This is a genomic window from Massilia luteola (genome assembly GCF_034420155.1).
Taxonomy (GTDB): domain Bacteria; phylum Pseudomonadota; class Gammaproteobacteria; order Burkholderiales; family Burkholderiaceae_D; genus Telluria; species Telluria luteola.
Window position 1 is genome coordinate 1 of sequence record NZ_JAXOFN010000018.1, and the last position, 115343, is coordinate 115343.

93 protein-coding genes (1 of these 93 running past the window's edge) are annotated in these 115343 nt (G+C 67.0%); 44 read left to right on the forward strand and 49 right to left on the reverse strand.

What is annotated here, in order from left to right:
* The 4 genes from U9J41_RS18085 to U9J41_RS18100 form a co-directional block, all read left to right on the forward strand.
* Positions 1 to 255, forward strand: a 255-nt coding sequence (locus U9J41_RS18085; RefSeq protein WP_341850618.1) for a sensor histidine kinase, incomplete at its 5' end; no start/stop codon positions are given.
* 294 nt (positions 256 to 549) lie between these two features.
* The gene (locus U9J41_RS18090) at positions 550 to 1704 is read left to right on the forward strand and encodes a hypothetical protein (RefSeq protein WP_322403558.1); all 1155 of its coding nucleotides are present in this window, start codon (positions 550 to 552) and stop codon (positions 1702 to 1704) included.
* Between the two features lie 203 nt (positions 1705 to 1907).
* Positions 1908 to 3761, forward strand: coding sequence for a sensor histidine kinase (locus U9J41_RS18095; protein WP_322403559.1), 1854 nt, complete (start codon positions 1908 to 1910; stop codon positions 3759 to 3761).
* A 298-nt stretch (positions 3762 to 4059) separates the two neighbouring features.
* On the forward strand, positions 4060 to 5094 hold the full coding sequence (locus U9J41_RS18100; RefSeq protein ID WP_322403560.1) for a hypothetical protein: 1035 nt from the start codon (positions 4060 to 4062) through the stop codon (positions 5092 to 5094).
* Between the two features lie 147 nt (positions 5095 to 5241).
* On the opposite strand, the gene U9J41_RS18105 is transcribed toward U9J41_RS18100, so the two are convergent.
* On the reverse strand, positions 5242 to 5505 hold the full coding sequence (locus tag U9J41_RS18105; protein ID WP_322403561.1) for a hypothetical protein: 264 nt from the start codon (positions 5503 to 5505) through the stop codon (positions 5242 to 5244).
* Positions 5506 to 5662: 157 nt separating this feature from the next.
* Complete coding sequence (locus tag U9J41_RS18110; RefSeq protein ID WP_322403562.1) at positions 5663 to 6559, reverse strand: NAD-dependent epimerase/dehydratase family protein; 897 nt, start codon at positions 6557 to 6559, stop codon at positions 5663 to 5665.
* Between the two features lie 12 nt (positions 6560 to 6571).
* On the opposite strand from U9J41_RS18110, the gene U9J41_RS18115 reads away from it, so the two are divergent.
* The 11 genes from U9J41_RS18115 to U9J41_RS18165 all read left to right on the forward strand — a co-directional run bounded on the left by U9J41_RS18115 (position 6572) and on the right by U9J41_RS18165 (position 21033).
* Positions 6572 to 7600, forward strand: a complete 1029-nt coding sequence (locus U9J41_RS18115; RefSeq protein ID WP_322403563.1) for a CDP-6-deoxy-delta-3,4-glucoseen reductase — start codon at positions 6572 to 6574, stop codon at positions 7598 to 7600.
* 120 nt (positions 7601 to 7720) lie between these two features.
* On the forward strand, positions 7721 to 8464 hold the full coding sequence (locus U9J41_RS18120) for a class I SAM-dependent methyltransferase (protein ID WP_322403564.1): 744 nt from the start codon (positions 7721 to 7723) through the stop codon (positions 8462 to 8464).
* Positions 8465 to 8662: 198 nt separating this feature from the next.
* Entirely contained in the window at positions 8663 to 9925 is a 1263-nt protein-coding gene (locus U9J41_RS18125) for an MFS transporter (protein ID WP_322403565.1), read from the forward strand.
* Positions 9922 to 10623 carry a DUF1345 domain-containing protein gene (locus U9J41_RS18130; RefSeq protein ID WP_322403566.1) on the forward strand — a complete coding sequence of 234 codons (702 nt, stop codon included), beginning with the start codon at positions 9922 to 9924 and terminating at the stop codon, positions 10621 to 10623. Before U9J41_RS18125 ends, U9J41_RS18130 begins: the two co-directional genes overlap by 4 nt.
* A gap of 76 nt (positions 10624 to 10699) precedes the next feature.
* The gene (locus U9J41_RS18135; protein ID WP_322403567.1) at positions 10700 to 11074 is read left to right on the forward strand and encodes an HPF/RaiA family ribosome-associated protein; all 375 of its coding nucleotides are present in this window, start codon (positions 10700 to 10702) and stop codon (positions 11072 to 11074) included.
* A 114-nt stretch (positions 11075 to 11188) separates the two neighbouring features.
* Positions 11189 to 13804, forward strand: coding sequence for a TonB-dependent receptor (locus U9J41_RS18140; protein ID WP_322403568.1), 2616 nt, complete (start codon positions 11189 to 11191; stop codon positions 13802 to 13804).
* Between the two features lie 154 nt (positions 13805 to 13958).
* Positions 13959 to 15644 carry a putative bifunctional diguanylate cyclase/phosphodiesterase gene (locus tag U9J41_RS18145; RefSeq protein ID WP_322403569.1) on the forward strand — a complete coding sequence of 562 codons (1686 nt, stop codon included), beginning with the start codon at positions 13959 to 13961 and terminating at the stop codon, positions 15642 to 15644.
* Positions 15641 to 18073 carry an ATP-binding protein gene (locus tag U9J41_RS18150; RefSeq protein WP_322403570.1) on the forward strand — a complete coding sequence of 811 codons (2433 nt, stop codon included), beginning with the start codon at positions 15641 to 15643 and terminating at the stop codon, positions 18071 to 18073. Before U9J41_RS18145 ends, U9J41_RS18150 begins: the two co-directional genes overlap by 4 nt.
* The gene (locus tag U9J41_RS18155; RefSeq protein ID WP_322403571.1) at positions 18063 to 19283 is read left to right on the forward strand and encodes a response regulator; all 1221 of its coding nucleotides are present in this window, start codon (positions 18063 to 18065) and stop codon (positions 19281 to 19283) included. Before U9J41_RS18150 ends, U9J41_RS18155 begins: the two co-directional genes overlap by 11 nt.
* The gene (locus U9J41_RS18160; RefSeq protein WP_322403572.1) at positions 19280 to 19912 is read left to right on the forward strand and encodes a response regulator transcription factor; all 633 of its coding nucleotides are present in this window, start codon (positions 19280 to 19282) and stop codon (positions 19910 to 19912) included. Before U9J41_RS18155 ends, U9J41_RS18160 begins: the two co-directional genes overlap by 4 nt.
* Positions 19909 to 21033, forward strand: coding sequence for an acyltransferase family protein (locus tag U9J41_RS18165; protein ID WP_322403573.1), 1125 nt, complete (start codon positions 19909 to 19911; stop codon positions 21031 to 21033). The genes U9J41_RS18160 and U9J41_RS18165 overlap by 4 nt, the downstream gene beginning before the upstream one ends.
* Positions 21034 to 21042: 9 nt before the next feature.
* Here U9J41_RS18165 and U9J41_RS18170 read toward each other — a convergent pair whose 3' ends face one another.
* Positions 21043 to 21852 carry a helical backbone metal receptor gene (locus tag U9J41_RS18170; protein WP_322403574.1) on the reverse strand — a complete coding sequence of 270 codons (810 nt, stop codon included), beginning with the start codon at positions 21850 to 21852 and terminating at the stop codon, positions 21043 to 21045.
* Positions 21853 to 21960: 108 nt separating this feature from the next.
* On the opposite strand from U9J41_RS18170, the gene U9J41_RS18175 reads away from it, so the two are divergent.
* The 3 genes from U9J41_RS18175 (at position 21961) to U9J41_RS18185 (ending at position 26033) form a co-directional block, all read left to right on the forward strand.
* Positions 21961 to 22914, forward strand: coding sequence for a GGDEF domain-containing protein (locus tag U9J41_RS18175; protein WP_322403575.1), 954 nt, complete (start codon positions 21961 to 21963; stop codon positions 22912 to 22914).
* A 101-nt stretch (positions 22915 to 23015) separates the two neighbouring features.
* Positions 23016 to 24464, forward strand: coding sequence for an exodeoxyribonuclease I (gene sbcB / locus U9J41_RS18180; protein WP_322403576.1), 1449 nt, complete (start codon positions 23016 to 23018; stop codon positions 24462 to 24464).
* A 345-nt stretch (positions 24465 to 24809) separates the two neighbouring features.
* Positions 24810 to 26033, forward strand: coding sequence for an MFS transporter (locus U9J41_RS18185; RefSeq protein ID WP_322403577.1), 1224 nt, complete (start codon positions 24810 to 24812; stop codon positions 26031 to 26033).
* A gap of 6 nt (positions 26034 to 26039) precedes the next feature.
* On the opposite strand, the gene pyrF is transcribed toward U9J41_RS18185, so the two are convergent.
* Positions 26040 to 26861, reverse strand: a complete 822-nt coding sequence (gene pyrF, locus U9J41_RS18190) for an orotidine-5'-phosphate decarboxylase (protein WP_322403578.1) — start codon at positions 26859 to 26861, stop codon at positions 26040 to 26042.
* Between the two features lie 120 nt (positions 26862 to 26981).
* On the opposite strand from pyrF, the gene U9J41_RS18195 reads away from it, so the two are divergent.
* The 7 genes from U9J41_RS18195 (at position 26982) to U9J41_RS18225 (ending at position 31846) form a co-directional block, all read left to right on the forward strand.
* Positions 26982 to 27593 (forward strand): LemA family protein, encoded by a 612-nt coding sequence (locus U9J41_RS18195; protein ID WP_322403579.1) that lies wholly within the window; start codon positions 26982 to 26984, stop codon positions 27591 to 27593.
* 9 nt (positions 27594 to 27602) lie between these two features.
* Positions 27603 to 28466 carry a TPM domain-containing protein gene (locus tag U9J41_RS18200; protein WP_322403580.1) on the forward strand — a complete coding sequence of 288 codons (864 nt, stop codon included), beginning with the start codon at positions 27603 to 27605 and terminating at the stop codon, positions 28464 to 28466.
* On the forward strand, positions 28466 to 28975 hold the full coding sequence (locus U9J41_RS18205; protein WP_322403581.1) for a TPM domain-containing protein: 510 nt from the start codon (positions 28466 to 28468) through the stop codon (positions 28973 to 28975). Before U9J41_RS18200 ends, U9J41_RS18205 begins: the two co-directional genes overlap by 1 nt.
* A 61-nt stretch (positions 28976 to 29036) precedes the next feature.
* Entirely contained in the window at positions 29037 to 29801 is a 765-nt protein-coding gene (locus U9J41_RS18210; RefSeq protein ID WP_322403582.1) for an SDR family NAD(P)-dependent oxidoreductase, read from the forward strand.
* Between the two features lie 567 nt (positions 29802 to 30368).
* Positions 30369 to 30668, forward strand: coding sequence for a hypothetical protein (locus tag U9J41_RS18215; protein ID WP_322403583.1), 300 nt, complete (start codon positions 30369 to 30371; stop codon positions 30666 to 30668).
* A 70-nt stretch (positions 30669 to 30738) separates the two neighbouring features.
* Positions 30739 to 31140, forward strand: coding sequence for a VanZ family protein (locus tag U9J41_RS18220; protein WP_322403584.1), 402 nt, complete (start codon positions 30739 to 30741; stop codon positions 31138 to 31140).
* Between the two features lie 157 nt (positions 31141 to 31297).
* Positions 31298 to 31846: a hypothetical protein gene (locus U9J41_RS18225; RefSeq protein WP_322403585.1), complete on the forward strand. Its 549-nt coding sequence runs from the start codon at positions 31298 to 31300 to the stop codon at positions 31844 to 31846.
* A 61-nt stretch (positions 31847 to 31907) separates the two neighbouring features.
* Here the strand turns inward: U9J41_RS18225 and U9J41_RS18230 are convergent, their stop codons facing one another.
* The 6 genes from U9J41_RS18230 to U9J41_RS18255 form a co-directional block, all read right to left on the reverse strand.
* On the reverse strand, positions 31908 to 34526 hold the full coding sequence (locus U9J41_RS18230) for an NAD(P)-binding protein (RefSeq protein WP_322403586.1): 2619 nt from the start codon (positions 34524 to 34526) through the stop codon (positions 31908 to 31910).
* Between the two features lie 217 nt (positions 34527 to 34743).
* On the reverse strand, positions 34744 to 36552 hold the full coding sequence (locus U9J41_RS18235) for a glycoside hydrolase family 2 protein (RefSeq protein WP_322403587.1): 1809 nt from the start codon (positions 36550 to 36552) through the stop codon (positions 34744 to 34746).
* The gene (gene galK, locus U9J41_RS18240; protein ID WP_322403588.1) at positions 36539 to 37639 is read right to left on the reverse strand and encodes a galactokinase; all 1101 of its coding nucleotides are present in this window, start codon (positions 37637 to 37639) and stop codon (positions 36539 to 36541) included. Before galK ends, U9J41_RS18235 begins: the two co-directional genes overlap by 14 nt.
* Positions 37632 to 38771, reverse strand: a complete 1140-nt coding sequence (locus U9J41_RS18245) for a M24 family metallopeptidase (RefSeq protein WP_322403589.1) — start codon at positions 38769 to 38771, stop codon at positions 37632 to 37634. Before U9J41_RS18245 ends, galK begins: the two co-directional genes overlap by 8 nt.
* A complete protein-coding gene (galT, locus tag U9J41_RS18250; RefSeq protein ID WP_322403590.1) occupies positions 38768 to 39817 on the reverse strand; it encodes a galactose-1-phosphate uridylyltransferase in 1050 nt (349 codons plus the stop codon). The genes U9J41_RS18245 and galT overlap by 4 nt, the downstream gene beginning before the upstream one ends.
* Before the next feature lie 451 nt (positions 39818 to 40268).
* Positions 40269 to 41804 (reverse strand): dipeptidase, encoded by a 1536-nt coding sequence (locus tag U9J41_RS18255; protein ID WP_322403591.1) that lies wholly within the window; start codon positions 41802 to 41804, stop codon positions 40269 to 40271.
* Between the two features lie 111 nt (positions 41805 to 41915).
* On the opposite strand from U9J41_RS18255, the gene U9J41_RS18260 reads away from it, so the two are divergent.
* On the forward strand, positions 41916 to 42770 hold the full coding sequence (locus tag U9J41_RS18260) for a pirin family protein (protein WP_322403592.1): 855 nt from the start codon (positions 41916 to 41918) through the stop codon (positions 42768 to 42770).
* A 123-nt stretch (positions 42771 to 42893) separates the two neighbouring features.
* On the opposite strand, the gene U9J41_RS18265 is transcribed toward U9J41_RS18260, so the two are convergent.
* The gene (locus U9J41_RS18265; protein WP_322403593.1) at positions 42894 to 43259 is read right to left on the reverse strand and encodes a hypothetical protein; all 366 of its coding nucleotides are present in this window, start codon (positions 43257 to 43259) and stop codon (positions 42894 to 42896) included.
* A 331-nt stretch (positions 43260 to 43590) separates the two neighbouring features.
* Here U9J41_RS18265 and U9J41_RS18270 point away from each other — a divergent pair, with 331 nt between their 5' ends.
* From U9J41_RS18270 to U9J41_RS18290, 5 genes are all read left to right on the forward strand, one after another.
* Positions 43591 to 44640: an asparaginase gene (locus tag U9J41_RS18270; RefSeq protein WP_322403594.1), complete on the forward strand. Its 1050-nt coding sequence runs from the start codon at positions 43591 to 43593 to the stop codon at positions 44638 to 44640.
* A gap of 119 nt (positions 44641 to 44759) precedes the next feature.
* Complete coding sequence (locus U9J41_RS18275; protein ID WP_322403595.1) at positions 44760 to 45206, forward strand: MarR family winged helix-turn-helix transcriptional regulator; 447 nt, start codon at positions 44760 to 44762, stop codon at positions 45204 to 45206.
* Between the two features lie 26 nt (positions 45207 to 45232).
* The gene (locus tag U9J41_RS18280) at positions 45233 to 46735 is read left to right on the forward strand and encodes an MDR family MFS transporter (protein ID WP_322403669.1); all 1503 of its coding nucleotides are present in this window, start codon (positions 45233 to 45235) and stop codon (positions 46733 to 46735) included.
* Positions 46736 to 46753: 18 nt separating this feature from the next.
* Positions 46754 to 48199, forward strand: coding sequence for an efflux transporter outer membrane subunit (locus U9J41_RS18285; protein ID WP_322403596.1), 1446 nt, complete (start codon positions 46754 to 46756; stop codon positions 48197 to 48199).
* Between the two features lie 4 nt (positions 48200 to 48203).
* The gene (locus U9J41_RS18290; protein WP_322403597.1) at positions 48204 to 49358 is read left to right on the forward strand and encodes an HlyD family secretion protein; all 1155 of its coding nucleotides are present in this window, start codon (positions 48204 to 48206) and stop codon (positions 49356 to 49358) included.
* 14 nt (positions 49359 to 49372) lie between these two features.
* Here the strand turns inward: U9J41_RS18290 and U9J41_RS18295 are convergent, their stop codons facing one another.
* The 10 genes from U9J41_RS18295 to U9J41_RS18340 all read right to left on the reverse strand — a co-directional run bounded on the left by U9J41_RS18295 (position 49373) and on the right by U9J41_RS18340 (position 59166).
* Complete coding sequence (locus tag U9J41_RS18295) at positions 49373 to 49663, reverse strand: protealysin inhibitor emfourin (protein WP_322403598.1); 291 nt, start codon at positions 49661 to 49663, stop codon at positions 49373 to 49375.
* Positions 49663 to 50691 carry a M4 family metallopeptidase gene (locus U9J41_RS18300; protein WP_322403599.1) on the reverse strand — a complete coding sequence of 343 codons (1029 nt, stop codon included), beginning with the start codon at positions 50689 to 50691 and terminating at the stop codon, positions 49663 to 49665. Before U9J41_RS18300 ends, U9J41_RS18295 begins: the two co-directional genes overlap by 1 nt.
* Positions 50692 to 50786: 95 nt before the next feature.
* A complete protein-coding gene (locus tag U9J41_RS18305) occupies positions 50787 to 51713 on the reverse strand; it encodes a 2-hydroxyacid dehydrogenase (protein ID WP_322403600.1) in 927 nt (308 codons plus the stop codon).
* Complete coding sequence (locus U9J41_RS18310; protein ID WP_322403601.1) at positions 51710 to 52408, reverse strand: fumarylacetoacetate hydrolase family protein; 699 nt, start codon at positions 52406 to 52408, stop codon at positions 51710 to 51712. The genes U9J41_RS18305 and U9J41_RS18310 overlap by 4 nt, the downstream gene beginning before the upstream one ends.
* Positions 52409 to 52608: 200 nt before the next feature.
* Entirely contained in the window at positions 52609 to 53550 is a 942-nt protein-coding gene (locus U9J41_RS18315) for a LysR family transcriptional regulator (protein WP_322403602.1), read from the reverse strand.
* Positions 53551 to 53606: 56 nt separating this feature from the next.
* Positions 53607 to 54557: a glycoside hydrolase family 43 protein gene (locus U9J41_RS18320; RefSeq protein WP_322403603.1), complete on the reverse strand. Its 951-nt coding sequence runs from the start codon at positions 54555 to 54557 to the stop codon at positions 53607 to 53609.
* A 101-nt stretch (positions 54558 to 54658) separates the two neighbouring features.
* Complete coding sequence (gene yjfF / locus U9J41_RS18325) at positions 54659 to 55651, reverse strand: galactofuranose ABC transporter, permease protein YjfF (protein WP_322403604.1); 993 nt, start codon at positions 55649 to 55651, stop codon at positions 54659 to 54661.
* Complete coding sequence (locus U9J41_RS18330; RefSeq protein ID WP_056439537.1) at positions 55648 to 56682, reverse strand: ABC transporter permease; 1035 nt, start codon at positions 56680 to 56682, stop codon at positions 55648 to 55650. Before U9J41_RS18330 ends, yjfF begins: the two co-directional genes overlap by 4 nt.
* Complete coding sequence (locus tag U9J41_RS18335; protein ID WP_322403605.1) at positions 56679 to 58199, reverse strand: sugar ABC transporter ATP-binding protein; 1521 nt, start codon at positions 58197 to 58199, stop codon at positions 56679 to 56681. Before U9J41_RS18335 ends, U9J41_RS18330 begins: the two co-directional genes overlap by 4 nt.
* A 4-nt stretch (positions 58200 to 58203) precedes the next feature.
* Positions 58204 to 59166 carry an ABC transporter substrate-binding protein gene (locus tag U9J41_RS18340; protein ID WP_322403606.1) on the reverse strand — a complete coding sequence of 321 codons (963 nt, stop codon included), beginning with the start codon at positions 59164 to 59166 and terminating at the stop codon, positions 58204 to 58206.
* Positions 59167 to 59440: 274 nt separating this feature from the next.
* Here U9J41_RS18340 and U9J41_RS18345 point away from each other — a divergent pair, with 274 nt between their 5' ends.
* The 7 genes from U9J41_RS18345 (at position 59441) to rsgA (ending at position 66684) form a co-directional block, all read left to right on the forward strand.
* Complete coding sequence (locus U9J41_RS18345) at positions 59441 to 61573, forward strand: type VI secretion system Vgr family protein (RefSeq protein ID WP_322403607.1); 2133 nt, start codon at positions 59441 to 59443, stop codon at positions 61571 to 61573.
* 12 nt (positions 61574 to 61585) lie between these two features.
* Positions 61586 to 63001 carry a DUF2169 family type VI secretion system accessory protein gene (locus U9J41_RS18350; protein ID WP_322403608.1) on the forward strand — a complete coding sequence of 472 codons (1416 nt, stop codon included), beginning with the start codon at positions 61586 to 61588 and terminating at the stop codon, positions 62999 to 63001.
* Between the two features lie 9 nt (positions 63002 to 63010).
* On the forward strand, positions 63011 to 63364 hold the full coding sequence (locus tag U9J41_RS18355) for a DUF4150 domain-containing protein (protein WP_322403609.1): 354 nt from the start codon (positions 63011 to 63013) through the stop codon (positions 63362 to 63364).
* 3 nt (positions 63365 to 63367) lie between these two features.
* The gene (locus U9J41_RS18360; RefSeq protein ID WP_322403610.1) at positions 63368 to 64447 is read left to right on the forward strand and encodes a polymorphic toxin type 15 domain-containing protein; all 1080 of its coding nucleotides are present in this window, start codon (positions 63368 to 63370) and stop codon (positions 64445 to 64447) included.
* Entirely contained in the window at positions 64444 to 65109 is a 666-nt protein-coding gene (locus U9J41_RS18365) for a GAD-like domain-containing protein (protein ID WP_322403611.1), read from the forward strand. Before U9J41_RS18360 ends, U9J41_RS18365 begins: the two co-directional genes overlap by 4 nt.
* 553 nt (positions 65110 to 65662) lie before the next feature.
* Positions 65663 to 65992: a ribosome small subunit-dependent GTPase A gene (locus U9J41_RS18370; RefSeq protein WP_322403612.1), complete on the forward strand. Its 330-nt coding sequence runs from the start codon at positions 65663 to 65665 to the stop codon at positions 65990 to 65992.
* The gene (gene rsgA / locus U9J41_RS18375) at positions 65992 to 66684 is read left to right on the forward strand and encodes a ribosome small subunit-dependent GTPase A (RefSeq protein WP_322403670.1); all 693 of its coding nucleotides are present in this window, start codon (positions 65992 to 65994) and stop codon (positions 66682 to 66684) included. Before U9J41_RS18370 ends, rsgA begins: the two co-directional genes overlap by 1 nt.
* A gap of 135 nt (positions 66685 to 66819) precedes the next feature.
* On the opposite strand, the gene U9J41_RS18380 is transcribed toward rsgA, so the two are convergent.
* From U9J41_RS18380 to U9J41_RS18440, 13 genes are all read right to left on the reverse strand, one after another.
* Positions 66820 to 69183 carry a glycoside hydrolase family 127 protein gene (locus U9J41_RS18380; protein ID WP_322403613.1) on the reverse strand — a complete coding sequence of 788 codons (2364 nt, stop codon included), beginning with the start codon at positions 69181 to 69183 and terminating at the stop codon, positions 66820 to 66822.
* Complete coding sequence (locus U9J41_RS18385; protein WP_322403614.1) at positions 69180 to 70208, reverse strand: arabinan endo-1,5-alpha-L-arabinosidase; 1029 nt, start codon at positions 70206 to 70208, stop codon at positions 69180 to 69182. The genes U9J41_RS18380 and U9J41_RS18385 overlap by 4 nt, the downstream gene beginning before the upstream one ends.
* A gap of 15 nt (positions 70209 to 70223) precedes the next feature.
* Complete coding sequence (locus tag U9J41_RS18390) at positions 70224 to 71783, reverse strand: glycoside hydrolase family 43 protein (protein WP_322403615.1); 1560 nt, start codon at positions 71781 to 71783, stop codon at positions 70224 to 70226.
* 3 nt (positions 71784 to 71786) lie between these two features.
* Complete coding sequence (locus U9J41_RS18395) at positions 71787 to 73340, reverse strand: alpha-N-arabinofuranosidase (RefSeq protein ID WP_322403616.1); 1554 nt, start codon at positions 73338 to 73340, stop codon at positions 71787 to 71789.
* Between the two features lie 202 nt (positions 73341 to 73542).
* On the reverse strand, positions 73543 to 74310 hold the full coding sequence (locus U9J41_RS18400) for an SDR family NAD(P)-dependent oxidoreductase (protein ID WP_322403617.1): 768 nt from the start codon (positions 74308 to 74310) through the stop codon (positions 73543 to 73545).
* A 136-nt stretch (positions 74311 to 74446) separates the two neighbouring features.
* Complete coding sequence (locus tag U9J41_RS18405) at positions 74447 to 76036, reverse strand: aldehyde dehydrogenase (NADP(+)) (protein WP_322403618.1); 1590 nt, start codon at positions 76034 to 76036, stop codon at positions 74447 to 74449.
* A complete protein-coding gene (araD1, locus tag U9J41_RS18410; protein ID WP_322403619.1) occupies positions 76033 to 77025 on the reverse strand; it encodes an AraD1 family protein in 993 nt (330 codons plus the stop codon). The genes U9J41_RS18405 and araD1 overlap by 4 nt, the downstream gene beginning before the upstream one ends.
* Before the next feature lie 111 nt (positions 77026 to 77136).
* Complete coding sequence (locus U9J41_RS18415; protein WP_322403620.1) at positions 77137 to 78879, reverse strand: IlvD/Edd family dehydratase; 1743 nt, start codon at positions 78877 to 78879, stop codon at positions 77137 to 77139.
* 147 nt (positions 78880 to 79026) lie between these two features.
* Positions 79027 to 79911: an SMP-30/gluconolactonase/LRE family protein gene (locus U9J41_RS18420; RefSeq protein WP_322403621.1), complete on the reverse strand. Its 885-nt coding sequence runs from the start codon at positions 79909 to 79911 to the stop codon at positions 79027 to 79029.
* A gap of 16 nt (positions 79912 to 79927) precedes the next feature.
* Positions 79928 to 80986, reverse strand: a complete 1059-nt coding sequence (locus U9J41_RS18425) for an aldose epimerase family protein (RefSeq protein ID WP_322403622.1) — start codon at positions 80984 to 80986, stop codon at positions 79928 to 79930.
* Between the two features lie 12 nt (positions 80987 to 80998).
* Positions 80999 to 81946 (reverse strand): glycoside hydrolase family 43 protein, encoded by a 948-nt coding sequence (locus U9J41_RS18430; RefSeq protein ID WP_322403623.1) that lies wholly within the window; start codon positions 81944 to 81946, stop codon positions 80999 to 81001.
* A gap of 149 nt (positions 81947 to 82095) precedes the next feature.
* On the reverse strand, positions 82096 to 83445 hold the full coding sequence (locus tag U9J41_RS18435) for an MFS transporter (protein WP_322403624.1): 1350 nt from the start codon (positions 83443 to 83445) through the stop codon (positions 82096 to 82098).
* A gap of 86 nt (positions 83446 to 83531) precedes the next feature.
* Positions 83532 to 86177, reverse strand: coding sequence for a TonB-dependent receptor (locus tag U9J41_RS18440; RefSeq protein WP_322403625.1), 2646 nt, complete (start codon positions 86175 to 86177; stop codon positions 83532 to 83534).
* A gap of 197 nt (positions 86178 to 86374) precedes the next feature.
* Here U9J41_RS18440 and U9J41_RS18445 point away from each other — a divergent pair, with 197 nt between their 5' ends.
* Together U9J41_RS18445 and U9J41_RS18450 are read left to right on the forward strand one after the other, a co-directional pair.
* Complete coding sequence (locus U9J41_RS18445) at positions 86375 to 87172, forward strand: hypothetical protein (protein ID WP_322403626.1); 798 nt, start codon at positions 86375 to 86377, stop codon at positions 87170 to 87172.
* A gap of 109 nt (positions 87173 to 87281) precedes the next feature.
* Positions 87282 to 89390 carry a putative bifunctional diguanylate cyclase/phosphodiesterase gene (locus U9J41_RS18450; RefSeq protein WP_322403627.1) on the forward strand — a complete coding sequence of 703 codons (2109 nt, stop codon included), beginning with the start codon at positions 87282 to 87284 and terminating at the stop codon, positions 89388 to 89390.
* Between the two features lie 67 nt (positions 89391 to 89457).
* Here U9J41_RS18450 and U9J41_RS18455 read toward each other — a convergent pair whose 3' ends face one another.
* The 4 genes from U9J41_RS18455 to U9J41_RS18470 all read right to left on the reverse strand — a co-directional run bounded on the left by U9J41_RS18455 (position 89458) and on the right by U9J41_RS18470 (position 94807).
* The gene (locus U9J41_RS18455) at positions 89458 to 90708 is read right to left on the reverse strand and encodes an MFS transporter (RefSeq protein ID WP_322403628.1); all 1251 of its coding nucleotides are present in this window, start codon (positions 90706 to 90708) and stop codon (positions 89458 to 89460) included.
* Positions 90709 to 90754: 46 nt separating this feature from the next.
* Positions 90755 to 91411, reverse strand: a complete 657-nt coding sequence (pgmB, locus tag U9J41_RS18460; RefSeq protein WP_322403629.1) for a beta-phosphoglucomutase — start codon at positions 91409 to 91411, stop codon at positions 90755 to 90757.
* Positions 91408 to 93738: a glycoside hydrolase family 65 protein gene (locus tag U9J41_RS18465; RefSeq protein WP_322403630.1), complete on the reverse strand. Its 2331-nt coding sequence runs from the start codon at positions 93736 to 93738 to the stop codon at positions 91408 to 91410. The genes pgmB and U9J41_RS18465 overlap by 4 nt, the downstream gene beginning before the upstream one ends.
* A gap of 61 nt (positions 93739 to 93799) precedes the next feature.
* Positions 93800 to 94807: a LacI family DNA-binding transcriptional regulator gene (locus U9J41_RS18470; RefSeq protein WP_322403631.1), complete on the reverse strand. Its 1008-nt coding sequence runs from the start codon at positions 94805 to 94807 to the stop codon at positions 93800 to 93802.
* Positions 94808 to 95036: 229 nt separating this feature from the next.
* Here U9J41_RS18470 and U9J41_RS18475 point away from each other — a divergent pair, with 229 nt between their 5' ends.
* The gene (locus U9J41_RS18475) at positions 95037 to 97517 is read left to right on the forward strand and encodes a TonB-dependent receptor (RefSeq protein WP_322403632.1); all 2481 of its coding nucleotides are present in this window, start codon (positions 95037 to 95039) and stop codon (positions 97515 to 97517) included.
* A 62-nt stretch (positions 97518 to 97579) separates the two neighbouring features.
* Here the strand turns inward: U9J41_RS18475 and U9J41_RS18480 are convergent, their stop codons facing one another.
* The 3 genes from U9J41_RS18480 to U9J41_RS18490 all read right to left on the reverse strand — a co-directional run bounded on the left by U9J41_RS18480 (position 97580) and on the right by U9J41_RS18490 (position 100364).
* Positions 97580 to 98155, reverse strand: coding sequence for a porin family protein (locus tag U9J41_RS18480; protein ID WP_322403633.1), 576 nt, complete (start codon positions 98153 to 98155; stop codon positions 97580 to 97582).
* 251 nt (positions 98156 to 98406) lie between these two features.
* Positions 98407 to 99219 (reverse strand): prohibitin family protein, encoded by an 813-nt coding sequence (locus U9J41_RS18485; protein ID WP_322403634.1) that lies wholly within the window; start codon positions 99217 to 99219, stop codon positions 98407 to 98409.
* A gap of 275 nt (positions 99220 to 99494) precedes the next feature.
* Positions 99495 to 100364, reverse strand: a complete 870-nt coding sequence (locus U9J41_RS18490; protein ID WP_322403635.1) for an SDR family oxidoreductase — start codon at positions 100362 to 100364, stop codon at positions 99495 to 99497.
* 115 nt (positions 100365 to 100479) lie between these two features.
* Between U9J41_RS18490 and U9J41_RS18495 the strand changes: the two genes are divergently transcribed.
* Entirely contained in the window at positions 100480 to 101361 is an 882-nt protein-coding gene (locus U9J41_RS18495) for a LysR family transcriptional regulator (protein ID WP_322403636.1), read from the forward strand.
* Between the two features lie 27 nt (positions 101362 to 101388).
* On the opposite strand, the gene U9J41_RS18500 is transcribed toward U9J41_RS18495, so the two are convergent.
* The 5 genes from U9J41_RS18500 to U9J41_RS18520 form a co-directional block, all read right to left on the reverse strand.
* Positions 101389 to 102138, reverse strand: a complete 750-nt coding sequence (locus U9J41_RS18500) for a hypothetical protein (RefSeq protein ID WP_322403637.1) — start codon at positions 102136 to 102138, stop codon at positions 101389 to 101391.
* 63 nt (positions 102139 to 102201) lie between these two features.
* A complete protein-coding gene (locus tag U9J41_RS18505) occupies positions 102202 to 102855 on the reverse strand; it encodes an outer membrane beta-barrel protein (protein ID WP_322403638.1) in 654 nt (217 codons plus the stop codon).
* Between the two features lie 162 nt (positions 102856 to 103017).
* Entirely contained in the window at positions 103018 to 103491 is a 474-nt protein-coding gene (locus U9J41_RS18510; protein ID WP_322403639.1) for a MarR family winged helix-turn-helix transcriptional regulator, read from the reverse strand.
* An 85-nt stretch (positions 103492 to 103576) separates the two neighbouring features.
* Positions 103577 to 105175 carry a sensor domain-containing diguanylate cyclase gene (locus tag U9J41_RS18515; RefSeq protein ID WP_322403640.1) on the reverse strand — a complete coding sequence of 533 codons (1599 nt, stop codon included), beginning with the start codon at positions 105173 to 105175 and terminating at the stop codon, positions 103577 to 103579.
* Between the two features lie 99 nt (positions 105176 to 105274).
* A complete protein-coding gene (locus U9J41_RS18520; protein WP_322403641.1) occupies positions 105275 to 107143 on the reverse strand; it encodes a sensor domain-containing diguanylate cyclase in 1869 nt (622 codons plus the stop codon).
* A 516-nt stretch (positions 107144 to 107659) separates the two neighbouring features.
* On the opposite strand from U9J41_RS18520, the gene U9J41_RS18525 reads away from it, so the two are divergent.
* Positions 107660 to 110788, forward strand: coding sequence for a hybrid sensor histidine kinase/response regulator (locus U9J41_RS18525; protein WP_322403642.1), 3129 nt, complete (start codon positions 107660 to 107662; stop codon positions 110786 to 110788).
* Here U9J41_RS18525 and U9J41_RS18530 read toward each other — a convergent pair.
* Positions 110774 to 111577 carry an MBL fold metallo-hydrolase gene (locus U9J41_RS18530; RefSeq protein WP_322403643.1) on the reverse strand — a complete coding sequence of 268 codons (804 nt, stop codon included), beginning with the start codon at positions 111575 to 111577 and terminating at the stop codon, positions 110774 to 110776. The two genes, U9J41_RS18525 and U9J41_RS18530, sit on opposite strands and share 15 nt — an antisense overlap.
* A gap of 92 nt (positions 111578 to 111669) precedes the next feature.
* Between U9J41_RS18530 and U9J41_RS18535 the strand changes: the two genes are divergently transcribed.
* Entirely contained in the window at positions 111670 to 112650 is a 981-nt protein-coding gene (locus tag U9J41_RS18535) for a GlxA family transcriptional regulator (protein ID WP_322403644.1), read from the forward strand.
* Here the strand turns inward: U9J41_RS18535 and U9J41_RS18540 are convergent.
* Positions 112636 to 115224, reverse strand: a complete 2589-nt coding sequence (locus tag U9J41_RS18540; RefSeq protein ID WP_322403645.1) for a hybrid sensor histidine kinase/response regulator — start codon at positions 115222 to 115224, stop codon at positions 112636 to 112638. The two genes, U9J41_RS18535 and U9J41_RS18540, sit on opposite strands and share 15 nt — an antisense overlap.
* Before the next feature lie 81 nt (positions 115225 to 115305).
* On the reverse strand, positions 115306 to 115343 hold the end of the coding sequence (locus tag U9J41_RS18545; RefSeq protein WP_322403646.1) for a tautomerase family protein. 181 nt of this gene lie beyond the right edge of the window; 38 of the gene's 219 nt are visible here — the last part of the coding sequence; its start codon lies beyond the right edge, outside the window — the gene reads right to left on this strand; it ends in the stop codon at positions 115306 to 115308.

Below are 115343 nucleotides of genomic sequence, written 5' to 3' on the forward strand. Positions count from 1 at the left end.
CGCCTGAACGGCGGCTGGCTGTCGCTGACGGTGCGCGACAACGGATGCGGCCTGCCGCCGGGCGGGCGCAACAAATACGGTTCGTTCGGCCTGGTCGGCATCGAGGAGCGCATCGTGATCCTCGGCGGCACCTGCGCCGTCTTCAGCGAACCGGACGGCGGCACGACCGTGACCGTCTCGGCGCCCGTCGCCGGGCAACTGGAACACCCGGTTCGCGAGCTGCTCGAGCACGACGCCGGCTCCTCCCTCATTTAACATTTTTCCCTCGGCATTCATTCCCATCGGCTATCCTTTCCGGATACGCCTACCCTATCCTTTAGCGTCTGCGCATCCAATTAAGCAATAAATGTTGCTTCTTTGACAAATATCAATAACTAGGCGAGTTGCCTCAACTACATTGAGCACGTGTAAGACACGTCCGTAAATTCGACAGTGTGTTGCCCGATGTCATCACATGCTTCGTGGAAATATTGTTCGTAGGCAGTCGATTCACCGCTTAACACCATAACTAGGGATAGTAGTACTCAACAATTACTCATAAGGATGACCATGAACACCAATGACCTGATCAACGCCGTGATGCAACTCGACCTGGAACCGATCAAGATGAAACTGATGCACGTCGCATCGGGCGAAGGCTGGAGCCTGGAAAAGGCCAATGCCGTGGAAAAGGAATATCGCCGTTTCCTGTGCCTGATGAAGATGTATCCGGAAGAAGACACCGCGCCGCTGGTCGACGTCGACACGTTCTGGCACTACCACATCCTCGACACGATGAAATACGCCGCTGACTGCGAACAGGCCTTCGGCTACTTCCTCCACCACTATCCGTACGTCGGCATGCGCGGCGAGGACGACGAGCAGTTCCGTCTCGACAGCGGCGACCGCATGCGTGAACTGTATGAAGCCACCTTCGGCGAAGCCTATCCGGGCGCGCTGGCCGCACCGGCGACGAATGACATGCCGCTCGACAGCAAAGCCGGTGCTGTCACCGCCTACTGCGCCAGCCCGCGCATCGAAGCAGCCTACTGCGCCAGCCCGCGTGCCGAAACGGCCTACTGCGCCAGCCCGCGCATCGAAATGGCTTATTGCGCCAGCCCGCGCGTCAAGGCGCAGGCCGGCCGTGGCGACGGTGCGGTGGCCGCTACCGCCTATTGCGCCAGCCCGCGTGCCGAAACGGCCTACTGCGCCAGCCCGCGCATCGACATGGCTTATTGCGCAAGTCCCCGCGTCAAGGCGCAGGCCGGCCGTGGCGACGGTGCGGTGGCCGCTACCGCCTATTGCGCCAGCCCGCGTACCGAAACGGCTTATTGCGCCAGCCCGCGCGTCAAGGCGCAGGCCGGCCGTGGCGACGGTGCGGTGGCCGCTACCGCCTATTGCGCCAGCCCGCGTACCGAAACGGCCTACTGCGCCAGCCCCCGCGTCAAGGCGCAGGCCGGCCGTGGCGACGGTGCGGTGGCCGCTACCGCCTACTGCGCCAGCCCGCGTGCCGAAACGGCTTATTGCGCCAGCCCGCGCATCGAAGTGGCTTATTGCGCCAGCCCCCGCGTCAAGGCGCAGGCCGGCCGTGGTGACGGCGCGGTGACCGCTACCGCCTATTGCGCCAGCCCGCGTGCCGAAACGGCTTACTGCGCCAGCCCGCGCATCGAAGCGGCCTATTGCGCCAGCCCCCGCATCAAGGAGGATGCACACTTGACGGCCTGACGCCCGACACGGGGTGCCACATGCGGCACCCCGCGCTCGCCAGCCGACCCGTCCCCTGCCACCGGACGGGTCATTTCATTTGTTCAGCGGTAACGACAACTCTTTGAACTGCTAGGTTCGCAAAATATCTAACGCGCGTAAGTTGCAAATAATTAACATTGCACGACCGGCGCGCGCCGGAAAGGTCTGGAAATGGGATTTTCATGGCAACGACACTGAGAGACGCATTTTCGGTCACCCGGTTATCGTTCTGGGCCGGCACCTTGCTGTCCTCGCTGGTCGGCGGCCTGCTGTACATGGTCACTGCACGTTCGATCGAGAGCGATGCCGAGGCCCGCTTCGTCAGCCATGCGAAACACGCGCAAAGCGTGATCAATGTTCGGGTGAAATCGTACACAGACCTGCTGCGCTCCACGGGCAGCATGATCCAGAGCACCAACGTCCTGACGCACCAGAACTTCAACGAATTCGTACACGGGCTCGATTTATCCCGTAATTTCCCCGCTGTCGACTACATCAATTTTGCAGTTTACGTGCCCCAGGGCGGGCGCGACGCTTTCGTCAACGACCTGCGCACGAACGTATCGCGCATTTTCGGCAAGCCCGTCGAGCTGGACATCACGCCGCCGGGCATCCGGTCGTCCTACCTCGTCGTGGCCTTCATCGAACCGGCTCCGCCGGGCAGCCGATACTATGGCGTCGACCTGATGGCCAACCGCTATTTCGGAACGCAACTGATCGAAGAGCGCGACCGCGGCAAGATTTTTTCGGCGGGCACGCCGATCCAGGTGCTCTCCCGTCCGAACAATATCTATCTGGGCATGCGCATGCCCATCTATCGTTTCGGCGCCGGACTCGATACCGTGGAACAACGCCGCGCCGCCTATACCGGCTCCCTCGGCATCGCATTCAGCGTCCGCAAACTATTGCACGGTGTGATGGACGAAGTCCCGATTTCCGGCCTGCGCATGACCCTGTTTGACGTGGGACCAGGTTTGGACGCCCAGGGCCGGGACGCCTCCAACAAACTGCTCACCCTGTTCGACAGCCGCGGCACCCCGGACAATCCCACGCCGCCGCTCGACGAAGACGACACCGTGTTCAGGACGACCCTGCCGCTCGAATTCAATGGCCGTCTGTGGAAGACGACCTACAGCGTCCCGAAGTCCTCGCTCTACACGGAATTCGACGGCTATTACCCGAAGCTGATGATGGCGTTCGGCTTCCTCGGCTCGGTCATGCTGTACGCCCTGCTGCACATCCTGACGTCGTCGCGCCGTGCCGCCCTCGCGCTCGCCCAGGAAATGACGAGCGAACTGCGCGAGAGCCAGGGCAAGCTGCAGTTGTCGCACCAGAAGCTCAGGCGCCTGGCCGACCACGCCTACCAGATCAAGGAAATGGAACGCAAGCGCATCGCGCGCGAGATCCACGACGACCTCGGCCAGAGCCTGCTCGCCCTGCGCATCGAGGCCGAGCTGCTGGCCGGACGCACCAAAGGCACGCACAGCCACCTGCACAAGCGCGCCCGCGCGACCCTGGGGCAGATCGACACGACGATCAAGAGCGTGCGCCAGATCATCAATGACTTGCGCCCGACCGTGCTCGACCTGGGCCTGTCGGCGGCCGTCGAGTGGCAGGTCAACCAGTTCCAGCGCCGCACGGGCATCCAGTGCGACATCCACGACGAGCACGGCGAGATCGCCCTGCCCGACCACTGCGCGACGGCCTTCTTCCGCATCCTGCAGGAATCGCTCACGAACATCGTCCGCCACGCCAACGCGACGCGCGTAAAGGTGGAGCTACGCCTGAACGGCGGCTGGCTGTCGCTGACGGTGCGCGACAACGGATGCGGCCTGCCGCCGGGCGGGCGCAACAAATACGGTTCGTTCGGCCTGGTCGGCATCGAGGAGCGCATCGTGATCCTCGGCGGCACCTGCGCCGTCTTCAGCGAACCGGACGGCGGCACGACCGTGACCGTCTCGGCGCCCGTCATCGGCGGCCCCGAAATTGCCATGCGCGATCCGCTCGCGCATGGATCGGGCTCGGCTGTCATCTAGCGCCACCCTCCTCATTTTTCTGTCATGCTCGCAGGATATTCGTCCTGATGTGCCTACTTTGCTCGATCAACTTTGCATAGCCGACTCATCAATAAATGTTGTTTCTTTGACAAATATCAATAACTAGGTGAATTGCCTCAACTACATTGAGCACGTGTAAGACACGTCCGTAAATTCGATAGCGTGTTGCCCGATGTCATCACATGCTTCGTGAAAATATTGTTCGTAGGCAGTCGATTCACCGCTTAACACCATAACTAGGGATAGTAGTACTCAACAATTACTAATGAGGATGACCATGAATACCAATGACCTGATCAACGCCGTGATGCAACTCGACCTGGAACCGATCAAGATGAAACTGATGCACGTCGCATCGGGCGAAGGCTGGAGCCTGGAGAAGGCCAATGCCGTGGAAAAGGAATATCGCCGTTTCCTGTGCCTGATGAAGATGTATCCGGAAGAAGACACCGCGCCGCTGGTCGACGTCGACACGTTCTGGCACTACCACATCCTCGACACGATGAAATACGCCGCCGACTGCGAACAGGCCTTCGGCTACTTCCTCCACCACTATCCGTACGTCGGCATGCGCGGCGAGGACGACGAACAGTTCCGTCTCGACAGCGGCGACCGCATGCGCGAACTGTATGAAGCCACCTTCGGCGAAGCCTATCCGGGCGCCGCAGCCGCAGCAGCGTCGGTATCCCAGGACGGCGCCGGCAACGGGACCGCGTGGTGTGCCGGACCGCGTGCCGACAGCGCCGGCACCGCTTGGTGTGCCGGACCGCGTGCCGAAGGGGCCGTCAACGCTGGCACCGCATGGTGTGCAGGCCCACGTGCCGAACGCGCCGTCAGCGCCGCCACCGCTTGGTGCGCCGGACCGCGTGCCGAAGGGGCCGTCAACGCCGCCACCGCATGGTGTGCCGGACCGCGTGCCGAAGGCGCCGTCAGCGCTGGCACCGCATGGTGTGCAGGCCCACGTGCCGAACGCGCCGTCAACGCCGCCACCGCATGGTGCGCCGGCCCGCGCATCGACGCACAGGCCAAGCGTGCCGAAGGCGCCATCAACGCCGGCACAGCATGGTGCGCCGGCCCGCGTATCGACGCGCAGGCCAAGCGTGCCGAAGGCGCCGTCAACGCCGGCACAGCATGGTGCGCCGGCCCGCGTATCGACGCGCAGGCCAAGCGTGCCGAAGGCGCCGTCAACGCCGGCACGGCATGGTGCGCCGGTCCGCGTATCGACGTGCAGGCGAAACGTACCGGCAACGTCATCAGCGCCGCCACCGCATGGTGCGCCGGTCCGCGTACCGCGATCGCGGCTGCCGCCTGAGGTCCGGGGACGCCACCGCGTCCCGCAGTCCTCCTGGCGCGGCCGCTCCCCCGCAGGCGGCGCCAGCCTGATCCGCCCCGTACCCCGGGGCGGATCTTTTTTGTTTGCCGCTCAGGCCGCTAAGGCCGCTCAGGCCGCTAAGGCCGCTCAGGCCGCGCCGGTCGCGCCGTCCATCCGCACCATCAGCGCGCGCAGCTCGCGGATGCTGTAGTCGGACACCTCGTGCATGCGCAGCAGGATGGTGGCGCCGATCGGCAGGGTGTTGTGGCGGATCTTGCTGATCACGGGCGGCGCCACTTCCAGCGCGCGCGACAGCGCGGCGTCGTTCTTGAGCTTGAGTTTGTTGATGATGGCGTCGAGCACCTGGTTCGGGTCGTACTCGGCGCCCTCCGGTATCCGTCTGATGGGCATTGATGGTCCTTCGCAGTGACATCCATGGGAAATTCTCCATGACCCGAGAGGGATAATGGAAAATCAGCCAGTTTTGGGAAATATAGATTATTTATATGGTCGCTCTACGGCGAACCCAAATGATACATGGATCAGTTGCGAAATGCTTAAGCCGCCCTTATTTCGACGCCCGGGCCAGCGCGGCGACGGCCGCTTCGACATGCGGATGCAGCAGGCGGGCGCGCAGCTCCGTCCCGATGCGGCGATTGTCCAGCCGGCGCGATTCCGACATAAACGACAGCAGCATCGGCGACACGGCCTTCTCCAGCTCGGCCCGCGCCAGCCGCGGCGGCCGCGCGAGGCCGAAGGCGTCGGCCACGAGGTCGAAATAGTCGCCCATCTTCAGGCGCGAATCGTCGGACGCGTTGTACACCCGCCCCGGCCGCGCACGGAACAGCGCCAGCGCGCACAGGCGGGCCAGGTCGTCGGCGTGGATGTGGTTCGTGTACACGTCGTCGATCGGCGCCAGCGCCGGCGTGCCGCGCTGCAGCCGTTCGATGGGCAGGCGGTCGGCCGCGTAAATGCCGGGCGCGCGCAGGATCGCCACCTTGCCCCCGCTGGCCACGGCCCAGGCACGCAGGACGCGCTCGGCGTCCACGCGGCGGCGGGCCCGGGCGTTGCGCGGCGCCACCGGCGTCGTCTCGGGCGTCGCCGCGCCGCCGCGGTCGCCGTAGACGCCCGTGGTACTGACATAAACCAGCCGCGCGCCCTCGGGTAAAATGGCGGTCAAATTGCGCGTGCGCAAATCGAGCGCACCGTCCTGCTGAGGCGGCGCAAGATGCACGATCCACTGCGCCAATCCGACCAATCGTTTCATCGTCTCGGGCCGGTCGAGGTCGGCCACGACCGGGACCGCGCCCGCCGCGCGCAACGCGCTAGCACGGGCCGGCTGGCTCGTCACGGCGAACACGCGAAAGCGCTCGCGCACCAGCGGCACCAGACGCATGCCGACATCGCCGCAGCCCACGATCAGGAGGCGCGGTTTGTTGAACCTGACATTGTTTTTTGTATTCATTCCGAGGATTGTATGACGTTTCAGATCACTGTCCAGCCCAGCGGCCATCACTACGACTGCGCGGGGGACGAAACCGTGCTCGCGGCCGCGATCCGTTCCGGCATCGGCCTGCCGTACGGCTGCAAGAACGGCGCCTGCGGTTCGTGCAAGGGCAAGGTCGTCGAAGGGACGATCCAGCACAAGCCGCACCAGGCGCGCGCCCTCTCCGACCAGGAAAAATTGCAGGGCTATGCGCTGATGTGCTGCGCCGTCCCCGAGGGCGACCTGGTGATCGAAGCGCGCGAAGTGAGCGGCAGCAGCGAGTACCCGGTGCGCAAGATGCCGACCCGCGTCACGAGCATCCGCCGCGCCGCGCCGGACGTGGTCGTCCTCACGCTGCAGTTGCCGGCCAACGAAGCCCTCGCCTACCGCGCCGGCCAGTACGTCGAATTCATGCTCAAGGACGGCAAGCGCCGCGCCTACAGCATCGCCAGCGCGCCGTCGCTGGGCGGCCCCATCGAACTGCACATCCGGCACCTGCCGGGCGGGCTGTTCACGGACCACGTGTTCGGGGCGATGAAGGAACGCGACATCCTGCGCTTCGAAGGCCCGCTGGGCACCTTCTTCCTGCGCGAAGACTCCGCCAAGCCGGTCGTGCTGCTGGCGTCCGGCACCGGCTTCGCGCCCGTCAAGGCGCTCGTCGAGCATATGGTCCACCTGAAGTCGGAACGTCCGGTCGCGCTGTACTGGGGCGGCCGCCGGCCGCAGGACCTGTACATGCACGAGTTGTGCGAACAATGGGCGCGCGAGCTGCCGCATTTCACGTACGTGCCGGTCATCTCGGACGCCCTGCCGGAAGACGGCTGGACGGGCCGCACCGGCTTCGTCCACGCGGCCGTGATGCAGGACATTCCCGACCTGTCCAACCACCAGGTGTACGCGTGCGGCGCGCCCATCATGGTCGATTCGGCGCGGCGCGACTACGTCGCCCGGTGCGGCCTGCCGGACGACGAGTTCTACGCCGACGCCTTCACGACGGAGGCCGACCTGGCCCAGCCGTGATGCGCGGACAGGGGCATCCATGCAGATGCGATTCTTGTATATCTCGACAAGAATTTGGAGTATGGTCGCGATTGCCCCGGCCACGCCCGGCCGGCTCCCCAACAAGAAAGGGTCAAACAAATGCATAAGACGCTCCGCCGTGCCCCTGTCCTGCTTGCCCTGTCGGCCGCCCTGCTGACGGGCGCCCTCCCCGCCCACGCCGCCGACCAGGCGGGCAGCAACTGGCAATCCGTCCTCGCCAGCCCGATCCGCAGCGACGACGACCGCAAGGCCGACGCGCACCGCAAATCGGGCGAGTTCCTGACGTTCGCCGAAGTGAAGCCGGGCATGAAGGTGCTCGACGTCGCGTCCGGCGGCGGCGCCACCGCGGCGCTGCTGACGGCGGCCGTGGGCAGCAAGGGCGCCGTCTGGGCCCAGAATGCGAAGCCGAATCCGAAGCTGGAACAGCGCGTGGGCCAGGCCACGCTGCCGAACCTGCATGCGGTCGTGGCGGACTACAACGATCCGGTCCCGAAAGGCACGCCGCCGCTGGACCTCGTCACGATCAATATGTCCTACCACGACATCGCGAACACCCCGACCGACCGCGCCGCGATGAACAAGCACCTGTACGACGCGCTCAAGCCGGGCGGCCATCTCGTCATCGTCGACAACTCGGCCAAGAAGGGCAGCGGCCTGACGGCCACGAAGACGCTGCACCGCATCGACGAGGACACGCTGGTCGACGAGGTGACGAAAGCCGGCTTCAAGGTCGACGCCCGCAGCGATTACCTGCGCGCACCGTCCGATCCGCGCGAGCAGCCGTTCTTCGAGATGAAGGGTGCGCCGGACGACAAGTTCGCGGTCAGGTTCGTCAAGAAATAGGCACGCAGCGGCGAGCCGTGGGCACGGGGTGCCCACCCTACGGCCATTCCGTGACCGTACGGTGGGCGGCCCCCGCGCACGTTCGCGGTTCGCCGGCGTCCGCGTGGGCACGGTGTGCCCACCCAACGCATTGACAGCGCGGTTCGCCGACATCAGGCACAATGAGGGTTGCATTCCTGCCAGTCCATTTCCCCAATTATGTCCGTGCTTTCTCCGACAGGCCGTCTTGCCGTCCTGCGCAACCCGAACGTTTCGTTCTACCTGTCCTCGCGCTTCCTCGGCACGCTCGCCATCCAGATGCAAAGCGTGGCCGTCGGCTGGCAGGTCTACCAGATCACCCACAGCCTGTTCGCCCTCGGCCTCATCGGCCTGGCCCAGTTCGCGCCCTTCCTGGTGCTCATCCTGTGGGCCGGCCATGTGGCCGATACCCACAACCGCCGCAACATCGTCCTGCTGTGCATGTGCACCCAGCTGCTGTGCAGCCTGCTGCTCGTCGCGTTCACGCTGTCCGGCAGCACGACCGTCTGGCCCGTGTACGCCGTGCTCGTGCTGTACGGCAGCGCGCGCGCCTTCATGATGCCGGCCTCGCAGGCCGTGCTGCGCAACCTCGTCTCCACGCAGGATTTCTCGCAGGCCGTGGCATTGAGCTCGTCCACGTTCCAGGTTTCCGTGATCGTCGGTCCGGTGCTGGGCGGCCTGTTGTACGTGTTCGGGCCGAACGTCGTCTACGCCGTGTCGAGCACCCTGCTGGCCGTGGCCGTGCTGCTGATGGCCCGCACCAGGAGCGCGCCGCAGGCCCGGAACAAGGCGCCCGTCAGCTGGCACACGCTGCTGGAGGGATTGCGCTTCGTGTGGTCGCGTCCGATCGTGCTGGGCGCCATCTCGCTCGACCTGTTCGCGGTGCTGTTCGGCGGCGCCACCGCCCTGCTTCCGGCCTACGCCCACGACGTGCTGCATGCCGGCCCGACGAGCCTCGGCCTGCTGCGCACGGCGCCGGGCGCGGGGGCCACGCTGTGCTCGATCGCGCTGGCGTTCCGGCCCATCACGCGCAAGGTCGGCGCCTGGATGTTCGGCGGCGTCGCCCTGTTCGGCGCGGCCACCGTGACGATGGGCGTCACGAACGGCTTCTACGTCGCCCTCGGCGCCCTGTTCCTGCTGGGCGCCGGCGACATGGTGAGCGTCTACATCCGCCACCTGCTCGTCCAGTACGAAACGCCGGACGAGATCCGCGGCCGCGTCAGCGCCGTGAATGCCGTGTTCATCGGCGCCTCCAACGAACTGGGCGAATTCGAATCCGGCCTCACGGCCAGCTGGTTCGGCCTCGTGCGCGCGATCGTGTTCGGCGGCGTCGCCACCCTGGTCGTCACGGGCACGTGGATGAAGCTGTTCCCCGTACTGTCGCGCATGGACCGCTTCCCGCACCACGACGCGGAACGCGCGGCGCAGGCCAAGGCCGGATGATGGACAAGCGCTTCCCCCACGACGCCCGCCCGCCGGAGCAACCCGGCTTCCTGACGCGCTTCATCCGCAGCCGTCCCTACCTGATCGGCGCGCTCCTGCTCGGCGTGGCGGTCGGGGTCCTCGCGCCAAACCACTACACCGGCCTGCGGCGCGCCCTGATCGGCTGGAACAGCGGGGTGTGGTCGTACCTGCTGACGATGACGTGGACGATGTTCCGCGCCGACCACAGCCGGGTGCGCGCCATCGCCGAACGGCAGGACGAAAGCGGCGGCGCGGTGCTGGGCGCCGTGATCGTCGGCGCGATCCTGAGCGTCTACGCCATCGTGACCGAACTGGCGAACATGAAGCAGGCATCCGAGCACGTGGCGGCCCTGCACTACGCGTTCACGGCGCTGACCGTGATCGGCTCCTGGCTGCTGGTCGGCGTCATGTACTGTTTCCATTACGCGCACCTGTACTACACGGCCAGCAAGCACACGCTGCCGCTGGAATTCCCGGACCAGCACACGCAGCCGAACTACTGGGATTTCCTGTACTTCTCGTTCACGCTCTCGGTCGCCGTCCAGACGTCGGACGTGACGGTCAAGACGCGCGCCATGCGCAAGCTGGTGCTGGGCCATTGCGTGCTGGCGTTCTTCTTCAACCTCGTGATCCTCGGCCTCTCGGTCAACATCGCGGCCAGTCTCGTGAATTCCTGAGCCGCGCGTGCGGCGCGCTGGGTTTTCGCCGGAGTGTGTAACATCGATGCAAATATGACCACTTTTGGAGGAGTTTATGGAAGTTAATGTCAACACCGACAACACGATCCAGCGTCACCAGGGCCTCGACGAACGCGTCCGGACCCAGGTCGACGAGGCGATCGGCCGTTTCGGCGACCACGTGCGCCGCGTCGACGTCCACCTGAGCAACGAAAACCGCGAAAAACACGAGGACGGCAGCAACTACTGCATGATGGAAGCGCTCGTGTCCGGCTATGCGCCGGTCGTCGTGCATGCGCATGCGGAAAACCTGCAGCTGTCGATCTCGGGCGCCATCACCAAGCTCAAGCGTGCACTGGACAGCGCCATCGGCCGCCTGAACGACAAGAACAAGCGCGAACCGCTGCCCGTCGACGCCGGGTCCGACAAAGACCTGACCAGCGATTCCTGAGGGCCGCCGGGCCGGCGCGGCCCGGGAAACGTCCAAATATTTCTTTTTTGTAAGGTAGAATTCTCCCCATCATATTACGGCGACTCTGGAACGGCGCGCCGCCTGGGAGAACACTTGCAAGACGACACCTCATTCAAGAAACGCCTGATGGCCGCGATGGCGGCATTGACCACGCTCCAGGCCGGCGGTGCCCATGCGCAGGGCCCCATGCCGGCGGAGGGCGATGCCGCCTCGGGCCCGCCGCCTGCGGTACTCGTCAGCGGCAAGCGCGCGAGCCTGGTATCGGCCCAGCAGATCAAGCGCGACAGCATCGGGATCGTCGATGCCGTCGTCGCCGAAGACATCACCCGGCTGCCCGACATTAACGTCACGGACGCGCTGCAACGCATCACCGGCGTGCAGATCCTGCGCGATCGCGGCGAGGGCGCGGGTGTGGCGATCCGTGGCCTCACGCAAATGGAAACCACGCTCAACGGCCGCGAAGTCTTCACGGCCGGCGCGGGCCGCAACCTGGATTTTGCCGACATACCTGCCGAGCTCCTGGCCGGCATCGACGTCTACAAAACGTCGTCCGCGAACCTGCTCGACGGCGGCGTCGGCGGTACGATCGACCTGCGTACCCGGCGCCCGTTCGACTTCAGCGGGCGGCAAATCGCCGGTTCGGTGCGCGCGATCCACGGCGATCTCGTCAAGCATACGCAGCCACAGCTGTCCTTCCTGGCGAGCGACCGCTGGAACACGGCAGATCATGGCGAATTCGGCGTGCTCGTGAACGTGGCGCATCAAAAGCGCGCCTGGCGCGAAGACCAGAAGTCGGCCGGCAATCCGCTGACGCGCAACGATATCGTTCCCGGGCAGGCCGTGATCGTACCAAATGGCACTTCGGAAACCACCAGCATCGGCGACCGCGAGCGCAACGCCGGCGCCTTCGCCCTGCAATGGCGTCCGAACCAGGCACTCGAACTGTATGCCGAAGGGAATTACGCGGAATTCAAGACGCTGCAGGATTCGCACCAGATCAACGTCCCGGCGGCGCCCACGTTCGTCGCGGGAAGCCCGGTCCTGTTTCCGGGAACGAACGACCTGAAAAGCATCACCTGGACCAATGCGCCGTTTTCCGTGCTGAGCTTCGCACGCGACACATCGGACCGCACGCGGCAGGTCGCGGCCGGCGGGCGCTGGACCGGCACCGCGCTGACGCTCACGGCCGACGTCAGCCACACGTCGAGCCATGACCAGCTGTTTTATTCCGGCCCCTATCTCGGCGGTAACGTCGCCAGCTTCACCCAGGATTTATCGACGCACATCCCCGGCACCGCCGTCGCCGGCACGAATCTGCTCGACCCGGCGAATTACCGCTACGCGGGCGTCGCATACCGTACGCGTCCGTTCGACGGCAGCCTGACCGCCGCGCGGCTCGACGGCGACTATCGCCTGGCGCATGCCGTCTTCGACGCCGTGTCCGCCGGCGTGCGCCTGGCCCGGCGCAGTGCCGGCAACACGCCGGGTCTCGTCTTCGCGGATGCGGACGTCACCGGACTCAAGGGAACCGACAAGCCGGGCTACCTGATGCCGAACCCGTACAGCGATTTCTTCCCGGGCCAGGGCGTGCCCGGCATCGGCACGTTCCTGGTGGGCGATCTCGCCACGGCCCGCGATGCCGCCGGATTGCGCGGCGCCTTCGGCATCACCGCGCCGATACCGGCGTCGGCCAGTCCCGACACCCTCTGGGCGATCCGCGAAGACACGCAGAGCGCGTACGTGATGGCGACGTTCAAGGGCGCGGACACGCCGGTCGACGGCAATGCCGGGCTGCGGGTCGTCCATACCCGCGAACGAGTGTCGGGGGCGCAAACGGTGCCCACGAGCCACGCGGTCGCGCCCGTCGACGTCGACGACAGCCATACCGATGTCCTGCCGAGCATGAACCTGCGCTATCGCCTGGGCGACGGCATGTACCTGCGCGGCGCGGCATCGAAGACGATCACGCGGCCGGATTTCAACCAGCTGTCGCCCTCGTTGACGCTGATCTCGAACGCCATCGACCCGTCGCTGAACAAGGGAAGCGCCGGCAATCCGGACCTGAAAGCCGTCCGGTCCACGAACTGGGACCTGGCGGCCGAACGCTATTTCAGTCCGGCGACCTCGGTGTATGCGACGGTCTTCCTGAAGCATGTCGACGGCTTCGTCACCAACGTCAGCGCGCCGGAAACGCATGACGGCGCCGTGTACCAGATCAGCCGGCCGCACAACGCCAACGCGGCGCGCATCGCGGGGGCCGAGGCCGGCTACCAGCAATTCTTCGACGCCCTGCCGGGATGGATGCGCGGACTCGGCGTGCAAGCCAACATCACGTATGTGCACAGCGCGATGTCGGACGGCGCCGCCGGCGACCAGCCCCTGCCGAACCTCTCCAGGCGCAGCGCCAATCTGGTCGGCATGTACGAACAAGGCGCGATATCGGCCCGGATCGCCTACAACTGGCGCGATAAATTCCTGAGCGGATACACCAGCGTCGTCGGCGGCGCCACGTTGCCGACTTATATGCGCGGTTACGGCTGGCTCGACGCATCGCTCGCGTATCGGTTCAACGACCGCATCAGCCTGGCGCTGGAAGGCACGAACCTGCTGCGCACCGTCCGCACGGCCTACTATGGCGTGACGACACAGCCGCAAAGCGCCTGGATCAACGACCGCCAGATCGGCATCGTTGCCGTCATGCGCCTGTAGCGGCGGGCGGCCGGCGCATCAGGATTTCCTGATGGCGCCTTCATGCAGGACTACCGCAAAATCAAGACCGCCTGATTTTCAAGCGGCAGGTTCTCCGGCAGACTCATTCATTATCGGTAGCAGTACACGAGACACTGACGGGGACGAGGGAAAGATGGCGGTACGACAAGCCGACGGCGGGACATACGCGATCCCGGCCTCGTGGCCACGAGACGCGCCGGACGTGCGCAGGTTGCGGCTGCTGGCCCTGGCCGGCGGCAGCGCGCTGGTCATCCTCTGCGCGCTCGTCCTATGCCTGTTGCACGCCGGGCACCGCGGCAACCTGGACTGGAATGCGGCGCTGGCGATGTCGTTGCTGTCGGCCGGACTGACGGGAACGCTGGCCATGGGCGCCTACGCGTTCGGCCTGCGCACCCTGTTCATCCGGCAAAAAAGCCTGGAAGACGACCTGCGCCGCCGCGACGCGGCATATCGCGAGCAGGCCTCGTACGACGAATTGACCGGGCTGCCGGCCCGTACGCTGCTGACCGATCGCGTGCGCCTGGCCATTGCCGAAGGCGCCCGCACCGACAACCAGTTCGCGTTCATGATCGTCGGCATGGACCACCTCAAGGAAGTCAACGATTCGCTCGGCCACGGCGCCGGCGATGCGCTGCTGTGCGAGGCGGCCGTACGCCTGCAGTTGCAGATGCGCCCGTTCGACACGGTCGCCAGGCTGGGCGGCGACGAATTCGCCGTGCTGCTGCCCGGCGCGCGCGGGCTGGACAATGCCGGCCTCGTCGCCCACAAACTCATCGATGCGCTGACCGCGCCCTACCTGCTGGACGGCCATGAAGTCATCGTTTCGGCCTGCATCGGCGTCGCGCTGTATCCGGACGATGCCGTCGCCATCGACGAACTGTTCCGCTTCGCCGGTTCCGCGCTGTATCACGCCAAGCGCGAGGGGCGGAACAATGTCCGGTTCTACGTGACCGAACTGACGGCGCGCTCGTCGGAACGCCTCGAAATGGCGGCCGCGCTGCACAAGGCCGTGCGCTGCGGCGAACTCGAGGTGTACTACCAGCCGCAGATCGACTTGCGCGACGGCACGATCGCCGGCGTCGAAGCGCTGCTGCGCTGGCATCGGCCGGGCCATGGCATGGTCGCACCGGACAAATTCATTCCCGTCGCCGAAGAATCCGGCCAGATCGTCGAGATCGGCGAATGGGTACTCGACGCCGCCTGCCGCACCGCCGCCGCCTGGAACCGCACGTTGGAACGGCCGGTCGCCGTCTCGGTCAACGTCTCCACGCGCCAGTTCATGCGCCACGATTTCGTGGCCACCGTCGAGCGCGTGCTGGCCGGCAGCGGTTGCCGGCCCGCCTGGCTCAAGCTGGAAATCACCGAAAGCCTGCTGCTGGAGGACAACGAGGAAGTCGCGCGCATGCTCGGCCGCCTGCACGCGCTGGGCCTCGTGATTTCGATCGACGACTTCGGCACCGGTTATTCGGCGCTCGGTTACCTCTACCGCTTTCCGGTCAGCCAGATCAAGATCGACCGTTCATTTGTCAGCGATATTCCGCAGGACGTCAACAAGAGCGAACTCGTCAAGGCAATACTGTCGATCGCCGCGGCGCTGCGGCTGCAGGTGATCGCCGAAGGCGTGGAAACGCAGGACCAGGTCGACTACCTGCTGGCGCACGGCTGCTGGTGCGTGCAAGGCTATCTGTTCGGCGCGCCCATGCCCGCCGCGGCGCTCGCCCCCATCCTGCATGCGGGATGCCGCATGACTGCAGGCTCGTCCGCGCCTGCTATCATGGAATTCCGGCACTCCGAAACGACAATGGTGATCAAAGCATGACGCCCCGTCTGTCATGGGCGCCGTTCCTGTTTCTCGCCGGCCTTGCGCTGAGCGGCGCGGCCCACGCGCTGACCCTGGACGAATGGCGCAGCCAGGTCGAAACCATGCGCCTGCTCGCCGAGCGCGACGTAGCGGAGGCCTACCAGCGCGCCACCCAGCTGGCCGAGGACGTGCCGCTCGGCGCCACGCCGAGCGACCGCGCGCGCGCGCTCAACGCGCTGGCGCGCGCCGAGGTCTACCAGGCGCACACGGAAGACGCCCAGGTGCATGCCGAGCAGGCCCTGCAACTGGCGCTGCAGGTCCAGGACCGGCCCGGCCAGGCCGAGGCCTACCTCAACCTGTCGGTGAATGCGATCTTCCGCGGGCGCGTCGACGACATCGTCAACTACTCGCTGCGCAGCATGACCGTGCTGGAAGGCGTGCACCGCCGCGACCTGCAGGGCGAAGCGATGCTGCGCACGGCCATGATGTACCGCCGTATCGGCCAGTTCGACGAATCGGTGACGCTGTGCATGCGCGAGATGGAAGTCGCGCGGCGCTTCGCCGACCCGCTCGAGCTGGCCTACGCGCGCCAGTGCATGGCCATTTCCTACGACCTGAGCGGACGCCGCAAGGAGGCGCTCGAACACTACACGAAGATGTACGAGGTGGCGCATGGCGCCGGGTTGCGGCTGCTCGAAGGCTATGCGCTGGTCGGCCTGGGCAACGTCAAAAGCGATCTCGGCGACGCGCGCGAAGGCGAATCGGAGATCCGCAGGGGCATCGATCTATTCCGCGCCGTGCACACGTCGACGGGCCTCGGTTTCGGCATGCTGAATCTCGCCGAGCGGCTGCGCAACCGCAAGCAGATGGCCGCGGCCATGCCCCTGTACGCCGAGGTCGAGGCGATCTACGTGGGGCAGCAGAACCGCATCGGCCTGTGGTTCACGTATAACGCGCGCAGCAAGGCGTACGAACAGACCGGCCAGCTGGCGGCGGCGTGGGCCGACGCCGAAAGCGCTTACCGGATCGCCCAGGAAATCAACTTCCCGCTCTACCAAAGCGAGAGCGCGCGCCGCCTCGCCGGCGTCTATTCGGCGCGCGGCGACTATCGGCGCGCCTACCAGATGTCGATCGAGGCGAGCGACATGGGCGCCAAGGGTGCGATCGAGAAGTCGGGTGCGCGCATGCTCGAACTGGCGCAGCGCTACGAGACCGAAACCAAGCAGCACGCCATCGAAGACCTGGCGCGCCGCAACGAGCAGCAGGCGTTCGAGTTGAACCAGCGCGAACTGAAACAGCGCTGGACGTGGACCGTGCTCGGCGCATGCGTCGCCTTCCTGCTGGGCACCAGCTATTTCCTGATACGCCTGCGCAAGTCGCACGGCATGCTGTCGGCCACGAACCGGAAGCTGCGCCAGTCGCAGGCCGAACTGCAGGAACTGAACGGCAGCCTCGAGCAGCGCGTACAGGCGCGCACCGGGGAATTGCAGCGCCTGGCGCGGCAGCGCAGCGAATTCCTGACGCAGATGAGCCACGAATTGCGCACGCCGCTCAACGCCATCCTCGGCTATGCGCAGTTGCTGCAACGCGACGCCGCGTTGCCGGCCGAGCAGGCGCCCAGCCTGATGGTCATCCAGAAGAGCGGCGAACAATTGATGACGCTGATCGACGATTTCCTCGATTCCGCCAAGATCGAGGCCGGCAAGCTCGCGCTGGCGCCCTCCAACGTGCCGCTGGCGGAATTCCTGCATACCATCGCCGAAATGATCCGCGTGCGTGCCGAGCGCAAGCAGGTTGCGTTCCTCCACACGCTGCCGCCGAACCTGCCGGCCGTCGTCCGCGCCGACGAGCAGCGCCTGCGCCAGGCCCTGCTCAACCTGCTGTCGAACGCCGTCAAGTTCACCGACCACGGCAGCGTCGTGCTGCGCGTGCGCTTCACGCCGCCGGGCCGGCTGCTGTTCGAGGTCGAGGATACCGGCATCGGCATCGAGCGCGGCCAGCTCGACACGATCTTCGAGCCGTTCGAGCAGGCGGGCGATCACCAGCGCAAGCTCGGCGGCACCGGCCTGGGCCTGTTCATCAGCAGCCAATTCGTGCGCCTCATGGGCGGCGAGATCCGGGTCGAGAGCCGCGTGGACCATGGCAGCCGGTTCTGGTTCGAGCTCGACCTGCCGGTGATCGACGGCGCGCCGGTCGGCCTGGCGCCCGCCCGCGGCCCGTCGGCCGAGGACCTGGTCGCGCCGCCGCCGGAAGAAATGGACTTGCTGTACCGGCTGGCGATGATCGGGAACATGGCCGATATCGTCGACCACGCGCGGCACCTGGCCAGCCTGGACGACCGTTACCGCCCGTTCGCGGAACGGCTCGTCGAGCTCGCCGCGAGCTATCAATCCAAGGCGATCCTGGCCCTGGTCGAACGATTTCATGAGGTAGCAGATGCAAACTGACACGCCGTACCCGCGGCGGCCGACGATCCTGATCGTCGACGACACACCCGCCAACCTCGACGTGATCGCCAAGGGCTTCGAGCGCGACGGCGTGCGCGTCGTCGTGGCGCAGGACGGCGAGGAAGGATTGCGCCGCGCGACGTTCGTGCACCCGGACCTGATCCTGCTCGACATCATGCTTCCCGGCATCGACGGCTTCGAAGTGTGCCGGCGCCTGCAGCAGGACGAGTGCACGCGTGCCATTCCCGTGATCTTCATGACGGCCCTGCTCGACATCGAGAGCAAGGTCACCGCCTTCAAGGCCGGCGCGGTCGATTACGTGACCAAGCCGTTCCAGATCGACGAGGTCACGGCGCGCGTCTGGACCCACCTGAACCTGCGCGAGATGCAGACCCTGCTGGCCGAGCGCAACGACCGCCTGCAGCGCGAAATCGAGGAACGCAAGGTCGCCGAGCGCCAGTTGCAGGCCTACCGCGAAGGACTCGAACTCCAGGTCGCCGAGCGCACCGCCGCGCTGCGCGAGAGCGAGCAGCGCCTGGAGGAATCCTATGTGCGCCTGCGCGACCTGGCCGCGTACCGCGAGCGCGCACGCGAGGAGGAGCGCATGCGCATCGCGCGCGAACTGCACGACGAACTGGGACAGGCGCTCACGGCACTGCGCATGAAGATCGCGCTGTTGCGCGTCGAATTCGGGCAGGACAATCCGGGCCTGACCCACCACGTCGGCAAGATGAACGAACTGGTCGACCGCACGATCGGCGTGGTGCGCGGCGTCTCCACGGCCTTGCGGCCGGCCGTGCTCGACATGGGCGTCGTCCCGGCGCTCGAGTGGCTGGTCAAGGAATTCCGGGCGCACTCGGACATCGACTGCGAACTGGTCGCGCCCGAACGGACGCTCGGGTTGGGCGACGGCGTCGAGCTGGCGATATTCCGCGTCGCGCAGGAGTCGCTGACGAACGTCACGCGCCATGCGCGGGCCAGTTCGGTCCGCATGACCCTGCAGGCCCGCGACGACCGCTGCGTGCTCGAGGTCTGCGACGACGGCTGCGGCTTCGCGCCGGACGACGTCGAGCGGAACAAATTCGGGCTGGTGGGCATGCGCGAGCGCGTCGAAATGCTGGGCGGCGAATTTTCCATCGCCAGCGTGCCGGGCGAAGGCACGGCGCTGCGCGTCCGCCTGCCGGCCGCCAGACCGGAGGAGGTACGATGATCCGCATCCTGATTGCCGACGATCACGCCATCGTGCGCGGTGGTCTCAAACAATTGTTCACGATGGTGAAGGATATCGACGTGGTCGGCGAGGCGGTCAACGGCATGCAGGCCATCGATTTCCTGCGCCGCACGCCGGTCGACCTGGCGCTGCTGGACCTGACCATGCCGGGCATGAGCGGCATCGACGTCATCACCCGCCTGCGCGCGCTGTTTCCGGAGTTGCCGATCCTCGTGCTGAGCATGCGCAACGAGCCGCAGGTGGTGCGCCAGGTGCTCAAGGCCGGCGCCTCGGGCTACCTGACCAAGGACAGCGAACCGGAGATGCTGGTCGTCGCCATCCGCAAGGCGGCCGCGGGCGGCCGCTTCATCGACCCGACCCTGGCCGAGCAGCTGGTCTTCGATATCGATCAGCCCGGTATCGCGCCCCTGCACGAGCAATTGTCCGGCCGCGAGACCCAGATCCTCGCGCTGCTGGCGCGCGGGCGCAGCGTGAACGACATCGCGGCGGACCTCATGATCAGCAACAAGACGGTCAGCAGCCACAAGGCGCACCTGATGCAGAAGATGAACTTCATGAACAACGCGGATCTGGTCCGATACGCCATCCTGCACGGATTGGTCGAGTGACGCACGGCATCGCGAAATACGACGCCGTCGACGCCCTGCGCGGCATCGCGGTCGCCGGCGTCGTCCTCGTCCATACGGGCCGCCAGGCCATGCCGCCGAGCGACGCGCTGCGCGCGGCGATGAACCTGGGCGCGTGCGGCGTCCAGCTGTTCTTCGTCGTCAGCGCGCTGACGCTGTGCCTGTCGCGGGCGAGCCGGAGCCGGCATGAATCCCGCCCGCTGCGCAATTTCCTGATCCGGCGCGTGGCCCGGGTCGCGCCGATGTTCTGGATCGCGATCGCGCTGTATCTCGCGCTCCACGGCCTGGCGCCCGGATACTGGGCGCCCAACGGCATCCACGCGCCGGCCATTGCCGCGACGGCGCTGTTCGTGCACGGGCTCCATCCGGAAACGATCAATGCCGTCGTACCCGGCGGGTGGTCGGTCGCCGACGAGATGGGGTTCTATGCCATCCTGGCGCTGTGCCTGCCGAATCTCGTCACGCGCCGGCCGGCCCTGCTGTTCCTCGCCGCCAGCCTGGTGCTGTTCGCGCTCGATGGCGCCGTCGTGCCGCACCTGTTCTCCTACCCGGATCAGCAGCACTACCTCGTGCGAAATTTCGTCCGCTTCAACGTGTTCGGGCAATTGCCGGTTTTTGCAGCCGGCGTCGTCGCCTGCGTGGCGTTCAGGGCGGGCGTGGCCGACCGGCCGCTCGCCGCCGGCGCCACGCTGTGCATGCTCGGAGCCGCCTTCTGCTGGTGGCGCTTGCCGCAACCGCTGTGCACGCCGGCCATCGGCGTGTTCTTTGCCGCCGCCACGCTGCTGCTGGCGCGCTGGCCCGCGCGGCTGTTCGTGAACCGCGCGACGATCGCACTGGGCAGGCGCAGCTTCAGCGTGTTCCTCCTGCATTTCGCGGTGCTCGACGCGTTTTCCGGCTCCGGCGCCAGCGCCTGGTTCGCCGGATCGGATGCGGGCAGCGTCCTCCAGTTCCTGTGCGTCCTGGGCGTCGCCGCGGCGCTGGCGTGGGTCGCGTGGCGCTATGTCGAACAGCCGGGTATCGCCTGCGGGCGGCGCCTGATCGACGCGCTGGAACAGGCGCCGGCGCCGCGCGCGGCCGTGCCGCATGGCTCGCCGGCCGATTGAACCGTGGCCCTAGACGCCGTCCAGCAGCGCCGGCAAGGCGCGCAGATACCGCAATCCGGCCAGTGCCCGGCTGCCGTACCACGACATCATCTCGCCGTCGACCAGCAGCACGGGAATCCCCAGCTGCTTTTCGAGCGCGTCCGCGTGTGCTTCCGTGAAGCGGTAGGGCTCGGTCGACAACAGCACCGCGTCGAGTCCGTCGACGAGGTCCTGCGACCACGCGAAGCGCGGATACCGGTCGGCGCCCAGGTCCGGTACGCGCCAGCCCAGTTCGGCCAGCATCGCGGCGATATACGTCCCGTCCGACACCGTCATCCACGGGTCTTGCCAGATGCAGTACAACACGGTGCGTGGGGGAGTTTTCGGCAACGCGCGCAGCGCCGCGTACTCGGCCTCGAACGCGGCGCACCAGCGCGCGGCGGCGTCTTCGGCACCGAAGATCCCGCCCATCAACCGTGCCAGGTGCAGGTTGTCGCGCGGCGCGTCCGGATGCGTGACGACGATGTGCGGCACGAACCCGGCCAGTTCGTCGACGGTCGGCTTTTCGTTCTCGTCGATGTTGACGACGACGTGCGTGGGCGCCAGCTTGCGGATCTTTTCGATATTGACGGCCTTCGTGCCGCCCACTTTCGGAATGTCCGCGACGACGGCGCGCGGATGGATGCAAAAGCCGGTGCGGCCGACCAGCTTGCCGGCCAGGCCCAGGTCGCACAGCAGTTCGGTAATCGAGGGCACGAGGCAGACGATGCGCGCCTCCGGCGCGGGCGCGTGCACGTTGCCGAGCGCGTCGGCCAGAATGGAATCGGTAGCGGTATTCATGCCGCCATTGAAACACTGTTGTTTATCGGCGCCAAGCAGCGCGTTGGTGTTTTGTTCAGGTATCATGCGAGGTTGTCAATATAAGTTGTCGCTCAGAAGTTTAAATCCATGATCGTGACCGGCACCTTCGGTGCATCCTCCTACAGCATCCGCGACCTGCAGCTCTTTCGCGACGCCGACGACACCGCCGTCGCGCAGGCGCTCGCGGATTGCAAGCTGGTGCGCCTGCCGCGCGGCGAGGCGCTCGAGGACGGCCTGCGGGCCCGCCTGTACATCCTGCTGGCGGGCAGTCTCGCGGTGGAGGCGGCGCTGGGCGAAGGCAACATCGACCGCATCCTGCCCGGCGAGAGCGTGGGCGAGCAGTCCGTGCTGGACGATGCCGCCAACCTCGACGCCATCGTCGCGCTCGAAGACAGCGAGCTGCTGGTGATCGAACCCGAACGCGTGTGGCAATTGATTGACGGCCACAACGGCGTGGCGCGCAACCTGCTGCGGCTGCTGTCGTTCCGCATCCGCGCGACCAACGCGCGCCTGCGCCGGCGCCAGAAGCTGGGCGAGTTCTACCGCCAGCTGTCGTTCAACGACGGCCTCACGGGCCTGTACAACCGCGCCTGGCTGAACGACGCGCTGCCCAAGCTCGTCACCCGCGCGCGCCAGGACGGCGGCCCGCTGTCGCTGGTGATGATCGATCTCGACCACTTCAAGCGGTTCAACGACACCCACGGCCACATCGCCGGCGACAGCGCCCTGTGCGCGGCGGCCGGCGTGATCCGCGCCGGCCTGCGTCCGACCGATTTCGCCGTGCGCTACGGCGGCGAGGAGATGATGGCGATCCTGCCCGCCACCCCGCAGCAGCAGGCCGTGATGGTGGCCGAGCGCCTGTGCGCGCGCATGCGCGAGGCCGTCGTGTTCGACGACATGCGCCTGCCCCTGCCCCACGTCACGGGCTCGTTCGGCGTCGCCACCCTGCTGCCCGGCCAGGACGAACGTGGCCTGATCGAAGCCGCCGACGCCGCCTTGTACCGCGCCAAGGAAGCCGGACGGGACCGCATCGGCACCTGAACGTCGATTTGGTTCCCGAGGCCCGATTGCGCCGACGCTAGGCCGCGCGATTCATGCACGTTAGAATGGCGCGTCGCAACTGAGCCGCGCACGGCACCCCAATGAGCACCCATACGTTCCTCTGGCATGACTACGAGACCTTCGGCGTCGAACCGCGGCGCGATCGTCCCGCGCAGTTCGCGGCGATCCGCACCGACGCCGACCTCAACGAAATCGGCGAGCCGATCATGCTGTACTGCCAGCCCGCGCCGGACTACCTGCCCGATCCGCAAGCCTGCCTCATCACCGGCATCACGCCGCAGCACTGCCTGGAACACGGCGTGCCCGAGCACGAATTCGCGGCCCGCATCGGCGCGGCGTTCTCCGAGCCGGGGACGATCGGCGTCGGCTACAACACGATCCGCTTCGACGACGAAGTCACGCGCTTCCTGCTGTGGCGTAACCTGATGGACCCGTATGCGCGCGAATGGCAGAACGGTTGCGGCCGCTGGGACATGCTCGACGTCGTGCGCATGGCCTATGCGCTCCGTCCGGACGGCATCACGTGGCCGCGCCACGACGACGGCCGCCCCAGCTTCAAGCTCGAACACCTCACGCGCGACAACGGCCTCGTGCACGACGCCGCGCACGACGCCCTGTCCGACGTGCGCGCCACCATCGCGCTCGCGCGCCTGCTGCGCAGCAAGCAGCCGAAGCTGTTCGACTTCTGCCTCGAACTGCGCCGCAAGGACAAGGTCGCGGAGCAGATGGGCCTGCACCTCGACCGCGCGCTGCGCCAGCCTTTCCTGCACGTCTCCGGCATGTTCCCGGCCGAGCGCGGCTGCCTCGCGATGGTCTGGCCGCTGGCCACGCACCCGACCAACAAGAACGAAGTCCTCGTGTGGGACTGCCGCCACGACCCGTCCGAACTGTTCGGCCTCGACGTCGACACGATCCGCCAGCGCCTGTTCACCCGTGCCGCCGAGATGCCCGAGGGGATGACCCGGCTGCCCATCAAGAGCGTGCACCTGAACAAGTCGCCGATGCTGGTCAGCAATCTGAAGACGCTGAGCACGCAGTTGGCGGCGCGCTGGGAACTGGACGTCGAACAATGTCTGACGCACGCGCGCAGCGCGGCGGCGGGGCCGGACATGACGGCGGTCTGGCAGAAGGTGTACCAGCGCGAGACCGATGCGACCGCCGTCGACGTCGACGAAGACCTGTACGGCGGCTTCGTCTCGAACGGCGACCGGCGCCGGCTGGAATCGCTGCGGACCGAGGCCGCGCCCAAGCTGGCGACCCTGCGCCCGTCGTTCGAGGACGAGCGCCTGGCGCACCTGCTGTTCCGCTACCGCGCGCGCAACTTCCCGCACACCCTGAACGACGAGGAACAGCAGACGTGGGAAGAACACCGCGCCGCGCGCCTGTTCGACGGCGCCGGCGGCGCGCGCACGATCGAGCAGTTGTTCGCCGAGATCGACACGTTGTCCGAGACGGCGGACGAGCGGGCGGAGGAGATTCTCGGGGCGTTGTATGATTACGCGGAGATGATCGCCCCGAGCCGGTATTGATCGACGCCCGCGCCGCGTTACGGTGGGCACCGGTGGCCACGCGTTCAACCGGCGTTCGCACGGACGAAACGCGTTTTCGACGGAGCGACGGTCGCGTATCACCGCGTGGGCGGAGGGCCGCCCACCCTACGACAATCCCGATGGCCCGCGCATTCCGTTCGTTATCGATTGACGCCCGCGCCGCATTACGTAGGGTGGGCACCACGTGCCCACGCGTTCAACCGGCATGCGCACGGACAAGACGCGCTTTTGCCCGGCGTTCGCACGGACGAAACGCGTCTTCGACGGAGCGGCCGTCACGTATCACCACGTGGGCGGAGGCCCGCCCACCCCACGACAATCCCGATGGCCCGCGCATTCCGTTCGTTAAATAACTTCAATTACCGCCTCTGGGCCGCCGGCTGCCTGGTCTCCAACGTCGGCACCTGGATGCAGCGCACCGCCCAGGACTGGCTCGTGCTCACCCAGCTGACGCACCACAATGCCTCGGCCGTGGGCACGGTCATGGCGCTGCAGTTCGGCCCGCAATTGCTGCTGCTGCCCTGGACCGGCTGGGTCGCCGACCACGTCGACCAGCGCAAGTTGATGATGGTCACGCAGGCGGCGATGGGCGTGCTCGCGCTGGCGCTGGGCCTGTTGACGATCGCCGGCGTCGTCCAGTTGTGGCAGGTGTACGTGTTCGCCTTCCTGTTCGGCTGCGCATCGGCCTTCGACGCGCCGGTGCGCCAGACCTTCGTCGCGCAGCTCGTCGGCGACGCCGACCTGCCGAACGCGGTCGCATTGAATTCGACGTCGTTCAACGCCGCCCGGATGATCGGCCCCGCGGCCGCCGGCCTGTTGATCGCCGGCGTCGGCACCGGATGGGCGTTCCTGATCAACGGCCTGTCGTACGTGGCAGTGCTGGCTTCGCTGGCGTGGCTGCGCAAGGGCGAGCTGCACGCGCACCCGCGCACGCACGGGAGCGCGGGCGGACGCGGGATGCTCGACGGCCTGCGTTACGTGTGGAAGCGCCCGGACCTGATGGCGATCCTCGCCATGCTGTTCCTGATCGCCACGTTCGGCCTGAATTTCCCGATCTTCATCGGCACCATGGCCGTCTCCGTGTTCCATACGGATGCGCGCGGCTACAGCCTGCTGTCGTCGACGATGGCCGTCGGCAGCGTCATCGGCGCGCTGCTCGCCGCCGGCCGCGAGCGCACGCACTTCGGCGCGCTGCTGATCGGGGCCGGGGTGTTCGGCGCCGGCTGCCTGCTCGCGGCCGTCGCGCCGGGCTATCCGTGGTTCGCCGCCGCGCTGGCGCTGACGGGCGTGGCCGCCCTCACCTTCACCAACACGTCGAACAGCCTGATCCAGCTGTCCACCGAACCCGCGATGCGCGGCCGCGTGATGGCCGTGCGGCTCGGCATCGCCCTGGGCACGACGCCGGTCGGCGCGCCGATCGTCGGGTGGGTGGCCGACCACGCGGGGCCGCGCTGGGCGCTGGGCGTCGCCGCCGCGTCCGGCTTCGCGGCGCTGGCGGTCGGGATGCGCTACCTCGGCATCGCCCGGCAGCGCGATGGGCGGACGTAAGGCGGCTCAGCCGCGGTAGCGGTTGATGGCGTCGCGCGTCTCCAGCGCCACCCGGCGCGCGGCGGCGGCGAAATCTTCGCCGCCCTGCGGCTGCGCGTAGATAATGGCGCGCGAGGAATTGATCATCATGCCTGCGCCGGCGGCCGTGCGGCCCGACCTGACGGTCGCCTCGACGTCGCCGCCCTGGGCGCCGACGCCCGGCACGAGCAGCGGCATGTCGCCGACGATGGCGCGGACCTGCGCCAGTTCTTCCGGGAACGTGGCGCCGACGACGAGGGCGCATTGGCCGTTCTTGTTCCACTTGTCCGCGACGAGGCGCGCCACGTGCTGGTACAGCGGCTGGCCGCCCACGTCCAGGAACTGCAGGTCGGACCCGCCCGCGTTCGACGTGCGGCACAGGACGATCACGCCGCGGTCCGGCCACGCCATGTACGGCTCGACGGAATCGAACCCCATGTATGGATTGACGGTGACGGCGTCGGCGCCGTAACGGTCGAACGCTTCGCGCGCATACTGGTGCGCGGTGGCGCCGATGTCCCCGCGCTTGGCGTCGAGGATCAGCGGGATGTGCGGGTAGCGCTCGCGCAGGTAGCGGCAGATGGCTTCCAGCTGGTCTTCCGCGCCGAGGGCGGCGAAGTAGGCGATCTGCGGCTTGAACGCGCAGGCGAGGTCGGCGGTGGCGTCGATGATGGCCTTGCAGAACTCAACGATACCGTCGGCACGGTCGCGCAGGTGCGCGGGGAAGCGGGCCGTGTCCGGGTCGAGTCCCACGCACAGCAGGGAATCGTTGCGGCGCCAGGCGGCGTCCAGTTTGTCGATGAAGTTCATGACGGCCTCTCTGATCTGATTGCAAACCCGCTATTGTAGCGCTCCGCCCGGCTCGTCTCGCCAATACAATGTCATTTCAGGTATATTTTGGTCATTCGACAACTTGTTACGGATCGCCAGATGAAACCTTCCTTGTTCACGCGCTGGGCCGGCCTGTTGCTGGCCGCCGTCCTGGCCGCCACCCTGCTGTCGGGCTGCGGCTACAACCAGTTCCAGGCCAAGGACGAGGCCACCAAGGCCGCCTGGTCCGAGGTCGTCAACCAGTACCAGCGCCGCGCCGACCTGATTCCCAACCTGGTGAACACGGTCAAGGGCTATGCGACGCACGAAAAGGATACGCTGGAAGCCGTCACGCGCGCGCGCGCGGCCGCGACCAGCTTCCAGATCACGCCGGAAGTCCTGAATAATCCGGAAGCCTTCCAGAAATTCCAGCAGGTGCAGGGCGAGCTGTCGAACGCGCTGTCGCGCCTGATGGCCGTGTCGGAAAACTATCCGCAACTGAAGGCCGACGCCAGCTTCCGCGACCTGCAGTCGCAGCTGGAAGGCACGGAAAACCGCATCACGGTGGCGCGCCAGCGCTATATCGCAGCGGTGCAGGACTACAATGTGACGGTCCGCAGTTTCCCGACCAACCTGACCGCGATGATGTTCGGCTACCAGGCCAAGCCCTCGTTCACGGTCGAGAACGAGAAATCCATTTCGACGGCGCCGACCGTCAACTTCGGCAAATAAGGCCATCCCATGAACGCCCTGCCGCGCTTGCTCTGGGCCTGGATGCTGACCCTGCTGCTGGCTTGTAACGCCTGCGCGCAAGGCCAGTTCAAACCGGTGCCGCCGCTGCGTGCGCGCGTCACCGACGAGATCGGCATGCTGACGCCGGACCAGCGCCAGAAGCTGGAAAGCGTGCTGGCCGACTACGAGACGAAGACGGGTAGCCAGATCGCCGTGCTGCTCGTGGCGTCGACCGAACCGGAAGCCATCGAGCAGTACGGCATCCGCGTGGCGGACGCCTGGAAGCTCGGGCGCAAGGGCGTCGACGACGGCGTGCTGCTGCTGGTCGCGAAGGACAATCCCAAGGCGCTGCGCCGCCTGCGCATCGAGGCGGGGCGCGGCGTGCAGGGCGTCCTCACGGACGCGCAATCGAAACGCATCCTGGAAGACACGATCGCGCCGCACTTCCGCCAGCAGGACTGGTACGGCGGCCTCGTCGCCGGCGTGGGCGCCATCGCGACCCTGCTCAACCAGGAAAAATTCCCGGCGCCGCAGGCGCAAACGCAGGCGCAGGCACAACAGCAGGAGGACGACGGCCCCAACGTCGTCGTCAGCCTGTTCCTGATCCTCGTCGGCGGCGTCGTCCTGCGCGCGGTGTTCCGTCCGCGCCGCACGCGGCTGGCGCAGCCGGGCCGCTACGGCGCCGGCTGGGGCAGCGGCACGACCGGCTTCATTCTCGGCAACATACTGGCGAATGCCGCCCACCAGCACGACGACGACCGCTGGCGCGGCGGCGGGGGCTTTTCCGGCGGCTTTTCGGATGGCGGCGGCGGCGGGTTCTCCGGCGGCGGGGGCGGCAGCTTCGACGGCGGCGGCGCCTCGGGAGACTGGTGATGGACGAACCGAGCCGCCCTCGGCGCGCCCTGCGCCACCTGTTCAGCACCCGCAACGAAGCGGAGCGCGCGTTTCCGCCCGACGCCCTCGACGCGATCACGGAGGCCATCACGGCCGGCGAGCAGACGCACCGGGGCGAAGTCCGCCTGATCGTCGAAAAGGGCATGCCCCTGTCGCTGGCCTGGGCCGGCGTGACGAACCGCCAGCGCGCCATCGCCCTGTTCGCCGACTACGGCATCTGGGACACCGAGGACAATTGCGGCGTGTTGATCTACGTGAACCTGGCCGACCGCAAGGTCGATATCATTGCCGACCGGGGCATCGACCGCAGGATACCGGCTGCCACCTGGCAGGGCGTGTGCGACACGATGACGCGCGGCTTCGGCCGCGGGGAATTCCGCGCCGCGACCCTGGCCGCGATCGCCCAGGTGAACCAGCTGCTGCGCAGCCATTTCCCGTCCGGCGGCGCACGGCCGAACGAATTGCCCGACCGGCCCGTGATGCTCTGACGCCCGACGCAGCGGGCCGCTACAATGGCGGCCTTTTCATTTTGCAGCAGCGAGGACAGTCATGAAACTCAGCCAGAAGGTCGCCATCGTCACCGGCGCCAGCCAGGGCATCGGCCATGCGTGCGCCGAACGCCTCGTGCGCGAGGGCGCGCGCGTGATGCTCGTCGACGTCCGTCCCGAAGGCGCGTCCGCCGCCGCGGCGCTGGGCGACGCCGCCCGCTTCTTCCGGGCGGACGTGAGCGTGAAGGCCGACGTCGATGCGATGGTGGCCGCCACGCTGGCCGTCTTCGGCCGCATCGACATCCTCGTCAACAATGCCGGCGTGACCCATGCCGCCGATTTCCTCGACCTGGTCGAGGAGGATTTCGACCGCGTGCTGCGCATCAACCTGAAATCGATGTTCCTGTGCAGCCAGGCCGTGGCCCGCGAGATGGTCAAGCGCCAGAGCGGCTGCATCATCAATATGTCGAGCGTCAATGCGGAGCTGGCGATTCCGAACCAGATTCCGTACGTCGTGTCGAAGGGCGGCGTCAACCAGCTCACGCGCGTGGCGTCGATCGGCCTGGCCCAGCATGGCATCCGCGTCAACGGTATCGGCCCCGGCACGATCCTGACGGAACTGGCGAAGCAGGCCGTTCTGGGAAGCCCGGAAGCGCGCCACACGATCCTGTCGCGCACGCCGCTGGGCCGTTGCGGCGAACCGGAAGAGATCGCCGGCATCGCCGCCTTCCTCGCCAGCGACGACGCCTCGTACATCACGGGCCAGACGCTGTATGCGGACGGCGGCCGCATGGCGCTGAATTACACGGTGCCGGTCAAGGACTGACGCCAAGCGAGCCCAGCCATTATTACGCCAGGTAATAACCGGTATCCGAATTCATCATTGGACGCACATATCGCAGTGCAGCATAATTGCACCTGTCTCCACTATTCTCCTCCAAGAAAATAGTTTGAAGCCCGCTCAATCAGCGGGCTTTTTTTTTATCGTTCTCATGCGGACCGATCCCATCCGCAAACGTTCGCGACCAAAGACGCGCTACTTTGATGGGCGTCATGGTCAAGTCACATTTTCTTCCTATACTGGGTTCATCTGCATACACGCAACCGATATGCGTGATCGCAGAAGGTGTGCTGCGAGCGGCACACCGCACCGAATTCTGCGTCTCTTGGCCCGATCTTGGGTTGTGCCCGTCATCCCTTGGCGGGCATTTTTTTTGTTCCGTATTCTTATTGTTGCGTCTGCCACGCACCGCACAATTGCATGCTGTTGTGCTTGAACCATCTTCAGATTCCGCTATGATGAATTTCACGCCTCGCGATGTTTCACATGTCGCGTGGGGACAAGACAATCCAACATGGAGCCGGTCCAATGACTTTACCTGTACCTGAGACGATGTCGCCACCCCAAGAGCAACCCCATCCATCGCGTCGCCAGCACGCGGAACCGGAAGACTGTCTGGTTCTCAGCGAGCTGAACCCGCGCATGGTGATCGACCATATCGACGATGAAGGGCAACCTCTTCACGTACTGACTTTCGGCACCGTCCGAGAGATCTGTCCCAAATGCCAGAGCGGCCACCTGAAGCTGGTCCTGCGCCAGTCGGCGGTACGCGTGGCCCATTTATTCTGCGCCGACTGCGCCAGCTGCTTCGACGCCCACTACCCGAACGGCGCGCCGGCCCTCACGATCTGAGGGCGCGCGCGCGTTTGTGCAAGCGCACAACGAGCATGGTAAGGTGAGCGTTTTTCGGCCTCACCTTGCCATGACATTGTATCTATCCACGTTCCTGCAACATCCGCGCCGGCACCTGCTGTGCCTTGCGGGCGCGGTCTTGATGTACCTGACGATCATCACGACAGGCAACATCCCCGGTGCCCGGGCCGACATCGGTGCCTACGCGCCGGGGCCGGTCCTGCACTCGATCGCCTATGCCGTGCTGGCCGCGCTGTGGTTCATCGGAAGCCGCGGCGGCGCGCTCGCCCGCGCCTGCAAGGCCGTGCTGGCGGTCGCCGTGATGGGTGCCGGCGACGAGTTCGTGCAAAGCTTCTTCCCCTATCGCGGCGCCGACGTCCGCGACTGGGCCGTCGACGTCGGCGCCGCCATCCTCGTCGGCAGCGTGCTGGCCCTGCTGGCGTCGCGCACGCCCGTCGACGCCCAACGCTGAGGCCGCGGCACGCTGCCGCTATCTGCCACGGCTTTGACGTGGCTCATGCTCAACTGGAGGCAGCTTGAACGCCGATACCGAACAGGCCTCTTACCAAAGTGGCACGCGGCATCGTCACTCATCTAACCTGACACTATCCCATCAGAAGGAGTTGATCATGAAGCAAAAACACCAGAGCGTCTTCCTGGCGGGCTTGCTGGCGCTCGCAGTCGGGCTCTCCGCGTGCAGTTCCTGGCGCGGCGGTGGCATGGGCAGCAGCGGCACGAGCGGCACCAGCGGCGAGACCGGCAGCAGCGGCACGGCCACCGGCACCTCCAGCAGCGGCATGTCGGGCACCGGCGGCGACACCGGCAGCTCGGGCACGTCCGGCAGTTCCGGCACGGCGGGCAGCACGACCGGTTATGACAGCGCCGGCACCATGACGCAGGGCCAGGGCGCCACCGCGGCGCCGATGAGTCCGAACGCCACCGTCGCCGCCATCGAAGTCGCCCCGCGTTCGAGCGGTGCCGCCACCGAAGGCGAGAACAGCGCCAGCGCGGCGATGGGCAGCAGCGCCGGTGGCGCCACCGGCAGCTCGGCCGACCGCGTCTATCGCATCACCTTGCGCATGGACGACGGCAGCACCCAGGTCGTGACGCAGCAGACGACGCCGGACTTCCGCACCGGCGACCGCGTGAGCCTGGCAGGCGGCATGATTCAACACTGAGCCGAACAGCGGCCCGGTCCGGCGCGCCAGCGGCATCCCGCGGCGCGCCCGGGCGCCTTACCTATTCCGCCCCGACCTGCTGCGCCTGCGTACGCTTGGCACGCACGATGTCCGCGCCGCGCTTGCCGGCCAGCAGGGCGTGGTCGGAGTTGTAGTATTCCCACTCGCTGTAGCGGCCGACGAGGGTGATGTCGAACTGCTTCAGCCACGCCTTGCACGTCTCCACGTTGCGGGCGCGCGCGTGGTCGTACAACACGTAGGCGTACGGCATGTCGACCTGGTTCGCGGCGAGGATCGTGTCGCCATCCCGGATCATGCCGACCTTGCGGCAATCCGCGATGGCGCGTTCGATCAGCGCGGCGCCATCGACGGGCAGCGGTTTATACGGCGAATACGAGATCTCGCACGTGAAGCCGAAGCCGCCCGGCGCATTGCATCCCGGGCTCGCATTGCCCTGCACGAAGATGCGGTGGAAGATCGTGTCTTCCGGGTAGTAGATCCAGTGCTTGTCCGTGGCGACGCGGTCGATGCCGATGTTCACGCAGCGGATCGATACGTGGCGGAGGCCTTTTGCCGCCGCCCTCACCTCTTCCGGCGCCTCGTCGCCGATCGCCTTGACCAGCTCCGGCAGCGGCATCGTGGAAATCAGGTCGTCGTAGCGGAAGCGGCGGCCGTCGCGCAGGGCGACGATGTGTTCGCGCGGCAGCACTTTCACGACGTCGGCATTCAGTTCGATCTTGCCCTTGATGTGAGGCAGGAAGCCATTCATCAGCGCCTGGAACCCGCCCTTCAACGGATAACCGAAGCGCGCGTTCGGCCCCAGCGGCGCGGGCGACGGCTCCAGCGCGCCCTGGATGATGTCTTCCAGGTTCGGCAGCGGCACCCTGCCGCCGAGCCACGACGTTTCCATCTCGGACAGCGGCACGGTCCAGATCTTGCGGTTGTACGGTATCGCGAAGTGTTTCGCGATGCCCTTGCCCCACACCTTGTAGATGAATTGCTCGAAGTTCCGCACTTCGCCTTTCACGGCGCGGTCGGTGTTGCATACGTCCGTCGTGCCGTCGGCGCAACAGTCGTCGACGGCTTGCGCGGCCGTCGTCCTGCCTTCCGCACTTTCGTAACGGGCTTCGATGGCGCCCATCACGCATTCCGTGATCACCTTCGGCGGCAGGCCGTACAACGCGCCCTGGAACGGATAGCGGGTGTAGACGCCCTTGCTGTAGATCCACGCTTCGCGATTCTGCCAGTGCACGTTATCGCCCAGCAGCACCTCGTACATCTTGAGGACGTACGGATCGTTCGAGAACATGATGTGGCCGGCGTGATCGAAGGTGAAGCCGTTGTCCTCGATCGAGCGGCACCAGCCGCCGACGGTCTCGTTGCGGTCGAGCAGCAGCGTATCCGCGCCCAGGTGGTAAGCGGCCGACAGGCCCGTCGGACCGGCGCCGATGACGATCGTCCCCACATGCGGCTCGTGCGCGCGCAGCGGGTTGACCTTCGAGCCGCGCCGGGCATCGCCACGCAGCGAGACCGCGGCCGCATCGTCCGCCGCATCGAGGCTGCGCGGGGTGGCGCGCCGGTCCGTGTGCGGCGGCGCCGTGTCGATCAGCTCGCGCATGCGCGCGGCCGTGCTGGTCCACGACGTGGCGGCGACGACGGCCTGCATCGCATCGATCATGTGGCGGCGCTGTTCCGGCGTCTGCGCCAGCGCCGCCTCGCACGCGGCGATGAATTCGTCCGCGGTCGCCGCGATGGCGACGACGTGGCCGTACGGATTGGCGACGTCTGCGATCGGCGTGCTGACGATCGGCAGCTGGGCCGCCATGTATTCGAGCACCTTGGTCGGGCTGATGTATTTCGTCGCCTCGTTGATGGCGAACGGCATCAGGCAGACGTCCCAGCCGGCGAGCAGGTCGGGCAGCGCCGCGTACGGCTGCTGGCCCAGGTAATGGATGTTGGGCCGGCGTGGCAGACGCTCCGGGTCGATCTTGACGATCGGTCCGGCCAGCACGATCTGCCACTCCGGATGGCTTTCCGCCACGGTGCCGACGAGGTCGGGATCGAAGCGCTCGTCCAGCACGCCGTAGAAGCCCAGGCGCGGATGCGGGATGTCATCCTGCTGCGGATGCGCGCGGTCGCGGTCCAGCGCCTGCTGGAAATGCACGACGTCGACGCTGCTGGAAAAGCAGTGGACGTTCGGGTGACGGTGGCGCTTCGCCTCGTACAGGCTGGGGCCGCCGGCGAACACGAGGTCGGCGATGGAGAGCAGCGCGCTTTCACGCTGCAGCAATTGCTTGGGCGGATTCTTGAACGACGCCAGTTCATCCATGCAGTCATACACGACGAGCGCGGGCCGCAGCAATTGCAGCAGCGGCAGCGCCATCGGTGTATAGAACCAGGCGATGACGTCCTCGCCCGGTGGTGCCAGCTGCGCGACCATGGGCTGGAGCAGCCGCAGCTGTTCGTCGTGGAAGCCGTTGGCGTGGATCGGGGTGTGCGCGCGGCACACGGTCACGTTCGGCGCGGGGCTGGAGCGTTCCATGAACGGGGCGCCATCGTCGTACACCGGCTCCTCGACGAACAGGACGGGAAAATGCTGGGCCAGGCGCGACAGCAGGTGCTGCGGCCGCTGGAACACGAAATCCCAGCGCAGGTGGCTGAAAACGACGATCGTGGACATGATGGGCTCCTTGTCGCCCGAGGGCGGTCGGTTGATCGAAATGCGTCGTGGACCGGACCGCCCGCACCGCGGCGCGACGGCAAACGCCGGTCGCGCGGCACGGACGGGCGTGTCCGTCCATCAGCGCGGCCATGCGCGGCCGCGCAGCGATGGGGCAGGCGCCCTGCGGGTGCCGTGCTCGCGACAGGGTTCGGAGCGCGCCGGGCGGCGCAAGACATCAGGCCGCGCCCGGCGCGTCTCCCTCCTCTTCCACGTCCTTGGGTTCGAGGGTGACGTTGCGCGTCGCCGCGCTGATCACCTCGAACGGCAGCTTGGGCGTACGGTCCGCGTTGAGCAGGCCGTTCGCTTCCTGGAACGTGTCGGCGAACTGGGTATAGCAGAAGCCGCTGAACATGAAGGTCTCGTTGACCACCTTCAGCAGGCGTTGGTACAGCGCGTGATAACTCTCGGCCGTATGGGCACGGGTATAGCCCCACGTGCCGTCCTCCGGCGTCGCGTTCGGGTCGTACGCGATGCCGCCGAATTCGGTGAGCACGATGGGCTGGCCGCGGTGTGGGAAGCCGTCCAGCGTGAGGATGCGTCCGCCGGGACGGCGTTGATCGAACAGCGTGCGCACCGGGTCGCTGACCTCGTAGCGCGCCTTCAGCTTGTCCGGGCTGCAGTCGTAGTCGTGGATGCCCAGGATGTCGGTGGCCGACGCTTCCCAGCCGTCGTTGCCGATCACCGGGCGGGTCGAATCGAGGGTGCGCGTGAGGTGGTACAGCGCCTCGACCGCGTTGCGGTGCGCCTGGGTCAGCGTCAGGTTCGGCACGCCCCAGGATTCGTTGAACGGCACCCACACGATGATGCACGGGTGGCTGTAGTCGCGCTCGATGGCCTCGGTCCATTCCTTGACCATGCGCGTGATCGCGCGCGGCGCGAAGCGGTAGGCCGAGGGCATCTCTTCCCACACGAGCAGGCCCAGCCTGTCGGCCCAGTACAGGTAGCGCGGGTCTTCGATCTTCTGGTGCTTGCGCACGCCGTTGAAGCCCATCAGCTTGGCCAGCTCGACGTCGCGCTTGAGGTGCGCGTCCGACGGCGCCGTCAGGAACGACTCGGTCCAGTAGCCCTGGTCCAGCACGAGGCGCAGCGGATACGGGCGGCCGTTCAGCAGCAGGCGGTCGCGGTTGATGTGGAACGAGCGCAGCGCCGTGTACGACTTCACGTGGTCGACGATCCGGTCGCCGCAGCGCAGGATCACCTCGGCGTCGAGCAGGGTCGGGCGTTCCGGGCTCCACAGCAACTCGTTACGCGAATCGTCGATGCCGGGGTCGGACAGCGCGATCTTGCGGTTCGCCTCGCCGGCCAGCAGCTTGTAGTTGTCGTCCGCCAGCAATTGCTTGCCGTGCCAGATCTTGACCTCGACGAACATGTCTTCCTGGATGTCGCCGCCGGCAATGACTTCGCAACCGATCTCGAAGGTTTCGAACAGCGGCGTCCAGCGCAGGTTCTGGATGAAGGTGCGCGACACCTGCTCGACCCACACGGTCTGCCAGATGCCGGTCGTGCGCGGATACCAGATCGAGTGCGGTTCCAGCAGCCAGTCCTGCTTGCCGCGGGGCTTGGCCAGGTCGGCCGGATCGTCTTCGACGAACACGGTCACGGTCTGCCTGCCGTCCGATCGCAATGCGGGGGTGATGTCGGCACGGAACGGCGTGTGGCCGCCCTCGTGCTCGGCCACGAGCTGGCCGTTGACCCACACGCGGGCGAAATAATCGATGGCGCCGAAGTGTAGGATCACACGGTTCTCGGACGGCATCACCTCGAAGTCGCGTTCGTACCAGCAGAAGCGGTGAAAGCCGGTGTCCTGGATGCCGGACATCTCGGTCTCGGGCGCGAACGGGACATTGATCTCGTGGGTCCAGCCTTTCACGCCTTCCGGCATCTTGTTGACCAGCTCATCGTCGAAACGAAAGCGCCATTTACCGTTCAGGTTGATCCAATTGTCGCGGACCAGCTGCGGGCGGGGATACTCAAACTGGCTCATTGTTTTCCTTTCCTTGGGTCGGGACCGGGATCAGGATGCGTCCCTGGCGTCCAGCTTTGTTGTAGGTGGAGAGTGCAGTTTCCGCTGCTTGTTTCGCCTGGCCGGCACGGCATAACGCGACGGTCGCGCCGCCGAATCCGGCCCCGGTCAGGCGCGCACCGAGCACGCCGGGCGCGGCGCGCAGCGCGGCGACCAGCTGGTCGAGCTCGGGAATCGACACCTCGTAGTCGACGCGCAGGCTGTCGTGCGACGCGTTCATCAGTTCGCCGAAACGTTCGGCCGACGCGCCCTGCGCCGCTTCCAGCACGCGCAGGTCTTCCAGCACGACGTGGCGGGCGCGCCGGCGCAGCGGCTCGGGCAGCGCCTCGACCGCCGCGGGGTCGGTCACGTCGCGCAGCGCGCGCACGCCCAGCTTGCGCGACGCCTCCTCGCATTCGGCGCGGCGCTCGTTGTACTTGCTGGCGGCAAGCGTGCGCGGCACGCCGGAGTCGATGACGATCAGCTCGGTACCGGCGGGCAGCGGCACCAGCCGGTGCTCCAGGGTGCGCGCGTCGATGAACAGCATGTTGCGCTCGTCGCACAGGCTGGACGCCATCTGGTCCATGATGCCGCAGTTGACGCGGGCGTATTCGATCTCGGCGCGCTGGGCTATTCGAGCCAGCTGCACGTTGTCGAGCGTGAAGCCGAGCAGGTTGCGCAGCGCGCGCAGCATCGCCACTTCGAGCGCCGCCGACGACGACAGGCCGGACCCCACGGGCAGGGTCGTCGTCACGAACACGCGCAGCGGGGGCACCGTGACGCCGGTCGCTTCCACGAGGCGGATGCAGCCTTCGATATAGCTGCCGAAGCCCTGCGGCGCGCTGCCGCCCTTCGCCGCGAACGTGACGTTGCCGTCGAGCGTGCCGGAATACAGGTGGTGCTGGTCGTCGTGGCTGTGCGCGAGCGCGACCTCGGTCCGCTGCGGCGTCGCCACGGGCAGCATGTAGCCGTCGTTGTAGTCCGTGTGCTCGCCCAGCAGGTTGACGCGGCCGGGTGCCGACGCGTGCGCCTCGGGCGCGCCGCCGAAGAAGGTCTCGGGATCATTCATGCTCTGGCACCTCCAGCCATGCGGGCCGCGCGCGGCCCTGGATTGTCGTCGCCGGCCAGGCCGGGTCCAGCGTCAGGTTTTCCAGCCCGTTCGCGCCGAGCAGGAACGTGTCTTCCACTTTCATCCCGGCGAAGCTCGGGTTGAACGCGAACGCCATGCCCGTCTCGATCCCCGTCGCGGTGCTGGGGCTGGCGACGATCTCGCGCGCCTGGTAGCCCGCGATACCGCCCTGGTGGTGCTCGCGGATCGCCTCCGGCCGGTTGGCGTGGCGATACGCGGCCTCGAACGCGTGATAGACGGCCGCCAGCGACTGGCCCGGACGCACGGCATCCAGGCCCGTCGCCTCGACCTGCAGCAGGTCGGCTTCCGCATTGCGCTCGTCGTCGGTCAACGCGCCGAAAGCAACGGCGCGCGACAGGCTCGCGACGAGGCCGTGGCGGCGCGCGCAGAACACGAGCATCGCGCGGGCGCCGAGCGTTTCGTGCGTGGGCACCGGATGGCGGAACGCCTGCAGGCGCCTGCCGCCCGCGGCCAGCACGAGCGCGGTCTGGATGCCGCGCCGCCACAACGCCTGCGCGCCCGCGGCCGCGAGGTCGAGCTCCGTCCAGTGCGGACGCGCAGCCCGCAGCGTCGCCGTCATCGCGGCGGAAGCCTCCGCACCCAGCGCGCGGTAGCGGTCGTGCTCGGACGGCTGCAGCACCATGCGGCGCAGGCGCAGGCTCGCGGGCAGCGGCTGCTCGTCGTTGCCGTTGCCGTTGCGCGGGCGGTCGGACAGCACGGCGCCGCCGCGGGCCGCGCCCAGCACGTATGTTTCGCGCAGCTCCGTCTCGGCCCACGGCGCGATGTGGAAGGTGAAGCCGGGCGGCACCTGTTCCTGGCGCAGGCGCTCGGCCTCGATGGCGTCGGTCAGGACGACGGCGTCGTCGCGCGTGACGAGCACCTCGGCCACGCCGCAGTCGGCCCCTTGCAGCACGGCGGCGTCGCCGCCGGCCGTCGCCCACGCGAACCAGTCGGCGCCGCGCAGGCGCACCGCCCCGGCCCCCGTTTCCGCCAGCGCCGCGCGCAGCAGCGCGAGCTTGTCCGCGACCTCGGTGGCCGATTGCCCCGCGCCGCTGTCCGGCAGCGCGCTCATGCCGCGACCTCCAGCCGCACGTCGACCTGCTGCAATTCGTACGCGGTCGTCTCGGGCAGCACGTCCATCGCGAACATGCCGGCGCCGATCTCCGTGCCGGCCAGGTATTTCAGGCGGTCGCGCGTGCGGTACGGCGGATAGAACTGGCAGTGCAGCTGCGTCTCGGGATGGTCCGCGCCGTCGGTCGGCGCCTGGTACCACACCATCAGGTACGGGAACGGGCGCTCCCACAGGCAGTCGAACTTGAGCAGCACCGTCTTCAGCGCGCGCGCCAGGCTTGCGCGCTGCACCGGCGTGAGCGCCGCGAAGTCGCTGCAAGGACCGGTCGGCATCGTCCACACCTCGTACGGGTAGCGCGCGCAGGCCGGCACGAACGCGATCGCGTGCTCGTCCTGGTAGAGCACGCGCTTGCCGTCCTCCGCCTCGTCGCGCACCATGTCGCCGAGCAGGCTCGTGGCGTGCTGCAGGTAGTACTCGCGCTCCTGCGCCAGCTGGCGCGCGGGCACGGGCGGCACGAACGGGTAGGCGTAGATCTGGCCGTGCGGATGGTGCAGGGTGACGCCCACTTCGGCGCCGCGGTTCTCGAACGGCAGCACGTACTGGATGTGGTTGCGGCCTGTCAGGCGCCGGGTACGGTCGGCCCACACTTCCAGCAGCAGTTCGATGCGCGCCAGCGGCAGGCGGCCCAGCGCCGCCTGCGGATCCTGCGTGAACACGACGACCTCGCACTGCCCGTTGGCGGGCGCGCTCGGCACCGTCAACGCGGGCGGGTCGTGCGCATCGGGCGCCAGCGACGGGAAGCGGTTGTCGAACACGGCGATCTCGTAGTCGCCGGCCGGCATCTCGGTCGGGTGTGCCGGGTCGCGCGTGGGCGCCAGCGGGTTGTACTGCGGCGGCGGCTGATACGTGCGGTTCTGGCGGAACGCGGCATACGCGACCCACTCGCCGCGCAGCGCATGCCAGCGCAGGTGCGGGTTGGCGTGCTGCGGCTCGGCGAAGGGACTGATCGCGACGATGCCGTCCGGGATAGGCCGGTTGCTGTACAACGTCAGATGTCTTCCGTCAGGTTTTATCAGGTCTTGGCTGTGCATGGCATCGGCAGGTCGGGCATTGCTCCTTGCGCGACTCTGGGCATCGGGTCGCGGTCAGGTTTGATCCTATCATGGCGTTTTCGCCACATTTTCCCGGAGCCAGCAATTGATTTTCCGACAATCAACGGGCCGCGCGGAGGCTTGTCCGGGGGCCGTGGCGCGGTCTGCTGTCTCTCCTAGGGAAAAGCCGCCGGACAGGCGTTTTTTCCCTATGAAGAAGGACGTCGTGTAGGTGCAAACCTACAAAATTTTTGGAAGGATTTACACATTTTGGCGAGACCAGGACCTACACGACGGTCGAGCGACCAAAATCGTGAAGCGCCTCGACAAGCGGGCGCGGCCGGCGGGCAAATGTGTCGTGGGAAGGAAGAACGCGGGCATGGCACGACCATGCCCGCGGGAGGCGTTACTTGGCCAGCTCGGCCATGACGGCCGTGTACATCTCGAGGTTCAGCAGCAACTGCTTGGTGGTGATGAACTCGTGTTCCGAATGGCCCGTGTAGACCGTGTGCGGCATGGCCGGGCCGAAGCTGACGGCGTGCGGGAACAGGCGCGAATTGGTGCCGCCGCCGATGGCGACCGGCTTCGGGTCCTTGATGCCCGTGAAGTACGCGAACGTCTTCATCAGCACCGGCAGCTGGGGCGCATCCTTCTGCACCCACGGGTCGCCGATCTGCGCCGAGATGTTCGCCAGCTGCACGTGCGCACCCTGCCACTGCGCCAGCGCGGCATTGATCTCGTTGGTCAACTGCTCCTTGGTCTTGCCCTGCGGGCGGCGGATGTTGATCGACAGTTCGATGGCGCCGTCGTCGTGCTGGCGGATCACCGTCGGCGCGAACGTCATCGGGCCCATGAAGGCGTCGCGGTACGCGATGCTGCCGAATTTTTCGCCGAAGTAGCCGGTGCCCACCATCTCGTTGAGGAAGTTCACCAGGGCGCCCGCCGTCGTGTCCGGCCACGGTTGCACGGCCAGCGCGTCGGCCAGCATGCTGATGGCGTTGACGCCGTCTTCCGGCTTGGACGAGTGCGCCGACAGGCCCTTGGCCGTGACGAGCAGGTCCTTGCCCTTCCATTCGAACTGGTAGTGCATGCCGACCTGCTTGCCGGCGCGCGCGCGGACCTGCGCCTCCAGTGCCGGCGTCGCGTCGGCGACGAGGGCCTGCGCGTCCTCGGGGATCTGGCTGCCGAAGAACCCGCCGCGGAATTCCTTCACGAAAGGCGCGCCCGCGGGCGGCGCGGCGGCCGTTTTCGGCATCGTGACGGCCAGCGTGCCATAGCCCTTCTCCGCCGTGACGGCCGGGTATTCGGCGTCGAGCGTGATGTTCATCTGCGGCAGCGTGTGCCCCTTGATGAAGGCTTCCAGCGGGCCCCAGTCCGATTCCTCGGCCATGTAGACGTACAGCTCGATGCGCTTGGACAGCGGCACCTGCAGGTCCTTCAGCGACTTCATCGCGTACAGCGCGGTGGCGATGGGGCCTTTATCGTCCTCGGCGCCGCGCGCCAGCAGGCGGCCCGGTTCGCTCGTGCCGTCCAGTTCGAACGGCGACTTCTTCCACTTGCTCGCATCGACGGGCTGCACGTCGCCATGCGCGACCAGGCCCACGCGCTCCGTCCCCTTGCCCAGCCCGACGACGGCCACGCAGCCGTAATCGGTAAAGTCCAGCCCCAGCCGCTCCGCTTCCTGCTTCAGGTAGGCCTTGAACGCGATGTGGCGCGGATTGCGTTCGCACGGGATGGCCTTGTCGGCCACCGTGTTGTAGCTGACGAGCCTGGACAGCGTGTCGACCACGTCGTCGCGGTACGCCGTGACGGCATGTTTGGCGGCCTTGATCGCGGCGTCGCCGGGCACGGCCGGGGTCGCGGTCGGCGCCCCCATCGCGCTTGCCGCCCAGGCCAGGCTGATGGCCGCGGCCAGGTTGCGTGCGCATGTTTTCGTTTTCATCGTTATCGTCTCCATGATTGCAAAAGCGCAACGAGTCTAGCAGGGATGCGGGAAGTGCGTGCGATGGGGTATCGTATTGGTTCGAACCATCGGAGAAGCGGAGAAACGAGCATGGCCCACAAGATCATCCGGCGCGTGCATGCCGCGCTGCGCGACGATATCGGCGACCTGATCACCCGGCGTCCCGTGCCGGGTCCGCACCTCGACCAGATCGATCCCTTCCTGTTCCTCAACCACCACGGACCGCAGGTCTACCCGCCGCACAACCGCGGCCTGCCGTTCGGGCCGCATCCGCACCGCGGCTTCGAGACCGTCACCTTCATCCTCGACGGCCTGCTGGCCCACCGCGACAGCGCCGGCCACGAAAGCGTGATCGGCCCCGGCGGCGTGCAATGGATGACGGCCGGCCGCGGCATCGTGCACGCGGAAGTGTCGCCGCGCGAATTCATGGAGCGTGGCGGTCCGCTGGAGATCCTGCAACTGTGGGTCAACCTGCCGCCCGCGCTCAAGATGACGGCGCCGCGCTACGTCGGATTGCAGGCGGACGGGATTCCGGTCGTGGACAAGGGCGACGGCGTGCGCGTGCACCTCGTGTCGGGAACGGTCGGCGGCGTGACGGGTCCGGTCGCATCGCTGACGGGCGTCGCGCTGTGCACGGTGGAGATGAAGGCGGGCGCGCGCCTGCACCTGGACGGCCTGCTCGACCGCAATGTATTCCTGTACGTCGTGCGCGGCGTGATCCAGTGCATGCCGGAGACGGTCGGCGCCTGCCACCTGGCCGAGTTCGAACCGCAGGGCGACGAGATCGAGATCCTGGCCGACCACGACAGCCTGCTGCTGCTGGGCCATGCCGAGCCGATCCGCGAACCGGTCGTGGCGCACGGGCCGTTCGTGATGAATACGCGCGCGGAAATCCAGCAGGCGATCGCCGATTACCAGGCCGGGCGCTTCGGCGCGCCGATCTGAGCGGTCAATCGCGCACCTGGCGGGCGGGGTGCGGCGCCGGGGCGTGGCCGCCCCGTGCGCGCCGCAGTGAAAGGCGCCGGCCCGGGCCATATCGGCCAGGCCGGCCGTGTTCGGCGCCGCGCATCAGCGCGCGGCCTGGTTGACGACGACCTCGTCGGGGTACGGCACCTGGTTGAACGCGACGATGGTGCCCGTCTCGCGCGTGACGAATTTCTTCGGACCGACCGGCACCAGTTCTTCGTGCTTGCCGTCGATGTCGATGTACAGCCGGTTCATCCGGTTCGTCACTTTCATCGTGCGGCCGTCGGTGAGGAGGAACGCACCGCGCATGTGCCGGGCTTCGTCCTCGTCCAGGCGGTACGAGTGCGATGTGCCCGGCAGCTGCACGGCGCTGGCGCTGGCCGACGAGGGCGCGATGGACGGGTCGGCGAACGCCGACAGCGACAGGGTGGCGGCGCCGATGAAGGCCAGGGCTTGTTGAATACGCATGATTGCTCCGAAGTCAAGATACGAAATATAGAACGGACCACGAGCGCGATTTCAAAATGATCGCCGGATGCTCAATGGGTCCACCGTTTTTCATATCGCCGCATCGATAATGTGCGGCGAGTGATGACAGTGTAGGAAGCGCTTGCGCCGGCGTCATCGGCGAACGGCCGAAGTGTCGAAAACAGGGGTTGAACCGTCGAAAAGCCGGGCCGGAATGCTGAGGATGCATATAGTTTTTGACATCGTCCGCGCCGGCTCGGGGGCGCGCCGCGCGGCCGATATCCGTTACAGTGTCGGCGTCGAGAAGCCCATCCGGACGAAGGAGAGACCGATGCACCCAGCGCCCCTGGTGGCCACGACGCGTGGCTATCCGCAAGACCGTGACCTGGCCGGCGGCTATGCGGTCGAGAACATCCACCATGGTTCGATCGCCGTCGTCGACGTGGCCGGCCACCTGCTGTGGTCGGCAGGCGATCCCGACGTCATGACGTTCACCCGTTCGGCCCTGAAGCCGTTCCAGGCCCTGCCCTTCGTGCTGGACGACGGCCCCGCCCGCTTCGGCTTCACCCGCGCCGAACTGGCCCTGCTGTGCGCCAGCCACTCGGGCGAGGAAAAGCACCTGGTGGGCGTGACAGCTATCCTCGACAAGATCGGCGTGGACGAAAGCCAGCTCGCCTGCGGCTGCGCGGCGCCGCTGTACTACGACGCCGTCGGCCTGCCCGTGCCGGCCGGGCGGCGCTGGCGCACGGTCCACCACAATTGCTCGGGCAAGCACAGCGGCTTCCTCGCCTGGTGCCGCCTGCACGGCGCGCCGACGGCGGACTACGTCGATCCCGCGCACCCGCTGCAGCGCGCGATCCGCGCCACCCTGGCCGATTGCGTGCGGATGACGGAGGACACGCTGCCGATGGGCATCGACGGCTGCTCGGCGCCGAACTACGCGATGCCGCTGGCGCGCCTCGCGCACCTGTACGCGCGCCTGGCGCAACCGGGCCCGGACCCCCGCCTCGGCGGCGCGCTGGGCGAGCTGTTCGACGCGATGACGGCGCACCCGGACATGGTGTCGGGCGATTCGCGTACCGACCTCGCGTGGATGCAGGCCGGCGGCGGCGACTGGGTCGCCAAGATCGGCGCGGACGCCGTGCAGGCGATCGGCATCCGTTCGGCCGGCATCGGCATCGCGATCAAGGTAGCGGACGGCGCCCCGCGCGCCCTGCACCCGGCCACGTTCTCCGTGCTCGATCAACTGGGCCTGCTGGACGCCACGCGCCGCGCCCACCTCGACCCGTACCGCGCACCGCCGCTCAAGAACGCGCGCGGCATCGTCGCCGGCGACGTCCACGCCGTGTTCACGCTCGACAAGGCCGAGCCGCCCGCCTGAATCGACAATTCGGGGTCAGAGCCCGGTTTTAGGAAATTGATCTCGATTTCATTGCCAGCTTGCACAGTTCGCCGGCGTCGCATAAAATCGATAGGTTCCTATCTATTTTATGACTAATGATGAGTAGCCTACCCGAACCGTTCGAAGAACGCTTCTCGGCAGCCCTGCACACGAGCGCGCGGCTGTGGCGGCTCGCGCTGGACAAGCGCCTCAAGCACCTGGGCATCGGCCAGTCCGGCTGGATGACGATCGCGATGATCGCCAAGTCGGGCGAACCGATGTCGCAGCGGGCGCTGGCCGACCTGGTCGGCGTCGAGGGGCCGTCGATGGTGTCGATGCTGGACCGCCTGGAGCGCGACGGCTTCGTCGCGCGCGCGCCCTCGCCGCTCGACCGCCGCGTCAAGCTCGTGCACCTGACCGACACCGGCAAGACCGTCTACGCCGAAGTCGTCGGGGAAGCGGCGCCGTTCCGCGCCGACCTGCTGGCCGGCCTCGACCCGCAGGCGCTGGCTACCGCGACCGTCCTGCTGGAGACCTTGAAGAAGCGCCTCGAGGACACCCTGTGACGACGGCCGCGCCCATCAACCGCACCATGATCACGATCTCGATCATGCTGGCGACGATCATCCAGGCGCTGGACGGCACCATCGCCAACGTCGCCCTGCCGCACATGCAGGGGTCGCTGTCGGCGTCGCAGGACCAGATCACGTGGGTGCTGACGTCGTTCATCGTGGCGGCCGCCATCGCGACGCCGCTCAACGGCTGGCTCGTCGACCGCTTCGGCTTGAAAAAGGTATTCCTCGTGTCCGTCGCGGGGTTCACGCTCGCCTCGGTGCTGTGCGGGATTTCGGCCACGCTGACGGAAATCGTCGTCGCGCGCATGCTGCAGGGCGTGTTCGGCGCGGCGCTCGTGCCGCTGTCGCAGTCGGTCCTCCTCGACATCAACCCGCGCGAAAAGCACGGGTCCGCGATGGCCGTGTGGGGCATGGGCGTGATGATCGGCCCGATCCTGGGCCCGACGCTGGGAGGCTGGCTGACCGACAGCTACAGCTGGCGCTGGGTCTTCTTCATCAACGTGCCGATCGGCGCGCTGGCGTTCTGGGGCATCTGGCGCTACATCCACCATACCGACGCGGCGCGGCGCGTCCGCTTCGACACGTTCGGCTTCGTCACACTGTCGGTCGCCATCGGCGCGCTGCAGATGCTGCTCGACCGCGGCGAGCAGAACGACTGGTTCGCCTCGACCGAGACGTGGGTCGAACTGATCCTGACGACGCTCGCCTTCGCGTACTTCATCGGCCACACGCTGACGCGCCCGGCCGGCCAGTCGTTCGTCGACTTCCGCCTGCTGAAGAACGCCAACTACGTCACGGGCCTGCTCCTGATCTTCATCGTCGGCATGGTGCTGTTCGCGACGCGCGCGCTGATGCCGACGATGCTGCAGGGCCTCATGGGTTATCCGGCCAAGCTGGCGGGCCTCGTCACGGCGCCGTCGGGCCTCGGGACGATGGCCGCGATGATGATCGTCGGGCGCCTCACGGGCAAGGTCGATTTCCGCCTGCTGCTGGGCGTCGGCTTCGCCATCACCGCGTTCTCGCTGTGGCAGATGACGCACTACACGCTCGTGCTGTCGCAGTCCGACATCGTGTGGCCGGGCGTGATCCAGGGCGTGGGCCTGGGCCTCGTGTTCGTGCCGCTGTCGGCCGCCACGTTCGCGACCCTGTCGCCGCAGATGCGCGCGGAAGGCACGGCGCTGTACAGCCTCGTACGCAATATCGGCTCGTCGATCGGCATCGCGCTCGTGCAGGCCCTCCTCGTGCGCAACACGCAGATCGCGCACGCGTCCTTGGCCACGCAGGTGAACGCCGCGAATCCGGCCGTGCACGATCCGATGAGCCTCTACGACATGGCGACGCAGGCCGGCCCCGCCCTCATCAACAACGAAATCACGCGCCAGGCGTCGATGATCGCCTACGTCGACGACTACTGGCTGATGATGCTCCTGACCCTGGCCGTGATCCCGACGCTGCTGCTGATCCGCCCGCCCAAGGCAGCCGCCGCGCCGGCGCAGATCGACCACGCCGCCCTCGAATAAGCGAAAGACCCGAACAACGTGCGACACTTCAAACTCATCCCCATCGCGGCCGCCGCGCTGGCCCTGCTGTCAGGCTGTATCAGCGTCCCGCCCGACACGAACAAGGCGCCGGGCCCCGACTTCGCCAAGGCGCAGCATGCGTCGGCCATTCAGCTGCCGGCCGACGCCTGGCCCGCCGAGCAGTGGTGGCTCGACTACCACGACCCGCAGCTGAACGGCCTCGTGGCGCGCGCCCTGCGCGACAATCCGTCGCTGGCGGTGGCCGCCGCGCGCGTCGCCAGCGCGCGCGCGGCGTTCGGCGTGGAAGTCGCCAACGAAGGCGGCAAGGTCGATCTCGCATCGGGCCTGAACCGCCAGCGCTATTCGTCGAACGGCTTCTTCCCGCCGCCGATCGGCGGGGCGTGGTTCAACGACGCGTCCGTGTCGCTGCGCGCATCGTACGACTTCGACTGGTGGGGCAAGCACCGCGCCCTGATCGCCGCCGCGCTGGGCGAGACCAATGCGGCCGCCGCCGAAGCCGCGCAGGTGCGCCAGACCCTCGCCGCATCCGTCGTGCAAAGCTATCTGCGCCTGCAGATGCTGTGGGCGCGCCAGGACAACACGAACGCCCTGATCGCCGTGCAGCGCGACGTCATCGCCGGCCGCAAGACGCGCATGGCGCATGGCCTGATCAGCGCCGACGGCTTGCTAAGCGCGGAGCAGGACCTCGCGAGCCTGCAGGAACAGGCGGCCCATTACGACACGGACGCCGCGCGCGAACGCGAAGGCCTGCGCGCCCTGGTCAACGGCGACGCCACCGCGCTGAACGATCTCGCGCGCTTCCAGAGCGCACCTGCGATCGATGCCGTGCCGCGCGAGCTGGGCATGGAACTGCTCGCGCGCCGCCCCGACCTGCAGGCCGCGCGCTGGCGCGTCGAGGCGCAGCTGGGGCGCGTGGCCGCCAGCGAAGCCGCGTTCCGGCCCGACATCAACCTCGCGGCCGCCATCGGCCTCGATGCGACGTCGCTGGGCAAGCTGCTGCGCTATCCGAGCCGCACGCCGCTGCTCGGCGCCACGCTGGACCTGCCCCTGTTCGATAGCGGCCGCCTGCATGCCCAACTGGGCAGCGCGAGAACGAGCCGCGACGAACTGCTGGCCGAGTACAACGAGGCCGTCCTGACCGCCGTGCACGACGTCGCGCGCGAAGCGGCCACCCTGCAAGGCATCGAGAAAGAGACACGGGCGCACGCCGTCACGCTTGACGCGAGCCGCAAGCTGGCCGCGAACGCCGAGGCCCGCATGCAGCGCGGCCTCGCCGACCGCAGCGCCGTGCAGCAGGCACGCATGGCCGTGCTGCGCCAGCGCGACGTCGGCCTGCAATTGACGGACGCACGCCTGCAGACGCAGGTCGCCCTCGCGCGCGCGCTCGGCGGCGGCTACCACGCGACGCCGCCCGCCGCCCTCACCCAATCGAACACCAGGTAAAGCCATGAGCACCGAGACCCAAGCCACCTCCAATAAAAAACGCCGCGTCGTCCTGGCCGGCATCACCGTCGCCTTCCTCGCCGCCGGCGCGGCCTACGCCGCCTGGTATGCGCTGGTCGCATCGAAACGCGTCGAGACGGACAACGCCTACGTGGGCGGCAACCTCGTGAACGTGTCGTCGCAGGTGACGGGCAGCGTCATCGAGATCCGCGCCGACGAGACCCAGCTGGTGCAGGCCGGCACCGAGATCGTCCGCCTCGATCCGTCCGACGCGGAAGTCGCGCTGGCCCAGGCCGAGGCGCGCCTCGGCACGGCCGTGCGCCAGCAGCGCGAGCGCTACACGAGCGTGGCGCAATACGAGGCCGTCGTCGACCAGCGCCGCGTGGAACTCAAGGCCAAGCAGGAAGACCTGGCGCGGCGCGCGCCGCTGGCGGCCGACAACCTCGTCTCCGGCGAAGACGTGGCGCACGCCCGCCGCGCCGTCGACGACGCCCGGGCGCTACTTACAGTCGCGCAGAAGCAGCTGGCGGCCGCGCGCGTGACGGTGGCGGGCGTGTCGCCCGCCGAACACCCGAACGTGCTGGCCGCGAAGGCCGACTACCTGTCCGCGTGGCTGGCCGCGCGCCGCAACGCGATCGTCGCGCCGGTGTCGGGCTATGTGGCCAAGCGCAGCGTGCAGGTGGGCAGCCGCATCGCGCCGGGCGCGCCGTTGCTGTCGATCGTGCCGCTGGACCAGCTATGGGTTGAGGCCAACTTCAAGGAATCGGAACTGCGCGACATCCGCGTGGGCCAGGCGGCCACCGTCGAAGCCGACATCTACGGCAGCAAGGTGGTCTACCACGGCAAGGTCGTGGGCCTCGGCGCGGGCACGGGCAGCGCGTTCTCGCTGCTGCCGGCGCAGAACGCCACGGGCAACTGGATCAAGGTCGTGCAGCGCGTGCCGGTGCGCATCTCGCTCGACCCGAAGGAACTGGCGGCGCATCCGCTGCGCGTGGGCCTGTCGGCCACGGTCGACGTGGACATCAGCCACAAGGGCGGCAGCGCGCTCGGCACGGTCGCCGCACCGGCGCCGGCGTACGCGACCACCGTGTTGAACCAGCCGTTGCAGCAGGCGAAGGCGGCGACGGATGCCATCGTTGCCAGGAACATGGCCAACTGAGAGGCCGTGCCGCGTTACGTTCGTTCGATGAATTCGACCAGTTCCCGCAACGCCGGCGGCGCCGCGTCGAGGTGAAAGCGCACCTGGCGCGGCGTACCGTCGTCGATCGTCAGCGTGTACGTGAAATCCCACGACTGCGGCCGCGCCTTCAGCAAGGTCGGCGGCAGTTGCGCCAGGTCGAGCGCCCGCACGAGCCTGCGCGCGCGCGCGGCGTCGCTGGCCGTCAGGCTGTCGACGTCCACGTCGCGCGTCTGCGCGCCCGCCGGCCCCGTGAAGCCACCCACGCAATGCAGCGACAGGCGCATCACACGACGCCCACCTCATGCCACGCGCCCCGCACGGCCGCGGCCTCGGCGGAGCCCACGCCGTGGCGCAGCTCGGCCGCCTTGGCGGTGGCCTGGGCGGCGTCCGCGAACGTCGCGTCCGGATGCAGCAGCGGCAGCGCCTGGTACCAGATCGGCCCCGCCTTGTCCCAGCTGTGCCCGCCCAGCTTCATCGCGGCGAGATAGAACGCGTGGTTGGAGATGCCGGAATTCGTGTGCACGTCCCCGCCGTCCACATACCCCGCCATCGTGCCCGGCTGGTCGTCGCCCGACCACGTGAGGGCCGTGTTGCCCGGATCGGCCATCGAACGCAGCGCCTTGCCGACGGCGGGCGTCATGATGCCCGCACCGATCAGCCAGTCGGCCTTCCTGACCGTCTGCTTGAGGTGCCATTGCTTGACGATAGAGCCGAACACGTCGGACACGGATTCGTTCAGCGCCCCGCTCTGGCCATCGTAGACGAGGCCCCCGCCCGGCACCGTGTACTGCGTGACGCCGTGGGTCAGCTCGTGCGCGATCACGTCGAGCGCGTGCGTGAAGCCGGTGAACAGCTTGCCGTCGCCGTCGCCGTAGACCATCTGGCGGCCGTTCCAGAACGCGTTGTTGAAGCTCTTGCTGTAATGGACGCTCGAATCGATGCCCAGGCCGCGGCCGTCGATGGAATTACGGTGCAGGATCTGCAGGTAGAAGTCGTAGGTGGCGCCGGCGCCGTCGAATGCCTCGTTGACGGCCGTGTCGGCCACGGGCGCCGCCGTCTCGGTGCGGACCAGCTTGCCGGGCAGGCGCGTCTTGTGGTGCGCGTCGTACACGGTGCGGTGCTTGACGCCGGGCGCCACCTGCAGGCCCGGCGCGGCGAGGCCGCTGGCCGCGCGCTGGCCGCGCAGGAAGGCCGAGCGTTCCATCTGCTCGAGCAGGTGCTGGCGCTCCGCCTCGTCGGCCTGGACGGCCAGCTTGCGCAGCATCGAAGACGGGATGATGAAACAGGTGCACGCGGGCGTGTGGATGTGCATAGGACCTCCATGGCGGTTTGCGCTGGTCTTGATGAGCGTAATCCACACGGCCGCGCTGCGGCGCACAATAGCCGCCCTGCGGCGCGGCCCTTGCCTCAGTCCGGCTCGACCGGCGTCAGCGCCCTGCCGCTGCGGAACCAGGTGCGCACATTGTCCAGCATGAGCTGCGCCATCGCGGCGCGCGTCTCGTGCGTGGCGCTGCCCACGTGCGGCGTGAGCATCACGTTGTCCAGCGCGAAGAAACGCGGGTCGATGTCCGGCTCGTTGTCGAACACGTCCAGCGCCGCGCCGGCGATGTCGCCCCGCTCCAGCGCCGCGAGCAGCGCCTGCTCGTCGACGAGCGAGCCGCGCGCCACGTTCACGAAGTAGCCGGCGGGGCCCAGCGCGTCCAGCACGCGCCCGTCGATCAGGTGCTTCGTCTCCGCGCCGCCGGGCGCGACGGCGATGAGGATGTCGCTGTCGCGCGCGAGCGTGGCCAGGTCGGCCTCGTAGCGCCATGCCAGGTTCTGGTCCGTCCGGCCGTGGTAGGCGAGCGCGACGCCGAACATCTCCAGCCGGCGCGCGATCTCCTTGCCGATGCGGCCCATGCCGGCGATGCCCACGTGCTTGCCCGCCAGGCTCGTCGCCAGCGGGAAACCGGCCGCCGTCCAGCGGCCCATGCGCACGTAGCGGTCGGCCTGCGGCAGGCGGCGCAGCAGCGCCAGCAGGGAGCCGATGCACAACTCGGCCACGGCGGCGTTCAGCACGTCCGGCGTGTTGGCCACGACGATGCCGCGGCTGGCCGCCAGAGCGCGCGGGATCAGGTCGTAGCCGACGCCGCAGGTGGCGATGATCTCGAGCGCCGGCAGGCGCCGCACGACGTCTTCCGGCACCTCCTGGTTGCTGCGCGTGACGATGGCGCCGACGTCGTTCGCCAGGTGCGGCTCGCGTTCGAGGTCGGCGAGGCCCAGGCAGCGGAATTCGGCGTCGAGCTGGGCCTGGATCTCGGGTGCGAAGCCCCCGATCTGCAGGACCGTCTTCATGCCCCCGCGCCGATCCGGAGTTCGAACGTGGTCACGCCGTCCACGCCGCCGCGCACGTGGTCGCCCGGGTTCAGCGCCGCGACGCCGGCCGGCGTGCCCGTGTAGATCAGGTCACCCGGCGCCAGCGCGACGAGGCGCGACAGCGCGGCGATCACGTCCGCCACGGGCCAGATCATCTCGTTCAGGTTGCCTTCCTGTTTCACCTGCCCGTTCACCTCGAGCCAGATGCGCGCATCCTGCGGGTGGCCGGTGCGCACGACCGGCACGAGCGGGCTGCACGGCGCGGAGGCGTCGAAGCCCTTCGCCATGTCCCACGGGCGGCCATCCTTCTTGGCGACGGCCTGCAGGTCGCGCCGTGTCAGGTCCAGGCCCACGCCGTAACCCCACACGAGGTCCAGCGCGCGCTCGGGCGCGATGTCGGTACCGCCGCCCTGCAATGCGACGACGAGTTCGACTTCATGGTGCAGATCGCGCGTGGCCGACGGATACGGCACGGTGCCGCCGGCCGGCACGACGGCGTCGGCGGGCTTGGTGAAGAAGAACGGCGGTTCGCGGTTCGGATCGGCGCCCATCTCGCGCGCGTGGGCGGCGTAGTTGCGGCCGACGCAGAACACGCGGCGCAGCGGGAATACCTGGTCGGAACCGGCCACGGCGAGGGCCGGGACGGCGGGAGGCGGGATGACGAAGCCAGTCATGCGGATCCTTGTAAAGTCTTTACGGTAGCACCGGGCCAGCCGGATGCGCCGGACAGCCTAACACAATCGCGCTGTGGACGAAGGAGCAACGGCGGCAGGGTGGGCACCACGTGCCCGCGCGCGACGCATGCGGTGTGTCGACGATGGTCCCGATGCCGCCATCGACGTATGCGCGATGCCGGCGTCCGGCAGGCACGCGCCTAGTAGATCTCCTTGGCCGCTGCCCGCACCGCGCGCAGCAGCAGGTCGGCACCCGGCGACAGCAGGTGGTCCTGGTGGCGGATGATGCCGAACGCGTCCATCTTGCACGGCAGTTCGATCGGCAGGATGCGCATCACGTTCAGCGATGCGTAATACTGCGCGACCTCGATCGGCATCACGTGCAGCGAATCGGTCTGCTGCAGCAGCGCCGTGATCATCAGCATGGCGGTCGTGTCGACGTTGTTGGACGGCGGCTCCAGGCCGGCGCGGCGGAACATCATGTCGAAGCGGTAGCGCAGGATGCTGCCGTGCGGCGGCACGATCCACGGCAGCGGCGCGATGTCCTGCAAGGCCAGGTCCTTGCGCTCCAGCAGCGGATGGCCGGGACGGACGACGGCGCAGGCCGGCTCCTCGGTCAGCTCTTCGTAGATCAGGCCGGACGTGTCGCCCGTGTCGAAGATGCGGCCGATCATGAAGTCCAGCATGCCGTGCTGCAGTTTGTCGAGCAGCAGGTTGCTGGTCTCCAGCTGCACGCCGATGCGCAGCAGCGGGGCGTCTTCCTTCACGCGGGCGATGGCGCGCGGCAGCAGCGCCATCGCGGGCGTCATGATCACGCCGACCTCGACCTGGCCCGTGAGGCCCGCCTTGAGCGTGACGATGTCGTCGTGCGCCAGCGCGAGGCTCGTCAGGGCCATGCGCGCGTGGCGGATCATCGTCTCGCCGTAGATCGTCGGCTCCATGCCGCGCGGCAGGCGCTCGAACAGCTTGACGTCCAGCATCTCCTCGAGATCCTTGATCTGCTTGGAGGCGGCCGGTTGCGTCATGTGCAGCTCGTCCGCGGCGCGGTGGATGTTGCGGTAGTCGTCAAGCGCGATCAAGAGCAGCAGCTGGCGCGTCTTGAGCCGGGCCTTGAGAAACCAGTTCGGGTTGGTCGTATCCATCAATACATCATATCATTATAGATATTGCTTCAACGAGAATTCAGACATAACCGTCATCACTTGCACGCGGCGGACGGGTTCGCGGCCGGACCCTGTGCGGTCTGCGCCACGGGCAGGATCTTGCCGTCCGGACCGTAGTGCAATTCCTCGACTGCGACCGAGCGGCGGTACTCGCCGCCGGTCGGCAGCTTGCCGTTGTGGTAAATGATGTAGGACTTGCCGTTGAAGTCGATGATCGCGTGGTGGATCGTGCCGAGGTTCGTGTTCTTCTCCATGATCACGCCGCCGTAGGACCACGGGCCGGTGGCCGTGGGGCCCGTCATGTACGCGGTCTCCTCCGGCCACTTGCGCGAGTACGACAGGTAGTACTTGCCGGCGTGCTTGTGCAGGTACGACGCTTCCGTGAACGCTTCCAGGCCCACCGTGTGGATCGGGCCGTCCAGCTCCGTCATGTCGGCTTTCAGCTTCGCGTACTTCATGACCGTATTGCCCCAGTACAGATAGGCCTGGCCGTCGTCGTCGACGAAGATGGCGGGGTCGATGTCGTCCCAGCCGATCGGCGTCTCGTGCGTCATGTCGTTGGTGACGAGGGCCGAACCGCGCGCGTCGACGAACGGGCCGGTCGGGCTGTCCGACACCGCCACGCCGATCGCCTTGCCGGGGATCGTCCTGTGCTCGACCGTCACGTACAGGTAGTACTTGCCGTTGCGCTTGGTGATGTCGCTGGCCCAGGCGTCCTTGGCGGCCCATTTGAACGTGGAGAACGGCACGCCCTTCGGATGCTCGGTCCAGTGCTGCATGTCGCAGCTGGAGAACACCTTCCACTCGTTCATCAGGTAGTCCTTGCCGCCGACGGGGGCCTCGTCATGGCCGACGTACAGGTACACGCGGCCGTTGTCGACGAGGGCGGCCGGGTCGGCCGTGAAGATCCTGCTGGTGATGGGATTGGCGGCATGGGCGAGCGCCGCCGTCGCGACCAGGGCCGCGGCGAGCGTGGGTTTGAGCATGTAGTCTCCGTTATTGTACGATCACCGGCGTTGGCGACGCCGGGTACAGCAGGGGCTGCGCGCGCCTCCGTGTGGCCGGAGGTCGTGCGCGGGAACCGCCTTTATTCTTTCGAACGCCCGCCCATCACGCGCTGCACGACGCAGAAGATGAACAACAGCGCCCCGATGACGATCCGGGTCCACCACGAGCTGAGCGTGCCGTCGAAGGCGATCAGCGTCTGGATGGCGCCCAGCACCAGCACGCCGGACAGCGCGCCGGCGATGTAACCGTAGCCGCCCGTGAGCAGCGTGCCGCCGATGACGACGGCGGCGATGGCATCGAGCTCCGTGCCCTGGCCGTGCAGGCCGTAGCCGGACAACATGTAGAACGAGAACAGCACGCCGGCCAGCGCTGCGCAGAAGCCCGACAGCGCATACACGAGGACCTTGGTGCGGCCGACGTTCAGGCCCATCATCGCGGCCGACTGCTCGTTGCCGCCGACGGCGTACACGGCGCGGCCGAACGCCGTGTAGTGCGCGAGCCAGATGGCGACGAGCAGCACGACGACGGCAATGATGGCGCTCGGCGACAGGAACGCGCCGAAGATGGGCACCTGCGTCTGCGACATCGCGGTGAACATCGGATTGTCGATCGTGATCGACTCCACGCTGATCAGGTAGCACAGGCCGCGCGCGAGGAACATCCCGGCCAGCGTGACGATGAACGGCTGCAGCTTGAACAGGTGGATGATCGCGCCCATCGCGCCGCCGAAGCACGCGCCCAGCAGCAGCACGAGCGCGATGACGGCGAGCGGCGGCCAGTGGGCGTTCTGCAGCAGCCAGGCCGAGATCATCGTCGACAGCGCCAGCACGGAACCGACCGAGAGGTCGATGCCGCCGGACAGGATCACGAAGCCCATGCCCACCGCGATCACGAGCAGGAAGGCGTTGTCGATCAGGAGGTTGAAGATCACCTGCAGCGACAGGAAGCCCGGATACACGGCCCCGCCGATGCCGAGCATCGCCAGCAGCAGGACCACGGTGACGATGGACGTGAACCACGGCGCGCTGGAGATTGCACTGCGGCCGCGGGCATTCGTTGCGACCGCGCTCATGCGGACCTCCGCAGGATGTTCTTGAATTCGCTCGACTGCGAGATGCAGACGGCGAAGACGACGATGGATTTGACGACCATGTTCACTTCGGGCGGCACGCCCAGCGAGTAGATGGTGGAGGTGAGCGTCTGGATGATCAGCGCGCCGATCACGCTGCCCACCAGGCTGAATTTGCCGCCGGCCAGCGAGGTGCCGCCCAGCGTGACGGCGAGGATCGCGTCCAGCTCCAGCAGCAGGCCCGCATTGTTGGCGTCCGCGCTCTTGATGTTCGACGTGATCAGCATGCCGGCCAGGCCCGCGCAGGCGCTGCAGAACACGTACACGAACGTGATGAGCGTCGCGGTGCGCAGGCCCGCGAGGCGCGCCGCCACCGGATTGATGCCGACGGCCTGGATGAACAGGCCGAGGGCCGTCTTCTTCACCAGCAGCAGCGTCGCCGCGAACACCGCGGCCACGACGAACAGCGAGAACGGCAGGCCGGCCAGGTAGCCGCTGCCCAGGAAGAAGAACGGCTGGTAATACACGGTGACGATCTGGCCGTCGGTCAGCAGCTGCGCGAGACCGCGCCCCGCCACCATCAGGATCAGGGTCGCGACGATGGGCTGCAGCTTGATCCCGGCGACGAGCACGCCGTTCCACAGCCCGCACAGCAGCGCGACGCCGAGCGCCGCCGCCAGCGCGAGGGCCATCGGCGTTTCGGGCGTGCTGCCGCCGATGAGCATCGCCGACACGGTGCCGGACAGCGCGACGACGGCGCCGACGGAGATATCGATACCACGCGTGGCAATGACAAGCGTCATGCCGAGCGCCGCCAGCATCAGCGGCGCGGCGCGGTTGAGGATGTCGATGATCGCGCCGTACAGGTGCCCTTCCTTGACTTCGAGGTGGAAGAAGCCGGGCACGAGGAACGCGTCGACGAGCAGCAGCGCGACGAGCGCGCCGATCGGACGCACGAGCGGATGCAGCAGCCAGGCGGTGCGCGATGCCCCCGCCCGCGCGGCCGGTTTGACGGTGGCGCCGGTGGTGCTCATGCCGTCTCCCCCGCGATCACGTGCAGGACGGACGTCTCGTCGAGATCGCCGCGCCGGTACTCGCCGCACGCCTTGCGGTCGCGCATGACGACCATGCGGTCGGACACGCGCAGCACTTCCGGCAGTTCGGACGAGATGAAGAGAATGGACATGCCTTTGCGGCACAGGTTGCTGACGTAATCCATGATTTCCTGCTTGGCGCGCACGTCGATGCCGCGCGTCGGTTCGTCGAGAATCATCAGGCGCGGATCGGTCGCGAGCCAGCGCGCCAGCAAGACCTTCTGCTGGTTGCCGCCGGAGAGCGTGCCGATGGGCGTCTCGATGCTGGCCGTCTTGATGCCCAGCCACTTGACGTAGTCCAGCGCCAGCTGCTGCTGGCGCTTGAAGGGAATGGCGCGGAAGATGCCCTGGCGCGCCTGCAGCGCGAGGATCAGGTTTTCGCGCACGGACAGCGCGAGGATCGCGCCTTCGTGCTTGCGGTCTTCCGAACAGAAGCCGATGCCCGCGCGAATCGCGTCGCGCGGATTCGCGAAACTCACCTGCTTGCCGTCGATGTCGATGGTGCCGCTGTCCGCCTTGTCGGCGCCGAACAGCAGGCGCGCGGTTTCGGTGCGGCCGGAGCCCAGCAGGCCGGCAAGGCCCAGCAGCTCGCCGCGGCGCAGTTCCAGGTCGACCGGCGACAGCACGCCCTTGCGCGCGATGCCGCGTGCGCGCAGGAAGACGTCGCCGGGTTCGGACACCGCGCCCTGCTGCGCCGCGTCCGTCGCGTGTTCGGCGTCGGCGGGCGCGCCGATCATCTTGTTGACGAGGGCCAGGCGCGACAGGCTTGCCACCGCATACTCGCCTTCGCGCTCGCCGTTGCGCATGACCGTGATGCGGTCCGAGATCGCATACGTCTGGTCGAGGAAGTGGGTGACGAACAGGATCGCCATGCCCTCTTCGCGCAGGCGGCGCAGCACCGAGAACAGCATCTGCACTTCCGCCTCGTCCAGGCTGGACGTCGGCTCGTCGAGGATCAGCACGCGCGAATCCGTGTTCAGCGCCCGCGCGATGGCGACCATCTGCTGGATCGCGAGCGGATAGTCCGCCAGCGGCTTGCTGACGTCGACGTGGATCTCCAGGCGGGCCAGCAGCGCCGCGGCCTGCGTGCGCATGCTGCGCCAGTCGACCATGCCGAAGCGGCGCGGATAGCGGCCGATGAAGATGTTTTCCGCGACCGACAGATTCGGGCACAGATTGACTTCCTGGTAGACGGTGCTGATGCCGAGGTTCTGCGCATCCTGCGTGGAGCGCGGCTGGATCGCCCGGCCGTTCAGCACGATGCCGCCGGCATCCGGCTGATAGACGCCGGTGAGGACCTTGATCAGCGTGGACTTGCCCGCGCCGTTCTGGCCCATCAGCGTATGGACTTCGCCGGGGAACAGGCGCAGTCCCGCTTCGGACAGCGCCTTCACCCCGGGAAAAGCTTTGTGGATGCCGGTGACTTCCAACACCGGCTGCTTCGAATCGACCATCATCGACTCAATACTTACGGTTCGGGAGTTCCTTCGCCGCCACCTCAGCCGGGAACACGCCCTCGTTCACGACGATGCGTTTCGGGACCGGCTTGCCGGCCACGACAGCCTGCGCCGTCTGGATCAGGGTCGGTCCGAGCAGCGGATTGCACTCGACCGTCACGTTCAGCTTCCCGGCCTTCATGGCCTCGAACGCGCCTTTCACGCCGTCGATCGAGATGACGATGATGTCCTTGCCCGGTTTCAGGCCCGCTTCCTCGATCGCCTGGATCGCGCCGATGGCCATGTCGTCGTTGTGCGCGTACAGCACGTTGATGTTCTTGCCTTCGGACTTCAGGAAGGCTTCCATGACTTCCTTGCCCTTGGCGCGGGTGAAATCGCCGGTCTGCGAACGGATGATCTTCAGCTTCGGATTCGCCGCGATGACTTCGGCGAAACCGGCCTTGCGGTCCAGCGCCGGCGCGGCACCGGTCGTGCCTTGCAGTTCGACGATGTTGAGCGGCTTGCCGCCGATCTTCTTGTCGTAGTCGAGCAGCCAGCGGCCGGCGCGGCGGCCCTCTTCCACGAAGTCGGAACCGATGAAGCTGACGAACAGCGACGGATCGCTGACCTTGACGGCGCGGTCGGTCAGGATCACGGGGATCTTCGCGTTCTTCGCTTCGCGCAGCACGGTCTCCCAACCGGTCTCCACGACCGGCGAGAACGCGATCACGTCGACGCGCTGGGCGATGAAGGAACGGATGGCCTTGACCTGGTTCTGCTGTTGCTGCTGGGCGTCGGCGAACTTGAGGATAACGCCGGCCTTCTTGGCGGCTTCCTTGATCGAGGCGGTATTCGCCGTGCGCCACTCGCTTTCGGCGCCGACTTGCGAGAAGCCGATCGTAAGGGGTTTGGCGGCAAATGCCGGGATGGCGGTTGCGCACGCGACAGCGGCGGCAACGCCCAGGAGGGTTCTACGGGTGACGGTCATCACTTTGTCTCCGGAATTGTTGTGCATGGATACTATGACAGAAGTGACATATTCATCCAATCATTTTTTTCACCCTATCAATACCGAATTCAGTATCAGATCCATGAAACGTCGCAACTTGATGACACGAGGTGAAATTCCGTCGGTCTCGGTCACCTACTCTTCCGGCATTGCACAAAAGTGTTAAAGATTTTCCTCGCGAGCTCAACAAACGTATATAGTACGTGCCGTTATTGTTTTAAAAATAACATTTTGTTGAGTACAGGAAAAAGGCATGGGCAATGCACTCCGTAATCTCCAAGAACTTCTCATCGACCGCCAGTACGCGCGCATCCTGCGGCTGACGTTTCCGCATCACGACGGCCCCCGATCCGAGCTCCTGGTCAACAAGCTGGAAGCCGACGAAGGACTCTCGCGCGATTTCGAATTCACCGTCGAACTGCTGTCGAACGATGCCTCGCTCGACCTCAAGGACCTGCAGGGCAAACTGCTGTCGGTGGAACTGGTGCGCAACGACGGCGAGATCCGCTATTTCACGGGCTACGTCTTCAGCTTCCGCTTCGTCAAGACCGACGGCGACGTCGCGTTCTACGAAGCCGCGCTCGGGCCATGGCTGAAGTATCTGGACCTGCGCAGGAACTGCTTCCTGTTCCATGACGCGACCCTGTACGACCAGACGCGGCGTATCTTCGGCGATTACCAGGCGCTCCCCGCATGGGATTTCCGCGGCCACGGCGACCACCCGCCGATGACCGAAGCGTGCCAGTTCAACGAGTCCGACTACAACTACCTGAGCAGACGCTGGGAAGCGGCGGGCTGGCACTACGCGTACGAACACACGGCCAAGGGCCACAAACTGATCCTGGGCGACGATTCGACCGGCTCGGAGCCGATCGACGGCGTGACCATCGACCTCCAGCGCCACACCGGCTCGCAGGAAGAAAACAGCATCGGCGAATGGTCGGCCCGGCGCCACATCGTGCCAGCGAGCGTGGCGCTGTCCTCGTTCGATTTCAAGGCGCCGCGGCCCCGGCACGTCGACGTGCCGACGCGGCACGAGCAAGGCATGGTGTTGCGCAAGGAATCCCACGATTACGCGGGCGCTTATGGTTTCAAGGACCGGCGCGACGGCGAACGCCTTGCCGCGCTGCGCATGGAAGAACTGGAACACGCGGGCAAGATCTTCGAGGGGACCGGGAACAATCGCAACGTGGTCCCCGGCCGCTGGTTCCGGCTCACGGGCCGCTTCTACGGCGGCAATAACGAAGACCGCGAATTCCTCATCATCAGCGTGCGCCACAGCGCCAGCAACAATTATCACGTGAACGATGCCGGTCCGCCGCACTACGAGAACCGGATCACCTGCATCCGCAAGGTCATCTCATGGCGTCCCGGGCCGGGCTTCAACAGCGTCGAGCCGAAAATCTACGGGCTGCAGACGGCCATCGTGGTCGGCCCCAAGGGCGAAGAAATCCACACCGATGAATACGGGCGCGTCCGGGTCCAGTTCCATTGGGATCGCGAGGGCCGGTTCGACGAACGGAGCTCGGCGTGGCTGCGCGTCGCCACTGCCTGGGCCGGCCCGAATTTCGGCATGACGTCGATCCCGCGCATCGGCGCCGAAGTGATCGTCCAGTTCCTGGATGGGAATCCCGACCGCGGCCTCATCACCGGCATGGTACCGAACGCCGACAACATGCCGCCGTGGCCCCTGCCTGCGAACAAGACCCAGAGCGGCATCCTGTCCCGCTCGACGCCGAACGGCAGCTACGGCAACGCCAATGCCCTGCGCTTCGAGGACATGAAGGGCAAAGAGCAGCTCTGGCTCCACGCCGAGCGCGATCAACTGACCGAAGTCGAGCACGACGAGGACAAATGGGTCGGCAACGACCGCCGCAAGACCATCGACCGCGACGAGACCTCGCACATCGGGCACGACCGCACCGAAACGGTCGGCAACGACGAGACGATCGCCGTCCACAATGACCGCAAGGAGACGGTCGACCGCAACGAAACGATCGCCATCGGCGGCAACCGCGTCAAGTCGATCGGCAGGAACCGCAAGGACGATATCGGCAAAAACTGGTCCACCTACGTGGCCAGGATGAAGACGGAAACCGTCGGCATGGCCTATCTGCAGAACGTCGGCATGGGCCGCATGGAGAACGTGGGCCTCGCCTACAACCTCAACGTCGGCACGATCATGGCGACCGTCGTCGGCATCAACCAGATCACCAAGGTCGGCAAGGCGATCTCGATCACGGCGGGCGAAGAGCTGTCCATCACGGTCGGCCTGGCGACACTGAAAATGACGGCGGACGGCAAGATATTCATCAACGGTTCCCAGATCAGCGTCGATGCGACCGGGCCGTTGCAGATATCGGGCAAGGACGTCGACATCAACTGACGGAACCCGCGCATGGAATTTCGCAACCTGACGCCCTTCCCGGCGATGGCGTTCGATGCCCTGGACCAGCACGACCAGCGCTTCCACGTCGTCGTGATGCGGCTGACCTTCGAATTGCGGCACGACGGCGCGCTGCTGCTCGCGCCCGCGCAGACGCCGCTCGTCACGACCGACGACTATTACGGTGACATGAACCACTCCAGCGTCAGGCAGGAGTCGGACCTGGCACCGTACAAGCCGCACACCGACGTGATCGTGATCGCCGACGCATGCGCGCCGCAGGGCCGCGCGACCGGCGAGTTCGCGGTCGCGCTCAAGATCAACGGTGCGCCAACCGAGCCGGATTTGCCGCCCGAACCGCACGGCCTGAATCCGGCATCTCATGCATCCGCGGAGCGAATGGCCGAATGGAGGCAGGCGTGCGCCCGTCTGACGGCGTGGGCCAAGGAGGGCCCCGTCATCCTGTCCAAGACACTGACGATCACGGGCGCGCGCGACTGGCGCAGACGCCACGTCTTGATGCGGGCCCTGAGCCTGTTCACGCTTCCGACATGGAAGCTGACAGCGCCGCAACCGATCACGACCCTGCCGCTGCGCTACGAATACGCCTACGGCGGCGAGAACAAAATACTCGTCACCGAGCCGGCGGCCAGGCGGGTGGATAAAAAATATCGATTGCCGGACCGCGTACCGCGACCCGAAAACACGACCACGGGCGACGCGCCACAAGCCATCGCCCACACGGTCTGCGAGCAAAACCCGGTAGGCCGCGGCTTCGCCGAGGACTGGTATCTTCGCGCGACAAAACTCACGCGCGTGCCCGCGCCGCAAATCGAAGCGTCCGACCAGCCCATGACACGCTTCGGCGACGCGTACACCCCGGACGGCTTTGGCATCGTCGGACGCGCCTGGCGACCGCGCCTCGGCCTGGCAGGCACCTACGGCGAGGACTGGCTGGAAAACCGCCATCCCGGCCTGCCCGCCGATTTTAATTTTGCGTACTGGAACGGTGCGCCCGCCGACCAGCAAGTGGTCCCCCACCTGGACGGCGACGAAACCATCACGCTGTACAACCTCAGTCCAGCGGGCCCGGGAACAGCGCAGGACGCCGCGGGCAATACCCTGCTGTCGTTCGCCCTGCCGGGGCATCTGCCGTTCACCGTGGTTCGCTTTGAAGACGGACGAATCGGCGAACTCGCGGCCAGGCTCGATACGTTGATCATCGACGTGGCCCCCGACGCGAACGACCCGGACAAAAAACCTTCCGTCGTATGCGTCTGGCGCGCCACCGTCGCCTCCGAACCCGCCGTACGCGTGCTCGAAGCGCGGATGCTGTCACGTGCGGATGTCGTGGCGTTGCGCGAGCAGGCTCAGAGCGCCGAGGCTGCGGCAATCGAGCCTGACAACAATGTTGCAACGATCGTTTGAAAGGAAGGTATGCCAACGGGTGCCCGCAAGAACAGTATCTTCAAGGCCGTCAGCCTCGTCCCCAACGTGTGCAAGACGCCCATGGGGCCGAATATGGTGCCTGTGCCCTACCCCATCATTGCCGACCTGAGCGACAGCGTCGAGGTCGCGCAGACAGTCAGGTTCAACGGCGACCCCGTTTTCCTGCTCAGCGAAAGTGTGGTGACGCACGTGACCGGCAACGAGGCGGGAACGGGCGGCGGCATGAAGTCGGGCGTCAACCAAGGCAAGGTTCGTGCGACGCAGAGCGCAAACGCCGTTCGGGCAGAGAAGAAATATGTCGTACGCCATGGCGACGAGTGCGATATGAATCTGGCGAGTTAAGCCATGAGCACGAAAGGCGTGATCCTGGAGCAGGCGGAAAAATCGGTAACGCACGTCGAACCGCAAGGCGGCGGTGCCAATCCGGCGCTGACGCTCGAGACCGAGGGTGAAAAGACCATGTGGCAAAAGTCCAGCCCATGGGTGCACGGCGTGCTGGGTGTGGCCAGCTTCGTTCCCGGCTTGTCGGTCGTGACAGGTGCGGCGGATGCCGCGCTCTATGCGGCCGAGGGTGATTTTGTCGAAGCGGGTATCGCTGCGGCAAGCATGATCCCGGGCGGCAAGGTCGTCACGACGGTGGGCAAGGTCGCCAAAGGCGCGGTCGGCATGGCGAAAGGCGCGGGAACGGCCGCGCGAATCGCCAAGGGCGCGCACGAAGCGGAAGAAGTCGCCAAAGCCGCGAAGGCAGCCAAGGAAGCGGAAGAAGCCGCCCGGGTTGCCCGCGAAGCCAAGGCGGCAAAGGAAGCGCGGGAAGCGGCGTCCGGGCCAAGGAAACCCAAAAAAGAGGTGACGGTCAAGGGCCGCGAGCATAAAGTGCCTTGCTTTCATCCGTTTGATAAGAAGAAGTTCATGCGGATGAGTAAGGATGAGCAGAAGGCTTATCTGAAGGAGATGGCCTTGCAACTCAAGCGGCAGGAAGAGGCAATCAACAGCCTCACCGTTAGACAATATAATCAGGCCAGAGATTTGTTTAAGACGATGAATCGCAATCCCGCCGCAGACGCAGCGCAGGCCGAATTGAGGGACCGTGTTACCGCCGATATAAAAAAGAGTATTGGCGAAAGTTTGCTTAAAAAAGGGATGAGCCCGGCACAGGCCAAGAAAATAGCAAGCAGTAGCACTCAAGAAGTGATGAGTAAGCTTGCCGCGCTACATGAACCGGACATGGTTTCGGGTGGCTGGCTGACCCATGAGCCGAAAGGAATGGGCCGTGCCGACGTAAACTCCTCCATCGGCGCGAGTTGGAAGCAAAGTGATAGGATAGCTGGAATGGATCGAGAAGCGAACAAAGCCATCGAAAGTGGCCGCGGGGATCAAAAAATGAACGTTAAACTAGAGCCGTGCCGTGGAAAGGGGATGCGATGAGAGACGAGGATTTTGAAGTCTTTATAGACGAGTTTGGGGAAGCCACGCATCGTTTCGAGGTACCAGCATCCAGTATTGAGAAATGGCGCGATAAGTTGCCTGATCAGTTACTGACCTATTGGAAAAACGAAGGGTGGTGTGGATATGCAAACGGTCTATTTTGGACCGTAGATCCTGACGAGTACGAAGACTTGATTGATGAATGGCTCGAAGACACAAAATTGGAAGAAATTGATTCCTTTCACGTAATCGCAAGATCTGCGTTTGGTGATCTATATGCATGCGGTGAAAATACTGGTCGAAGCGTAACAATTGCATGCCCACTTAACAATATCATCGCATTTAAAAACAAGTTAAAACCCAAGCCGAAAGATGATCTCGACTTATCCATTCGCGCTTTTTTTTCCCTTAGTGAGCCAAAAGATTTTGATTTAAAAGACGAGAATAGCCAACCACTTTTCAAGCGCGCATCCGAAAAACTAGGTCAACTCGCGCCAGATGAAATGTACGGATTCGAGCCCGCCTTAGTGCTCGGCGGAAAGATCCGACTGGAGAATTTATTCAAGGTAAAGACAGATGTCCATTTGACTATCCTTCGCCAACTTGCTTCGCCGGCTCTGCCATTCTCGAATGTCGACATCGATAATTTACTCAATCCATAAGATTCGATGAGAGACGAGGACTTGAAGTTTTTATTGACGATTTTGATAAGGCGCCTCATAAAATCGATGCCCCAACAGAAGCCATCCAAAAACGGCGAGGCAGCGAGGGAAGCACTGAACAATTGACTTTCGCGCGCGAAAGTCAGCCCGATCGTGGCGCGGAGTTTCGCGCTGCGGTTCTTGATCCGATCTGGCGCCCTGGTGTTCCAGATCGGCCGTTTGCGGTGCCATTTCCAGCCGATTTCCAGCCTCAGGACACGTCGTGGGCGCGCGCCGCCCCAAAAAACTGCGAGTTCACTCGTATTGGCGCGCTCATCAAAAAGCGGACGAACGCGCTATACTTGCCTTTCCATTCACCAGACGAGGAGCACCCCATGAAGCACCCGGATATTGCCCACCTGTCGGCTGCCTGATCTCCCCGCCCCGTCGATCACCGACGTCGTGAACGGGCGCGCCAGGCGCGCCGACCTCCTTGCCCGAATCCATCGCGGCCGCGCCATGCGGCTGCGTGCCCGTGCGCGCTCGCGTACTTCGACACAGGAACACAACGATCATGATCGACTTCGACTTCGATTTCGCGGCGCTGCGCCGCATCGGACTGACCAACCCCATCGCCGCGCGCCTGGCCGCGCATGACGGCGGCCTGCCCGCGCGCATCGCGAGCGTGCACCGCGGCGCGCTCGTGCTGCACGACGGTTTGCACGAATTCCCGGCCCGCCTGCCGGGCGCCCGGTCGGTCGCACCGGCCGTCGGCGACTGGGCGCTGTTCGGCCACGACGACCACGGCGACGCCTGGGTCCGCGCCCTCGTCGAGCCGATGAACGACCTGGTACGGCGCACCGCCAGCGGCTGGCGGCGAACGTCGACACCGCGCTGCTGGTGATGGGCCTCGATGGCGACTTCAACCTGCGCCGGCTGGAGCGTTACCTCATGCTGGCACAGTCGTGCGGCGTGGCACCGGTGGTCGTGCTGACCAAGGGCGACCTCGTTCACGATGCCGACGCCAAGGCGGCGCAACTCGTCGCGCGCATCCCGGCATCGATCCCGGTCGTGCGCGTGCACGCGCTGGAAAGCCGCGCCGCCGACGTGCTGGCGCCGTGGACCACGGCCGGCCAGACGCTGGTGCTGCTCGGTTCATCGGGCGTGGGCAAGTCGACGCTCACCAACACGCTGGCGGATGCGCACCAGGACACGGGCCGCGTGCGCAAGGGCGACGACCGCGGCCGCCACACGACGACGTCACGCTCGCTGCACCTGTGCGCGGGCGGCGCCTGCGTGATCGACACGCCCGGACTGCGCGCCTGGCAGCCGGACGCCGACGAGGAGGACGTCGGCGCGGCATTCGGGGATATCGACGCGCTGGCCGCGCATTGCCGCTTTCACGACTGCACGCACGGCGAGGAGCCGGGATGCGCGGTGCGCGGCGTCGTCGATGCGGACCGCCTGCGCAACTACCACAAGCTGCTGCGCGAGGTGCGGCATGCGGCGGCAACGCCGCTCGACCGCATCGCGGAGCGTTCGAAATGGAAGGTGCTGAACCGGATGGCGAAGGCGCGGGCGCAGGCGAAGCGCTAGCGTTCACCTGCAGCATGAGCACGTCGTCCCCGCGCAGGCGGGGACCCAAGTTGCGCGCGTTATCGCGACATGTATAACTTAGATTCCCGCCTGCGCGGGAATGACGGTCTTTCGGTCAACGCAACGCCCTTTAGGTCAACGTAATAATCGCAGTCCATACAGGCCGCCCGCCATCGAGCCTTCCTTCGCGACGAACTTCACTTCCAGCTTGCCGTTCGCGCCCTGCACGAGCGCGGGCGGCAAGGCGAAATCGCGCGTATAGAATTCCTGCGCCTCGCCGGCCGCCAGTTCGACTTCCGCGATGCGCTGGCCGTCGACGACGATGTCGAACCTGCGGCCCGCGTCGGCGCGCGCGAACGTGAGGCGCAAGGCCTTCGCCTCGTGCTTCGGATCGTTCAACAGGTAGCTGAACCACTTGCTCGCATGGCGCCAGTGGCGGCCGTTGTTGAGGCCCGCGTCCGCGCCCTCGCCCTTGAAGCCGTGGTCCGATTCCGGCTGCTGCTCGCCCGGCGCCACCTGGTCGACGGTCTGCGCGTCCAGGGCCAGCCGCTCGGATTCCTTCGCGGCGTCGTCCAGCTTCATGCGCGCGTACTCGCCCGGGGTGCTCTGCTGCCAGTAGATCATGTAGCGCGAGTCGTGCAGGCGGAAGAAGGGAATGAACTCGGTCGACGATCCCGCCCCGCCCTGCACGACGCCCGGCGCCGTGAACGTCAGCGGCTTGCCTTTCACGGGCTTGAAGCGGCGCGTGAAATCCCCGCTGTCCGCGACGAACGTGGGCGCGGCCTCCAGCGGGCAGACCTGGCCCGACGGGATGTGGCCCATGCGCGAATCGTCCGCGAAGAAGTTCAGGTGCTCCGTCGGGAACGGGTTCGTCTTCGCGGCCAGCACGACGGGGCCGTACAGCACCGCGTAGTAATTCGACTTGTCCGGCATCTGCTCGAGATGCATCGCCATCGGCAAGCTGACGTCGACGCGATCGCCCGTCTTCCACGCGCGCTCGATGTTCACGTAGCTGCCCGGCTGCGCATCGACTTTCACGCGCTTGCCGTTCACCTTCACCGCGAGCTTGCCCGGGGCGACCCAGGCCGGATAGCGGATCTTCAGCGCGAACTTCGCATCGCCGTCGACGGTGATGCGCGTGCTGGCCTGGTCCGGGAAGTCGTTCGCCTGCGTGATGCGCACGTTCTTCTCGCGCCAGTTCAGCGTCGACGGGATGAACAGGTTCACGAACAGCGCCGCGTTGCCGTCCTTCTCTTCGTGCGCGTAGATGAATTCGCCGTACTTCGCGTGGCTCTCGATGCCGGAGCCCACGCAGCACCACATGGCCTTGTCCACCTGCGAATACACGCGGTAGTGGTTCGGACGCATCGGCGTGAAGTAGACGAAGCCGCCCGTGCCCGGACGTTCCGACGCGAGGATGTGGTTGTACAGCGCGCGCTCGTAGTAATCCGCATAGCCGGCGTTGTCCGAGGTCTCGAACAGCATCTCGGTCAGCTTCAGCATGTTGTAGGTGTTGCAGGTCTCCGGCCCCTCGACCTCCTCGATCATCGGGCTGAAGTCCTTGTCGTCATGGAAGTGCTCCTTGACGCTGTTGCCGCCGATGGCCACGGTGCGGTGGTCGACGACGGTCTCCCAGAAGAACGCGGCGGCATCCGCCATGTCCTTGCGGCCCGTGAGTTCGCCGATGCGCTTGAAGCCGATGACCTTGGGGATCTGCGTGTTGGCGTGCAGGCCCGTGAGCTTGTCCTCGTGTCTTTCCAGCGGCTGCAGGAGGGCCTGGTGCGAGAAGCGCAGCGCCAGGTCCATGTAACGCCGGTCGCCGGTCATCTGGGACACGTCGGCCAGCACTTCGTTCATGCCGCCCTGCTCGGCCCTGAGCATCTGTTGCATCTGCTCGTCCGTGAGGTGGTTGGTCAGCCGCAGCGCCCAGTCGGACAGGGCGATCAGGATCGTCTTCGCATCCTCGTTGCCGGCGTAGCGGTACGCGTCGCGCAGGCCCGCGAAGATCTTGTGCAGGTTGTACCACGGGACCCATTTGCCGTTGACGGAAAAGTTATCGGCATGGAGCTTGCCCGCGGCGACGTCGCGCCACGCGGCGCGGCCGCCCGGAATGCCGCCCAGGTAGCCGTCGCCGTTGGCCGCCTGCGCGCGTTTCAGCTCCGCGACGAAGTAATCCAGGCGCCGCTTGACCTCCGCATCGCCGGTCGACGCATACATCAACGCCAGCGCCGACAGGTAGTGCCCGCCCATGTGGCCGTCCAGGCCGGACGACTCCCAGTTGCCGTAGCTGGGCTGCTTGGGCGTGAGACCCGCTTCGCGCAGGAACGGCGCCAGCAGCCGGTCCGGCTCCATCGCCATCAGGTAGTTCAGGTCCGTGGTCTGGGCGTCGAGGAAGGGGCTCGCGCCCAGGCGCACGTCCTGCAGCGGGAACAGGTCGGCGGCCTGGGACGTCGTAGCGCCCAGGGCGAGGAGCAGTGCGGCGATGCGGGTAAGCTTCATTTGACTTCTTCGCTCACATAGTTGTTGAGGTCTTTCGGATCGACCGTCGGCCAGCCGCCCTTGTCCCAGTGGATGTCCATCACCTTCAGCTTCTGCCTGTAGTGATCCGCCGTCTCGTACGCGTGCAGCACGAGATAATCCTTGCCGTCGAAGGTGTAGGCGCTGTTGTGGCCCAGCGCCTTCCAGTCCTTGTCGCCCTGGATCACGAGCGAGCCGCCGCCCTGCGCCATGTCCTTGCCCTGGCGGTCGAGGTACGGCCCGGCGACGTCCCGCGCGCGGCCGACGACGACGTGGTAGGTGCTCTTCGGCCCCTGGCAGCACAGGCCCCACGACACGAACAGGTAATAATAGCCGTTCTTCTTGAAGATGAACGGCCCTTCGATCTCGGCCGGCGCCGCCTGCTCGTCCGGCGTGAACGCGGGCCGCTCGCGCCGGGCGATCGTGTGCCATTCCTGCGGCTCGGCGATCTTCGTCCAGCTGTCGTCCAGTTTCACGAGCTTGATGCCGCCCCAGAACGAACCGAAGGTCATCCAGCCTTGCCCCTTGTCGTCCTCGACCACGTTCGGGTCGATCGCGTTCCACATGTCGCGGCCCGGCACCGACTGCACGACCATGCCCTGGTCTTCCCAGCGGTAGTTCGGGGCGCGCGGGTCGAGCGTGGCGTTGGTCGTCACGCCGATGCCCGACGTGTTCTTGCCGAAGCCGGACACCGAGTAGTACAGCAGCCAGCGGCCGTTGTGCCGGTGGACGTCCGGAGCCCAGATATGGCCGTTGAACGTCGGTGCCGCACGTTTCGCCCACGCCGGCTCGCCCGCGAACACGCGGCCTTCCGGCTTCCAGTGCAGCATGTCCGACGACGAATAGAACGTGATGCCGGGGCCGGTGCTGTACAGGTAGTACGTGTTGCCGTCCCTGGCCATCACCGGGTCGTGCACGCCGACCTGGGACGCCTGCGCCGTCAACGCCGCGGCCAGCGCCAGCATGCCGGCGCCGAGTGCGGCCGCGATTTTCGTCGCTTTACGCATGGTTCATCCTTTCGATTACGAGCCGGTGCGGATGCCCCACAACGACACGCCGGCCTTCGACTGCGCCGTGAACGTCACCGCGAAGGCGTTCGCGTTCGGGTTCCACTGGCGCGACAGCACGCCGCTGTAGGTGACCCCGTCGATCACGATGGCGACGTTGTTGTTGCCCTTGTGCGTCCAGGTGCCGCCGGTGTTGCCCGATCCTGCGCCGGTCACCGTACCGTTGGCGTCGAGCCGGATCGCGACCGACGGCTTGACCGTGGCCGAGATGTCCTTGCCGTGGTTGACCATCTTGTACGCACCGGCCGTGTCCGCGCTCGTGACGGTCGCGGAGATCGTCGTCGCGCTCTTCGACAGCGGCACGTAGCGCAGCGGCGCCGCCACCGGCCAGCCGTCGTCGTTGATGAACATCTCGTGCACGCGCACTTCGTGGTATTCGCCCTGGCCCGGGAAGCGGGTGTGGAAGATCAGGAAGTACTGGTTCGTCGCCGCTTCGTAGCGCGCCGAGTTGTGGCCGGGCGAGACGTAGCCGACCGGCGTCCCCGTCTCCCCGCTCGCCAGCGCGAACTGGTAGTTGCCGACCAGCTTCTGGCCGTACGGCGCGATGCTGACGTCGTCGAACAGGGGCTTGGTCGGATCGGCCTTGACGTCGGCCATGTCCTTGCCGGTGGCGTCGAGGTAGGGGCCGTCCGGGCTGGTCGCGCGCGCCACGCGCATGTTGTAGCCGCCGTTCGCATCGAGGCCGCCGAACGACGTGAACAGGTAGTAGTACTTCGTGGCCGGGCTGTACATCACGTAGGCGCCCTCGATGCGCGCGTGGTTGCCGCCCATGAGGTGCTTGCCGTAGCCCTGGCCCGCGACCGGCAGGCCGGTGGCCGGGTCCATCGCCATGATGAAGATGCCGCCCGAGTAGGAGCCGTAGATCATCCACAGCTTGCCGGCGGCGTCGCGGAACGTGTTCGGGTCCACGACGTTCGGATGCTTCAGCGCGTCGTAGACGGTGCCGTCGGGACTGACCTCGCCCCACATGCCGGACTTGAGGAACACCTGCTTGTTGACGTACGGGCCTTCGATCTTGTCGGCGACGGCCACGCCCAGCGCGGAGCGCGGCGAATCGCCCTTGCAGGCATCGTAGTACATGTAGAACTTGCCGTCGTCGAGCTGGATGACGTCCGGCGCCCACAGGTCCGTGACCTGGGCCCACGCGAACGTGTCGGCCAGCGCCGTCGTCACTTTCGAGAACAGCGGATTGGCGTCGGTGACGCCGTCGGCGATCTTCGTCCAGTTCATCAGGTCCGTGGTCTTGGCGGCCGCCAGGTGCGAGCCGAACGCGTACCACGTGTCGCCGACCTTGATGACGGCCGGGTCGTGCACGGACACGTTGGCGAACGTGATCGCGGCCTGGGCCGGCGTGTCGGTCGTGGCCGGGGCTGGCGTCGTGGCTGGCGTCGACGGCGTGGCGGCGACCGGCGCGGTCACCGGCGCGGCAGCGCCACCGCCGCCGCCCCCGCCGCATCCGGCGAGGACGAGTGCGGCGGCGACGGCCAGCGCACGCGGGGTCAGGGCGTGCGCCATCGGTCAGCCTTCCACGGCCACGACCAGCACCGACTTGGCCGGCACCTTGATCGTCAGCTTGCCGCCGCTGGCGCTGGCGCTGAACGGCACCGGCTTGACGGCGTCCTTGTGCTCGAAGGTGTTGTGGGCATCCATCGAATCCGCGGTCAGCAGCTGGCCGCGCACGGCGCCGACGTTCTGGCCGGCCACGTTCAGGACGACGTCGGTGGCGTCATGCGGGTTGGTGTTGACCAGCGCGACATAGGTCTTGCCGTCCTTGCCCTTCGCCGCCGAGGCGCTGATGCCCGGCACGCCCTCGCCGTTCGAGCCGTAGGTCGTGTTGTTCGACAGCGTGACCGGCAGCGAGGTCGCGTCCTGGAACGGCACGTACATCTTGAATGCGTAGTACGTCGGCGTCAGCAGCATCTTGTCGTTGTCGGTGATGATCATGGCCTGCAGCACGTTGACCATCTGCGCGATGTTCGTCATGCGCACGCGGTCGGCGTGGGCATGGAAGATATTGAAGTTGAGCGCGGCCACGACGGCGTCGCGGATCGTATTACGCTGGAACAGGAAACCCGGGTTGGTGCCCTTCTCGACGTCGTACCAGGTGCCCCACTCGTCCACGTCGAAGCCGATCTTCTTCTCCGGGTCGTTCTTGTCGAGGATGGCCACGTTCTTGCGCACGAAGTCTTCCATGCGCAGGGTCTGGCTCATGGTCGAGAACCATTCCGATTCCGGGAAGCCGGTGGCGGCACCCTTGTGGTGCCAGTCGCCGGTCGGCAGCGTGTAGTAGTGGAAGCTGATGCCGTCCGTGCGGCCTTTCAGGTCGCGCGAGAGGATGTCGGTCCAGGAGGTGTCGTCGGCGGTGCCGCCGCTGGCGATCATCTTCGGGCGCAGGTGCTGCGGCGCCTTCAGGAAGGTGTTCCACTGGCGGTACAGGTCGGCGTAGTACTCCGGACGCATATTGCCGCCGCAGCCCCACGACTCGTTGCCGATGGCGAAATAGGCGACCTTGAACGGCGCCGGGTGGCCGTTCTTCGCGCGCAGTTCGGCCAGCGACGACTTGCCTTCCGACGTCATGTACTCGATCCACTCGGCCGCTTCCTGCGGGGTGCCGGTGCCCAGGTTGCCGTTGACGTAGGCGTCCGCGCCCAGCATCTCGACGAGGTCGAAGAATTCATGCGTACCCACCGCGTTCGATTCCGGCACGCCGCCCCAGTTCGTGTTGACCTTCACCGGACGCTTGCTGCGCGGGCCGATGCCTTCGCGCCAGTGGTACTCGTCGGCGAAGCAGCCGCCCGGCCAGCGCACCAGCGGCACGTGCATGGCTTTCAGGGCGCCGACCACGTCGTTGCGCCAGCCGCGCGTATTCGGGATCTTCGAATCCGGACCGACCCACAGGCCGCCGTAGATGCCGGTGCCGAGGTGTTCGGCGAACTGGCCGTAGACGTCCTTGTCGATCACTGCGCCCGGCTTGTTCGCGTCGACGGTGACGTTGACTTGTGCGAATGCGGCGCCGGCGCAGAACGCGGCGGCGATGCCGAGGGCGAGGATGGTGGGTTGGAATGCCTTCATGTAGTCTCCGTTGTTTTGGTCGTTGAGGTGGTTATGTTAATGACGAGCGGAATGGCAAATGCCGCGTGTGCGGCAGATATCCTTCGATCCGTCGTCCCCGCGGGCGGGGATCCAAGTTGTGCGAATCCTGAGACAACGCTTGGATTCCCGCCTCCGCGGGAACGACGGTGTTCGGGCTAGCGGGACAAACGCGGCAGGCGCGTCACACCCAGCCGGCATCCACGATGAATTCCTGCCCCGTGCACATCTTGCTGTCGTCGGCGGACAGGAACAGCACCATCGCGGCGATATCCTCGGGCATCAGCTTGCCCGGCAGGCATTGCGAGCGCGCGATCTCGGCTTCGCCCGACTCGTCCAGCCACAGGTCGATCTGGCGCTGGGTCATCACCCAGCCCGGCGTGACCGTGTTGACGCGGATGTTGAACTTGCCCAGGTCGCGCGCCAGGCAGCGCGTGAGGCCGATGACGGACGCCTTCGTCGTCGCGTAGATCGGGTAGTTCGGGTTCTTGGCGTGCCACGACATCGAACTGAAGTTGATGACGGAACCGCCGCCGCGGCGCTTCATGCCTTCCAGCGCGGCCTGCACGGTGAAGAACATCGGGCGCTGGTTGATGGCGATGCGTTCGTCCCAGTACTCGACCGAGACCTTGCCGATCTCGTGGCGCTGGTCGTTGGCGGCGTTGTTGACGATGACGTCGAAGTCACCCAGCTTGGCGGCCATCTCGGCCATCACGGCCTGCAGGCTGGCGATGTCGGTGATGTCGCAGTAGCGGTAGATCGGCGCCTTGTGGCCGGCCTGCGCCAGCCGCTCGACCAGCGCCTCGCTGGCGTCGCGCATGATGTCGACAAAGCCCACCAGCGCGCCCTGCTCCACCAGCGCAGCCACGATCGCTTCGCCGATCCCGCTGCCGCCACCCGTCACGAACACCCGTTTGCCTTCAAGGCTGCCGTAGCTGGCTAAAGTACTCATCGTCGTCTCCATCCGATAATCTTGTTCTAAGCGGCGCCACGAAAACCGGGCGCCGTATCCTGCTTGGCGTTGCGCGTGGGCTCGGGGAGCCCACCCTACCGCTGTATCCTGCTTGGCGTGTTGGCCTGTTGGCGTGTCAGTCCTTGCCCAGCGCGCCGTCGCGGCGGCGCCAGATGCCGCGCGGGTTCTCGTCGCGCAGCACCGCCGGCAGCAGCGCCTGCGGCAGGTTCTGGTACGCCACGGGGCGCAGGAAGCGGAAGATCGCGCCCGTGCCCACCGAGGTGCTGCGGCCGTCGGCCGTGGCCGGGAACGGACCGCCGTGCACCATCGCGTGCGCCACTTCCACGCCGGTGCCGAAGCCGTTGGCCAGGATGCGGCCGACCTTGCGCTCCAGCGTCGGCAGCAGCACTTGCGCCGCCTCGATATCGCCTTCTTCAAGGTGGATCGCGGCGGTCAGCTGGCCTTCCAGGTGCTCCACGATGGCGCGCATCTGCTCGACGTCCTTGCATACGACCAGCAGCGAGGCCGGGCCGAACACTTCTTCGTGCAGCTCCTTGCGGGCCAGGAACGCGTCGGCTTCGACGCGGAACAGCGCGGCGTGGCCCTGGTTGTCTTCGTGCTCCAGGCGCAGCAGCGTGCTCACCGCTTCGTTGCTGCCCAGCGCGGCGACGCCGCGGCGGAAGCTCGACGCGATACCGGCCGACAGCATCGTCGCCGGCTGCGTGTCGTTCAGCGCTGCCGTGGCGGCGGCGCAGAACGTGGACAGGCCCGGACCGTCGATCGCCAGCACGAGGCCGGGGTTGGTGCAGAACTGGCCGACGCCCAGCGTGAGCGAGCCGGCGAATTCGCGGCCGATGCGCTCGGCGTGCTGTTCCAGCGCGACGGGCAGCAGGAACACCGGATTGATGCTGCTCATCTCGGCATAGACCGGGATCGGCTGCTGGCGGCCCGCGGCGACGGCCATCAGCGCGGTGCCGCCGGAACGCGAACCGGTGAAGCCGACGGCCTGGATGGCCGGATGCGCGACGAGCGCCTGGCCGATCCCGTTGCCGGTGCCGGTCAAGAGCGCGAACGTGCCGGCCGGCAGGCCGCACAGCGCGACGGCTTTCACGACGGCGCGCGCCACCAGTTCCGACGTGCCGGGGTGGGCCGAGTGGGCCTTCAGGACGACGGGGCAGCCGGCCGCGAAGGCGGATGCCGTGTCGCCGCCGGCGACGGAGAACGCGAGCGGGAAGTTCGATGCGGCGAACACGGCGACGGGGCCGACGCCGATCAGGCGGCTGCGCAGGTCGGGACGCGGCGGCGTGCGCTGCGGCAGCGCCGGGTCGATGCGCGGATCCTGCCACGAACCTTCGCGCAGCAGGCTGCCGAACAGTTTCAGCTGGTTGCAGGTGCGGGCGCGCTCGCCTTCGATGCGGCCGCGCGGCAGGCCGGTTTCAGCCATTGCGCGCTCGACCAGCGCATCGCCGAGGGCCATGATCTGGTCGGCGACGGTATCGAGGAACGTCGCGCGCTCTTCGTCCGTGGTATTGCGGAAGACGTCGAATGCCTTGCCGGCCAGGCTGCAGGCCTCGTCGATCTGGCCGATGTCGACCATGTGGAAAGCAGGTTCCAGGTGCTCGCGCGCGGATGGATTCCACGCCTTGAACGAGCCGCCGGCGCCGCGCCGGGCGACGCCGCCGATGAGGGCTTCGCCCGTGATTTGTGCAGTGGTCACGTCGGTCATAAGGTCTTCACTTTTGCAAATTGAGTCGGATGGACGACCAGCTTGTTGCGCAGGGCCGGGCCGAATTGCGGCGATTCGATTTCGAACGTTTCGCCGGCCTGCACGTTCACGCTGTCCGCGAAGCTCAGCGTGGCGGTGCCGAAGAAGTGGATGTGCACGTCGCCGGGGCGATTGAACAGGCCATACTTGAAATGATGGTATTCCAGGTTGCCGATCGTGTGCGACATGTTCTGTTCGCCCGACACGAAGGCCTTTTCCCAGCGCACGGAACCGTCGGCGGCGCGGATGCGCGAGACGCCCTGCACGTGCGCCGGCAGTTCGCCGACGAGCAGCGCCGGGCCGACGCCGCAGTTGCGCAGCTTGGAGTGCGCGAGGTACAGGTAGTTCTGGCGTTCCGTCACGTGGTCCGAGAATTCGTTGCCCAGTGCGAAACCGATGCGGTACGGCTGGCCGTCGTTGCCGATCACGTACAGGCCGGCGATCTCCGGTTCCTCGCCGCCGTCCAGCGAAAAGTCCGGCATCTCCATGTCCTGGCCGCCGGCGCGCACGATCGAGCCGTCGCCTTTATAAAACCATTCCGGCTGGACGCCGGCCTTGCCCGCTTCCGGCTTGCCGCCTTCGACGCCCATGCGGAACATCTTCATCGAGTCGGACAGGGTCTCGACGTCGCCGCCGATCTTCTTGTGCATGGCGTCGCGCGTGTCGGCGCTGCCCAGGTGCGTGAGGCCCGTGCCGGTGACGTAGCAGTGGGCCGCGTCCGGGTGGTCGATCGGGGCCAGCAGGCGGCCTTCGGTGGCGATCGCTTCGTAGGATTCGTTGGTGCCGGTGGCGCAGGCCTCGGCCAGCGCGGCGAGGCCCTTGCCCTGGGCGATGGCGGCTTGCGCCAGGTCCAGCGTCGAGGCGTAGCCGGCGATCGCGGTGACGACGTCGCCGTTCAGGACGCCGACGCGGCGGTCGCCGGTGGTGGATTTGTATTGGATGAGCAGCATGGTCAGATGTCTCCGAGGCGCGATGCGCGGGTGTTCATATGGTCGAACGCGTGGGCACAGGGCGCCCACCCTACGTCGGGTGGGCGCCCTGTGCCCACGCGAATACCAACATTAATGGGAATGCTTGGGCACGGCGGAACCGCGGCAGCCGACGAGGAAGTCGAAATCGCAGCCTTCGTCCGCCTGCAGCACGTGGTCCAGGTACAGGCCCGCGTAACCGGTGCGCGCCGGCTCCTGCTGGGTCTCGGCGCGGTCCGCCAGGCGGGCCTGGATCTCGTCGTCCGACACGTCCAGGTGCAGGCGGCCGCCCTTGCAATCGAGCTCGATGAAGTCGCCGTCCTTGACGATGCCCAGCGGGCCGCCGGCCATCGCTTCCGGCGCCACGTGCAGCACGACGGTGCCGTAGGCGGTGCCGCTCATGCGCGCGTCCGAGATGCGCACCATGTCGGTGATGCCCTTCGCCAGCAGCTTCGGCGGCAGGCCCATATTGCCCACTTCGGCCATGCCCGGGTAGCCCTTCGGACCGCAGTTCTTCATCACGAGGATCGAGTTCTCGTCGACGTCCAGGTCCGGATCGTTGATGCGCTGCTTGTAGTGGTCGAAGTCCTCGAACACGACCGCCTTGCCGCGGTGCTGCATCAGGTGGGGCGACGCGGCCGACGGCTTCAGCACGGCGCCGCGCGGCGACAGGTTGCCGCGCAGGATGCAGATGCCGCCGTCGGCGATCAGCGGGTTGTCGATCTTGCGGATCACTTCATCGTTGTAGATCGGCGCGTCCTGGTTGTTTTCCCACAGCGTCTTGCCGTTGACGGTCAGCGCGTCCTTGTGCGGCAGCAGGTTGTTTTCGCCCAGGCGGCGGATCACGCCCGGCAGGCCGCCGGCGTAATAAAACTCTTCCATCAGGAAGCGGCCGGACGGCTGCAGGTCGACGATGGTCGGGGTGCCCTTGCCGACCGCGGTCCAGTCTTCCAGTTCCAGCGGCACGCCGACGCGGCCGGCGATCGCCTTCAGGTGGATCACGGCGTTGGTCGAACCGCCGATCGCGGCGTTCACGCGGATCGCGTTTTCGAAGTTCTCGCGCTTGAGGATCTTCGACAGCTTCAGGTCTTCATTGACCATCTCGACGATGCGCATGCCGGACATATGCGCCAGCACGTAGCGGCGCGCGTCGACGGCCGGGATCGCGGCATTGTGCGGCAGCGACGTGCCCAGCGACTCGGCCATGCAGGCCATCGTCGACGCGGTGCCCATCGTGTTGCAGGTGCCGGCCGAGCGCGCGTGGCCCGCTTCGGCCGCGAGGAAGTCGTGCATCGAGATCTGGCCGCCCTTGGCTTGCTCGTGCAATTTCCAGACGGCGGTGCCGGAGCCGATGTCCTGGCCGTTCAGCTTGCCGTTCAACATCGGGCCGCCGGTGACGACGATGGTCGGCAGGTCGACGCTGGCCGCGCCCATCAGCAGGGCTGGCGTGGTCTTGTCGCAGCCGACCAGCAGGACGACGCCGTCCATCGGATTGCCGCGGATGGATTCTTCGACGTCCATGCTGGCCAGGTTACGGGTCAGCATGGCGGTCGGACGCAGGTTCGATTCGCCGTTCGAGAAGACCGGGAATTCGACCGGGAAGCCGCCCGCCTCCAGGATGCCGCGCTTGACGTGCTCGGCGAGCTTGCGGAAGTGGGCGTTGCAAGGCGTGAGTTCGGACCAGGTGTTGCAGATGCCGATGATCGGCTTGCCCTGGAATTCGTGATCGGGGATACCCTGGTTCTTCATCCAGCTCCGGTACATGAAGCCGTTCTTGTCCTGGGTACCAAACCACGCTGCAGAACGCAGGGTGGGTTTCTTTTTTGTCTCGGACATTGTTCTTCCTCCGTCGTTTTTGTAGTGCCGAGCGACCCAAGTCGTCGTCCAGCTCAGCGATGAAAGAAGTCTAAAGGCCGATCAGATAACTTTCCAATCAATTTTTAACAGCAAGCGATATCTATATCGGCATCGCTGTTATCGCTATCATCGCCGCCCAGCGAACCTCACCTCGGTCAAACCGCGTACCGGCAGGGTTTGCGCGAACACGCCGCCGGACTTCGGGGCCTCCGCCAACTGGCCGGCGTGCAGGCCGACTGTTGCCGAAGTGACATATAGAACGTCCAGCCCGGCGCCGCCGAATGCCGGGCACGTCGGCTGCGGCGCGGGCAGGGTGAGTACCCGGTCGACGGTGCCGTCCGGCGCGAAACGCACGACCTGGCCGGCGCCCCAGCGCGTGCCCCACAGATAGCCGTCGGCATCGATCGTCGAGCCGTCCGGATCGCCGGGGGCGGCGTCGGCGGGGGCGAACTGGCGCAGGCCGGAGATGGCGCCCGTGACGGGATCGTAATCGCAGCAGCGGATCTCGCGCGTGCCCGAGTCCGCGTAATACATGGTACGGCCGTCCGGGCTGAAGCAGATGCTGTTGGCGATGGCGACGTTGCCCAACGGCAAGCGCTCCAGCGTGAGGTCGTGGTTCAGGCGGTAAAAGCTGCCGATGGCGTCCTTGGGGTTCTCGGCCTGGTTGAACATGCCGAACACGAAGCGGCCCTGGCGGTCGGTGCGGCCGTCGTTCAGGCGGGTCGTGGGCAGGTCCGCCTCGACGTCGCAGATGCGGTCGAGCTCACCGCTGGCGAGGTCGAAGAACGCGAGGCCGGACGCGAGGCCCAGCAGCAGGCAGCCGTCGACTTCCGTCAGGGCCATCGAACACAGGCGCTCCGGCAGCGGCCAGCGCTGCAGCACGCCCGTCGCGGGCGCGTGCGACCACAGTTCGCAGCGTTCGATGTCGGTCCACAGCAAACGTGCGCCGCGGTCGTCCCAGATGATGCCCTCGCCCAGCACATGCCGGCCATCCACCACCAGATCCATCATGACAAGCCTCTTTCGCTTATTGCGCGACCGAAAAGCGGAAGCGCGATTCCGTTTCGTACACCTCGCCCGGACGCAGGATCGTGTTCGGGTACGACGGCTGGTTGGGCGAATCCGGATAGTGCTCGGGCTCGATGCAGAAGCCGCTGCGGAAGATCCACGGATGGCCCTTGCCCTCCAGCGAACCGTCCAGGAAATTACCGCTGTAGAACTGCACGCCCGGCTCCTGCGTGAACAATTCGAGCACGCGGCCCGTCGTCGGTTCGCTCACGTGGACGGCGCGCTTGAGGCCGCGCTCGCCCGGCTTCTTGTTCAGCACCCAGCAATGGTCGTAGCCGGTGCCGTGGCGCAGCTGCTTGTCCGGTTGACCGATGCGCTCGCCGATCGCGCGCGGCTTGCGGAAATCGAACGGCGTGCCGGTCACCGGGGCCAGTTCGCCGAACGGGATCGACTCCGCGTCGATGGGCACGAATTTGTCGGCGGCTATCGTGATCTCGTGGCCGAGGATGTCGCCCTGCCCCGCGCCCGCCAGGTTGAAATAGCTGTGCTGCGTGAGGTTGACGGGCGTCGGCCGGTCGGTGACGGCGTGGAAGCGCACGACGATCTCGTTGTCGTCCGTCAGATGGTACGTGACGGTGGCCACCAGGTTGCCCGGGTAGCCCTGCTCGCCGTCCGGGCTGTCGTAGCGCAGGACGAGGCTGGCGCCTTCGGCGACGGCCGTCCACAGCACCTTGTCGTAGCCGGGATCGCCGCCGTGCAGGTGGTTGTTGCCGTTATTGACCGTCAGCTGGTATTCCTTGCCGTCGAGCGTGAAGCGGCCCTTGCCGATGCGGTTGCCGTAGCGGCCGATCAGGGCGCCGAAATACGGGCTGTCCTTGATATAGGGTGCGAGCGTCCCGAAGCCCAGCGCCACGTCGGCGAAGACGCCGTCGCGGTCCGGGACGTGGATCTCGGTGATGATCCCGCCGAAATCCAGGATCTTCACGATCATGCCGTTATTGTTCTTGAGCGTGTACTGGGTGACTTGCCTGCCGTCGGGCAAGGTCCCGAACGGCGCCTGGGTGATTCCGTTTTGCACGTTGTTATGTCCTCAGAGGGTGGAAGGCCGCCCGAATACCGGCATGCCGTTCTCGTCCCAGCGCAGCGGTTTGACGAAAGTATGGCGGTCCGGATTCCACAACGGATCGCCGACGATTTCGGTATAGGTGCGCGCGTGGTAGACGAGCATGACGGTATCGCCATCTTCAGCATACGTAAAGCTGTTGTGGCCGGGTCCGTAGATGCCGTGATCGTAGCATGTACGGAACACGGGCTCGCGCGACTTTGTCCACGCCGCCGGATCGAGCAGGTCCGCATTCTCGTCCGCCCACAGCAGGCCCATCGCGTAATTCTCGTCGGTGGCGCTGGCGGAATACGAGATGAAGATCTTGCCGTTGCGGCGCAGGACGGATGGTCCCTCGTTGACCCAGAAGCCGCGGATTTCCCAGTCGTACTCGGGCTTCGACAGCAGCACCGGCCGGCCCTCGATCTGCCACGGCGTCTTCATCTTCGCGATGTACAGGTTCGAATTGCCTTCGATCGCCTGGTCCTTCTGCGCCCACAGGTAGTACAGCGCGCCGTTGTGGTTGAAGGTGGTCGCGTCCAGGCAGAACGTGTCGATGCCGGTGTCGACCTGGCCCATGAATTCCCACGTGCCTTCGAGCGGATTGGCGTTCGTATTGCGGATCGCGTACATGCGGTGCTGGAACAGCTTGTCCTTGATCTCGCGGCTCGGCGCGGCGGCGAAATAGACGTACCACGCGCCCATGTTGAAATGCAGTTCCGGCGCCCAGACCAGTTCGCTGTACGGGCCCGTGTCCGGCTTGATCCACGCATCAACGGTGGGCGCGGTGGCCAGTTCGGCGATCGTTTTCGCGCGGCGCAGTTCGATGCGGTCGTATTGCGGGACCGAGGCGGTGAAATAGTAATAGCCGTCCGTGTGCCTGTAGATGTACGGGTCGGCGCGTTGTTCGATCAGGGGTTTCAGTACGGTGTCCATCGTCGTCTCGAGAGTTACATTTGATACGTCGCCCCCGCGCAGGCGGGGGCCCAAGAAAAAGGATCCGACAGCATGACCGTCGGCGTTATCGCAAACAGAAATTGGATCCCCGCCTGCGCGGGGACGACGCCGGATAATTTATCGGCGATTCAACCGGCCGCCCCGTTCACCCGCAAATCTTCCTTGACGGTCGAATAATACTCATCGCTGATGCGGTACTTGAACATCAGCGCCCCCATCAGGAAGTGGAAGAAGCCCGGAATCACGGACAGCATCAGCGCGATGCCATGCAGCGCCAGCGCGCCCTGCTCCTGGTTCGGCTGGTAGTGGAAATAATTCAGCAGCAGGCCCACGAGGCCGCCCGCGATGCCCATGCCGGCCTTTTGCGCGACCGAGATGCCGCCGAACGCAAAGCCGGACACGCGCTTGCCGGTCTTGACCTGGCCGTAGTCGATGGTCTCGGCGATCGCGGACCAGAACACGGGCGCGTGCAGGTCGACGACGAGCGACAGCAGGAAATACAGGAAGAATGCCAGCGCCGTGTCGCCCGGCTTGACCAGGAAATAAATCATCACGGACAGCACCGCCACCATCAGCTGCGTGTAGCGGAACAATTTCACCTTGCAATAAAACTTGGTGACCCACGTCGACACGACCATCGCGATGATGGCGGCCGCGACGCCCGTCGACAGGAACGCCGACACCGTCGCCGTGTCGCCGTGCAGGTAGTACTTGGCGTAATAGATCGCGACGGAACCGCGGATCACGTAGCCGATGGTGCCCGTCACGCAGACGGCGCACAGGATCAGCCACTGGTCGTTCTGCGCCAGCACCTGGATCTGTTCCAGCAGCGGCTGGCGGCGGGTCTTGTAGACGACGCGCTCCGTCGTCGTGAAGAACGTGAACAGGAACAGCACGACGCCCAGCACGGCCATCAGGGCCATCGCCGCCTGGTAGCCGGCGGCCTGGCTGCCGTTGCCCCAGCGCTGCGCGAGGATCGGCACGACGATCGTCACCATGAACGCGCCGACCTTGGCCAGGAACAGGCGGTAGCCGTTGGCGGACAGGCGCTCCTGCGGATCGCTCGTCAGGCCGCTGATCAGCGAAATGTACGGCACGCCCACGCCCGACGTCATCAGCGTCATCAGGATGTACGTGGAATAGGCCCACACGAGCTTGGCGTCGTAGCCCCAGTCCGGCGTGCTGAAGACGGCGAACACGGACAGGCCGTAGGGCACGGCGAGGAACAGCAGGTAGGGACGATAGCGGCCCCAGCGGCTCAGGAACGTATCCGTCATCTGGCCGACGACGAGGTCGGAACACGCGCCCACGAACTTGACCAGCACGAACAGCAGCGCGAGGTCGGTCGTCTTGAGTCCGTAGACGTCCGTGTAGAAGAAGGTGATGATCAGCATCATCGACGAGATCACCACGTTGAGCGCCATGTCGCCGGCGCCGAAGCCCACTTTTTCGAGAGTGGAGAGTTTCTGGGTATGCATGCGGACTTCCTTCCAAACGAACAGGGTGCTACGCGGAGTTTCCCCGGGCAGCACCCTTATTATTGTCTAGCGATCAGGAACCTGGATCAATGTTTCCAACGCAGCGCGAAGCCGACGACGCGGTCATAACGGCGCACGTCGCGCGGCAGCAACGGGGTGCCGTGGTAGTCGTGGTAGGCCTGGTCCAGCAGGTTGCTGCCGTCCAGGGTCGCCGTCAGGCTGTCCGTGATCTTGTACGAGATCGAGGCATCCAGGGTCTTGATCGGTTCGACGATCAGGTTCATGCCCAGGCCGCGGTAGTTGTACGTGTCCACGAACGAATCGCGCCAGCTGTAGGCCAGGCGGGCCGACCACGGGCCGCGCTCGTACAGGCCGACCAGGTTGTAGGCCTTCTTGGACATGCCCGGGAACGTGTTGCGGCTGCCGTCCGGCTCGGTCATGCCGCCGTTCATGAAGGTGAAGTTCGCCTGCACGCCCAGGCCGCTCATCCAGCCCGGCAGGAAGGAGAAGAACTGCTGGTAAGCGCCTTCGAAGCCGTACAGCTTGGCCGTGTCCGTGTTGTACGGACGGTCCATCAGGTAGGCCTGGCCGTTGATCGTTTCCGTCGTCGTCTTGTGGCGGATGTAGTTCTTGAAGTCGTGCTGGAATGCCGTACCGGTCAGCGACCCGTCCTTCGAGAAATACCACTCCAGCGCCACGTCCAGGTTGCGGGCTTCCTGCGGCTTCAGGCTCGGGTTGCCGCCCGTGCCGCCCGGCGGATTGCCATTGGTCGTGGTGACGGAACCGAGCACGACGCCCGGGTTGTAGTCGCCGAACGCGGCGCGCTCGATCGCCTTGCCGGCGACGATGCGGCCGACCAGGTCGTCGCGGAAGTTGGCGCGCAGGTTCAGGCTCGGCAGCACGTCGGTATTGCTGGACGAGACCGACACAGGCGTGACCACCCCGGCACCGGCGCGCGAGTTGCCGTTGACACTCTGCTTGGTGTTCACGACGCGCACGCCGACGGTACCTTCGACCGGCACGCTCCAGGCATCGAAGCCGATCTTGGCCTTGCCGTAGATGGCTTCCGTCGTCTCGCGGTCCGTATAGTACGACAGCGGATCGTCCGGCAGGCCGTTCGGCGTACCCAGGATCGCCTGGCGCACGGCGGACGTGTTGTTCAGCAGGTATTCATAGCACGAGGCGTAGTACTGGTTCACGCCGTAGTTGCCGTACAGTTGCGGGCTGATGCACGACAGGCCGGGGACGCTGGCCGGGCTCTGGCCGGTGATCGTCGCCGGACGGTAGTTGTTCAGTTCGTGCGCAAACGATGCGTCGCGCTGGGCCCAGCGCACGCCGCCGCTCAGTTCCTTCAGCAGACCGTCGTTGTCCGGGGTCCACGTCACGTCGCCGCGCCAGTCGTTGGCCGAGCCGTTCGAATGATTGTGGTTGTCGTACAGCGCGATCATGGTCCACTTGGACGGATCGGTCAGGTCGGTGCCCGGGTAATCGACGTAGCCGCCGCCGTCGCGGGTGCCGCCGACGACCGCGTGGGGCGCCGTGTAGATCGAGTCGAGGATCGGGTTTTCCTGGCGATACGTCGATACCGTGCGCACCAGCTCGGACGACAGGCGGATCGTCGGCGTGGCGTCCCAGATGCCGCCGACGGCCAGCTGGCTGCCCTTCGACCAGTCGCGGCGCGCCTGGGTCGAGCTCAGCACCAGCGACGTGTCGCTCGGATTGCTGACGCTGGAGAGATAGTTCTTGCCGTTCTCGGTGACCGTCGTGATCGTCGAGTTCGGGTTGTTATACACCGGCAAGCCGCCGACGAAGAAGATGCTCTGCGAATCGTGGTCGATCTTGGTGCCGAAACCTTCGGCATAGAACTGCATCTCGCGGTTCGGGCGCCACTGGGCCGAGAAGTTCGCCGCCAGGCGCTTGCGGTCGCCCGTCGTCATCACGCGGCCGTTGCCATCCGCGCCCTGCACGGTCTGGCCATTGGCCTGGTACGTGGCCGGCTGGCCGGCCCATGCGGCCTCGTCGAAGTAGCGGCCGCGCTGGTACGACAGGCCGCCCAGCAGGCCGACGTCGCCGATGCTGGTCTTCCAGCGGTTCGACCACAGGCCGCCGATCTGCGGATCGGTCTTGCCCGCCTTGTCGCGGTGCTCGGCGCGCGCGTTGACGGCAACCTGCTCGCCCTTGAAGTCGAACGGACGGAACGTGCGCACGTCGATGACGCCCGACGTGCCGCCTTCGACCATGTCGGCGCCCTGCGATTTATACACATCCACGCGCTGCAGCATCGACACCGGCACGTCCGACATCACCAGCGAACGGCTGGCCGCGGTGAACATCTCGCGGCCGTTGATCAGCGTGGTCACGCCGCCGAGGCCGCGGATCACGATGCTGCTGGCTTCGCCGTTGTTGTGCAGGATCTGTACGCCGGTGATACGGCCGAGCAACTCGGCCACGTTCTTGTCCGGGAATTTACCGATGTCGTCGGCGACGATGGAATCGAGCACCTGCTCGGCGTTTTTCTTGATCGTCTGGGCACTCTGCGCCGCCTGGCGCTGACCACTGACGACCACGACATTGGCGCCGCTGGCCTGGTTGGCATCCTGGGCGGCGCCGGCGTCCTGGGCGCGCACGGAAACGCTCGTCAACAGGCCGATGCCCATGAGCGCGGCAACGGTGCCGCGCAATGCGAAGGTGCGGGATGCGGGCGTGAATCGGCCCGATGCGATGGGTTCCATACGTCTCCTTTAGATATTGTTATGTTTCTGAAAGCGGTGCACACTTTCTGAACTGGCATGCTCGGAGGTAATCTTAGGCGTTCGACTGAGAACGATCCAATCAATTTTTCCGCAACTTCGATATCATTTTTAATATGGATAAACCCCGCAGCGCTTTGTGACATCGATTACAAATGCATATTGCATACCAAAAAGCCATGCCTTCGACCACCACCGCCACGTTTCCATCGTTCCGCGACCTCATCCAGGACACCGACCCGGACGCCGTCGCCACGCCCGCGCAGATCCCCGACGGCTTCCTGCTGGCGCGCGCCGGCGGCATCGAAGCCCACTACATCCCGTTCGACTATGTGAACCGCACGGCGCGGGTCGTGCTCGTCGGTATCTCGCCCGGATTCGTGCAATGGAAGAACGCCGTGCGCGAGGCGCGGCGCCAGCTGGCGCTCGGCGCAAGCCAGGACGCGGTGCTGCGCGCGGCCAAGTACACCGGGGCGTTCAGCGGCGCGATCCGCCCCAACCTCGTCGCCCTGCTCGACCACGTGGGCCTGCAGCGCTGGCTCGGGATTGCCGGCTGCGCCTCGCTGTTCGGCGACGACGCGCACCTGATGCACGTGACGGCCGTGCTGCGCCACCCGGTCTTCGTCGACAGGAAGAACTACAACGGCGCGGCGCCGAACATGCTGACGACGCCGTTGCTGCAAGCCCAGCTGCTCGACCATTTCGCGCCCGAGGCGAGTCTCCTGCCCGACGCCGTCTATGTGCCGCTGGGGCCCAAGGTCGGCCTCGCGCTCGACTGGCTCGCGCGGCGCGGCGTGCTTCGTCCCGACCGCATCCTGCACGGGATTCCGCACCCGTCCGGCACCAACGCCGAGCGCATCGCCTACTTCCTCGGCCGCAAGGACAAGGCCGCGTTGTCGAGCCGCACGAACGGCGCGCAGATCGATGCGGACCGGCTCGCGCTGCGCGCAAAAATGGCCGCGCTGGGCATCGGCTGACGCCGGTTCCAGCCGGCCGGCAACAAAGGCGGGCACGACTGTCTTTCGTGCTGCATGCGGACGGCACGCGGCGTTACACTGGTCACGTCCAGCGCCAAGGTAGACGACCATGCAGACTTGTTCTTCCGAAGAAGTTCGCTCCCTCCTCGCAAAAATCGAGCAGTTGCCGGGGCCGTTCTTCAAGCGCCTGATCGAAGCCAGCAACACGGGCATCATCATCGCCGACGCAAGCCTGCCCGACATTCCGATCGCCTACGTCAACCCCGCCTTCGAACAACTGACGGGCTACCCGTCGCACGAAGTCATCGGCCGCAACGGCCGCTTCCTGCAGCGCCACGACCGCGGCCAGGCCGAGATCGGACGCATCCGCCACTGCGTGGAACACGCCGAGATCTGCACGGCCCTGGTGCGCAACTACCGCAAGGACGGCAGCCTGTTCTGGAGCCGCATGCACCTGTTTCCCGTGCGCGAAGACGGCGCCGCGCCCACCCACTTCGTCGCCTTCCTGCAGGACGTGACGGAAGTGGTGGAGGCCCAGCGCGCGGCCGTGCAGGCGCGCGAACGCCTGAGCACCGTACTGGAGAGCATTGCCGACGGCTGCTTCTCGGTCGACCACGACTGGCGCTTCACCTACATCAACACGCGCGGCGCGGCCGCGATCTCGCGCCGCCCGGAAGACCTGGTCGGCAAGTGCATGTGGGACGAATTCCCGGAAGCGGTCGGCGGCCCGTTCCACCAGACCTATATGCGCGCGATGGACGAGCAGGAAGTCGCCAGCTGCGAGAGCTATTACGACCCGCTGGGCTTGTGGATCGAAGTGCGTGCCTACCCGTCGCGCGAAGGACTGACGGTGTTCTTTGCCGACGTCACCGAACGCAAGGAAGCCGAGAAGAGGCTCGTGCACCTGGCCACGCACGACAGCCTGACGGGATTGCACAACCGCTTCAGCTGCCTGCGCATACTCGAAGACGCCCTGGCGCGCTCGGTCGAGGCAGACCGCAAGGTGGGCGTGCTGTTCGTCGACCTCGACCACTTCAAGGAAGTCAACGACGCCCACGGCCACCGCGCCGGCGACACCGCGCTGCAGGAGATCGGGCGCCGCCTCGGCGCGCTGGCCCGCAGCGGCGTCACCGTGGCACGCATCAGCGGCGACGAATTCGTGTTCGTGCTCGACGACATGCATACCGAAGCCGCGAAAGCGGTGGCCACCGCCGTCCTCCAGCAGCTCGCCATCCCGATTCCCGTCGACGGCCAGCACGTGGCGATCGGCGGCAGCATCGGCATCGCGATCGGCAGCGGCAGCGAATACACGGCCGACGAACTGCTCAACAATGCCGACGCCGCCATGTACGAGGCGAAGGACAATGGCCGCCACACGTTCGCCGTGTTCTCGCCGCAGGCGCGCCACCTGCTCAAGCAGCGCCTGGAGCTGCGCCAGGACGTGTTCTCGGCCCTCGAACGGCGCCAGTTCGTGCTGTTCTACCAGCCGCAGGTCAGCGCCGCCAACGACGCCGTCGTCGGCGCGGAGGCGCTGCTGCGCTGGGAACATCCGCGTCTCGGGCTGCTGGCCCCCGACCTGTTCCTGCCCATGCTGGAAGGCTCGCCCGCGATCACCGCCGTCGGCGCCTGGGTGTGCGAGGAAGCCTGCCGCCAGGCGCGCGAGTGGGAGTTGCTGGGCTACCGGCTGCGGATGGCGGTGAACGTCTCGCCGCGCCAGCTGACCGACGAGAACCTGCCGCCGCTGCTGAAGAACCTCGTCGCGCGCTACGGCCTGGACGCCGAGTGCATCAAGCTGGAAGTCACGGAGAGCATGCTGATGCAGGACATCGAGAAGGCGGCACTGGTGCTGCGTTCACTGCAAAGCGTGGGCTTTCGCATCGCCCTCGACGACTTCGGCACCGGCTACTCGAACCTGTCGTACCTGCGCCAGTTGCCGATCACCGCGATCAAGATCGACCGTTCGTTCGTGCGCGAGATCGGCCAGGACCGGCGCTGCCTCGACATCGTCAACGGCGTGATCGCCTTCGCCAAGTCGCTCAAGCTGGACGTGATCTGCGAAGGCATCGAGACGGAGCTGCAGCGGGACGCGATCCGCTCGACGGGGTGCGACGTGCTGCAGGGGTACCTGATCGGCAAGCCGATGCGTGCCAGCGATTTTCGCGCGCTGCTGCTGGCGCAGAGCGCGGAGCCGGCGCAGGCCGATCCGGGCTGCCAGTAGGGTGGGCACCCCGTGCCCGCCGAACGTTCGCGGGCCGCACACGCATCGTGGGCGGAGGCCGCCCACCCTACGCCGTAACAGCGACCTCCGTCACCACTTTCTCCACCTGCCGCTTGAACGCATACAGGCTCCCCACCATCAGCACGATCGGCACGAGCGTCAGGTAGAACGCGAAATGGCCGTTGAAATGCCCGAACACATACCCGGTGATAAGCGAACCGGTGGTGCCGCCCAGCGCCGAGAAGATCACGAGCAGGCCCGTCATCGGCGCATGCTGGTGCCGCGGGAGAGAACTGAGCATCACGGAATTGATGCCCGGGTAGATCGGCGCCATGAACAGCCCGATGAACGGGAACAGGAACGCGGCCACCGGCGCCGTCGCCCACGTCACGTGCGGATCGAGGGCAATGCCGTGCGTGAGGGGCAGCGAGAGCAGCACCGTCGCGCCCATCGCCAGCATGCAGGCGGTCAGCACCGGATACCAGTTCAGGCGGCGCATGATGACGCCCGCCGACAGCCGCCCCACCGCGAGGCAGCCGGCGTAGATGCTCGTGACCTGCACGCTCATCGCGGCGGGCAGCTTGAGGATCTCGTTGTTGAAGGTCGGCAGCCACGTGCCGACGGCCTGCTCGACGAGCACATATAAAAACGCCGTCAGCACGAACACGCACACGAGCGGACGGGCGAACAGGCGCAGCATCTCGACGAAGTCCGCGGCCGGCCCGCGGCTGTGCGGCGGCGCCGCGCCGTGCTCGTCGAAGGACGTCGACAGCACGAGCAGGAACGTCGCCACGCACAGCGCGCACAGGATCCAGTAGACGTTCAGCCAGCTCGTCGACGCGGGGTGGTCGGAATCGATGAAGAAGCCGAAGATCCAGTACGCCGACAGCACGCCGACCATGAAGAAGCCTTCCAGCAGGTTCGTGATACCCGCATGGTGCTTGCGGTCGCGCGCGACGAGGCCGATGGTCGAGTACACCGACACCTTCGCCAGCGCGAACGCGACGCCCACGCACAGGAACAGCAGCTTGGCCGTGGCGAACGCCGGCACGAGCGGCATCGCCAGCGTGGCGGCGGCGACGATCGCCAGCGCCAGCAGCATCGCCTTCTTGTAGCCGAAGCGCGGCAGGGTGGACGCGACGAGGAAGGACACGATCGCGATCGGCAGGTCCTTGAACCCTTCCAGCACGCTGGCCGCGCCCTTGTCGACGCCGTAGTTGTGGATGACCTGCAGGATCACCGTACCCACGCTGTTGAGCAGGATGGCGAACACGAAGTAGATCAGGAAGAGGGCCAGCAGGATGCGGCGTTGGTTCACGTTTGTCTCCGCTCGGTTTTTGTCATTATCGTTATTCTGATGCGCGTCAGTAGTCTTCGAGCCGGAACGCCGCCATCGACGGTATCACGCGGTCGGCCCGGTACAGCACGTCCGGACTGCCCACGCCCACCGCGACCATGCCCGCGTCCTTGATCGACGCGACGCCGGCGGCCGCGTCTTCCACGCCGAGGCAGTCGGCCGGCGGCACGCCCAGGTGCGCGGCCGCGGTGAGGAAGATCTCCGGATCGGGCTTGCCGTTGACGACGGTCGCGGCATCGACGACGTCGTCGAAGCGGTCGCGGATGCCCAGGCGGTCGAGCACCGTGAACGCGTTGCGGCTGACCGACGCGAGGCCGATCTTGAGGCCCGCCGCGCGCACGTCTTCCAGCGCGCGCAGGGCGCCCGGCAGCAGGTCGCCCGGTGTCATCGTCGCGATCAGTTCCTGGTAGTGGCCGTTCTTCGCATCGGCCAGCGCACGCTGTTCCTCGGGCGTGTACGTGCGCGGCGCGCGCGCGAGGATCAGGGCCAGGGACCCCATGCGGTCGACGCCTTTCAGCTGCTCGTTGAACGCCGCGTCGAACGGCGCGCCGACGCTGTCCGCCAGGCGCTTCCAGGCGAGGTAGTGGTAGTGTGCGGTGTCGGTGATGACGCCGTCGAGGTCGAAGATCACGGCCTTGAATCTGGAAACCGGGCGGGTGCTCATTGTTTGTTCTCCATGCGGATCCGCGCGCGCTGCGCGTCGAGGGTGATCGGCGTGCCGCGGTGCGCGAACGCCAGGCGTTCGCCGCGCAGCAGGCGGTAGCCGGTGCCGGCGCCGTCGACCGCCACTTCCAGCAGCGCGCCGCGCGCCTGCACGTTGAAGCGGTAGCCGGTCCATTGGTCCGGCAGCGTGGGCGCGAAGCGCAGGCCGGCGTCGTCGAGGCGCATGCCGGCGAAGCCGTAGGCGACGCCCAGCCAGGTGCCGGCCATCGCGGCCGTGTGCACGCCGTACTGCGTGTTGGCGTGGGTGTTGTCGAGGTCGAGGCGGGCCGTCTCCATGAAGTAGGCGTAGGCCTTGTCGCGATAACCGATCTCGCTCGCGACGATGCTGAAGATGCAGGACGACAGCGAGGAATCGTGCGTCGTCACGCCTTCGTAGAAATCGAAGTCGCGGCGCTTGTCGCCCTCCGAAAACTGGTTCGACAGCAGCAGCAGCGCCAGCACGACGTCCGCCTGCTTGCAGACCTGGTGGCGATAGATGACGAGCGGGTGGTAGTTGAGCAGCAGCGGATAGTTTTCCTGCGGCGTGTTGGCGAAATCCCACGGCTTCTTGGACAGGAAGCTGTCGTCCTGTTCGTGGATGCCGAGGTCGTCGTCGTACGGCAGGAACATCGCCGCGCTGGCCGCGCGCCAGGCCCGGATTTCGTCGTCGGACAGGCCGATCGCATGCGCGACGCGCGCGTAGTCGGCGGGCCGCTCGGCACGCAGGCGCTCGGCGACGTCCGCCGCGAACGCCATGTGCATGCGCGCCATCGCGTTCGTGTAGTAGTTGTTGTTGACGAGGGCCGTGTATTCGTCAGGTCCCGTCACCTCGTTGATGCAGAAGCGGCCCTTGCGGTCGTAGTTGCCGATGCCGGTCCAGATGCGCGCCGTCTCCAGCACGATCTCGGCGCCCTGCTCCGCCATGAAGTCGAAGTCGCCGGTCGCCAGCAGGTACAGGCGGATCGAGTACGCGACGTCGGCGTTGATGTGGTATTGCGCGGTGCCGGCCGGGAAATAGGCGGAACACTCCTCGCCCGCGATCGTGCGCCACGGGTACAGCGCGCCCTTGTCGTGCGCCATCTGGCGCGCCCGTTCGCGCGCCTTGGGCAGGCCGTTGTAGCGGTACTGCAGCAGGGCGCGTGCGATTTCGGGACGGGAGAACAGGAAGAACGGGAACACATAGATTTCCGTGTCCCAGAAATAGTGGCCTTCATAGCCCTCGCCCGTCACGCCCTTGGCCGCGATGTTCGTCCTGCCGTCGCGGCCCACGGATTGCAGCAGGTGGAACTGATTGAAGCGCACGCCCTGCTGCAGGGCGTCGTCGCCGGCGATGGACACGTCGGCGTCAGCCCAGAAGCGGGCCAGGTAATCGGCCTGCTCGCGCGCCAGCGCCTCGAAGCCGGCGGCGCGGGCCTGCGCCAGTTCGGCGCGCGCGTGCGGGCCGACGGCATCGATCGCCATGTCGCGCGAGCTGGCGTAGGCGACGTATTTGTGCAGCGTGAACGTGGCGCCCTGCGCGACGTCGGCCTCGAAGACGTGGCCCAATCCGGCCGGCGCGACGCGCACCGGGGCGCCCGACGGCACGGATGCCGTCGCGGTGGCCAGCGCAAAACCGCTGTGGCGCGTGCGCTGCAACAGCAGCACGTCCTGCGCGCCCACCTCGCGTGCCGTCTCGATCAGCGACGGTCCCGTCAGCGCGGAACCGACGCGCGGATCGTCGCCCGCCTGCAGGTTCGTCACCGCGGCGTCGATATCGGCATCGATGCGGACGAGGCCCGAAAAATTCAGCGGCGTGACGGCATATTCGATGGCCGCGACGTGCTTGCGCGCGCAGCACACGAGCCGGCGGCTGGCGATGCGCAGGCGCTTGCCGCTCGCCGTCTCCCATTCGACCGTGCGCACGAGCAGGCCGGCCTCGAGGTCCAGCGTGCGCTCCCACGCGAGCACGCGTCCGCCATCGAGTGAAAAGCGTTCGCCGTCGACGACGGCCGCGACGCGCTTGGCGTTCGGCACGTTGAGCATGAATTCGTTCACGCGGGCCAGGCCGTACGCGTTTTCGGGATAGCGGATCGCTTCCGTGTCGTAAAAGCCGTTCAGGTAGGTGCCTTCCAGCGTCTGCCCCGCGCCCGCGAGCGTGCCTTCGTCCGGCGTGCCGCGCATGCCGATGTAACCGTTCCCCAGCGTGAACAGGGTCTCGTGCAGGAACGCCCGCGCCGGATCGAATGCCGCCTCGCGGATGCGCCACGGCTCGGCCGCGATGGCGCCATTGTTATCGATGTCATTAGTCACTTCAGTTTCCTCGTCTCGTGCGCGGGGCGCGTTCTTCAAGCTTGTCGGTGTGCGGGGGAGATCAGGTGTGGCGTACGATCAGTGTGGTCGGCAGCATTTCGGACTGCACGGTCTCGCCTTCGATCATGGCCAGCATTTTTTTCGCGAGCAGCACGCCGCCGTCGCGCAGGTATTGGTGGACGCTCGTGAGCGGCGGCACGAAGCTGGCGGCGCCGGGGGTGTCGTCGTAGCCGATCACGGAAATATCGTCGGGCACGCGCAGGCCCGCTTCCGTCAGGGCGCGGATGGCGCCCATCGCCAGCAGGTCGCTGGCGGCGAACAGGCCATCGATGCTGTGGCCGCTCTTCTTTTTCAGCAGCGACGTCACGCAGTCGAAACCCGCCTCGAACGTGAACGCCTTCGGGCGCAGGATGTGCACGGTGGCGCGGTTCGACAGCGCGTCGATGAAGCCGGCGCAGCGTTCCTGCACCTCGGCGTGGTCGACGTCGCCGACGAAGATCAGCTTGCGCCGGCCCTGCTCCAGGAAGCGCTCGGCCACGCTGGCGCCGCCCTTGCGGTTGTCCGAGCCGACGACGGTATAAGTGGCGCCGTCTTCCGGCGCGCCCCACACGACGAGCGGCAACGTGGTCTGTTGCAGCGCCTTGACGGCCTCGCCGTGCGAGCCCTGGCCCAGCAGGATCAGGCCGTCGGCGCCCTGCACCGGCGCCGTGTCGAGCAACTGCTTGGACGTGAGCACGACGCTGTAGCCGGCCGTCGTCAGTTCCTGCGTGATGCCGCCCAGGAGTTCGAGCGGATACGGGTCCGACATCGGCCGCCCCTTCACTGGCGTCATCTCGACGACGACGGCGACGGAATACGAGCGGCGCATGCGCAGGTTGCGCGCGCTGATGTTGAAGCGGTAGCCCTGCTCGGCCGCGATCTTGCGGATCTTTTCCCGCGTGTTTTCCGTCACGAGCGGACTGTCGCGCAGCGCGCGCGACACCGTGATCGTGGAAACGCCGGCGATCTTCGCCAGGTCTTCCATCGTCACTGCGGAGTCGCCGACTGGATTTTTTTTCGCTTGCGCCATGGTGGTTCGTGAGGATAAGGCTGGGGTAGCGGTAACAGGTTACTTGAGCGGAACGCATTATGACAGATTTTTTCGCATTGTCGACAAAAAATGACATCGATAGCATTTCGATTGACATCGATGTCATCCGATGTTTCAATGACCGCACTTTCCTTGTCGAACCACCAATCGACGGGAAATCCGGGGAGGAGACGCCCCGCGCCGGTTCCCAATCACAAGAGAGCATAATATGAACAGCCCCACGCTGAAAAACACCATGCAGTTCCCGCAACTGTCGGCAGTTGCCCTCGCCGTCCTCGCACTCGTCACCCAGTCCCAGGCGAGCGCCCAGCAGGCTTCTCCCCAGCCGCAGCAAGACAACGTCCAGCAAGAAATCCAGCAAGTCGTCGTGACCGGTACGGCATCGGCCTCCGGCACGCGCAAGATCGACACGAGCTTCTCGATCACCACCGCGACCGAGGAACAGCTGAAGCAGGCCGCGCCGTCCAGCACGGCCGACATCCTCAAGATCGTGCCGGGCGTGTATGCCGAAGCGACGGGCGGCCAGTCCGGCGCCAACATCGAAGTGCGCGGCTTCCCGTCGGGCAGCGATTCGCCGTTCGTCTCCGTGCAGATGAACGGCAACCCGATCTTCCCCGTGCCCGTCCTCTCGTTCTTCGAAGGCTCGTCCGCCTTCCGCCTGGATGACACCATCGAGCGCGTCGAAGTGCTGCGCGGCGGTCCGAGCACGATCTATTCGAGCGGCCAGCCGGGCGCCACGATGAACTTCATCATGAAGAAGGGCGGCGACGAGCCGGAAGGTAGCCTGCGCTTCACGACGGGCACCGGCAGCCTGCGCCGCTTCGACGGCGTCTACAGCGGCAAGATCGCCGAAGGCTGGTACGGCATGATCGGCGGCTTCTACCGCACGACGAACGGCGTGCGCGACGCGGGCTTCCCGGCCGACGACGGCGGCCAGCTGTCCGCCTCGCTCACCCGCAAGCTGGACCAGGGCGAACTGACGGTCTACGCCCGCTCCACGTCCGACAAGAACGCGTTCTACACGGGCGTGCCGCTGATCTCGTCGAACAACGGCCACACGATCTCGTCGTTCCCGGGCTTCGATCCGCTGCGCGGCACCCTGATGAGCAACGAGATGCGCAACTTCACGGTCGAGGCCGGCCCGGGCAAGACGCTGAACTACGACCTGGGCGACGGCCGCGGCCTGTCCTCGAACCTGGTCGGCGCCGACTTCCAGCAAAAGCTGAACGGCTGGGACGTATCGAACAAGTTCAACTACTTCAAGGGCGACCTCGACACGATCGCCATGTTCACGGGTAACAACCCGCTGAGCGCGGCCGATTACGTGAGCCAGGCCATCGCCTCCGCCAACGGCAATTCCGCCGTGCTGGCCGCGGCCGGCGCGCCCGCCACCGGCGGCGCCATCACGTACACGAACGGCGGCGGCACCGTCGCCGCGAACCAGCAGGTCGTGCAGGCGGGCCTGTGGGCCGTCGAGAAAAAACTGCGCTCGTTCACGGACGAATTCCGCGTCAGCCGCGACATCGGCCACGACAACACCGTCACGGCCGGCGCCTACGTCGCGAACTACTCGTCGCATGACGTCTGGTACCTCGGCAACAGCCACCTGATGACGGCCACGCCGAACGCGCGCCTCATCGACGTCGCGCTGAACAACGGCACCGTCGTGTCGCACAACGGCACCGACGGCAACGTGTTCTACGCGCCGATCGCCTCGTACGACGGCAACAACACGGCCGTGTTCCTGGCCGACGAATGGCGCATCAGCGACCGCATCAAGGTCGACGCCGGCATGCGCCACGAGAAGCAGCACATCTCGGGCTCGATCTCCAACCTGGCATCGAGCGACACGGACAACAATCCGCTGACCGTGTACAACAACGGCACCTCGCAGCCGACCGGCAGCTTCACCGGCCTGTCGCGCGACGACTCCGCCAACTCGTTCACGGCCGGCGGCCTGTACAAGCTGACGAAGGATTCGAGCGTGTTCGTGCGCGCCAACCAGGGCCACACCTTCATCTACTTCGACGACCTGCGCAATGCCGGCAGCCAGGACGTCGTGAACGACCGCAACCGCGTCCCGACGCCGAAGGTCACGCAGTACGAGATCGGCTACAAGACCGCGACGCCGCTGTACAGCGCCTACGTCAACGCCTTCTTCACGGACTTCACGGGCATCTCGTTCCAGCAGATCACGACCACCGGCGTGCTGTACTCGGTGAGCGGCTCGCACGGCAAGGGCGTGGAATTCGAACTGGCCGTGCGCCCGATCACGGGCCTGCAACTGCAGCTGACGGGCGACTGGCAGGATTCGACGTACAAGGACAACCCGACCATTGCGGGCAACCAGGTGCAGCGCCAGCCGAAGTTCCAGTACCGCTTCTCGCCGAGCTACCGCATCCCGCTGGGCGATTACGCGCTGCGCCTGTACGGCACCTACGCGCACGTGGGCGCGCGCTGGGCCGACCAGCAGAACACCCAGTACCTGCCGTCGTATAACACGCTGGACCTGGGCATCCTGGCCAAGCTGTCGGACAAGCTGGAATTCCGCGTCACGGGCACCAACGTCAACAACGAACTCGGCCTGACCGAAGGCAATTCGCGCCTCGTCGGCAGCAGCGTCGGCCCGATCAATGCCCGTCCGATCTTCGGCCGCACGTGGGAAGCGTCGTTCACGTACCGCTTCTGACCGGCTTCACCTGATCTTCTGCTGTACCCTCTTGGCGGGACTCCGGTCCCGCCTTTTTTCGTTCAGAACCCGAACTTCAGCCCCGCCGACCACACGCCTGCACGCGCGCCCATCTGCTTGCCCTTGCCATACTGTTCGTATTCGCCGACCAGGGACAGCTTCTCGTTCAGCTTGTACTGTGCACCGAGACCCGCATACACGCCGTTGTCGATGTCCTCGTCGAAGCCGACATTGCTGGTGTACTTGCGCTCGTTGTGCGACACGCCGAGCTTGCCGTACGCCGAAAAGCGGTCGTTGATGGGGACCGTGTACTTGGCGGCGACATAGGCCCCGTAGCCTTTCGTGGCGGAGATGACGCCTCCCGGGAAGCCTGTCTGCGCTTCCGAAAAATGCGAATCCCGGCTCGAGAATTTCACGTAGCCCGCCTCGACGCCCAGGTTGTTCGAGAAGTCGACGCCGCCGAAGATCTTGGCGTCCGCATGGCGGCTGCCGGTCGTGACGTTGCCGGCGCTCGCCACGCCGATGCCGACGTACGGATGATAGGACGCCGTATCGGACGCGGTCATCGATTGCTGCGCGTGGGCCGCGGTGCCTGCGGCGAGCGCGGCGGCGGCGAGGACGAAGGTGAATGCTTTCATTGCTATCTCCGGTTGTGGTCTGGCGCGCGATTCGGGATGAATCGCGACGGTGGCCACGATAGCAATGTGTTCAGAAAGCAAGAATCCCGGATTGGTAAGGATCTGTTACGGGTATGCAGATAACCGGCCTTCAGGTCGAATATGCATGCCGATGTGACAATGATTATTACACGACATAGCGCGACGATGGCTGCGTGTTGCCAGCCATACGTCGACGCTATTTTTGTTTCACAGTTTTACAATTGCAGTGCTTACTTCGCGTCGTTCGTCACGTTGATGAACGGGATCGCACCGCCCGCCACATTCGGCAGCTTGCCGTCCCACTTCTCGATCGCCATGCGCTGGTTTTCCATCTCGCGCAGGCGGATCAGTTCCGGCGTCACCTGCTGGCGCTGCACGGCCAGCGATTCCGCCTCGGCCTTGGCCTGCGCCACGCGCTGCTTCGCTTCCACCTCGATGCGCTGCAGGTCGCGCTCCGCCTTGAGCTTGAGCTGCTCGGCCGTCGTCTTGGCTTCGATCGCTTCGTTGAACGAGCGCGAGAAATTGAAGTTCACGATCGAGAACTCGTCCACCATGATGCCGTGGCGCGCCAGCCGTTCGCGCAGCTGGGTGACGATCTGGTCGCGCACGTCGGTCCGCTTGGCGATCAGCTCCTCGGCCGTGAAGCGCGCCGTGACGGCCTTCACCGCTTCCTGCACGGACGGGATGATGATGCGCTGGCCCGGCTCGTTGCCCAGGTCGCGGAACACCGTGACGGCGGCATCCGGCCGCACGTGGTAGTTCAGCGCCACGCGGGTGTGCACGGTCTGCAGGTCGCGCGAGGCCGCGTCGCCGTCGCCCTCGCCCTTCTGGATCGAGACGTTGACCAGGTTGAGCTTTTGCGCCAGCGGCACGCGGAAGTGGATGCCCTCGCTCAGCACCTGGTCGCTCGGACTGCCGAACGTCGTCATCACGCCCCGGTGGCCGGCCGGCACGGTCCCGAACGGCGCCAGCGCCCACACCAGGATCAGCACGACCACCAGGACGATCAGTTTTGCGCCCGCGTTCAGTGACACTCGATTCATTTTGCATCCCTTTCTGCTTGGTTCCACCGATCGACTTCGGTCGGCAGGTCGTCAATTAGGAACCTCGAGAAACCGTCGCGAGCGGCCGCAATGGTGTCCGAGAAGCGGAGCTGTACGCAAGTACAGCGAGCATCGCAGGACAACAGTGCAACGCGCAGCAGGTTTATCGACGTTTCTATATGTGTTGACGATGAACAAAGTGTATAGCGGTCGGGTCAACAAAAGAATCAGAAATATCGGAGGTTCGACTGCGGGAAAGCCGAAGGCTCGCGGCGTCAGGCCGCGGCGGCGATGCCGGCGGCGAAGTCGCGGTACGAACGCAGCGGCCGCCCCAGCAGCGCAACCAGCCGCGCGACGTCGCCCGCCTCCGGCACCATGCCGTCGGTAAGGAAGCGCTCACTCATCAGGCGCATGTCGTACGCCATCCAGGCCGGCATGAACTGGCGCAGGTTCTGCTCGAACGCGGCCGTGCCGTCGCCGCCGTACGCGATCGGGCGTCGCAGCACGTCCGACCAGATGGCGGCGACGTCCGCGCCGGTCAGCGTGTCCGGACCGACCAGGTTGATCCGCTCGGTCGGCAGCGGCCGCGTGGCGTTGTGGCGGTGGATCAGTTCGATGGCCGCGATCTCGCCGATGTCGCGCACGGCGATCATGGCCAGGCCCTTGCCGCCGATCGGCATCGGGTAGATGCCGTGGCCGAGCACGACGTCCTTGATCGTGACGTCGTTGTCCATGAAATAGGCCGGACGCAAGATCGTGGCGGAAAAGCCCATCCGCTCGATCATCCGCTCGACGCCGAACTTGCCCGCGAAGTGAGGCACGTTGACGTACAGGTCGCTGTGGATGACGGACAGGTAGACGACCCGGTCCACGCCCGCTTCCCGGGCGACGTTGAGCGCGACCAGCGCCTGCGTGAATTCGTCGGGCACGACGGCATTCAGCAGGAACAGCGTGGACACGCCGGCGAACGCGCCGCGCAGGGCATCGACGTCGAGCAGGTCGCCCTGGACGACGTCGACGCCGGCCGGGAAATCGGCTTTCGCGGGGTCGCGGACGAGTGCGCGCACGTTGGCGCCGCGCTTCACGAGTTGGTCGACGACGTGGCGGCCGACGTTGCCCGTTGCTCCGGTGACGAGAATGGTCATGATGTTTGCTCCTGGTTGAAGTTGAAGTGTGTCGGTTGACGCTTCACAGCTTAGACGTCCCACAGGTGCGCCGATAGACGGTATATTTAGACATTCCGTCTCACAGGTGAAACACATGGACTTGCTCGCCCTCGCCGATTTCAACCTCGTCGCCCGCCATGGCGGATTCGGCCGCGCCGCACGGGCGACCGGCCGCCCGAAAGCGACCCTGTCGCGCCGCGTCGCCGAACTGGAGGCCGGCCTCGGCCTGCGCCTGCTCGAACGCGGGGCGCGCGTGCTCAAGCTCACCGAGGAAGGACGGGCGCTGTACGAGCGCACGGGGGCGTTGCTGACGGAAATCGACGAAACGGCGGCGGCGCTCGCCTCGGGCGGCGCCCGGCCGCGCGGCCGGCTGCGGATCAGCGCGCCGCTGCTGTTCGCGCAGACGGCGATGGGGAAGCTGGCCGCCGGCTTCGCCTTGCGCTACCCGGAGGTGAGCCTGGAAGTGACGACGGAAGACCGGCCCGTCGACATGGTCGAGGAAGGCTATGACCTCGTGATCCGCGTCAATCCGGATCCCGACGAAAACCTCGTCGGCCGCATCTTCCTGCGCGACCGGCTCGTCGTCGTGGCGAGCCCGGGACTGGCGCGGCCGGCGGGCGCGGCCGCCGTGCCCGCGGTCGTGCGGACCACGAGTGTCCAGGCGGCCTGGCGTGTGATGGAACAGCCGGACATCGTGATCGACCCGGTGCTGCGCCTGTCGTCGCTCGTGATGGTGGGCGATGCCGTGCGGGCGGGCGTCGGCGCGGGCTGCCTGCCCGTCTCGCTCGTCAGCCGCGATCTCGCCGCCGGCACGCTGGTGAGCTGGGGCGACGTGGCCGGGCCCGAGATTGCCCTGTGGGCGCTGTATCCGTCGCGGCGGCTGCTGAGCGCGCGCGTGTCCGCCTTCCTCGATTACCTGAAGGCGGCGTTTCCGAAAGGGACGCCGGACGAGCTGGCGGCGTATCTCGCGGATTGAGCGGCCGGCCGCGCCGGCCGGACGGGGTCACTGCGCCGGACGCTCCATGCGCATGAAACGGAACGTCGGCTCGATGTCGCGCGCATGCAGGGCGCGGACGATGTCTTCCAGCGTGGCATCCTTGAGCAGCAGCCCGTCCGGGATGCCCGCGTCGTGGCGCGCCGGCGCGGCGGGCGGCCGGACCGGCGCCACCGGCTCCAGCCGGGCGAGCGCCGCATCGAACTGCCCGGCCGTGATGCTGTCCAGCCCTTCCAGGAACCCGACCTGCCCCGCCACGGGCGGCGGCATGTCGAGCCCGGATTCGTCCGCGAACGACGCGCCCATGCCCGGATGGATGAAGGCGGCCCAGGTGCCGGTCGCCCCGTTCAGGCACGGCGGCAGTTCCACGGGGATGGCGATGGCGGCGGCGTCCGGCAGCGTGTCCGGCCAGAGGCGGGCGAGGCCGTCCACGAAGCGCCGCGCCGCGGCCACCGGGACGGGCACCGCCAGCGACAGCCACAGCACGAAGCCGCCCGCGCTGGCGACGCTCACCGCGGGCGCCGGAAAGCCGAAGTCCTCTTGCAGGCCGTTCGCGACGGTGCACAGGTGCTCCCAGTGCTGCTCGTCCGCGCCGGGCGCCTTGCGGAACGGGATCGCGATGGCGCGCGTCAGGCCGTTGTCCGATACGAGGTCGACGGCCACGCACGGCCCGCCGCCGCCCCGTTGCGCCAGCGCCTGCGCGGCCTGGCTGTCCCGCACCAGGTACAGGCGGGTCAATTCCGAAATCAATTTATCCATGTGCGTCTTTCACGTCGAACCGGCCGACATTCTGACACAAGGCGCGTGCCATGGACCGCAGGCTCAGAAGCCCATTTTGAACTTGGCGCTCAGCCCGGAATTATTGGTCTCGCTGCCCCATTTCTTCGCGCTGTTACCGAACTGCTCGTACTGCGCGGACACGGACGCCTTCTCGGTCAGCTTGTAGCGCGCCCCCATCCCGGCATAGGCGCCCACGTCGCTGTCCGAGGCAGTGGCGCGCAGGGTCTTGTCGTGGGCCACGCGCTCGCTGTAGGCGACGCCCACCTTCCCGTATGCGGAAAAACTGTCGTTGACGGGCACGTTGACCCTGGCGGCCAGGTAGCTGTTGAAGCCCTTGGTGCCCAGCGCACCGTTCACTTCGTCGGGCCTGGCGTAGTCGGCGAAGTGATAGCCGCGGGTATAGAGGTTCGCGTAGCCCGTTTCGAGCGCGACGTTCGGACTGAGGTTGATGCCGCCGAACAGTTTCGGGTCCGCCACGTAGACGCCGAACTCACTCTTGTCGGGATTTCTCATTGCGACCGGCTCCGCGGCATTGCCCATATAGGTGCGCGGGACGGGCTGGACTTTCCCGAACGGCTGCGACGGCGCCGGCGTCGACGACAGCGTCCTGGGCGCGGTCGCGCCGTCCAGCAGTTGGGCCTGGGCGCCGCCGGCGGCAAGCAGCCCGGCGGCCAATGCGAAACTGGATGTCTTCATCGTCCTCTCTCGTCGTCGTGGATGGTTCAACCGGAGACCCCGTCACGATAGCAGTTCGTGTTCAAGATCGCATCACGACATACGTACGATGTTTCACGTTGTTACAACAAAGCGGGCGACCGGATCGCGGCCCGATGACGGCACGACGCCGTCGCGACGCCGCTACGGATGGTCGGCCAGTTTGCCGCGCAACATGTCCAACTGGCGCTTGATGGCCGCGAGTTCGGCGGGCTCGCACGCGGCGGCGCACAGCACGCCGTCGTAGATCGCGGCGGCTTCCCGTTCCAGCGCGCGGCCGCCGGGGCTCAGGGCCACGACGACCTGGCGCTCGTCCACGGCGGAGCGGGTCCGCGTCACCAGGCCGGCCGCCTCCAGCCGCTTGAGGAGCGGCGTCAGCGTGGCCGAATCCAGGAACAGCCGGGCGCCGATCTCGGACACCGTCTGCTCGTCGTTTTCCCACAGCACCAGCATGACGAGGTATTGCGGATAGGTCAGGTCCAGCTTGCGCAACAGCTTGCGGTACACCTTGTTCATCGCCAGGCCAGTCGAGTACAGCGCAAAACACAACTGGTCGTCGAGAAGCGGGGTCCGCTTGCCGTGCCGGGTGGAGGAGTCGTTGGCTTCCGTGGTTCGCATCGTGGATCGCGCGCCGTCAATGCCCGCACCGAGCGGGCTCCACGCCAGTGTAGGCCTTCCGCCGCCGCGGGGCGCACGGCAGGGTTCAAGCCGCCGCCTCGTGGCCCTCGCGCGCGACGACGCGGTTGCGGCCCGTGTCCTTGGCCTCGTACAGCAGCCGGTCGGCTACGTCGACCCAGGCCAGCGGATCGTTGCGCTCGGCCAGCGACGGATGGCCGACGTACAGGCCCATGCTCAGGGTGACGCGGCCGGACGGGCTGTCCGGATGGCGCAGGTCGAGGCCGGCCACGGTCGCGCGGATCCGGTCGGCCACCGCGTTGGCGCCGGCCAGGTCGGTATCGGCGAGGATGACGGCGAATTCCTCGCCGCCGTAGCGCGCGGCCAGGTCGGCCGGACGGCGCGCGCCTTCGGCGACGGCGCCGGCCACCTTGCGCAGGCATTCGTCGCCGGCCGGGTGGCCATAATGGTCGTTGTACTGCTTGAAATGGTCGATGTCGGCCATGACGAGGGCGAACGGCGCCCCGTTGCGGCGGGCGCGGTCGTATTCGCGCACGAGGCGGTCCTCGAACAGGCGGCGGTTGGCGAGGTTCGTCAGGGCGTCGCTGTCGGCCAGGTTCTGCAACGACTCGTTGTGGCGCTGCAGCGCGGCGCCCGCGCGGCGCAGGTCGTGTTCGAGCCGCTCGCGGACGCGGATCTGGCGCACGAGGAGCACGCCGCCCCACGCCAGCACGCAAATCGCCGCCAGCACCAGCACGCCCGTCTGCAGCGTGCTGCGGCGCCATCCGGCCAGGATCTCGTCCTTGGCCTCCCCGCTGGCGACGAACAGCGGAAAACCCGCCAGGTGCCGGTAGCTGTACAGGCGCTCGATGTTGTCGATCCTGGACGCCAGCACGGCGGAGCCGGGCTGGCTGCTGCGCTGGGCCCGCTTCCAGATGGTGCCGTTGCGGATGTCCATGCCGACCTGGTCATCGTGGAACGGACGGCGGTAGACCAGCGTGCCGTTGTCGAGCGCCAGCAGGATGGTGCCGTTCTTGCCGACGTCGAAGCTGTCGTAGAAGCGGCCGAACCACCCCAGGTTGAGCGTGGCCAGCACCACCCCGGCGAAGGTGCCGTCGGGCGCCTCGATGCGGCGCGACAGCGGCAGGATCCACACGCCGGTCGAGCGGCTGCGCACGGGCACGCTCACGTGGGTGCCGCGCCCGGGGTGCAGCAGGTGGTACTGGAAATACTCGCGGTCGAAATTATTGCCCTGCATGGGACGCGGCAGCGACGACGTCAGCCACTTGCCGTCCGGGCCGTACACGAACAGGCCGTGCAGTTCGCCGACGTCGTGCGTGAGCTCGCGCAGCCGCAACGTCAGGCGTTCCGTGGCGGCATCGTCCAGGCCATCGTGCTCGATGCGTTCGACCATCTCGGCCAGCACGGCGTCGCCGAGCTTGATCGACGTCTCCGCATGCGACGCCAGCGCGCGCGTCATGTTGGCCGTGGCGACGCGGCTGTCTTCAAGCCGGGTGCGGTAGGCGTGCCAGGCGCTCCAGCCCTGCAGGCCGGCCAGCAACAGGCAAAAGCAGGACAGCAGCGCGATGGTCAGCGCCACCAATGGACGGCGCGGCCCGTCGAGCGCGGGCAGTGCGGGGCCGGTGTGGTCGGTGCCGCGGCCGGCACCGTCATCGGAATTGTGCATGCGGTGCTCCGAATCCTGCGGGGCTCCAGCTTAGCCGCGTCGCTGCGTCCACCGGCGCACGGCACGATGCGGCCGCGTCCGCGGCAGCGGCGCGGACGACTATCCGACCGGGCCGTGCGGCGGCGGACTGCCGGCGACGAACACGGACGCCGTATCGCGTCCCGCGCGCTTGGACCGGTACAGGGCCTCGTCCGCCACGTGGGCCAGCGCGGCCTGCTCCGGACGCGCGCTCCAGGCGATGCCGATGCTGCTCGTGACCTGCACGGTGCGGCCGTCGAGTTCGAACGGCGGGCGGATCGCGTCCTGCAGCTTGGCCGCGATCCGTTCGCATTCCAGCGGCGAACCCACCTGCTCCAGCAGGACGACGAATTCGTCGCCGGCCAGGCGCGCCACGGTGTCCGTGCTGCGCACGCTGGCGGCCAGGCGGCGCGCGAGTTCGCGCAGCACGGCGTCGCCCGTCGCGTGGCCGAGGCCATCGTTGATCTGCTTGAAGTGATCGACGTCGAGATAGGCCAGCGCCAGCGGCGTGGCGCCGCGGCGCGCGCGCGCGATGGCCTGCCCGAAGCGTTCCTCGTAGCTGCGCCGGTTCGGCAGGCCGGTCAGGTGGTCGGAATGCGCGAGCGCGTGCAGCTGGCGCTCGTACTCGCGCGCCGCCGTGGCGTCGGTCGACAGCACGTAGATGCCTTGCACGACGCCGTCGCGCAGGTGCGGCAGGTAGGTCGAGCTGACCACGCGGGTGCGGCCGCGGCGCACTTCCTCGATCTCCAGGTGCGACGCGTGGCCGCCCAGGCAGCGTTCGAGCGCCTCGCGGCGCGGCGCATAAAATGCATCGCCCATCGATTCCAGCACGGTCCTGCCGATCATGTCCTGGCTCTTCACGCCGAGCCATTCGCGGTAGCGCTCGTTGGCGAAGCGGTAGCGCAGGTCCGTGTCGACATAGGCGATCAGCGCGGGCACGTTGTCGGCGATGGTGCGCAGCCATTCGCCGCTCTCGGCCAGGCGCGCGCGCGACGCGTCCAGTTCCGTCACGTCCTTCAAGGCGACGACGGCGCCCAGTCGCTCGCCGCCCGCGCCGTGCAGCGCGCGGCCACTCGCCAGCAGGCGGCGCGGCGCGGCGCCGGGCGCGTGGATCGTCATGCCGGCATCCTGCACGCACTCGCCGCGCAGCGCGCGCACGAGCGGGACCTGTTCCGGGCTCAAGGGCGTGAGGCCGTCCTCGCCGTACAAGTCGTAGTGCCCCGGCCAGTCGGCCAGCGCCAGGCCGTGTTCCGCGTCGAGGCCGTGGAACCCGCGCGCCGCGCGGTTGAACAGCGTCAGGTGGCCGTCGGCGTCGCACGCGACCACGCCCACGTCCACCGTCTCCAGCACCGCATCCAGCAATTCCTGCTTCTGCCGCAAGACGCGTTCGGCGGTCCCGCGCAGGCGCATCGCCAGCTCGAGGGCGGCGTTCTTGTCGTGCAGTTCGCGGGTGCGCGCGACCATCAGCGCGTCGCGGTTCAGCTCATCCTGCGCCAGGCGCGCCAGGTCGCCCAGCAGGTGCCGGTCGGCGTCCCCGAATGCGCGCGGCGCCGTATCGATGATGCACAGGGTGCCGAGCGGCTGGCCGTCGACGCTGTGCAGCGGCTGGCCGGCATAGAAACGGATGCGCGGCCCGCCCGTCACGTGCGGGTGGCCGGCGAAGCGCTCGTCGAGCAGCGTGTCGGGCACGACCAGCGCGTCGTCCAGGGAAATCGTGTGGCTGCACAGGGCGAGCGAACGCGGCATCTCGGCGGCGTCGAGGCCCACGCGCGACTTGAACCACTGGCGCTCGCGGTCGATGAGCGACACGAGCGCGATGGGCACGCTGAACGCGGCCACGGCGAGGCGGGTGACGCGGTCGAACCGGTCTTCCTGGGGCGTGTCGAGCACCCCCAGCGCGTGCAGGGCGCCGATGCGCGCTTCTTCCGCAAGATCTTGTTGACTGAGCATGAGCACCCTTGCCTGGACGGCGAAGAACAACCGGCGATGCCGGCGCCGCGACAAGCAAATTCGTCAAAGCGCACAGCCTTTTCAGAAGATTCTATCCGATTACCACCAGGCTGTGCACTGGCGCTACAACCGTTGCATCACGGGCACACCCCGTACCGACATAAAACTTCTGAAACATTCTACAGCGGAATAATTGGCGAGAATTCATTCTTTATGCGAAAAACATGGCTTATGCTGCGCAAATGTCACACCTGATGCCAAGCCAGCCCGCATTGCGTCGTCAGCGTACCGGACGGCGCCGTTCGCTCAAATCGGGGACGGCCGCCGGTACCGATCGGCATGTCGACGTGCTTCATTTCCGCCTGGAATTTAAATCGTCGCGCCGGCAACACGGCCGCAAGCGCAAGTCCGGGCCAGCTCATCTTTCACTTGCCGTGCCGGGCACTCTGCCCCTATTCTTCCCGTTCGCGGCCCAGCCGCACAGAGTCTGCCCGGCATAACAACGGACGAGAAGACATGACGCAAAACGACACGGGCAATGTCGAGGCGACCCTCGACGAAGTCTTGATCACGCACGAACTCGCACGCCGCCCGGCGCGTGCGCCCGACCACCGCGCGGAGAGCCGCGCCCTCACCCTCCTCAGCCGCGAACTCGTGACGCATCCGCACGGCGTGCTGCAGCGGCTCGCCGAACTCGCGCTGCAACTGTGCCGCGCCGGCACGGCCGGCGTCAGCGTGCTGGAACGCGGCGAAGACGGCGACGTCTTCCGCTGGCCCGCCGTGGCCGGCGCGCACACCAGTGTGCTCGGGAGCGCGATACCGCGCGCGGACAGTCCCTGCGGCGTCGTCATCGAGCGCAACACGACGCTGCTGTTCGACGCGCCGGACCGCTGCTTCGCAGCGCTGCGCTGCGCCGGTCCGCCGCTGGCGGAATGCCTGCTGGTGCCGTGGATGGTCGACGACCGGCCGGTCGGCACCGTCTGGGCCATCGCCCACGACCGCGCGCGCCGGTTCGACGCCGAGGATGCGCGCCTGCTGGCGGCGCTGTCGTCGTTCGCCGCCGCCGCGCACCGGGTCGTGACGACGCCGGACGGCGACGGCCGGCGCGTCGAACGCGTCATCGCGACGCGGCGCCACGACGAACGGCGCCAGGCTTTCCTGCTGCGCCTGAACGACGTGCTGCGCCCGCTGGCCGATCCGCGCCGCATCCAGGCCGAAGCCGCGCGCGTGCTGCGCGAACAGCTCGGCGTCGACCGGATCGGCTACGCGGCCGACTGCGGCGACGGCGAGCACCTGATCGTCACCTGCGCCGACGGCGCCACCGCGCCGGCGCTCGCGGACAAGCTGCGCTACGCCGACTACGGCGCCGGCCTGCTGGACGCGCTGCGCACGGGCCGCCCGGTCGTGCGGCCGGACGTGCAGGCCGATCCGGCGCTGGACGCCGCCGCCCGCGCGGCGCATGCGGCGCTCGGCGCGGCGGCGGTGGCGGACATGCCGCTCGTGAAGGACGGCCGTCTCGTCGCCATCCTGTTCGCGCACCACGGCCGGCCACGCGCCTGGAGCGACGCCGACCTGGCCCTGATGCACGAAACGGCCGAGCGCACCTGGGCCACCGTCGAACGCGCGCAAGCCGAGATCGGGCGCGAAGCGGCCCACGCGGCGCTGACGCGCCAGTCGCGCTTCGTCGCGACGACGCTCGACGCGCTGCCCGATTTCGTGTACGCGTTCGACCGCACGCACCGCTTCGTCTACGTCAACCGCGCGATGGAAGAACTGTTCGGGGCGCGGGCGGGAGACCTGCTGGGCCGCAGCTTCGCCGACCTGGACCACCCGGCCGACCTGGCCGCGCGCCTGGACGAGCACCTCGATACCATCTTCCGCACCGGCGTCACCATCCAGGACGAAGTGTTCTTCACGAGCCCCACGGGCACGAGCGCCTATTTCCAGTTCCGCTGGGGCCCGGTGCTGGCCGAGGACGGCTCGGTCGAGCAGGTCGTGGGCGTCTCGCGCGACACGACCGGCCGGCGCCTGCTGGAAGCGCGCCTGCGCGAGAGCGAGGAACGCGCGGCCTTCCTGCTGCGCCTGTCCGACGCCATGCGCTCGCTGGACGCGCCCGATGCGATCGAGGCGACCGCCACCCGCATGCTGGGCGCGCACCTGGGCGCCAGCCGCGTGCTGATCGGCGAATTCGAGGACGGCCGGGTCCACATCCGGCGCGACCACGTGGACGGCGTGGCGTCGCTGGCCGGCACGTATCCGCTGCCCGCGCTGGGCGTGCGCGCGCTCGCCGCATTCGACCGGGGCGAAGCGTTCGTCGTCGAGGACATGGCGCGCGACCCGCTGGTGGACGGCGCCACGCGCGCGAGCTGGGTCGGCGCCGGCATCGCGGCCCAGGTCGGCGTCGGCCTGTTGTCCGGCGGCCGCGTCGCGGGCGCGTTCTGCGTGCATCACGCGGCGCCGCGCCACTGGAGCGGCGCCGAAGTGAACCTCGTGCGCGAGGTCGCGGAGCGGACGTGGGCCGCGATCGAGCGCGTGCGCGCCGAGCAGGCGCTGAAGGAAGCGGACCGGCGCAAGGACGAATTCCTCGCCACGCTGGCGCACGAGCTGCGCAATCCGCTCGCGCCGATCAGCAACGCGATCCAGCTGCTGCGCCGTTCCGACGGCCCGCAGGCGACCGACCGCCTGTTCGGCATCGTCGAGCGCCAGGTGCGGCAGATCGTCAAGCTGGTCGACGACCTGATGGAGATCGCGCGCATCTCGCGCGGCAAGATCGAACTGGCCAGGTGCCCGCTGCCGCTCGCCGACGTCGTGCGCGACGCCGTCGACGCCAGCCGCCCGCAGTTCGAGCGGGCCGGCCACCGCCTCGACGTCGCGCTGCCGGACGAGCCCCTCGTCGTGCATGGCGACGCCGTGCGGCTGACGCAGGTGCTCACGAACCTGATCAACAACGCCGCCAAGTACACGGATGCCGGCGGACGCATCGAGCTGTCGGCGCAGCGCTGCGGGACCAGCGTCGCGCTGACGGTGGCCGACAACGGCCGCGGCATCCCGGCCGCCCAGCTGCCGCGCGTGTTCGACATGTTCGCGCAGCCGCACCTGAACGACAAGGGCGGCGGCGACGGCCTGGGCATCGGCCTCGCCATCGTGCGCAAGCTCGTCGAGATGCACGAGGGGACCGTGGAAGCGCACAGCGCGGGCCCCGGCCAGGGCAGCGAATTCATCGTGCGCCTGCCGCTGTTGCCGGAGACCGCGCCGCGCGCCCGCGCGGACACGCCGTGCGGCACGCTGGCCGGCCATCGCATCCTCGTCGTCGACGACAACGCCGACGCGGCCGACACGCTGGCCCTGCTGCTCGAATCGCACGGCGCGCGGGCGCGGGCCGTGTACGGCGGACCGGCCGCGCTGGCGAGCCTGGCGCCGTTCGCGCCGGACGTCGTCCTGCTCGACCTGGGCATGCCGGACATGGACGGCTTCGACGTCGCGCGCGCCATGCGCGCCGCGGGCGGCACGCGCGTGCGCATCGTCGCCCTCACGGGCTGGGGCCAGCAGGCCGACCGCGCCCGCACGCGCGCGGCCGGCTTCGACCATCACCTGACCAAGCCGGTCGACCTGCAGGCGCTGGCGGCCTGGTTAAGCGGGGCGTAGTTCGCGCACCCGCTGGAACGCGCGGGCCTCGCCATCCTCGGGCACGCTCACGCGCGCGCGCAGGCCTTGCCGGTCCAGCCAGGCGCGCAGGTCGGCGCGCGACAGCATGCAGTGGTTCACGGCCTCCAGGTGGCTCGCGACGATGGCCGCGCGCGGCGCGGCGCGCGCAACCCGGCCCAGGTCGTCCAGGTCCATGATGATGGCGCCCAGGCCCGGCACCTGCGCGTCGCCGCAGTTCAGCACGACGACGTCCGGATCGTACGTTTCCAGCGCCGCCGCCACGTGCGCATTCCACACCGTGTCGCCGGCGATGTACAGCGTCGGCTCGTCGGGATGGCGCAGCACGATGCCGGACACCTCGCCCATGCGTGCGCCGATCGCCGCCATGACGGCATCGCTGCCGTGCTGGCCGCCGGTCCGGGCGATGCGGATGCCGTCGAACGGCGTCTCCCGGTCCGCCGCGAGCGGCCGCACGTCCGTGAAGCCGTCGGCGCGGATGGCGTCGGCATCGGCCCCGTTCTGCGCGAACACCGGCAGGCCGCGCGGCAGCACGCGGCGCGCCGTCTCGTCCCAGTGGTCGAGGTGCAGGTGGGTGACGAGGACGGCGTCGACGTCGAGCAGCGCGGCCAGCGGCACGGGCAGGTCGACGAGGGGATTGGCGAGGTGGCTGTTGGCGGTGCCGGCAAAGCCGGGGTAGGCGCCCCGCCCGGCCAGCAGCGGGTCGATGAGGAGCCTCTTGCCGGCGTAGTCGACGAGCAGGGTGGCGTTGCGGATCTGGGTGAGTTGCATGGCGGCTCCTTGCGGTGGGTGTGCAGCCATTCTCGCGGCGCGGCGGACAACCCGACAGTGGCCCACAGGACACCTTTCGATATAATCGGGCCATGACCCGATCCGATGCCCCTTCCTACCGCGTGGCCGTCATCGCCTTCGACGGCATGACGCCGTTCCACCTGTCCGTGCCCTGCCTCGTGTTCAGCGGCCGCCCCGGCGCGGACGCGCGCTCCCGCTTCGAACTGACCGTGTGCGGCGCCGGCCCGGAAACGCCGCTGGCGACGAGCGCCGGCTTTACCATCGTGCCGCGCCACGGCCTGGAAGCGCTGGCGCACGCCGACATCGTCGTCATGCCGGCCTGGTACGACGATTGCCGCCCCGCGCCGCCCGCGCTGCTGGACGCCCTGCGCGCGGCGCACGGACGCGGCGCCTGCATCGTGGCGCTGTGCCTGGGCGCCTTTCCGGTGGCCGAAGCCGGCCTGCTGGACGGCCGCACCGCCGCCACCCACTGGGCCGTGGCGCCCGAACTGGCGCGCCGCCATCCGCGCGTGAAAGTCGATCCGGACGTGCTGTACGTGGACGACGGCGACGTGCTGACGTCGGCCGGCGTGGCCGCCGGCATCGACTGCTGCCTGCACCTGCTGCGCCGGCTGTGCGGCGCCGACGCCGCGAACCACGTGGCACGCATGCTCGTGGTGGCGCCGCACCGGCAAGGCGGCCAGGCCCAGTTCATCGAGCGCCCGCTGCCCGTGTCGGGCACGGACGGCCGGCTGTCCGCGGTGCTGGACTGGGTGACGCGGCACCTCGGGGAAGACCACGCCATCGACGGCCTGGCGCGGCGCGCCGCCATGAGCCGGCGTAACTTCACGCGCCACTTCCGCCTGGCGACGGGCACGTCGTTCAAGCAATGGCTGCTGGCCCAGCGGCTGGCGCACGCGCGCTGGATGCTGGAGACGGGCGATGCCGCCGTCGAAGTCGTGGCGCAGGAAGCGGGCTTCGGCTCCGCGCTGTCGCTGCGCCAGCACTTCCGCACCGCGCTGCAGACGTCGCCGGCGGCGTACCGCAAGGCGTTCCGGCTACGTCCCGGGTAACGCCTCGTGGGCGCGGGACGTGCCCAGCCACGCGTGCAGCATGGCCAGGTCGACCGGTTTCGTCAGATGGAAATCGAACCCGGCCCCGCGCGTGCGTTCGCGGTCGCGCTCCTGTCCCCACCCGGTCAGCGCGACGATGCGCACGCCGGACCAGGCGGGATCGGCGCGGATCCGGCGCGCCACGTCGAAGCCATCCATGTCCGGCATGCCCAGGTCCAGCAGGACCGTGTGCGGACGCAGGCCGGGCAGCGCCGCCAGCGCCGCCGCGCCGTCGTACACGGCGCGCGCCCGGGCGCCGTCCGCTTCGAGCAGCATGGCGAGCGTGTCGGCCGCGTCCTGGTTGTCGTCGACGACGAGGATGCGCTGCCCGGCCAGCGGCGCCGTGCCGGCCGCCGCCGCGCCGTCGTCGGCCGCGTCGTGCGCGTCCGCCAGCGGCAGGCGCACGACGAATTCGCTGCCGTGTCCCGCGCCGGCGCTCTTCGCCTCGACGGTCCCCCCATGCATCTGCACGAGGCCGCGCACCATCGCGAGGCCGATCCCAAGCCCGCCCTGCCCGCGCCCGGCCGCCCGGTGCGCCTGCGTGAACATGTCGAACACGTCGGGCAGGTGGCCGGGCGGGATGCCGATGCCGTTGTCGCGCACCGCGATCTCGACCTCGGCGCCGACGCGGCGCGCGGCCAGCTCGATGCGGCCGCCCATGTCCGTGTACTTGGCCGCGTTGTTCAGCAGGTTGGCGAGGACCTGCGTGAGGCGCACGCTGTCGGCGTACAGCGTGAGCGGCTCGTCGGGCAGGCGCACGTCCAGCTGGTGGCGGTTCTGGTCGATGAGGGGCCGGCTCGTCTCGACGGCGCCGTGCACGACGTCGGCCAGCAGCAGCGGCTGCGGATGCAGTTCGATCTTGTCGCGGGTGATGCGAGCGATCTCCAGCAGGTCGTCGACGAGCTTGATCATCTGGCGCACCTGCCGTCCCAGCATCTCGACCAGCCGGTCGGCGCGGCGCCGTCCGTCCGGATGGCGCAGCAGGTGCACGGCGTTGCTGATCGGCGCGAGCGGGTTGCGCAGTTCGTGCGCCAGCACGGCCAGGAATTCGTCCTTGCGGCGGTCGGTCTCCTTGAGCGCCTGTTCGGCCAGCACGGCGTCCGTGATGTCGAGCGAGGCCCCCACGTGGCCCGCGTAGCTGCCGTCCGGCGCGAACAGCGGCTGCGCGTAATTGTCGAACCAGCGCCACTGGCCGTCGTGACGCAGCAGGCGGTCGAGGTTGCGCCAGGGCCGGCGCGTGCGCACCGCATCCATGTAGTCGGCGATGTAGGCCGGCGCGTCGTCCGGATGCACCAGCGCGTGCCAGCCCACGCCCATCAGGTCCTCGAACGCCCTGCCGGAAAAGTCGAGGTAGTACTGGTTGACGAACACGTTGCGGGCCTGGTCGTCGTTCTGCCAGATCAGCACGGGCACCGTGCTCGCCAGCGTGCGGAAGCGCAGTTCCGACGCCCGCAGTTCTTCCTCGACGCGCTTGCGCGCCGTGATGTCCTGCACGATGTTGACGGCGCCGCCGAGCGCGCCCGCGTGGTCGCGCAGCGGCGTGATGTTCAGCAGGACGTCGATGCGGCTGCCGTCCGGCCGCTCGATGGACAGTTCGCGGTCGACGACGGCCTCGCCCCCGGCCAGCACGTCTTGCAGCGGCGTCGTGAAATTGGCCAGCCGGTGGCCGTTCACGGCGCACGCCGCCGGCCCCCAGCAGGCCGGCGTCTCGCCGGGCGGCCCGCCGCACAGCCGGTCGGCGCACGCGTTGTGGAACACGACGGTGCCCGCCGCGTCGCACGCGACGACGCCGGCGGGAATCGCGCCGAGCAGGTCGCGGTAGCGCTGCTCGCTGGCGCGCAACGCGTCGTCGGCCTGGCGCCGCTGGGCGATCTCGTGTTCGAGCATGCGGTTGTGCCCCGCCAGCACGCGCGTGCGTTCCTCGGCCGCGCGCACGAGGTCGCGCCGGCTCTCGGCCGTCTCTTCGAACGCGACGATGGCCTGGTACGCCGCGGCCGCGAAATCGGCCAGGTTGCGCAGCACGCGCGCGTCCTCCGCGTCGAACTGGCGCTCCTCGCGGTGGCTGATCACCCACACGGTCCCCAGTGCGCGGCCCTCGGCCGCCCATGGCGCGAGCAGGCTTTCGATCAGGGGCGGGTCGAAGCCCACCATTGCCTCGAAGCAGCGCTCGCCGTACCGCATCAGCATGATTTGATTGCGGTCGACTACGACGCCGCACGGGCTGCGGTCGAACGCGATGGTGCCGCCCAGGTGCTCCGCGAACAGCCCGGCCGCCGCATGCCAGCGGAACACCCGCTGTCCATCCAGCTCCTCCAGCAGGCTGATGCCGGCCGAGTCGGCGTCGCACAGCTCAAGCACCAGCTCGGCCAGTTTCTGTGGCACGCCGTGCGGATCGGCGGCCAGTTGCCTGGCGAGCGCGGCCATCGCGCGGTTCTCGGCCGCGTGATCCGGCGCCCGGCGCGGGCGCCGCTCCAGCTCCGCCGTGATGAGCACGTCGTCGACGCAGGACGCGACGGATGAGGGTTGGGTCGCCATCGAAGCAGGACCAAGTGGTAGTTGATTCCATGCTACCGAAAAGCACGGCACCGCGGCGCGCCGTTTGCATTGCATGCGCAATCAAGCGGCGGCGGTGGCCAATCCCATCTTGGCAAGCG

What these genes read in the sequence shown, in the direction of transcription:
- U9J41_RS18255 (WP_322403591.1), bottom strand. Translation starts at nt 41,804, where the DNA reads ATGAAAACGAAAACATGCGCACGCAACCTGGCCGCGGCCATCAGCCTG.
- U9J41_RS18420 (WP_322403621.1), bottom strand. Translation starts at nt 79,911, where the DNA reads ATGATGGATCTGGTGGTGGATGGCCGGCATGTGCTGGGCGAGGGCATC.
- U9J41_RS18355 (WP_322403609.1), top strand. Translation starts at nt 63,011, where the DNA reads ATGCCAACGGGTGCCCGCAAGAACAGTATCTTCAAGGCCGTCAGCCTC.
- U9J41_RS18500 (WP_322403637.1), bottom strand. Translation starts at nt 102,138, where the DNA reads ATGGATAAATTGATTTCGGAATTGACCCGCCTGTACCTGGTGCGGGAC.
- U9J41_RS18200 (WP_322403580.1), top strand. Translation starts at nt 27,603, where the DNA reads ATGAACGCCCTGCCGCGCTTGCTCTGGGCCTGGATGCTGACCCTGCTG.
- U9J41_RS18235 (WP_322403587.1), bottom strand. Translation starts at nt 36,552, where the DNA reads ATGAGCCAGTTTGAGTATCCCCGCCCGCAGCTGGTCCGCGACAATTGG.
- U9J41_RS18510 (WP_322403639.1), bottom strand. Translation starts at nt 103,491, where the DNA reads ATGCGAACCACGGAAGCCAACGACTCCTCCACCCGGCACGGCAAGCGG.
- U9J41_RS18440 (WP_322403625.1), bottom strand. Translation starts at nt 86,177, where the DNA reads ATGGAACCCATCGCATCGGGCCGATTCACGCCCGCATCCCGCACCTTC.
- U9J41_RS18210 (WP_322403582.1), top strand. Translation starts at nt 29,037, where the DNA reads ATGAAACTCAGCCAGAAGGTCGCCATCGTCACCGGCGCCAGCCAGGGC.
- U9J41_RS18435 (WP_322403624.1), bottom strand. Translation starts at nt 83,445, where the DNA reads ATGCATACCCAGAAACTCTCCACTCTCGAAAAAGTGGGCTTCGGCGCC.
- U9J41_RS18275 (WP_322403595.1), top strand. Translation starts at nt 44,760, where the DNA reads ATGAGTAGCCTACCCGAACCGTTCGAAGAACGCTTCTCGGCAGCCCTG.
- U9J41_RS18150 (WP_322403570.1), top strand. Translation starts at nt 15,641, where the DNA reads ATGACGCCCCGTCTGTCATGGGCGCCGTTCCTGTTTCTCGCCGGCCTT.
- U9J41_RS18310 (WP_322403601.1), bottom strand. Translation starts at nt 52,408, where the DNA reads ATGACTGGCTTCGTCATCCCGCCTCCCGCCGTCCCGGCCCTCGCCGTG.
- U9J41_RS18445 (WP_322403626.1), top strand. Translation starts at nt 86,375, where the DNA reads ATGCCTTCGACCACCACCGCCACGTTTCCATCGTTCCGCGACCTCATC.
- U9J41_RS18475 (WP_322403632.1), top strand. Translation starts at nt 95,037, where the DNA reads ATGAACAGCCCCACGCTGAAAAACACCATGCAGTTCCCGCAACTGTCG.
- yjfF (WP_322403604.1), bottom strand. Translation starts at nt 55,651, where the DNA reads ATGAGCGCGGTCGCAACGAATGCCCGCGGCCGCAGTGCAATCTCCAGC.
- U9J41_RS18280 (WP_322403669.1), top strand. Translation starts at nt 45,233, where the DNA reads ATGATCACGATCTCGATCATGCTGGCGACGATCATCCAGGCGCTGGAC.
- rsgA (WP_322403670.1), top strand. Translation starts at nt 65,992, where the DNA reads ATGGGCCTCGATGGCGACTTCAACCTGCGCCGGCTGGAGCGTTACCTC.
- U9J41_RS18530 (WP_322403643.1), bottom strand. Translation starts at nt 111,577, where the DNA reads ATGCAACTCACCCAGATCCGCAACGCCACCCTGCTCGTCGACTACGCC.
- U9J41_RS18315 (WP_322403602.1), bottom strand. Translation starts at nt 53,550, where the DNA reads ATGGATACGACCAACCCGAACTGGTTTCTCAAGGCCCGGCTCAAGACG.
- U9J41_RS18115 (WP_322403563.1), top strand. Translation starts at nt 6,572, where the DNA reads ATGACGTTTCAGATCACTGTCCAGCCCAGCGGCCATCACTACGACTGC.
- U9J41_RS18270 (WP_322403594.1), top strand. Translation starts at nt 43,591, where the DNA reads ATGCACCCAGCGCCCCTGGTGGCCACGACGCGTGGCTATCCGCAAGAC.
- U9J41_RS18515 (WP_322403640.1), bottom strand. Translation starts at nt 105,175, where the DNA reads ATGCACAATTCCGATGACGGTGCCGGCCGCGGCACCGACCACACCGGC.
- U9J41_RS18125 (WP_322403565.1), top strand. Translation starts at nt 8,663, where the DNA reads ATGTCCGTGCTTTCTCCGACAGGCCGTCTTGCCGTCCTGCGCAACCCG.
- U9J41_RS18245 (WP_322403589.1), bottom strand. Translation starts at nt 38,771, where the DNA reads ATGAGCGCGCTGCCGGACAGCGGCGCGGGGCAATCGGCCACCGAGGTC.
- U9J41_RS18350 (WP_322403608.1), top strand. Translation starts at nt 61,586, where the DNA reads ATGGAATTTCGCAACCTGACGCCCTTCCCGGCGATGGCGTTCGATGCC.
- U9J41_RS18535 (WP_322403644.1), top strand. Translation starts at nt 111,670, where the DNA reads ATGACCCGATCCGATGCCCCTTCCTACCGCGTGGCCGTCATCGCCTTC.
- U9J41_RS18120 (WP_322403564.1), top strand. Translation starts at nt 7,721, where the DNA reads ATGCATAAGACGCTCCGCCGTGCCCCTGTCCTGCTTGCCCTGTCGGCC.
- U9J41_RS18525 (WP_322403642.1), top strand. Translation starts at nt 107,660, where the DNA reads ATGACGCAAAACGACACGGGCAATGTCGAGGCGACCCTCGACGAAGTC.
- U9J41_RS18520 (WP_322403641.1), bottom strand. Translation starts at nt 107,143, where the DNA reads ATGCTCAGTCAACAAGATCTTGCGGAAGAAGCGCGCATCGGCGCCCTG.
- U9J41_RS18415 (WP_322403620.1), bottom strand. Translation starts at nt 78,879, where the DNA reads ATGTCCGAGACAAAAAAGAAACCCACCCTGCGTTCTGCAGCGTGGTTT.
- U9J41_RS18185 (WP_322403577.1), top strand. Translation starts at nt 24,810, where the DNA reads ATGGCCCGCGCATTCCGTTCGTTAAATAACTTCAATTACCGCCTCTGG.
- U9J41_RS18095 (WP_322403559.1), top strand. Translation starts at nt 1,908, where the DNA reads ATGGCAACGACACTGAGAGACGCATTTTCGGTCACCCGGTTATCGTTC.
- U9J41_RS18395 (WP_322403616.1), bottom strand. Translation starts at nt 73,340, where the DNA reads ATGAAGGCATTCCAACCCACCATCCTCGCCCTCGGCATCGCCGCCGCG.
- U9J41_RS18290 (WP_322403597.1), top strand. Translation starts at nt 48,204, where the DNA reads ATGAGCACCGAGACCCAAGCCACCTCCAATAAAAAACGCCGCGTCGTC.
- U9J41_RS18335 (WP_322403605.1), bottom strand. Translation starts at nt 58,199, where the DNA reads ATGATGGTCGATTCGAAGCAGCCGGTGTTGGAAGTCACCGGCATCCAC.
- U9J41_RS18160 (WP_322403572.1), top strand. Translation starts at nt 19,280, where the DNA reads ATGATCCGCATCCTGATTGCCGACGATCACGCCATCGTGCGCGGTGGT.
- U9J41_RS18385 (WP_322403614.1), bottom strand. Translation starts at nt 70,208, where the DNA reads ATGCGTAAAGCGACGAAAATCGCGGCCGCACTCGGCGCCGGCATGCTG.
- U9J41_RS18225 (WP_322403585.1), top strand. Translation starts at nt 31,298, where the DNA reads ATGAAGCAAAAACACCAGAGCGTCTTCCTGGCGGGCTTGCTGGCGCTC.
- U9J41_RS18295 (WP_322403598.1), bottom strand. Translation starts at nt 49,663, where the DNA reads ATGCGCCTGTCGCTGCATTGCGTGGGTGGCTTCACGGGGCCGGCGGGC.
- U9J41_RS18400 (WP_322403617.1), bottom strand. Translation starts at nt 74,310, where the DNA reads ATGAGTACTTTAGCCAGCTACGGCAGCCTTGAAGGCAAACGGGTGTTC.
- U9J41_RS18480 (WP_322403633.1), bottom strand. Translation starts at nt 98,155, where the DNA reads ATGAAAGCATTCACCTTCGTCCTCGCCGCCGCCGCGCTCGCCGCAGGC.
- U9J41_RS18320 (WP_322403603.1), bottom strand. Translation starts at nt 54,557, where the DNA reads ATGCTCAAACCCACGCTCGCCGCGGCCCTGGTCGCGACGGCGGCGCTC.
- pyrF (WP_322403578.1), bottom strand. Translation starts at nt 26,861, where the DNA reads ATGAACTTCATCGACAAACTGGACGCCGCCTGGCGCCGCAACGATTCC.
- U9J41_RS18430 (WP_322403623.1), bottom strand. Translation starts at nt 81,946, where the DNA reads ATGGACACCGTACTGAAACCCCTGATCGAACAACGCGCCGACCCGTAC.
- U9J41_RS18170 (WP_322403574.1), bottom strand. Translation starts at nt 21,852, where the DNA reads ATGAATACCGCTACCGATTCCATTCTGGCCGACGCGCTCGGCAACGTG.
- U9J41_RS18305 (WP_322403600.1), bottom strand. Translation starts at nt 51,713, where the DNA reads ATGAAGACGGTCCTGCAGATCGGGGGCTTCGCACCCGAGATCCAGGCC.
- U9J41_RS18370 (WP_322403612.1), top strand. Translation starts at nt 65,663, where the DNA reads ATGATCGACTTCGACTTCGATTTCGCGGCGCTGCGCCGCATCGGACTG.
- U9J41_RS18300 (WP_322403599.1), bottom strand. Translation starts at nt 50,691, where the DNA reads ATGCACATCCACACGCCCGCGTGCACCTGTTTCATCATCCCGTCTTCG.
- U9J41_RS18260 (WP_322403592.1), top strand. Translation starts at nt 41,916, where the DNA reads ATGGCCCACAAGATCATCCGGCGCGTGCATGCCGCGCTGCGCGACGAT.
- pgmB (WP_322403629.1), bottom strand. Translation starts at nt 91,411, where the DNA reads ATGAGCACCCGCCCGGTTTCCAGATTCAAGGCCGTGATCTTCGACCTC.
- U9J41_RS18195 (WP_322403579.1), top strand. Translation starts at nt 26,982, where the DNA reads ATGAAACCTTCCTTGTTCACGCGCTGGGCCGGCCTGTTGCTGGCCGCC.
- sbcB (WP_322403576.1), top strand. Translation starts at nt 23,016, where the DNA reads ATGAGCACCCATACGTTCCTCTGGCATGACTACGAGACCTTCGGCGTC.
- U9J41_RS18485 (WP_322403634.1), bottom strand. Translation starts at nt 99,219, where the DNA reads ATGAATCGAGTGTCACTGAACGCGGGCGCAAAACTGATCGTCCTGGTG.
- U9J41_RS18265 (WP_322403593.1), bottom strand. Translation starts at nt 43,259, where the DNA reads ATGCGTATTCAACAAGCCCTGGCCTTCATCGGCGCCGCCACCCTGTCG.
- U9J41_RS18230 (WP_322403586.1), bottom strand. Translation starts at nt 34,526, where the DNA reads ATGTCCACGATCGTCGTTTTCAGCCACCTGCGCTGGGATTTCGTGTTC.
- U9J41_RS18175 (WP_322403575.1), top strand. Translation starts at nt 21,961, where the DNA reads ATGATCGTGACCGGCACCTTCGGTGCATCCTCCTACAGCATCCGCGAC.
- U9J41_RS18360 (WP_322403610.1), top strand. Translation starts at nt 63,368, where the DNA reads ATGAGCACGAAAGGCGTGATCCTGGAGCAGGCGGAAAAATCGGTAACG.
- U9J41_RS18215 (WP_322403583.1), top strand. Translation starts at nt 30,369, where the DNA reads ATGTCGCCACCCCAAGAGCAACCCCATCCATCGCGTCGCCAGCACGCG.
- U9J41_RS18090 (WP_322403558.1), top strand. Translation starts at nt 550, where the DNA reads ATGAACACCAATGACCTGATCAACGCCGTGATGCAACTCGACCTGGAA.
- U9J41_RS18470 (WP_322403631.1), bottom strand. Translation starts at nt 94,807, where the DNA reads ATGGCGCAAGCGAAAAAAAATCCAGTCGGCGACTCCGCAGTGACGATG.
- U9J41_RS18130 (WP_322403566.1), top strand. Translation starts at nt 9,922, where the DNA reads ATGATGGACAAGCGCTTCCCCCACGACGCCCGCCCGCCGGAGCAACCC.
- U9J41_RS18105 (WP_322403561.1), bottom strand. Translation starts at nt 5,505, where the DNA reads ATGCCCATCAGACGGATACCGGAGGGCGCCGAGTACGACCCGAACCAG.
- U9J41_RS18145 (WP_322403569.1), top strand. Translation starts at nt 13,959, where the DNA reads ATGGCGGTACGACAAGCCGACGGCGGGACATACGCGATCCCGGCCTCG.
- U9J41_RS18110 (WP_322403562.1), bottom strand. Translation starts at nt 6,559, where the DNA reads ATGAATACAAAAAACAATGTCAGGTTCAACAAACCGCGCCTCCTGATC.
- U9J41_RS18330 (WP_056439537.1), bottom strand. Translation starts at nt 56,682, where the DNA reads ATGAGCACCACCGGCGCCACCGTCAAACCGGCCGCGCGGGCGGGGGCA.
- U9J41_RS18505 (WP_322403638.1), bottom strand. Translation starts at nt 102,855, where the DNA reads ATGAAGACATCCAGTTTCGCATTGGCCGCCGGGCTGCTTGCCGCCGGC.
- U9J41_RS18365 (WP_322403611.1), top strand. Translation starts at nt 64,444, where the DNA reads ATGAGAGACGAGGATTTTGAAGTCTTTATAGACGAGTTTGGGGAAGCC.
- U9J41_RS18380 (WP_322403613.1), bottom strand. Translation starts at nt 69,183, where the DNA reads ATGAAGCTTACCCGCATCGCCGCACTGCTCCTCGCCCTGGGCGCTACG.
- U9J41_RS18405 (WP_322403618.1), bottom strand. Translation starts at nt 76,036, where the DNA reads ATGACCGACGTGACCACTGCACAAATCACGGGCGAAGCCCTCATCGGC.
- galK (WP_322403588.1), bottom strand. Translation starts at nt 37,639, where the DNA reads ATGAATGATCCCGAGACCTTCTTCGGCGGCGCGCCCGAGGCGCACGCG.
- U9J41_RS18345 (WP_322403607.1), top strand. Translation starts at nt 59,441, where the DNA reads ATGGGCAATGCACTCCGTAATCTCCAAGAACTTCTCATCGACCGCCAG.
- U9J41_RS18205 (WP_322403581.1), top strand. Translation starts at nt 28,466, where the DNA reads ATGGACGAACCGAGCCGCCCTCGGCGCGCCCTGCGCCACCTGTTCAGC.
- U9J41_RS18540 (WP_322403645.1), bottom strand. Translation starts at nt 115,224, where the DNA reads ATGGCGACCCAACCCTCATCCGTCGCGTCCTGCGTCGACGACGTGCTC.
- U9J41_RS18135 (WP_322403567.1), top strand. Translation starts at nt 10,700, where the DNA reads ATGGAAGTTAATGTCAACACCGACAACACGATCCAGCGTCACCAGGGC.
- araD1 (WP_322403619.1), bottom strand. Translation starts at nt 77,025, where the DNA reads ATGCTGCTCATCCAATACAAATCCACCACCGGCGACCGCCGCGTCGGC.
- U9J41_RS18340 (WP_322403606.1), bottom strand. Translation starts at nt 59,166, where the DNA reads ATGACCGTCACCCGTAGAACCCTCCTGGGCGTTGCCGCCGCTGTCGCG.
- U9J41_RS18390 (WP_322403615.1), bottom strand. Translation starts at nt 71,783, where the DNA reads ATGGCGCACGCCCTGACCCCGCGTGCGCTGGCCGTCGCCGCCGCACTC.
- U9J41_RS18490 (WP_322403635.1), bottom strand. Translation starts at nt 100,364, where the DNA reads ATGACCATTCTCGTCACCGGAGCAACGGGCAACGTCGGCCGCCACGTC.
- U9J41_RS18450 (WP_322403627.1), top strand. Translation starts at nt 87,282, where the DNA reads ATGCAGACTTGTTCTTCCGAAGAAGTTCGCTCCCTCCTCGCAAAAATC.
- U9J41_RS18495 (WP_322403636.1), top strand. Translation starts at nt 100,480, where the DNA reads ATGGACTTGCTCGCCCTCGCCGATTTCAACCTCGTCGCCCGCCATGGC.
- U9J41_RS18155 (WP_322403571.1), top strand. Translation starts at nt 18,063, where the DNA reads ATGCAAACTGACACGCCGTACCCGCGGCGGCCGACGATCCTGATCGTC.
- U9J41_RS18220 (WP_322403584.1), top strand. Translation starts at nt 30,739, where the DNA reads ATGACATTGTATCTATCCACGTTCCTGCAACATCCGCGCCGGCACCTG.
- U9J41_RS18100 (WP_322403560.1), top strand. Translation starts at nt 4,060, where the DNA reads ATGAATACCAATGACCTGATCAACGCCGTGATGCAACTCGACCTGGAA.